This is a genomic window from Devosia ureilytica (assembly GCF_024273195.1).
In the GTDB taxonomy this organism is placed as follows: domain Bacteria; phylum Pseudomonadota; class Alphaproteobacteria; order Rhizobiales; family Devosiaceae; genus Devosia; species Devosia ureilytica.
Genome location: NZ_JAMZCU010000003.1, coordinates 223,344 through 338,686 on the forward strand (window position 1 = coordinate 223,344; position 115,343 = coordinate 338,686).

General features: G+C 62.3%; 99 protein-coding genes and 1 other RNA gene (1 of these 100 only partly in view). 32 read left to right on the top strand and 68 right to left on the bottom strand.

Annotated elements, in window-relative coordinates:
* Nucleotides 1-80: 80 nt before the first annotated feature.
* Together NIM87_RS18590 and NIM87_RS18595 are read right to left on the bottom strand one after the other, a co-directional pair.
* On the bottom strand, nucleotides 81-212 hold the full coding sequence (locus NIM87_RS18590) for a hypothetical protein (RefSeq protein WP_268905699.1): 132 nt from the start codon (nucleotides 210-212) through the stop codon (nucleotides 81-83).
* Nucleotides 213-331: 119 nt separating this feature from the next.
* Nucleotides 332-463, bottom strand: coding sequence for a hypothetical protein (locus NIM87_RS18595; protein WP_269467981.1), 132 nt, complete (start codon nucleotides 461-463; stop codon nucleotides 332-334).
* Nucleotides 464-585: 122 nt separating this feature from the next.
* On the opposite strand from NIM87_RS18595, the gene NIM87_RS08970 reads away from it, so the two are divergent.
* Nucleotides 586-2,409 carry an aminopeptidase P family protein gene (locus tag NIM87_RS08970; RefSeq protein ID WP_269467982.1) on the top strand — a complete coding sequence of 608 codons (1,824 nt, stop codon included), beginning with the start codon at nucleotides 586-588 and terminating at the stop codon, nucleotides 2,407-2,409.
* A 12-nt stretch (nucleotides 2,410-2,421) separates the two neighbouring features.
* Here NIM87_RS08970 and NIM87_RS08975 read toward each other — a convergent pair whose 3' ends face one another.
* The 6 genes from NIM87_RS08975 to ftsZ form a co-directional block, all read right to left on the bottom strand.
* Entirely contained in the window at nucleotides 2,422-3,675 is a 1,254-nt protein-coding gene (locus NIM87_RS08975) for a hypothetical protein (protein ID WP_254674317.1), read from the bottom strand.
* An 18-nt stretch (nucleotides 3,676-3,693) separates the two neighbouring features.
* Entirely contained in the window at nucleotides 3,694-5,868 is a 2,175-nt protein-coding gene (gene ligA, locus NIM87_RS08980) for an NAD-dependent DNA ligase LigA (RefSeq protein ID WP_254674318.1), read from the bottom strand.
* Between the two features lie 95 nt (nucleotides 5,869-5,963).
* Nucleotides 5,964-7,634 (bottom strand): DNA repair protein RecN, encoded by a 1,671-nt coding sequence (recN, locus tag NIM87_RS08985; protein WP_254674319.1) that lies wholly within the window; start codon nucleotides 7,632-7,634, stop codon nucleotides 5,964-5,966.
* A 167-nt stretch (nucleotides 7,635-7,801) separates the two neighbouring features.
* Nucleotides 7,802-8,647, bottom strand: a complete 846-nt coding sequence (locus NIM87_RS08990; RefSeq protein WP_254674320.1) for an outer membrane protein assembly factor BamD — start codon at nucleotides 8,645-8,647, stop codon at nucleotides 7,802-7,804.
* A gap of 96 nt (nucleotides 8,648-8,743) precedes the next feature.
* Entirely contained in the window at nucleotides 8,744-9,700 is a 957-nt protein-coding gene (gene lpxC / locus NIM87_RS08995) for a UDP-3-O-acyl-N-acetylglucosamine deacetylase (protein WP_254674321.1), read from the bottom strand.
* A gap of 108 nt (nucleotides 9,701-9,808) precedes the next feature.
* A complete protein-coding gene (gene ftsZ, locus NIM87_RS09000) occupies nucleotides 9,809-11,473 on the bottom strand; it encodes a cell division protein FtsZ (protein ID WP_254674323.1) in 1,665 nt (554 codons plus the stop codon).
* Between the two features lie 236 nt (nucleotides 11,474-11,709).
* Between ftsZ and NIM87_RS09005 the strand changes: the two genes are divergently transcribed.
* Nucleotides 11,710-12,171 (top strand): VOC family protein, encoded by a 462-nt coding sequence (locus NIM87_RS09005; protein WP_254674325.1) that lies wholly within the window; start codon nucleotides 11,710-11,712, stop codon nucleotides 12,169-12,171.
* Between the two features lie 36 nt (nucleotides 12,172-12,207).
* Here NIM87_RS09005 and ftsA read toward each other — a convergent pair whose 3' ends face one another.
* The 13 genes from ftsA to rsmH all read right to left on the bottom strand — a co-directional run bounded on the left by ftsA (nucleotide 12,208) and on the right by rsmH (nucleotide 27,513).
* Nucleotides 12,208-13,506, bottom strand: a complete 1,299-nt coding sequence (gene ftsA, locus NIM87_RS09010; protein ID WP_254674326.1) for a cell division protein FtsA — start codon at nucleotides 13,504-13,506, stop codon at nucleotides 12,208-12,210.
* 11 nt (nucleotides 13,507-13,517) lie between these two features.
* Nucleotides 13,518-14,399 (bottom strand): cell division protein FtsQ/DivIB, encoded by an 882-nt coding sequence (locus tag NIM87_RS09015; RefSeq protein ID WP_254674327.1) that lies wholly within the window; start codon nucleotides 14,397-14,399, stop codon nucleotides 13,518-13,520.
* A complete protein-coding gene (locus tag NIM87_RS09020; RefSeq protein ID WP_254674329.1) occupies nucleotides 14,387-15,307 on the bottom strand; it encodes a D-alanine--D-alanine ligase in 921 nt (306 codons plus the stop codon). The genes NIM87_RS09015 and NIM87_RS09020 overlap by 13 nt, the downstream gene beginning before the upstream one ends.
* 181 nt (nucleotides 15,308-15,488) lie before the next feature.
* The gene (gene murC / locus NIM87_RS09025; protein ID WP_254674330.1) at nucleotides 15,489-16,904 is read right to left on the bottom strand and encodes a UDP-N-acetylmuramate--L-alanine ligase; all 1,416 of its coding nucleotides are present in this window, start codon (nucleotides 16,902-16,904) and stop codon (nucleotides 15,489-15,491) included.
* Complete coding sequence (gene murG, locus NIM87_RS09030; RefSeq protein WP_254674332.1) at nucleotides 16,901-18,019, bottom strand: undecaprenyldiphospho-muramoylpentapeptide beta-N-acetylglucosaminyltransferase; 1,119 nt, start codon at nucleotides 18,017-18,019, stop codon at nucleotides 16,901-16,903. Before murG ends, murC begins: the two co-directional genes overlap by 4 nt.
* The gene (locus NIM87_RS09035) at nucleotides 18,016-19,179 is read right to left on the bottom strand and encodes an FtsW/RodA/SpoVE family cell cycle protein (RefSeq protein ID WP_254674795.1); all 1,164 of its coding nucleotides are present in this window, start codon (nucleotides 19,177-19,179) and stop codon (nucleotides 18,016-18,018) included. The genes murG and NIM87_RS09035 overlap by 4 nt, the downstream gene beginning before the upstream one ends.
* Before the next feature lie 203 nt (nucleotides 19,180-19,382).
* Nucleotides 19,383-20,171, bottom strand: coding sequence for a DUF4394 domain-containing protein (locus NIM87_RS09040; protein ID WP_456298719.1), 789 nt, complete (start codon nucleotides 20,169-20,171; stop codon nucleotides 19,383-19,385).
* Nucleotides 20,172-20,289: 118 nt separating this feature from the next.
* Nucleotides 20,290-21,375, bottom strand: coding sequence for a phospho-N-acetylmuramoyl-pentapeptide-transferase (mraY, locus tag NIM87_RS09045; protein ID WP_254674336.1), 1,086 nt, complete (start codon nucleotides 21,373-21,375; stop codon nucleotides 20,290-20,292).
* Between the two features lie 26 nt (nucleotides 21,376-21,401).
* Nucleotides 21,402-22,799 carry a UDP-N-acetylmuramoyl-tripeptide--D-alanyl-D-alanine ligase gene (locus NIM87_RS09050; protein ID WP_254674337.1) on the bottom strand — a complete coding sequence of 466 codons (1,398 nt, stop codon included), beginning with the start codon at nucleotides 22,797-22,799 and terminating at the stop codon, nucleotides 21,402-21,404.
* Nucleotides 22,800-22,955: 156 nt separating this feature from the next.
* Nucleotides 22,956-24,398, bottom strand: a complete 1,443-nt coding sequence (locus NIM87_RS09055) for a UDP-N-acetylmuramoyl-L-alanyl-D-glutamate--2,6-diaminopimelate ligase (RefSeq protein ID WP_332017515.1) — start codon at nucleotides 24,396-24,398, stop codon at nucleotides 22,956-22,958.
* A gap of 24 nt (nucleotides 24,399-24,422) precedes the next feature.
* Nucleotides 24,423-26,132 carry a peptidoglycan D,D-transpeptidase FtsI family protein gene (locus NIM87_RS09060; RefSeq protein WP_254674338.1) on the bottom strand — a complete coding sequence of 570 codons (1,710 nt, stop codon included), beginning with the start codon at nucleotides 26,130-26,132 and terminating at the stop codon, nucleotides 24,423-24,425.
* Entirely contained in the window at nucleotides 26,132-26,515 is a 384-nt protein-coding gene (ftsL, locus tag NIM87_RS09065) for a cell division protein FtsL (protein ID WP_254674339.1), read from the bottom strand. Before ftsL ends, NIM87_RS09060 begins: the two co-directional genes overlap by 1 nt.
* Entirely contained in the window at nucleotides 26,512-27,513 is a 1,002-nt protein-coding gene (gene rsmH / locus NIM87_RS09070) for a 16S rRNA (cytosine(1402)-N(4))-methyltransferase RsmH (protein WP_254674340.1), read from the bottom strand. The genes ftsL and rsmH overlap by 4 nt, the downstream gene beginning before the upstream one ends.
* 204 nt (nucleotides 27,514-27,717) lie before the next feature.
* Between rsmH and NIM87_RS09075 the strand changes: the two genes are divergently transcribed.
* From NIM87_RS09075 to NIM87_RS09085, 3 genes are read left to right on the top strand one after another with little or no spacing between them, the layout of a single operon-like run.
* Nucleotides 27,718-29,214, top strand: a complete 1,497-nt coding sequence (locus NIM87_RS09075) for a sensor histidine kinase (RefSeq protein WP_254674341.1) — start codon at nucleotides 27,718-27,720, stop codon at nucleotides 29,212-29,214.
* Nucleotides 29,211-29,654, top strand: coding sequence for a response regulator (locus NIM87_RS09080; protein WP_254674342.1), 444 nt, complete (start codon nucleotides 29,211-29,213; stop codon nucleotides 29,652-29,654). The genes NIM87_RS09075 and NIM87_RS09080 overlap by 4 nt, the downstream gene beginning before the upstream one ends.
* A gap of 7 nt (nucleotides 29,655-29,661) precedes the next feature.
* Nucleotides 29,662-30,693, top strand: coding sequence for a histidine kinase dimerization/phosphoacceptor domain -containing protein (locus NIM87_RS09085; protein ID WP_254674344.1), 1,032 nt, complete (start codon nucleotides 29,662-29,664; stop codon nucleotides 30,691-30,693).
* A gap of 28 nt (nucleotides 30,694-30,721) precedes the next feature.
* Here NIM87_RS09085 and NIM87_RS09090 read toward each other — a convergent pair whose 3' ends face one another.
* The 16 genes from NIM87_RS09090 to NIM87_RS09165 form a co-directional block, all read right to left on the bottom strand.
* Nucleotides 30,722-31,747 (bottom strand): NAD(P)-dependent alcohol dehydrogenase, encoded by a 1,026-nt coding sequence (locus NIM87_RS09090; RefSeq protein WP_254674345.1) that lies wholly within the window; start codon nucleotides 31,745-31,747, stop codon nucleotides 30,722-30,724.
* A gap of 86 nt (nucleotides 31,748-31,833) precedes the next feature.
* Complete coding sequence (locus tag NIM87_RS09095) at nucleotides 31,834-32,070, bottom strand: helix-turn-helix transcriptional regulator (RefSeq protein WP_254674346.1); 237 nt, start codon at nucleotides 32,068-32,070, stop codon at nucleotides 31,834-31,836.
* A 4-nt stretch (nucleotides 32,071-32,074) separates the two neighbouring features.
* Entirely contained in the window at nucleotides 32,075-32,503 is a 429-nt protein-coding gene (locus NIM87_RS09100) for a hypothetical protein (protein WP_254674347.1), read from the bottom strand.
* A 177-nt stretch (nucleotides 32,504-32,680) separates the two neighbouring features.
* Nucleotides 32,681-33,976 carry a saccharopine dehydrogenase family protein gene (locus NIM87_RS09105; RefSeq protein WP_254674348.1) on the bottom strand — a complete coding sequence of 432 codons (1,296 nt, stop codon included), beginning with the start codon at nucleotides 33,974-33,976 and terminating at the stop codon, nucleotides 32,681-32,683.
* 44 nt (nucleotides 33,977-34,020) lie between these two features.
* Nucleotides 34,021-35,121, bottom strand: a complete 1,101-nt coding sequence (locus NIM87_RS09110) for a carboxynorspermidine decarboxylase (RefSeq protein WP_254674349.1) — start codon at nucleotides 35,119-35,121, stop codon at nucleotides 34,021-34,023.
* Nucleotides 35,122-35,285: 164 nt separating this feature from the next.
* Nucleotides 35,286-35,438: a hypothetical protein gene (locus tag NIM87_RS09115; RefSeq protein WP_254674350.1), complete on the bottom strand. Its 153-nt coding sequence runs from the start codon at nucleotides 35,436-35,438 to the stop codon at nucleotides 35,286-35,288.
* A gap of 131 nt (nucleotides 35,439-35,569) precedes the next feature.
* Nucleotides 35,570-35,953, bottom strand: an RNA gene (gene rnpB / locus NIM87_RS09120) — RNase P RNA component class A.
* Between the two features lie 32 nt (nucleotides 35,954-35,985).
* On the bottom strand, nucleotides 35,986-36,732 hold the full coding sequence (locus NIM87_RS09125; RefSeq protein WP_254674351.1) for a J domain-containing protein: 747 nt from the start codon (nucleotides 36,730-36,732) through the stop codon (nucleotides 35,986-35,988).
* A 90-nt stretch (nucleotides 36,733-36,822) separates the two neighbouring features.
* Entirely contained in the window at nucleotides 36,823-37,611 is a 789-nt protein-coding gene (locus NIM87_RS09130; protein ID WP_254674819.1) for a hypothetical protein, read from the bottom strand.
* A gap of 126 nt (nucleotides 37,612-37,737) precedes the next feature.
* The gene (gene metF / locus NIM87_RS09135) at nucleotides 37,738-38,631 is read right to left on the bottom strand and encodes a methylenetetrahydrofolate reductase [NAD(P)H] (protein WP_254674352.1); all 894 of its coding nucleotides are present in this window, start codon (nucleotides 38,629-38,631) and stop codon (nucleotides 37,738-37,740) included.
* A complete protein-coding gene (locus tag NIM87_RS09140; protein ID WP_254674353.1) occupies nucleotides 38,624-39,595 on the bottom strand; it encodes an ArsR/SmtB family transcription factor in 972 nt (323 codons plus the stop codon). Before NIM87_RS09140 ends, metF begins: the two co-directional genes overlap by 8 nt.
* 495 nt (nucleotides 39,596-40,090) lie before the next feature.
* Nucleotides 40,091-41,758, bottom strand: coding sequence for an ABC transporter permease (locus tag NIM87_RS09145; RefSeq protein WP_254674354.1), 1,668 nt, complete (start codon nucleotides 41,756-41,758; stop codon nucleotides 40,091-40,093).
* Between the two features lie 37 nt (nucleotides 41,759-41,795).
* Nucleotides 41,796-42,767 carry an extracellular solute-binding protein gene (locus tag NIM87_RS09150; protein ID WP_254674797.1) on the bottom strand — a complete coding sequence of 324 codons (972 nt, stop codon included), beginning with the start codon at nucleotides 42,765-42,767 and terminating at the stop codon, nucleotides 41,796-41,798.
* Nucleotides 42,768-42,968: 201 nt separating this feature from the next.
* The gene (locus NIM87_RS09155) at nucleotides 42,969-44,021 is read right to left on the bottom strand and encodes an ABC transporter ATP-binding protein (protein ID WP_254674355.1); all 1,053 of its coding nucleotides are present in this window, start codon (nucleotides 44,019-44,021) and stop codon (nucleotides 42,969-42,971) included.
* Between the two features lie 54 nt (nucleotides 44,022-44,075).
* Nucleotides 44,076-45,200 (bottom strand): DUF2336 domain-containing protein, encoded by a 1,125-nt coding sequence (locus NIM87_RS09160; RefSeq protein WP_254674356.1) that lies wholly within the window; start codon nucleotides 45,198-45,200, stop codon nucleotides 44,076-44,078.
* A gap of 91 nt (nucleotides 45,201-45,291) precedes the next feature.
* Nucleotides 45,292-46,329 carry an AraC family transcriptional regulator gene (locus tag NIM87_RS09165; protein WP_254674357.1) on the bottom strand — a complete coding sequence of 346 codons (1,038 nt, stop codon included), beginning with the start codon at nucleotides 46,327-46,329 and terminating at the stop codon, nucleotides 45,292-45,294.
* Nucleotides 46,330-46,445: 116 nt separating this feature from the next.
* Here NIM87_RS09165 and NIM87_RS09170 point away from each other — a divergent pair, with 116 nt between their 5' ends.
* The gene (locus tag NIM87_RS09170) at nucleotides 46,446-46,865 is read left to right on the top strand and encodes a hypothetical protein (protein WP_254674358.1); all 420 of its coding nucleotides are present in this window, start codon (nucleotides 46,446-46,448) and stop codon (nucleotides 46,863-46,865) included.
* Between the two features lie 47 nt (nucleotides 46,866-46,912).
* Here the strand turns inward: NIM87_RS09170 and katG are convergent, their stop codons facing one another.
* Complete coding sequence (gene katG, locus NIM87_RS09175; RefSeq protein ID WP_254674359.1) at nucleotides 46,913-49,096, bottom strand: catalase/peroxidase HPI; 2,184 nt, start codon at nucleotides 49,094-49,096, stop codon at nucleotides 46,913-46,915.
* A 97-nt stretch (nucleotides 49,097-49,193) separates the two neighbouring features.
* Here katG and NIM87_RS09180 point away from each other — a divergent pair, with 97 nt between their 5' ends.
* Nucleotides 49,194-50,090 carry a hydrogen peroxide-inducible genes activator gene (locus NIM87_RS09180; RefSeq protein ID WP_254674360.1) on the top strand — a complete coding sequence of 299 codons (897 nt, stop codon included), beginning with the start codon at nucleotides 49,194-49,196 and terminating at the stop codon, nucleotides 50,088-50,090.
* Between the two features lie 11 nt (nucleotides 50,091-50,101).
* Here the strand turns inward: NIM87_RS09180 and rarD are convergent, their stop codons facing one another.
* Nucleotides 50,102-51,046, bottom strand: coding sequence for an EamA family transporter RarD (gene rarD / locus NIM87_RS09185; protein WP_254674361.1), 945 nt, complete (start codon nucleotides 51,044-51,046; stop codon nucleotides 50,102-50,104).
* Nucleotides 51,047-51,241: 195 nt separating this feature from the next.
* Here rarD and NIM87_RS09190 point away from each other — a divergent pair, with 195 nt between their 5' ends.
* On the top strand, nucleotides 51,242-51,691 hold the full coding sequence (locus tag NIM87_RS09190; protein WP_254674362.1) for a host attachment protein: 450 nt from the start codon (nucleotides 51,242-51,244) through the stop codon (nucleotides 51,689-51,691).
* A 160-nt stretch (nucleotides 51,692-51,851) separates the two neighbouring features.
* Here the strand turns inward: NIM87_RS09190 and NIM87_RS09195 are convergent, their stop codons facing one another.
* The 5 genes from NIM87_RS09195 to ettA all read right to left on the bottom strand — a co-directional run bounded on the left by NIM87_RS09195 (nucleotide 51,852) and on the right by ettA (nucleotide 56,806).
* On the bottom strand, nucleotides 51,852-52,694 hold the full coding sequence (locus NIM87_RS09195) for an alpha/beta fold hydrolase (protein ID WP_254674363.1): 843 nt from the start codon (nucleotides 52,692-52,694) through the stop codon (nucleotides 51,852-51,854).
* Nucleotides 52,695-52,699: 5 nt separating this feature from the next.
* On the bottom strand, nucleotides 52,700-53,038 hold the full coding sequence (locus NIM87_RS09200) for a hypothetical protein (RefSeq protein ID WP_254674364.1): 339 nt from the start codon (nucleotides 53,036-53,038) through the stop codon (nucleotides 52,700-52,702).
* Between the two features lie 126 nt (nucleotides 53,039-53,164).
* Entirely contained in the window at nucleotides 53,165-53,533 is a 369-nt protein-coding gene (locus tag NIM87_RS09205; protein ID WP_254674365.1) for a response regulator, read from the bottom strand.
* On the bottom strand, nucleotides 53,523-54,968 hold the full coding sequence (locus NIM87_RS09210) for an HWE histidine kinase domain-containing protein (protein ID WP_254674366.1): 1,446 nt from the start codon (nucleotides 54,966-54,968) through the stop codon (nucleotides 53,523-53,525). Before NIM87_RS09210 ends, NIM87_RS09205 begins: the two co-directional genes overlap by 11 nt.
* A 182-nt stretch (nucleotides 54,969-55,150) precedes the next feature.
* Nucleotides 55,151-56,806: an energy-dependent translational throttle protein EttA gene (ettA, locus tag NIM87_RS09215; RefSeq protein WP_254674367.1), complete on the bottom strand. Its 1,656-nt coding sequence runs from the start codon at nucleotides 56,804-56,806 to the stop codon at nucleotides 55,151-55,153.
* A 127-nt stretch (nucleotides 56,807-56,933) separates the two neighbouring features.
* Between ettA and NIM87_RS09220 the strand changes: the two genes are divergently transcribed.
* Nucleotides 56,934-58,553, top strand: coding sequence for an alpha-amylase family protein (locus tag NIM87_RS09220; RefSeq protein WP_254674368.1), 1,620 nt, complete (start codon nucleotides 56,934-56,936; stop codon nucleotides 58,551-58,553).
* On the opposite strand, the gene NIM87_RS09225 is transcribed toward NIM87_RS09220, so the two are convergent.
* From NIM87_RS09225 to NIM87_RS09260, 8 genes are all read right to left on the bottom strand, one after another.
* Complete coding sequence (locus NIM87_RS09225) at nucleotides 58,550-59,233, bottom strand: DUF2461 domain-containing protein (protein WP_254674369.1); 684 nt, start codon at nucleotides 59,231-59,233, stop codon at nucleotides 58,550-58,552. The genes NIM87_RS09220 and NIM87_RS09225 overlap by 4 nt on opposite strands.
* Nucleotides 59,230-61,401 carry an FdhF/YdeP family oxidoreductase gene (locus NIM87_RS09230; RefSeq protein WP_254674370.1) on the bottom strand — a complete coding sequence of 724 codons (2,172 nt, stop codon included), beginning with the start codon at nucleotides 61,399-61,401 and terminating at the stop codon, nucleotides 59,230-59,232. The genes NIM87_RS09225 and NIM87_RS09230 overlap by 4 nt, the downstream gene beginning before the upstream one ends.
* Before the next feature lie 64 nt (nucleotides 61,402-61,465).
* The gene (locus tag NIM87_RS09235; protein ID WP_254674371.1) at nucleotides 61,466-62,281 is read right to left on the bottom strand and encodes an ABC transporter permease; all 816 of its coding nucleotides are present in this window, start codon (nucleotides 62,279-62,281) and stop codon (nucleotides 61,466-61,468) included.
* On the bottom strand, nucleotides 62,278-63,069 hold the full coding sequence (locus NIM87_RS09240; RefSeq protein ID WP_254674372.1) for an ABC transporter ATP-binding protein: 792 nt from the start codon (nucleotides 63,067-63,069) through the stop codon (nucleotides 62,278-62,280). The genes NIM87_RS09235 and NIM87_RS09240 overlap by 4 nt, the downstream gene beginning before the upstream one ends.
* A 148-nt stretch (nucleotides 63,070-63,217) precedes the next feature.
* Nucleotides 63,218-64,249, bottom strand: a complete 1,032-nt coding sequence (locus tag NIM87_RS09245) for an ABC transporter substrate-binding protein (protein WP_254674373.1) — start codon at nucleotides 64,247-64,249, stop codon at nucleotides 63,218-63,220.
* Nucleotides 64,250-64,388: 139 nt separating this feature from the next.
* Nucleotides 64,389-64,853 carry an Lrp/AsnC family transcriptional regulator gene (locus tag NIM87_RS09250; protein ID WP_254674374.1) on the bottom strand — a complete coding sequence of 155 codons (465 nt, stop codon included), beginning with the start codon at nucleotides 64,851-64,853 and terminating at the stop codon, nucleotides 64,389-64,391.
* Nucleotides 64,854-65,253: 400 nt separating this feature from the next.
* Entirely contained in the window at nucleotides 65,254-66,183 is a 930-nt protein-coding gene (locus NIM87_RS09255) for a response regulator transcription factor (protein ID WP_254674375.1), read from the bottom strand.
* Complete coding sequence (locus tag NIM87_RS09260) at nucleotides 66,170-69,538, bottom strand: hybrid sensor histidine kinase/response regulator (RefSeq protein ID WP_254674376.1); 3,369 nt, start codon at nucleotides 69,536-69,538, stop codon at nucleotides 66,170-66,172. The genes NIM87_RS09255 and NIM87_RS09260 overlap by 14 nt, the downstream gene beginning before the upstream one ends.
* Before the next feature lie 239 nt (nucleotides 69,539-69,777).
* On the opposite strand from NIM87_RS09260, the gene urtA reads away from it, so the two are divergent.
* The 5 genes from urtA (at nucleotide 69,778) to urtE (ending at nucleotide 75,702) form a co-directional block, all read left to right on the top strand.
* Complete coding sequence (urtA, locus tag NIM87_RS09265) at nucleotides 69,778-71,079, top strand: urea ABC transporter substrate-binding protein (protein WP_254674377.1); 1,302 nt, start codon at nucleotides 69,778-69,780, stop codon at nucleotides 71,077-71,079.
* 188 nt (nucleotides 71,080-71,267) lie between these two features.
* On the top strand, nucleotides 71,268-72,881 hold the full coding sequence (urtB, locus tag NIM87_RS09270; protein WP_254674378.1) for an urea ABC transporter permease subunit UrtB: 1,614 nt from the start codon (nucleotides 71,268-71,270) through the stop codon (nucleotides 72,879-72,881).
* Between the two features lie 163 nt (nucleotides 72,882-73,044).
* On the top strand, nucleotides 73,045-74,247 hold the full coding sequence (urtC, locus tag NIM87_RS09275) for an urea ABC transporter permease subunit UrtC (RefSeq protein ID WP_254674379.1): 1,203 nt from the start codon (nucleotides 73,045-73,047) through the stop codon (nucleotides 74,245-74,247).
* Nucleotides 74,248-74,251: 4 nt separating this feature from the next.
* The gene (urtD, locus tag NIM87_RS09280; protein WP_254674380.1) at nucleotides 74,252-75,001 is read left to right on the top strand and encodes an urea ABC transporter ATP-binding protein UrtD; all 750 of its coding nucleotides are present in this window, start codon (nucleotides 74,252-74,254) and stop codon (nucleotides 74,999-75,001) included.
* Nucleotides 74,998-75,702, top strand: a complete 705-nt coding sequence (gene urtE, locus NIM87_RS09285) for an urea ABC transporter ATP-binding subunit UrtE (RefSeq protein WP_254674381.1) — start codon at nucleotides 74,998-75,000, stop codon at nucleotides 75,700-75,702. Before urtD ends, urtE begins: the two co-directional genes overlap by 4 nt.
* A 53-nt stretch (nucleotides 75,703-75,755) precedes the next feature.
* On the opposite strand, the gene NIM87_RS09290 is transcribed toward urtE, so the two are convergent.
* A complete protein-coding gene (locus NIM87_RS09290; protein WP_254674382.1) occupies nucleotides 75,756-76,178 on the bottom strand; it encodes a hypothetical protein in 423 nt (140 codons plus the stop codon).
* A 77-nt stretch (nucleotides 76,179-76,255) separates the two neighbouring features.
* On the opposite strand from NIM87_RS09290, the gene NIM87_RS09295 reads away from it, so the two are divergent.
* From NIM87_RS09295 to ureG, 12 genes are all read left to right on the top strand, one after another.
* Nucleotides 76,256-77,098: an urease accessory protein UreD gene (locus NIM87_RS09295; RefSeq protein ID WP_254674383.1), complete on the top strand. Its 843-nt coding sequence runs from the start codon at nucleotides 76,256-76,258 to the stop codon at nucleotides 77,096-77,098.
* Between the two features lie 9 nt (nucleotides 77,099-77,107).
* On the top strand, nucleotides 77,108-77,410 hold the full coding sequence (locus tag NIM87_RS09300; RefSeq protein WP_254674384.1) for an urease subunit gamma: 303 nt from the start codon (nucleotides 77,108-77,110) through the stop codon (nucleotides 77,408-77,410).
* An 11-nt stretch (nucleotides 77,411-77,421) separates the two neighbouring features.
* Entirely contained in the window at nucleotides 77,422-78,000 is a 579-nt protein-coding gene (locus NIM87_RS09305; protein WP_254674385.1) for a HupE/UreJ family protein, read from the top strand.
* 11 nt (nucleotides 78,001-78,011) lie between these two features.
* Nucleotides 78,012-78,317, top strand: coding sequence for an urease subunit beta (locus NIM87_RS09310; RefSeq protein WP_254674386.1), 306 nt, complete (start codon nucleotides 78,012-78,014; stop codon nucleotides 78,315-78,317).
* Nucleotides 78,318-78,411: 94 nt separating this feature from the next.
* Complete coding sequence (locus NIM87_RS09315) at nucleotides 78,412-78,813, top strand: hypothetical protein (protein ID WP_254674387.1); 402 nt, start codon at nucleotides 78,412-78,414, stop codon at nucleotides 78,811-78,813.
* Nucleotides 78,814-78,925: 112 nt separating this feature from the next.
* On the top strand, nucleotides 78,926-80,635 hold the full coding sequence (gene ureC / locus NIM87_RS09320) for an urease subunit alpha (RefSeq protein WP_254674388.1): 1,710 nt from the start codon (nucleotides 78,926-78,928) through the stop codon (nucleotides 80,633-80,635).
* A gap of 78 nt (nucleotides 80,636-80,713) precedes the next feature.
* Entirely contained in the window at nucleotides 80,714-81,130 is a 417-nt protein-coding gene (locus tag NIM87_RS09325; RefSeq protein WP_254674389.1) for an MliC family protein, read from the top strand.
* 6 nt (nucleotides 81,131-81,136) lie between these two features.
* Entirely contained in the window at nucleotides 81,137-81,724 is a 588-nt protein-coding gene (locus NIM87_RS09330; protein ID WP_254674390.1) for a hypothetical protein, read from the top strand.
* Between the two features lie 5 nt (nucleotides 81,725-81,729).
* Entirely contained in the window at nucleotides 81,730-82,203 is a 474-nt protein-coding gene (locus NIM87_RS09335; RefSeq protein WP_254674391.1) for an urease accessory protein UreE, read from the top strand.
* A complete protein-coding gene (locus NIM87_RS09340; RefSeq protein WP_254674392.1) occupies nucleotides 82,200-82,856 on the top strand; it encodes an urease accessory protein UreF in 657 nt (218 codons plus the stop codon). The genes NIM87_RS09335 and NIM87_RS09340 overlap by 4 nt, the downstream gene beginning before the upstream one ends.
* Nucleotides 82,853-83,284, top strand: a complete 432-nt coding sequence (locus NIM87_RS09345) for a DUF3995 domain-containing protein (protein ID WP_254674393.1) — start codon at nucleotides 82,853-82,855, stop codon at nucleotides 83,282-83,284. Before NIM87_RS09340 ends, NIM87_RS09345 begins: the two co-directional genes overlap by 4 nt.
* A gap of 17 nt (nucleotides 83,285-83,301) precedes the next feature.
* Entirely contained in the window at nucleotides 83,302-83,934 is a 633-nt protein-coding gene (ureG, locus tag NIM87_RS09350) for an urease accessory protein UreG (RefSeq protein ID WP_254674394.1), read from the top strand.
* A 9-nt stretch (nucleotides 83,935-83,943) separates the two neighbouring features.
* Here the strand turns inward: ureG and glgX are convergent, their stop codons facing one another.
* From glgX to NIM87_RS09390, 8 genes are all read right to left on the bottom strand, one after another.
* Complete coding sequence (gene glgX / locus NIM87_RS09355; protein ID WP_254674395.1) at nucleotides 83,944-85,947, bottom strand: glycogen debranching protein GlgX; 2,004 nt, start codon at nucleotides 85,945-85,947, stop codon at nucleotides 83,944-83,946.
* A 13-nt stretch (nucleotides 85,948-85,960) separates the two neighbouring features.
* Nucleotides 85,961-87,595, bottom strand: a complete 1,635-nt coding sequence (locus tag NIM87_RS09360; protein WP_254674396.1) for an alpha-D-glucose phosphate-specific phosphoglucomutase — start codon at nucleotides 87,593-87,595, stop codon at nucleotides 85,961-85,963.
* A complete protein-coding gene (gene glgA / locus NIM87_RS09365; protein ID WP_254674798.1) occupies nucleotides 87,576-89,036 on the bottom strand; it encodes a glycogen synthase GlgA in 1,461 nt (486 codons plus the stop codon). Before glgA ends, NIM87_RS09360 begins: the two co-directional genes overlap by 20 nt.
* Nucleotides 89,036-90,307 (bottom strand): glucose-1-phosphate adenylyltransferase, encoded by a 1,272-nt coding sequence (gene glgC / locus NIM87_RS09370; RefSeq protein WP_254674397.1) that lies wholly within the window; start codon nucleotides 90,305-90,307, stop codon nucleotides 89,036-89,038. Before glgC ends, glgA begins: the two co-directional genes overlap by 1 nt.
* 57 nt (nucleotides 90,308-90,364) lie before the next feature.
* Nucleotides 90,365-92,560: a 1,4-alpha-glucan branching protein GlgB gene (glgB, locus tag NIM87_RS09375; RefSeq protein WP_254674398.1), complete on the bottom strand. Its 2,196-nt coding sequence runs from the start codon at nucleotides 92,558-92,560 to the stop codon at nucleotides 90,365-90,367.
* Nucleotides 92,561-92,664: 104 nt separating this feature from the next.
* Entirely contained in the window at nucleotides 92,665-95,136 is a 2,472-nt protein-coding gene (locus tag NIM87_RS09380) for a glycogen/starch/alpha-glucan phosphorylase (RefSeq protein WP_254674399.1), read from the bottom strand.
* A gap of 97 nt (nucleotides 95,137-95,233) precedes the next feature.
* Nucleotides 95,234-97,090, bottom strand: coding sequence for a monovalent cation:proton antiporter-2 (CPA2) family protein (locus NIM87_RS09385; RefSeq protein WP_254674400.1), 1,857 nt, complete (start codon nucleotides 97,088-97,090; stop codon nucleotides 95,234-95,236).
* An 81-nt stretch (nucleotides 97,091-97,171) separates the two neighbouring features.
* Complete coding sequence (locus NIM87_RS09390; RefSeq protein ID WP_254674401.1) at nucleotides 97,172-98,425, bottom strand: AI-2E family transporter; 1,254 nt, start codon at nucleotides 98,423-98,425, stop codon at nucleotides 97,172-97,174.
* Between the two features lie 142 nt (nucleotides 98,426-98,567).
* Here NIM87_RS09390 and NIM87_RS09395 point away from each other — a divergent pair, with 142 nt between their 5' ends.
* Entirely contained in the window at nucleotides 98,568-99,509 is a 942-nt protein-coding gene (locus tag NIM87_RS09395; RefSeq protein WP_254674402.1) for a nucleoside hydrolase, read from the top strand.
* Between the two features lie 114 nt (nucleotides 99,510-99,623).
* Here NIM87_RS09395 and NIM87_RS09400 read toward each other — a convergent pair whose 3' ends face one another.
* Both NIM87_RS09400 and NIM87_RS09405 read right to left on the bottom strand, forming a co-directional pair.
* On the bottom strand, nucleotides 99,624-99,818 hold the full coding sequence (locus NIM87_RS09400; RefSeq protein WP_254674403.1) for a hypothetical protein: 195 nt from the start codon (nucleotides 99,816-99,818) through the stop codon (nucleotides 99,624-99,626).
* 49 nt (nucleotides 99,819-99,867) lie between these two features.
* Nucleotides 99,868-101,445, bottom strand: coding sequence for an ABC-F family ATP-binding cassette domain-containing protein (locus tag NIM87_RS09405; protein WP_254674404.1), 1,578 nt, complete (start codon nucleotides 101,443-101,445; stop codon nucleotides 99,868-99,870).
* Between the two features lie 184 nt (nucleotides 101,446-101,629).
* Between NIM87_RS09405 and NIM87_RS09410 the strand changes: the two genes are divergently transcribed.
* From NIM87_RS09410 to NIM87_RS09420, 3 genes are all read left to right on the top strand, one after another.
* On the top strand, nucleotides 101,630-102,241 hold the full coding sequence (locus tag NIM87_RS09410; protein WP_254674405.1) for a LysE family translocator: 612 nt from the start codon (nucleotides 101,630-101,632) through the stop codon (nucleotides 102,239-102,241).
* Nucleotides 102,242-102,301: 60 nt separating this feature from the next.
* On the top strand, nucleotides 102,302-102,523 hold the full coding sequence (locus tag NIM87_RS09415) for a hypothetical protein (RefSeq protein WP_254674406.1): 222 nt from the start codon (nucleotides 102,302-102,304) through the stop codon (nucleotides 102,521-102,523).
* Between the two features lie 123 nt (nucleotides 102,524-102,646).
* Entirely contained in the window at nucleotides 102,647-102,859 is a 213-nt protein-coding gene (locus NIM87_RS09420) for a hypothetical protein (RefSeq protein ID WP_254674407.1), read from the top strand.
* On the opposite strand, the gene NIM87_RS09425 is transcribed toward NIM87_RS09420, so the two are convergent.
* From NIM87_RS09425 to NIM87_RS09445, 5 genes are all read right to left on the bottom strand, one after another.
* Nucleotides 102,856-103,377 (bottom strand): DUF2087 domain-containing protein, encoded by a 522-nt coding sequence (locus tag NIM87_RS09425; protein WP_254674408.1) that lies wholly within the window; start codon nucleotides 103,375-103,377, stop codon nucleotides 102,856-102,858. The genes NIM87_RS09420 and NIM87_RS09425 overlap by 4 nt on opposite strands.
* Nucleotides 103,378-103,624: 247 nt before the next feature.
* On the bottom strand, nucleotides 103,625-105,451 hold the full coding sequence (gene glmS / locus NIM87_RS09430) for a glutamine--fructose-6-phosphate transaminase (isomerizing) (protein ID WP_254674409.1): 1,827 nt from the start codon (nucleotides 105,449-105,451) through the stop codon (nucleotides 103,625-103,627).
* 162 nt (nucleotides 105,452-105,613) lie between these two features.
* Nucleotides 105,614-111,667 carry a M10 family metallopeptidase C-terminal domain-containing protein gene (locus NIM87_RS09435; protein ID WP_254674410.1) on the bottom strand — a complete coding sequence of 2,018 codons (6,054 nt, stop codon included), beginning with the start codon at nucleotides 111,665-111,667 and terminating at the stop codon, nucleotides 105,614-105,616.
* 8 nt (nucleotides 111,668-111,675) lie between these two features.
* A complete protein-coding gene (locus tag NIM87_RS09440) occupies nucleotides 111,676-112,386 on the bottom strand; it encodes a tetratricopeptide repeat protein (protein WP_254674411.1) in 711 nt (236 codons plus the stop codon).
* On the bottom strand, nucleotides 112,370-113,245 hold the full coding sequence (locus NIM87_RS09445; protein ID WP_254674412.1) for an MJ1477/TM1410 family putative glycoside hydrolase: 876 nt from the start codon (nucleotides 113,243-113,245) through the stop codon (nucleotides 112,370-112,372). The genes NIM87_RS09440 and NIM87_RS09445 overlap by 17 nt, the downstream gene beginning before the upstream one ends.
* A 247-nt stretch (nucleotides 113,246-113,492) precedes the next feature.
* Here NIM87_RS09445 and NIM87_RS09450 point away from each other — a divergent pair, with 247 nt between their 5' ends.
* Both NIM87_RS09450 and pelF read left to right on the top strand, forming a co-directional pair.
* The gene (locus tag NIM87_RS09450) at nucleotides 113,493-114,185 is read left to right on the top strand and encodes a hypothetical protein (RefSeq protein WP_254674413.1); all 693 of its coding nucleotides are present in this window, start codon (nucleotides 113,493-113,495) and stop codon (nucleotides 114,183-114,185) included.
* A gap of 40 nt (nucleotides 114,186-114,225) precedes the next feature.
* Nucleotides 114,226-115,343, top strand: partial view of a GT4 family glycosyltransferase PelF gene (gene pelF, locus NIM87_RS09455; protein WP_254674414.1) — the 5' portion only. Its footprint extends 403 nt past the window's final position; the window shows 1,118 of its 1,521 coding nt (coding positions 1-1,118); it begins with the start codon at nucleotides 114,226-114,228; the stop codon falls past the right edge of the window.

Sequence of the window (115,343 nt, forward strand, 5' to 3'; positions counted from 1 at the left end):
CCCCAAATGCTCTACAAAAAACAAAATCCCCGAAGCGGGCTTCGGGGATCGGCAGGATCGTCAGCGGTGTTGCAGCGGCCTCAGGGGCGCTTGGTCACGGCGCCGATCAGCTGATGCTGCATGCGATAGCTGACCTGGCGGGAGGCTTCGCGACCACGAGCGTCGATAAGACCACCCAATGCGCTGCGGAAACCGTTCTTGCTCTCAGTCATTTTCTAACTCCATGCGACGGACGATCTGTTGCCGCCCGACATCGTCCATTTAGGCTGTTCGCTGGACCATTGTAAGGGCCCTGCCGGCAAGTCAGCCATGCCGTTCCTGCAAGGCAGGATTAACGGTCGTTTACCTTGCGGCCCAGATCGTGGTCGCGCTCGAAACGAGCGACGAAACGTTCAGCCTGGCGGGTGCGGCCTTCGACGATGGCATTGACGGCGCGCTGGAAGAGATTGTTCTGCTTGCTCATTTTGTAGGTCTCCTGTTTTCTTGCCTTCAAGATAGGCTTTGCCCGCCGCAAAACCAGAGACAAGACAACAAGACAGCCATGCCCGGAGCGCATCGCGCAGCCGGACGCGGCCAGGACCAAAGATGACCCAGAACACCTCAAAAACTATTGCATTTCAGAACTTTACCGAGAAATCCGACCCTTCCCAGGTCGCAGCTCGCCTTGTCTCGTTGAGGGCAGCCATGCAAAAGTCGGGCATCGATGCGGTGCTGATCCCCCGCGCCGACGCCCACCGCGGCGAGTCGGTGCCGGCCAGCGAAGCGCGGCTGGCCTATATCACCGGGTTCACCGGCTCGGCGGGCATGGCCGTGGTGGGTCCGCAGGGCGCAGGTCTGTTCATTGACAGCCGCTATACCCTTCAGGCTCCGGCCCAGACCGATACCAAAATGGTGAGCGTGCATGAGGTGACACAGGGCGGCGTCAGCCCCGATATCCGGCTCTACGTGCCCGAGGGCGGCAAGCTGGCCTATGATCCCTGGCTGCATACGCCCGGCGAAGTGCGCGATGTCACCGACAAGTTGGCGGGCTACGCCGAAGTCGTGCCGCACGCCAATCTGGTCGACGCCATCTGGGATGATCGTCCGGCGGCGCCGGTCAGCCCCATTGAATTTCTCGGCCACAACCGCGCCGGCAAGACCGCGACCGACAAGATCGCCGACCTGCGCGAGACGCTGGCAGCCGACAAGGCCGACGCGGTTGTGCTGACCCTGCCCGAAAGCATCTGCTGGCTGTTCAACATGCGCGGCCGGGACGTGCCCAACACGCCGTTTGTGCTCGGTTTCGCCATCGTTCCCCAAGCGGGACGACCGACGCTTTATCTCGATGCCGCAAAGATCACGCCGGAGTTGACCAAGGCGCTCGACGGCATCGCGCAGATTGCCGAAGCCAGCACGTTGAGCGGTGCGCTTGAACAGTTGGGATCGGGCAAGGCTACCGTGATCGTTGATCCGCAATCGGCGCCTGCCGCGGTGGCCGATACGTTGCGCCATGCGGGCGCACGCCTGCTCGAAAAGCGCGATCCGGTGCTGGGGCCGAAATCGATCAAGAACGCGGCCGAGCTGGCGGGCATGCGCGAGGCACACCGGCTCGATGGCGTGGCACTGGCAAAGTTCCTCAGCTGGTTCGACACCGAAGCCCCCAAGGGCGAACTGACCGAAATCGGTATCGTCACCGCGCTCGAAGCCTTCCGCCGCGAGGAGGAAACCTGCGTCGACGCCAGTTTCGACACTATTTCAGGCGCAGGGCCGAACGGCGCCATTGTCCACTATCGCGTGACCACCAAGACCGACCGCAAGCTGGCCGCGGGCGAAATCATGCTGGTGGATTCAGGCGCGCAATATCTGTCTGGCACCACCGACATCACCCGCACCCTGTTCACCGGCGCGGCGACGCCTGAGCAGAAGGATCGCTATACGCGGGTGCTCAAGGGCATGATCGCCATTTCCATGGCCCGCTTCCCCCGCGGCACGTCCGGCGCCCAGATCGATGTGCTGGCGCGGCAATATCTCTGGCAGGACGGGGTCACCTATAACCACGGCACCGGCCATGGTGTCGGCGCGTTCCTGGGTGTTCATGAGGGCCCGATTGGCATTTCGTCGCGCTATGCCACCCCATTCGAGCCGGGCAATGTTCTGTCCAACGAGCCCGGCTATTACAAGGCGGGTGAATATGGCATCCGCATCGAAAACCTGATCGTGGTGCAGGAAGCCGCGGAATTTCCCGGCTATCTCGAATTCGAAACCATCACCCTGGCCCCCATCGACACGCGGCTGATCGATCAGTCACTGCTGTCCGAGACCGAACGGACCTGGCTCAACAGTTTCCACGCGCGGGTGTGGGCCGAAATCGGGACGTTGGTCTCGGGCATGGTCAAGGACTGGCTGAAGCAGGCAACCGCCGCAATCTAGCGCTGGGACCTCTCAGTTGAACCACAGCGCGAAATCGGGCCATTGATCGCCAAAGACCCGGTTGCCTTCGGCAAAGCTTTGCGCGTCGGCCACCGGGCCGTCGCGCAGGAAGGGCAGCGCCCCCTGCCCTGCGAACAGCATGACCAGGTCGGTCTCGGTGGCCGTTTCAAAATAAAGCGCGAGGTCAAAGCCCTCGCGGAACCGCCAATGCGGGATCAGCAGCTCGCCAACCAGGATTTTGTCCAGCGTATCGAGCGTTGCCATCCAGGCCGCGACATGATCCTCGGTCACAGTGCGGTCGGGCACCAGCGAGGTCTGGCGCGGCGAGGGCACCAGTTCACGATTGTCGTCGGTTTCAGCAAGGATCGCGTCCCAATTCCGCCGCGACAGCGCCGTGACGGCCTTGAGCCGCGCCAACACGCCCTTGAACCGTTCCGTATCAACGACCGGAAAGTCGGATGTGTGGATGGCGGCGATGAGGTCGGCAATGAAGGTATCGGTCTCCGGGTCCATCATCAGCGTGCCGCCGCGCGAATAATCCTGCATGGGCAGGCCGGCCTCGGGGAAAATCCGGTGGCCGATGGCCGCAAACAGCGCGGAAAAGTCATGGGCCAGCAATAGGTCAACCGGCACCGCCGCGACCTGGCTATAGCCGGCCAGCCAGATGGCATCGGCCGTGTCGAACCCGATGGTTGCGTCGGGCACAGTGGTCTTGTTGCCCTTGGTCTTGCCCTGCGGTAGCGCGGCGACGTCGCCAAGCAGCATGGCCAGGGTTTCGCCAGCGCCCACTTCGCCATCGCCATCAATATCGAGCCGAACGCGCAAGGGGTCGATGGGGACGACAAAACTGCCGGCAGACCCGGCCATTTCAAAACTGTCGTGGGCGCGGTCTAGCCCGATGACAAAATCTGCGAGAATGCTGCGCATCTGCTCATAGCTCAGCGGTTCGGGCGCCGGATTGGCGGGACCGGCGGCCACACCGGCATCGACCCCCAGCAATCGCGCGGCCGCTGGAACATTGGGGCTGATCGCGCCATGCCGATAGAAGGCCTGTGACACTCCCTCGACGGCGCCGATCAGATCGATCAGCCCCAGGCCAAGGCAGGCATCCATATGCAGCTGAGCGCAGCTCTCATCGAACAGCGCCCGGTTGGCAGTGGCGGTTCCGGCATAGAGCATATCGGGCAATTGCTCGCCGGCGTCGCTGCCCAGCGCCACTCCGGGCGCCAGGGCCAAAATGATCGCCGCTCCCAGAAATGCTCGCATAAACCCCTCCCGGACCGGCTATTTGCCGACGCGCTCGAACCAGTCGTCTTCGCTGATGACCTCGATCCCCAGCTCCTCGGCTTTCTTGAGCTTGGACCCTGCACCGGGGCCCGCCACGAGGATATCGGTGGCGCTCGACACCGATCCGGCCACCTTGGCGCCCAGCCGTTCGGCCATAGCCTTGGCTTCAGAACGTGTCATTTTTTCGAGCGAGCCGGTGAATACCACGGTCTTGCCGGCCACCACGCTATCGGCAGATACCACAACCACATAGGGCTGCGGCTGCACCTCGACCAGGAGATCGTCAAGCGCCTGCACATTTCGATCATTGGCAAAAAACGCCATGATCGACGAACGCACCGTCTCGCCGATGCCGCCGATCTCGGGAAATACCGAATGGCCATCCTCATGGTGGGCCGCGGCAAAGGCCACGTCGCGGAATTTTTCCACCGTGCCGAATTCCTTGGCCAGAAGCGCCGCCGTGGTTTCACCCACATGGCGAATGCCCAGGGCGTAGATGAAACGATCCAGTTCGGGGGTCCGCCGGGCGTCGATGGCATCGAACAGCTTTTTGACCGAAACCGGGCCAAAACCGTCGGCATCCTTGAGCTTTCTGATGGCCCGCTCATCGCGCGCCTTGAGCGTGAAGATATCGGCCGGCCGGGCTATCCGGCCCTCGGCATAGAACTGGGTGACCTGCTTGTCGCCAAGGCCATCAATGTCGAGCGCATCGCGAGCGACGAAATGCTTGAGATTTTCCACCGCCTGGGCCGGACAGATCAGCTCACCGGTACAGCGGCGCACACTGTCGAGCTTGCCGGTTTTTTCGTTGAGCTCGCGCACCGCCTCGGACCCGCAGGCCGGGCAGACATGGGGAAACACGAAGGGGGCGGCTTCGGCGGGTCGCTTGTCGAGCTGCACATCGACAATCTGCGGAATGACATCGCCGGCGCGCTGCACAATAACCGTGTCACCGACGCGCAGATCGACGCCATTGCGGATCGGCTCGCCATTGTTGCCGATGCCCTTGATATAGTCCTCATTGTGCAGCGTCGCGTTTTCGACCACGACGCCGCCTACGGTCACCGGCTGCAATCGCGCCACAGGGGTCAACGCCCCTGTGCGCCCGACCTGAATGTCGATGCCGGTGAGCACTGTGGTCGCCTGTTCCGCCGGGAATTTGTGGGCAATGGCCCAGCGCGGCGCGCGCGCGACAAAGCCCCAGCGCTGCTGCAGGTCCAGCCGGTCGAGCTTGTAGACGACGCCGTCGATGTCATAGCCAAGGGTCGCGCGCTGCGTTTCGATCTGGCGGTAATGCGCAATCAGGGCCTCGGCGCTTTCGGTGCGCAACATCAGCGGATTGGTGGCAAAGCCCCAGTCCTTGAACTTGCGCACCACCTCGGCCTGGGTGTCGGCGGGCGGGGTCGGATTGCCGTCGGCGTCCTCGGCAATGCCCCAGGCGTAGGCAAAGAAATTGAGGTTGCGGCTGGCCGTGATCCTGGGGTCTTTCTGGCGCAGCGACCCGGCGGCCGTGTTACGCGGATTGACGTAATCCTGCCCGCCGAACTTGGCCGAATGATCCTTCAACCGCTTGAACTCGGCGTGGGTCATATAGACCTCGCCGCGAATTTCGATCACGGCAGGCCAGCCGGAGCCCTTCAGCTTATGCGGAATGTCGGCAATGGTCTTGAGGTTTTCGGTGATGTCCTCGCCCTCTGCGCCATCGCCACGGGTCGCGCCGCGCACGAAAACCCCGTTCTCGTAGCGCAGCGAGGCCGAGAGCCCGTCGATCTTGGGTTCGGCGGTAAAGGCCAGCGCGAAATCGGGATCACGCAGGATGTCCTGCATGAAGAACTTTTTCGCCCGCGCTACGAAGTCGGTGACATCCTCGTCCGAAAAGGCATTGGCGAGGCTGAGCATGGGCACGCCATGGCGCACCTTGGCAAAACCCTCGGCCGGGGCCGCGCCGACGCGCCCGGACGGCGTATCCGTGCGGACCAATTCGGGGAACGCCTGTTCCAACGCGTCATTGCGGCGCTTGAGCGCATCATAATCAGCGTCCGATATCTCCGGCCTGTCCTGCTGGTGGTAGGCAATATCGGCAGCCGCGATAGCCTCTGCCAGGCGCTCCAGCTCCAGCCGGGCTTCGTCTTCGGAGAGATCGGAAACGTCTTTGAGGGAAAGATCGGACATGGGGATACTCAGACCAAGATTATGCCGGAAAGGATACCCCCACCTAACCTCCCCCTGATAGGGGGAGGAATGGAACGAGGCGCTCCGGCAAAAGGTTATCCCACCGCGCCGAGCAATTTCTTGGCAGCAGCGCGGGCTTCGCTGGTGATTTCGGCGCCGGCGAGCATGCGGGCAACTTCTTCCTGCCGGCTACCCTTGTCCAGGGGCCGCACATGGGTCCGCATGAAGGCGCCCTCCTCGATCATCTGCTTTTCGATGAGCAGGTGGCGATTGGCGCGGGCGGCCACCTGAGGCGCGTGGGTAACGGTGAGCACCTGAACGGTGCTGGCGAGCCTGGCCAGGCGACGGCCAATGGCGTCGGCCACCGCGCCGCCAACCCCGGTGTCGATTTCATCAAAGATCAGCACCGGCGCCGATCCGCGATCTGCCAGCACAACCTTGAGAGCGAGGAGGAAACGGCTTAACTCGCCGCCCGAAGCGACCTTGAGCAGCGGCCCAGGCGTGGTGCCCGGATTGGTCTGCACATGGAAGGCGATCTGATCGAACCCGGTCGCCGAGACCCGGTCGCTATCGGCCTGGTGATCGACGATGAACCTTGCTGCACCCAATTTGAGATCGGGCAATTCGGCCTCGACAGCCGTGCTGAGTGCGACAGCAGCAGCCTTGCGGCCGACGCTCAGAATATCTGCGGCCTCGCGATACCGGGCACGCGCCGTGGCCTCCTCGGCCTCCAGCCCCTTGAGGCGGCTCTCCCCGCTTTGCAGGGTCTCGAGATCGGCTTCATATTTTGCCAGAACATCGACCAGGCCATCGCAAGAGGTCTGGTGCTTGCGGGCGGCAGCGCGCAGCGCAAACAGCCGCTCCTCAACCGCTTCCAACTCCCCCGGATCAAAGGCCATCTCGCGCCGAAGGTCCTCCAGCGCATCGGTGGTACGATCCAGCGTCACCAGCGACGCATCCAGCGCATCGACAATCGGCTGGAACAGCGAGGCGCCGCCATCGATCTTGCGCATCAAGCGCCGCATCAGCGAAGCCAGCGCAGGCGTGGGCGCGTTGGGGCCATTGAGGATTTCGTCGATCTCGACCACGTCGGACGCGGCTTTTTCGGCCTGTTGCAATTGCTGCCGCCGCTCGGCCAACTCGTCTTCCTCGCCTGTCCGCGGCTTGAGCTTGCCCAGTTCTTCGACCGTATGGCGCGCATAGTCCTCAGCGGCCTCGGCCTCGGCCACCTGGGCGCGTTGCTCTTCGACGGCCTGCTGCACTTCTGCCAGCGCGGCCCAGAGTTCACGGACGGCATTGGCCTCGGCGCTCAGCTCGCCAAAGGCATCGAGCGCGGCGCGATGTGTCGCGACATCGACCAGTGCCCGATCATCATGCTGGCCATGGATCTCGACGATCTGCCCGCCCACCTTCTGCAGCAACGAGGCGGAAACCGGCTGGTCATTGATAAAGGCGCGGGTACGGCCATCGGCAAACTGCACGCGCCGCAGGATGACGTCCTCGTCATCGGCAATGGCATTATCGCGCAGCAGCGCCCGTGCGGGATGATCGGCGGCCAGTTCGAGCACGGCGACAACCTGGCCACTGTCCTGCCCCTGGCGGACCAGCGAGGCATCGCCCCTACCCCCGAGCGCCAGCGTCAGCGCGTCGAGCAGGATGGACTTGCCGGCCCCAGTTTCGCCAGTGAGCACGGTCATGCCCGAATCAAGAGCAAGATCGAGCTGGTCGATGAGAACGATATTGCGGACTGACAGCGCGTTGAGCATGCGCGAACTTCCCGTGGCTGCACCACTGATCCATGCCGCTTATAGCATCGCCCCGCGGGACAAGGCGCACTACCGGGCGCACATCCACAACATAGGCTGCCACAAACGAACCGGGACGCATGATAGCGCCCCGGAACAAAATAGCAACATTGATAATTTTGGGTGGTCTAGCTGCGCACGGCGGCCAGCCAGCTTCCCGAATTGAGCTGGGGCGCGAGGCCCTGCTTGCCGAGCACTTCAAAGGCCCGCTTGTACCACTCGCTCGAGGGGTAGTTGTGGCCCAGCACGGCCGCGGCCGACATGGCTTCATTGCTCAGACCCAGCAGCAGATAGGTCTCGGTCAGGCGATAGAGCGCCTCTTCGATATGCGTGGACGTCTGCCAGCGCTCCACAACTTCGCGGAAGCGGTTGATGGCAGCCGAGTACTGACCATTGCCCTGGTAATAGCGGCCAACCGACATTTCCTTGCCGGCGAGCTGGTCATAGGCCACCAGCAGCTTTTCCTTGGCGTCGATCGCGTGCTCGGACTTGGGATAGTTGTTGATCAGCAGGTTGTAGGTGTCGATGGCATCGCGCGACAGCTGCTGGTCGCGGGTAATGTCCTTGATCTGGGCATAATAAGACGTGCCCTTGAGCCAGAGCACATAGGGCACTTCCGAATTGGACGGATAGAGCGCCAGATATCGGTCTGCTGCCAGGATCGCCTCATCGAACTTGCCGATGCGATAGTTTGCATAGACCTGCATCAGCTTGCCCTTTTCGGTCAGGGCGTCGCGCGGATGCTGGCGTTCCAGCTTCTCGAGCTTGTCGATGGCGGTCTGGTAATACTGGCGATCCATATCGTCCAGCGCGCCCTGATAAAGGGCCGCAGCCGGCACAATGGGCTGTTCCTTAAGCTTGGGAGGGCCGAACAGGCCGCCGCCGGCGCAAGCCGTCAATGCAGCGGCCAGGAGGCCCATGGCAGCAAACCGGACCACCCGGCTGGAAAACTGGCTCACAACGTCAAGCTTCACGAACTGCCCCGTTCAAAATCATTCCGCAGGAAGACTGCGGGCCTATGTGGCAAATGGATCAAAACTGTGGCGCCGCCAATCGGCCCCGGAGCCCGATCAGCGAACGGACCGCAAGTAGTGATGAACCTCAAGACCTTCCGGCTGGTCTTCGAAACTTTCGAACTCCAGCGGCAAATCTTCGGCATCGACTATTTCATAGTTGGCATCGCTGGAAAAGAGCGACGCCAGCACATGTGCGTTAAGCGCGTGCCCACCCTTGTAGGATCGGAACTTGCCCCAGATCGCTAATCCGCCCAGCGACAGGTCGCCGACGGCGTCGAGCAGCTTATGGCGGACGAACTCATCTTCGTAGCGCAAACCGCCCGGATTGAGGACGCGGTCATCGTGCACGGTAATGGAATTGTCGAGGCTGGAGCCAAGCGCATAGCCGGCCTGGCGCAAAATCTTGGCGTCGCGCACAAAGCCGAAGGTGCGGGCCTGGGAAACGTCCTCGAAATAACGGCGCGGGGTCCAGTCAAAGATCATCCGCTGACGGCCGATCACCTTGGAGTCGAAATCGATCTCAAGGTCGAGTGCCCGTCCATTATAGGGCTCAAGCGCAGCAAAGGCGTCGTTGTTGCGAACGGTGACGGCGCGGACAATCTTGAGAAATTTCTTCTGGGCCGGCTGCACTTCGAGCCCGACAGCCAGAATGGCCGAGGCGAAGGGATGGGCCGAACCATCCATGATGGGACATTCAGGACCATCAACGGTGATCAGGGCATTGTCGACACCCATGCCCGAAAGCGCCGACACCACATGTTCGACGGTCGCGACGCTAACGCTGTCGCCCAGATCAAGTGTGGTGCAAAGGGTCGTGCGGGTTACGCGCGAATGGTGGACAGGCACGGGCTTGGTGAAGGTGCCATTGCCCAGATCGCGACGAATTGTATAGCCGTTGTCTGGCGCAGCAGGCGCCATGGTCAGTGTTACCGGCTGCGCGCCATGTACGCCGTAACCGGAGAAGCTAACCTCGCCGGCAAGCGTACGCTGGCGCGTTGAAAGTTTGTTCATGCCTGGAAATGCTCCGCCCGGACGATCGCGCTTACCGCACTGTTAGCCAAAAAAAACTCGGTGCGGAAGCCGCACCGAGAAAGCTTTAGAGAAAAGGTCACTAACGGATCAACCGTGCTTGCGCAGGAAGGCCGGGATTTCCAGATGCTCTTTCTGTGCCGGGGCGGCCGGAGCGCGTCCCTGATTGTCCAACTGGCCGCGAGCGCCCTCGCTGGCGGGTGCTACGCGAGAAGTCCTTGCGCCGCCTGCCTCAATGGCGCTGCGGGCGGCCGCGTCGTCGGCCATGCTGGACGCCGGCTCGGCGCGAACTTCGGCCTGCTGCGGACCCAGATTGAGTCCGACATTGGACGCGAGGCGCTTGAACAGGGCCCGTGCATTGCGCGGCTCGGCGTCATGACGTTCGTGCCCATCCTGTGACCGGCGCGCAACAACCGGAAGTTCCTCGGTGCGCGGCATGCGGCGCTGACCCTCGGGGCGAGCGGCATGCGAGGGCACGTAAACGCTGGGAATCGGCTGCTCGTCGAGCACTGGCGCCTCATCCTGTTCGACCATGGACGCGGCTTCGGGCATGTAGGGCTCGACCACGATGCCATCATCTTCCTGCCCATAGGACTGGGTGGGCTGATGCGCGGCAAAGGCTTCGGCCACAGCGGCCTCGACCTGATGGCCGATTTCCTCAGCTTCGAACTCGGCCACGGGCGGCAGGGCGGCCTGTGGCACGACCGAACGTTCGGCCGGCACATGGCGCTTGACCGAAAGCGGGGTGCGTGAGGCGTGGGGCTTGGCCGGCTCCATGGCCTGGACCATGGCAGCGTCGGTGCCGGTCGCCACGACAGACACGCGCAGCGTACCGGTCAGGCTCGGATCGTAGGTCGCGCCGAGGATGATGTTACAGTCGGTGTCGACTTCCTCGCGGATACGGCTGGCAGCCTCGTCGACCTCGTAAAGGGTCAGGTCAGGACCACCGGTGATGGAAATCAGCAGGCCGCGAGCCCCCTGCATGGACACATCGTCAAGCAGCGGATTGGCAATGGCGGCCTCGGCGGCGTGTCGGGCACGATCTTCGCCCGAGGCTTCGCCCGTCCCCATCATCGCCTTGCCCATGCCACGCATCACGGCGCGCACGTCGGCGAAGTCGAGGTTGATCAGGCCTTCCTTGACCATGAGATCGGTGATGCAGGCGACGCCCGAAAACAGCACCTGGTCTGCCATGGCGAACGCATCGGCAAAGGTGGTCTTTTCGTTGGCGACCCGGAACAGGTTCTGGTTCGGGATAACGATCAGCGTATCGACATGGCGATGCAGCTCGTCAATGCCGTCTTCGGCCAGACGGGCGCGGCGATTGCCTTCAAAGTTGAATGGCTTGGTGACAACGCCAACAGTCAGGATGCCCTGCTCGCGGGCGGCGCGAGCCACGACTGGCGCTGCACCCGTACCGGTGCCGCCACCCATGCCGGCGGTGATAAACACCATATGCGAGCCAGAGAGATGATCGTTGATCTCATCCCAGCTCTCCTCGGCGGCCGCGCGACCCACCTCGGGGTGCGAACCAGCGCCAAGGCCTTCGGTAACGCCGACGCCGAGCTGGATGATGCGCTGCGCCTTGGACAGTGCCAGGGCCTGTGCGTCGGTATTGGCGACGACGAAATCAACACCGTCCAAACCGGACTCGATCATGTTGTTGACGGCATTGCCGCCGGCACCGCCCGTACCGAATACGGTAATGCGGGGCTTGAGTTCCTGGATGTCCGGGATGGTCAGATTGATGGTCATAGGTGGCCCCATAGTGGCGTGGTTGGTTAAGATTTACGCACCCATTCGTTAACTCCAGCCTAACAAGTGAGTCGGTCCGGTTAACTTCTCTGCAAAATGCGACACGCCGGCGTTACGCATTCAGGGCACGTTAACCACGCGTGACGCCCGCTTCGCGGGGCTTGACAGGCGGCTGGGCATAACATAACCATTTTGTCATATACCCTTTAAGTTATGCAAATGTGATGGAGAACCCAATGACCAAGCTCATGCCGTGCCTGTGGTTCGACGACCGGATCGACGATGCCATCAAGTTCTATACCGAGACCTTCAAGGACGCGCGGGTTCACGTGATCAACCGGCAGGCCCCCGACCAGCCAGCCTTCACCGCCGTCATTGAGCTGGCAGGCCAAAAATTCATGCTGCTCAATGGCGGCCCACGCTTCCCCTTCACCGAAGCGGTAAGCTTCGTGATCGACTGCGACGGCCAGGACGAGGTCGATTACTATTGGAACCGCTTCGTCGAGAATGGCGGAGAAGAAAGCATGTGCGGCTGGTGCAAGGACCAGTTCGGGCTTAGCTGGCAGGTGGTGCCCAAGCAACTCCACGAAGCACTCGGCGGCCCCGATAGAGATGGCGCCAACCGGGCCATGCAGGCCATGCTGGGCATGCGCAAGCTGATCGTGGCTGATCTGCAGAAGGCCTATGCGGGGGCGTAGCGCGTCACTGAGTGCGGAGAAGCTTAAGAGCGTCGCTTAAAAGCTCGTCCGCAGCCAGTTGCCGACGCGTGCGATATAGCCGTCCGTACCTGTGAGCTTCCGCGAACCGCGGGGCTCGACATATTCCTGGGCGCAGACCTGGGGATAGACCAGCATGCCGGCCATGGTGGCGAAGGCGGCACCCTTGGCGATTTCGGGCAGGCCGGCAATGCCCATGGGACGGCCGTTGCGGACATTGCGGGCGAGGATGCGCCGCGCCACTTCGGGCAGACCCGTCATCTCGCTGGCGCCACCCGTCAGCACAAAGCGGCGGCCACACACATCCATCATGCCGGTCGCCTGCATGCGGTCACGGATGGCGGTGAGAATTTCTTCCATGCGCGGACGCATGATGCGGGTGAGGACGGCGCGCGGAATCTGCCCCGGCGCTTCGTCATGGCTGGCCCCGACCGGCTGGATCGGGATCATCTCACGCTCGTCGGCCTGACCAGGCAGCACCGAACCATGCAGCGTCTTGAGGCGCTCGGCATCGGCCACGCTGACGGAGAGTTGGCGTGCAATGTCGAGGGTCAGGTGATGTCCGCCAATGGCGATGGCATCGGCATAGACCATGTGCCCGTCATTGAAGACCGAAACAGTCGTCGTGGCGCCGCCAAAGTCGACGCAGGCCACGCCAAGCTGGGCCTCGTCATCGACCAGCGTCGCCAGGCCCGAGGCATAGGGTGTGGCGACGAGCGCCTCGATCTGCAGGTGGCAGCGATGCAGCACCAGTTCGAGATTGCGCATGGCGAGTGTTTCGGCGCTGACCACGGCAACATCGACACCCAGCTTTTCGCCGACCATGCCCTTGGGATCGCGAATGCCCTTCTGGCCATCCAATGCGTAGCCGATGGGGAGCGCGTGAATGATCGAGCGCTCCGGCCGCACCGAGCGCGAATTAACCGCCTTAAGCACGCGGAAAATGTCGGCCTTTTCCACTTCCTGCCCGTCGAGCGAGACGGCAGCCGAGAATGTTTCCGAGCCAAGGCGCCCGGCCGTGACATTGACGAGGACGCTTTCCAGCGTCAGCCCGGCGGCGCGTTCAGCCATGCCCACGACATTGCGGATGGCCTGCTCGGCTTTTTCGATATCGGTGACCACGCCGCTCTTGACGCCCGCAGCCGGGCCATAGCCGAAACCGATCACCTCGGCCGAATGCGTCCGCCCGCGCAGCGCCCGCCCCTCGGGCCGCGGTGCCAGCCGCGCAATGACGCAGCAGATCTTGGTGGAGCCGATATCGAGCACCGCCACCAGCGTCGTCTTGCCAGGCTGGACCGGCCGCAGTCGGGAAGTCATCGCATCGGTCATCATGATTGTTCGGCGTCTTCGTCAGTCGGGTTAGGGCGCACCGCGACGACGCTGTCGATCCGAAGATCAATCGTGGAAACGTCGCGATCAAGGAGCTGGTAGTCGTTCTGATAGGTCACGAGATGGGCCATGGCCTGGGCAACGCCCTGCTCGGGCAATTGCACCCGGAGGCCGGTGTCATAAATGAGGTCCCAACGGCGGTCGGCGATGCGCGACAGAGCCACGAGACCGTCCTGGAGCAGCGGAAAGCCATCGAGCGCGCGGATCATTACCAAGGCATCGTCGGCAGCACCATCGCCGATCACCAGAGGCAGTTCGGCATAGGCGCCCCCCGCCTCCCCGATCTGGTCGCCTCGGCCATCGATGAGGAAGGTTATGCCGTCCACCGCCCAGCGGGCGACCGGCGTTTTCTCGGTGATGACCACCGACACATCGCCCGGATAGGTCTTGCCCACGGTAACGCTGTCCACCGCCGGCAATTCTGCAATGCGCAGGCGCGCGGCTTCGACGTCGAAGGCAAGGGTGGAGGTATGCGGCTGGATGCCCAGCGCATCAAAAATTTGCTGCTCGCTGGTCAGCGTCTGGCCGGAAATCTCGATCTCGCCGATGGCAAGACCCGCCTGGGCGAAATTGCCCTGGGCAATGCCGCCGATGGTATTGGCCAGCATGCCGATGGGTTCGCGCACCTGATAGAGCACCAGACCCGTGGCCAGCACGGCCGCGATCATGACGCCACGGCGGATCGCCCTGCCGTGCAGAACCACGGCGCGATTGAAGCGATTGGTCAGCCGCTGGCGCGACGTGCGGACTGGAACAGGCAGCGCGCGCGGGTCCACCAATCGCGCCCCGGCGAGAAAGGTCTCGCTCTTTACCTGTTGCAACTCGCGTCCTCCACCATCCAGGAGACCAGCTCTTCGTAGGAATGCCCAGCGTGAGCGGCCTGCTCGGGCACCAGTGATGTCTCGGTCATGCCCGGCTGGGTGTTGATTTCCAGGCAGACGAGTTCACCGTCCTCGCCCGCCGCATCGTTGTACCGGAAATCGGTACGGGTGACGCCGCGGCAGCCGAGAGCCGCATGGGCGGCCAAAGCCATCTTCTGCACTTTGTCGTAAATTTTCGGTTTCAGCTGCGCCGGAATAACGTGGACTGACCCGCCTTTGGCGTATTTTGCCTCGTAATTGTAAAAGTTCAGCTCCGTGACGATCTCGGTCACCCCCAGCGCCACATCGCCCATGACGGCGCAGGTCAATTCGCGCCCCGGGATATAGCGCTCAACCATCACGTCTTCGCCCGAATTCCAGTCGTCGCGCAGGATTTCCTGTGGTGGATGGCTGGTCTCGCCCTTGACGATGAACACGCCAAAGCTTGAGCCGTCGGCAATCGGCTTGATCACATAGGGCGGCGGCATGACATGGGCCCGGCCAGCCTCGGCCCGCCCCACGATAACGTGATCGGTCACCGGCACGCCGGCGGCCTTGAGCATGATCTTGGCCTGATGCTTGTCCATGGCCAGGGCCGAGGCCAGCACCCCCGAATGGGTATAGGGAATTTCCAGCAGCTCCAGCAGCCCCTGGATCATGCCGCTTTCGCCGAACGGGCCATGGAGCGCGTTGAAGACCACGTCGGGCTTGAGCTGGACCAGCACATTGGCGATGTCGCGGCCCACATCGACTTCGGTGACCTTGTAGCCAGCATTGCGCAGAGCGGCAGCGCAGCCAGCCCCGGAGCTGAGCGAAACCGGGCGCTCGTTGGACCATCCCCCCATGAGCACGGCGACATGTTTGGTCATGGGGTTGTCCTCCTCACAAAACCAGGTGTGCGGAAAGATACCCCCACCCTTGATCCTTCCTCACAAGGGGGAGGGAGACGATGAACACTGACGTCGCAGTCCTGCGCCTCCCTCCCCTTGATGGGGAGGGAATGAGGGTGGGGTGAAGGGGCGAACTCGGGCGCAGCGATGAACACCATCATCACTCGCCCTGCCCCATCAGGGCCTCAAGCTCGCCCGGCAATGCCGCCGCCCATTGCGTGATATTGCCCGCGCCAAGACACACGACGTAATCGCCCTCGGCCACGCGCGAGGCGAGCAAGGGCGCCAGTGCTTCAGGCCGGTCGATGACACGGGCGTCGCGATGGCCGCGGGCGCGGATGCGGTTGACCAGTTCTTCATGGGTAACACCCGGCAGCGGCTGCTCGCCTGCGGCGTAGATCGGCGCGACGATAACGGTGTCGGCATCGTTGAAGCAGGCGGCGAAATCATCGAACAGGTCATGGACACGGCTATAGCGGTGTGGCTGCACCACGGCGATGACATCGCGTCGGGCCGACTGCCGCGCGGCCCTGAGCACCGCAGCGATTTCCACCGGGTGATGGCCGTAATCATCGATGATGGAAACGCCGCCGACCTCGCCGGTCTTGGTGAAGCGGCGCTTCACCCCGGTGAACTCGCGCAAGCCCTTGCGGATGGCCTCGGCCGGCACATGCAGCTGGTCAGCCACCGCAATGGCAGCAATGGCGTTGAGGGCGTTGTGAATGCCGGGCATGGGCAGTTCCAGCCCGTCGATCCGCAGATTGGTCTGGCGGATGCGGTCGCGGATTTCGACGGCAAAGTGCTGCACGCCGCCACGGTTTTCGAGATCGGTCAACCGCACGTCGGCCTGCGGATTCTGGCCATAGGTGATGACGCGACGGTCGCGGATTTCGCCCACCAGCGCCTGCACCTCTGGATGATCCAGGCACATCACCGCAAAGCCATAGAAGGGCACATTCTCGACGAATTGGTGGAACGCCTTCTTCACCCCTTCGAAATCGCCGTAATGGTCAAGATGCTCGGGGTCGATATTGGTCACCACGGCAACGTCCGCAGGCAGTTTGACGAAGGTACCGTCGCTTTCGTCTGCCTCCACCACCATCCATTCACCGCCGCCCAGCCGGGCATTGGTACCATAGGCGTTGATGATCCCGCCATTGATAACGGTAGGATCAAGGTTACCCGCATCGAGCAAGGTCGCGACCAGCGTTGTGGTCGTGGTCTTGCCATGCGTACCGCCAATGGCAATGGCGGTCTTGAAGCGCATGATCTCGGCCAGCATTTCGGCGCGGCGCACCACCGGCAGGGCGCGGGCGCGCGCGGCGATCAGCTCGGGATTGTCCTTCTTGATCGCCGAGGAGATGACCACGACTTCGGCCTTGCCCAGATTATCGCCATTCTGGCCGATCTCGACGGTAATGCCCATGTCGCGCAGGCGCTGCACATTGGGATTGAGCGAGGCGTCGGACCCCTGCACCACATAGCCCTGGTTATGCAGGATTTCGGCAATTCCGCTCATGCCGATGCCGCCAATGCCGATGAAATGAACCGGCCCGATATTGCGGGGCATCTTCATGGTGTGGGTCTCCCTTCGATCTGGGTATGTTTGCCGCCCAGCATCTCCGCCAGGTCAGCCAGCTTTTCGACGGCACGGGGTTGTCCCAGCGACAGCGCGGCCGCAGCGGCGCGCGTCAGGCGGGGGGGATCGGTCAACAGCGCGTGAAGTCGAGTGGCAAGCGATTGCGGTGAAAGCGTGGCCTGCTCGGCCACCCAGCCGCCACCGCCCTCTTCCATGAAGAGGCCATTGTGCTTCTGGTCTGAATCCAGCGCACCGGGCAGCGGAATGAGAATGGCCGGCCGGCCGATGACGCAGAGTTCGGTAATGGTGGAGGCCCCTGCCCGGCCGATCACCAGATGGGCACTGGCGATGCGCGCCGGAAGGTCGGGAATGAAAGCTGCGAGTTCGACGCTGGTGCGAGACTGGCGGTAGCTCTCGGCAACGCGGTCGATGTCTTCGGCGCGCGCCTGCTGCACGATCTGCAGCCGGTTGCGCAAGTCGTCGGGCAAGAGCGCAATCGCTGCTGGAACGATGTCGGACAGTGCCCGCGCGCCCTGGCTGCCGCCGGTTACGACGAGGCGGATAGGGCCCTTACCATCCAGCGGTGGATAGGCTTTGCCGGCCAAAGGCCGCACCAGGTCGCGCACCGGATTGCCCGTTACGACCTTTTCGAGGTTGGATTGATCGGCAAAGCGCGTGTTCGGAAAGCTCATGGCCAGGATATCGGCAAAGCGCGCCAGGGCCCGGTTGGCCCGGCCCATTACCGCGTTCTGTTCATGCAGGATGCCGGGAATGCCGAGCAGGTTTGCCGCAATGAACGGCGGGAAGGTGGGATAGCCGCCAAAGCCGATCACGGCGTCGGGGCGCACCTTGCGCAACTTGCCCCAGGCCGTGCCGATGCCGCGCATGATCGTCAGCGCCGCGCCCGCCAGTTTCAGCGGATTGGCGCCCGAGGGCGTTGCCGCGGGAACAATGTGGATCTGCCGGGCCGGGAAATCGGCGCCATAGCTGGCGACACGATGATCGGTCATCAGTTCGACAGCGTGGCCGCGCCGGATCAATTCCTGAGCCAGCGCCATGGCCGGAAACAGGTGCCCCCCCGTTCCGCCTGCGATGAGGACGAATGTTTTCATTCGGCGGGGGCTACCACGGCGCTGCGGTAGGTGGGAAGGCCTGTGACCATGCGCTCCTCAGGCTTGGTGCGGGTCATGGCCAGCATCAGACCCATGCCAAAGGCCACCGCGAGCATGGACGTGCCGCCGTAGGACACGAACGGCAAGGTCATGCCCTTGGGCGGGATGAGATTGAGGTTCACCGCCAGGTTGATGCCCGACTGCATGGCGAACTGCACCGCAATGGTCGAAGCGGCAAGGCGCGCAAACAGGCTCGTCTGCCGCTGCGCGGCGATCATGGCGCGCACGACGATAAAGGCGATGAGGCTGACCAGGCCCATGCAGAAGAGAATGCCGAATTCGCCCGCAGCGGCCGAGAACACATAGTCGGCATGAGCGTCGGGGATGAGCTTCTTGGCGATGGATTCGCCTGGCCCGCGACCGAACCAGCCGCCTTCCATCAGCGACTGCAGGGCGCGGTCGATCTGATAGGTATTGCCGCCGCCATCGGGGTTGAGGAAGGTATCAATACGGCTGGCAAAGTGCGGGAAGAACGCATAGGCGCCCACCAGAAGCCCGCCGGCGGCACCGGCCAGGCCAATGATGATCCACCAGGAAATGCCCGAGAAAAACAGCAGCACCGCCCAAGTCGCCATGACGAGCGCGGTCTGCCCCAGGTCCGGCTGCAGCAGCAGGGCCGCAACGATCAGCCCCATCAGAAGCATGGTGATCAGCCGGCCGGGCACATTGCGATGAATCATATATTCCGAGATCAGCCAGGCGCCGATGACGGCAAAGGCCGGCTTGACGAATTCGGAGGGCTGGATCGACTGGCCTGCAAAGGACATCCAGCGCCGCGCGCCCTTGACCTCGGTGCCAAAGCGCAGCGTCGCCCAGAGCAGCACGGTCATAACGATCAGTGTGCCCAGGGCGGCAAACCGCGCCTGGCGGTGGCTCAAGAGAGAAGTTGCAAGCATCACCGGCACGGCGACCAGACAAAACATCGCGTGGCGAATGACGAAGTGCCATTCGTCGAGCCCGATGCGTTCGGCCACCGCCGGGCTGGCACCGAAGCTGAGCACCATGCCGCAGGCCAGGAGCATGATGAGCGCCCCGAGCAGTTCGCGGTCAATCGACCACCACCACTCGGCAAGCGGGGTTTTTTCGGCGCGGGAGAAGATCATGGGGGCGGACCGGATACGCGATACAAACTGGCGCCCAGTGTAGCCGCGCTTTGGTTACCGATTTGCCAAGGGCATTTGCGTTTTGCGAATCCGCAAAAGAAAGGCCCCGGCATTTGCCGAGGCCCACTCCTGCGTCACAGGTTGATGCAAGCAACGAGCGGGACCGCAAAAGGTTTCAGCGCCCGCCTGCCGGATTGGGACTACTGGAGGATGGCGATGTCGGTGATCATGCCATCGACGCCTTCGATGGCGCCCCGGCTTTCGGCCGCTCCGGTTTCAAGATCGACGGTGAACAGTTCATTGTCGATGGTGAGATAGGCGGTGTTGGTCAGGTCCTCGGTCGAGGCAATGTCAAAGCCATAGGCCGAACCACCATCGACTCCGAGCTTGCCGATAGCGGCCAGCACGCCATCATTGGGCGAAATCTGCTGGATCAGCGCCACGATGGTCGCGTCGATGTCATACATCGCGGTCGCTTCGGGCTTGCCGATGGAATTGATGTAGGATGCGGCAACGATGGCGGGGGTCTCGCCGGCGTGCATGTCGGCATCCTCGTAGGCCAGCGAGCCATCGACTGTCACCATGCCATCATCGACATTGACGCGATGATTGGTGCCATCGAGCGACATCAGGCGCAGGCGGTCGGCCATCGGGTTGAAATCGACAATGGCGCCTTCGTAGCTTGGCAGCTTTTCCGAAAGCGTCGACTTGACGGTAGCCGCACCCGAGGCGGTGTCGATGGTGACGACCTCGCCGCCAAGGGTCACGCCGTAAAGCATCTTGTCGGCAGGACGCACATCGATGCCGGCCAGCGCATCGACGCCGGTGACGACCATGGTGCCCGACACGGCGCGTGTTTCGGTATCGAACATGATGAGCATCGTGCCGCCAACCAGGCCAACAGCGGGAGCGGCAAGGGCGGCGGATGTGGAGGCGGCGGCGCTTACAAGAAGGGCGGTGGCTGTCAGGGCCAGGCGTGCAGATGCAATCACGTCAGTTCTCCTCGGTTCGTGGCACGCCCTGAGGCGCACCACCAAATGGCTGTGACGAACATTCGTCGCCAACAGCTACGGGGAGACTGCGGGGGAAGTTTCGGTACCCTGACGACTAACGCAGCTTGAGGCTGGAAAGACCAATCAGCGCGAGAACGAAGGAGATGATCCAGAACCGGATCACCACCTGGCTTTCGGTCCACCCCAGATGCTCAAAGTGGTGATGGATCGGCGCCATGCGGAACACCCGCTTGCCCGTCAGCCGGAACGAGGTCACCTGGACGATGACCGACACTGCCTCCAGCACGAAGAGCCCGCCAATGATGGCCAGCACCAATTCGTGCTTGGTGGCCACGGCAATGGTGCCGAGCGCGCCGCCCAAGGCGAGCGAACCGGTATCGCCCATGAAAATCTGCGCTGGCGGCGCATTGAACCATAGGAAGCCCAGCCCGGCGCCAATCAGCGCCCCGCAGACCACCGCGAGCTCGGCCGTGCCGGGGACGGAATTGAGCAGCAGGTAGTCCGCGTAGTTCTGCGAGCCCACGAGATAGGCGATGAGGCCAAAGCAGGCTGCTGCCACCATCACCGGCACGATGGCGAGACCATCAAGCCCGTCGGTAAGATTGACCGAATTGCCCGCCGCGACGACGACGAAGCCGCCAAACAGGATGTAGAAATAGCCCAGGTTGAGGGCCAGGTCCTTGACGAACGGAAACAGCAGCGAAGTGCCATAGGACCCCGAAGCCAGCTGCGAAATGGCAAAAGCTGCAATACCGCCGATCAGCGCTTCAAGGATCAGCCGCTGCTTGGAGCCGAAGCCCGCATGGCTCATGCGCTTGACCTTGAGGTAGTCGTCGTAGAACCCGATGGCGCCAAAACCCACCGTGACGAACAGCACCACCCAGACATAGCCATTGGTCAGGTTCGACCAGAGCAGCGTGGAGATCACCGCGCCCGAAAGGATCATCAACCCGCCCATGGTGGGGGTGCCCTTCTTGGTCAGCAGGTGCCCGGCAGGTCCGTCTTCGCGGATCGGCTGACCCCGGCCCTGCCGGAGACGCAGCATGGCAATCATGCCTGGTCCGAACAGGAACACGAAGAACAACGCCGTCACCACCGCCCCGGCTGTACGGAAGGTGATGTAGCGGAAGACGTTGAATGCGGCGATCTGCTCACCGAGCTGGCCGAGGAAGTAGAGCATTTCTGTGTGCTACTCTGTTGGGTGTGTCAGCTCTGCGCAAAACGCGATTTGATTTCGGCAACGATACGCGAGAGCCCGACACCGTTGGACCCTTTGACCATAATAGCGTCGCCATAGGCAAGGTCGCCGATGATGACGTCCACGGCTTCCGCGACGGCCTGGAAATGGACGGCGACGATGCCGGACGGCAGATTTGCGGCCAGTGCTGCCATCTGCGAGCCGACCAGATAGACCCGCTCGGCACCGCTGTTTTTGACGGCGTCGGCCAGGCCCGCGTGCAGCGCGCCGGCCGCCGCGCCCAGTTCCAGCATATCGCCCAACACCAAGACCTTGCGGCCATCAGGCGCCCGGATGGAGGCAAACACGTCCAGCGCCGCGCCCATCGATGCGGTATTGGCATTATAGCTTTCATCGATCAGCAGCAGCGGCTTGTCCGAAGGCCCGAAGCTGAGCCGTTCGCCGCGCCCCGGTTGGGCGCCGAACCCGGCTAGTGACCGCAGGGCCACCGAAGCCTCGATCCCCGCCAGATGCGACACAGCCAGTGCAGCCGTCGCGTTTGAAAGCATGTGACGGCCGGACACGCCAAGAACCAGGGAATACGCCTGATCACCGCGCATGACGGTTGCAAAGCTGTGGTCGGCGGCCGTCTCGGGCTCCGTGATCTGCCAATCAACACCCCGCGCAAAACCATAGGTCACGATTTTTCCGATACCGGCAGCCGCTGCTGCCTCGAGCAGAATGGTGATCTGGGGGTGATCGGCGTTCAGCACCACGGTCCCGCCCGGCTCCACGCCATCAAAGATTTCCGCCTTGGCCCGAGCGATGTTTTCAAGACTGCCCAGCTTTTCCAGATGCGCCGCAGCGACATTGGTGATCACCGCCACGTGCGGGCGCACCAATTGGCTCAGGGGCCGGATTTCGTCGGGTGCATTCATGCCCATTTCAAACACGCCGAACTGGGCGCTTTCGGGCAGTCGTGCCAGCATCAGCGGCACGCCCCAGTGGTTGTTGAAGCTCTTGATCGAGGCATGCGTTTCCCCGGCCGCCTCGAAGACCAGCCTCAGCGCCTCCTTGGTGGTCGTTTTCCCCACGCTGCCGGTCACACCTACGACAAATGCGCGACTGCGCTGCCGGGCGGCGGCGGCCAGATCACGCAATCCCTCCAGTGCGTCGGCAACGACAATACGGCCATCGCCCGTCCCGCGACCTTCACTCACCAGCGCCGCAACTGCGCCATTACCCAAGGCCGTATCGACAAAATCATGCCCGTCGAAGCGGTCGCCCTTGATGGCGACGAACAGCGCGTCGGGACCAAGCTCGCGGGAATCGATGGAAATGGAATTGATAGTCGTGGCGCTGACGCCCTCAGCCCGCCCGCCGGTGGCAGCGAGGATGGCGTCGAGGGTGAAGAGGGGTTGAGTCATAAGGTTTTGCCGCGCATGAGATGCAACGCCCTCCCCGATGCGGGAAAGGTTGGGGTCGAGGGCCGTTTACAACGAAACATCGTGATCGACCACCGCTCCCACCAGGCCTCCCCATCCAGGGGGAGGCGTAGGACAGCGCGCGGCAGGTCAGTGACCTTATTTCTTGATCGCTTCGGCGACCACTTCATGGTCGGAGAAGTGGTGCTTGGTGGTACCGATGATCTGATAGGTCTCGTGGCCCTTGCCCGCGACCAGCAGCACGTCGCCGGACTTGAGTCCCTTGACGGCCTTTTCGATGGCCTGCTTGCGGTCGGCAATTTCAGTCGCCCCCTTGGCCCCGGCCAGCACCTCGGCGCGGATCGCCGCGGCATCTTCGGTGCGCGGATTGTCGTCGGTGACTATCACCACATCGGCAAGGTCGCTGGCAATTTCGCCCATTTGAGGGCGCTTGCCCTTGTCGCGATCACCACCACAGCCAAGCACCACATGCAGCTTGTTCTTGGCATAGGGCCGCAGCGTCTGCAGTGCGACGCGCAGGGCCTCGGGCTTGTGAGAATAATCGACGAAAATGGCGGCGCCATTATGCTCGGCCACCAGCTCAAGCCGGCCACGTGCACCCACCAATTCGGGCAACGCCGAAAAGGCATCGGCCTTGTCGACCCCGGCCGACATGGCCAGCGCCGCCGCAATCAGCGCATTGGAAACCTGGAACTCGCCCGGAATCTTGAGGTGGAAACTGACCCTCTCGCCAATGTGGCGCACTTCGACCCGCTGACCGTAGCCTTCCGGCTCGATCGAGAGAATTTCCATATAGGCGCCTTCACGCCCGACCGTGAGCAGCGTGGCGCTGGCCGAGAGGGCCGCGAACATGAACTGTTCGTGCTCGGGATCATCGACATTGACGATGGCCGCGCCGCCGTCGACCAGAAGGTCGGTGAACAGCCGCAGCTTGGCATTGCGGTATTCATCCATGTCCTTGTGGTAGTCGAGATGGTCACGGCTGAGATTGGTGAAGGCCACGGCCTCGAAATGCACACCGTCGAGCCGGCGCTGGTCCAGGCCATGGCTGGAGGCCTCGATGGCAACATGATCGACACCCTGCGCCTTAAGCGCGCGCATGGCCTGATGAAGCGTGCGCGAATCCGGCGTCGTCAGCGCGCCTTCGATGATCCGCTTTGAGGTTTCGATCCCCAGCGTTCCGATGCTGGAGCCCGGCACGCCGGCATGATCCCAGATCTGGCGCACGAAGGATGCCACCGAGGTCTTGCCGTTGGTGCCGGTCACCGCGACCAGAATTTCAGGCTGCGGCTCGAACACGCGGCTGGCAGCACGCGCATAGGCGGCGCGCACATCCTTGACGATGATCACCGGCACACCGGGATCGCCCGGAGGGGCGTGATCCGTCACGACCGCCAACGCACCACGCTGAACCGCATCGCTGACGAACTGATTGCCATGCACCTTGGCACCGGGAAGCGCGAAGAAAATATCGCCAGGCTCGATCCGACGGCTATCAGAGTTCAGCCCGAAGATGGCGCCAAGCCCCTTCTTGGGGCGGGCGCCTGAGCCTTCGAGCAGTTGGGTTACGCTAATGGACACGACGTCAAATCCTTCTGGATCGATCTAACGGAGAACGGGTGGAACAATTTGTTGGTCGATGGCTTCGCTGAAGTCAGGCGCGACGCCAAGCATGGGAGCTACGCGCTGGATGACGCGGCCGGAAATGGCGCCGGCGTTCCAGCCGGCCGTGGTCCCCGATTGCGGGTTCTCGGCCTTGGGTTCGTCCACCATGATGACCATGGCATAGCGCGGATTGTCGAGCGGGAACGCCGAGGCGAAAAAATTGGTGACCTTGCTGGACGAATAACGCCCGTCCACCACCTTTTCGGCGGTGCCGGTCTTGCCACCCGCCCGATAGCCCTGCGCGGCCTTGTTCATCTGCGAGCCGGAGCCTTCGAGGGCATTAAGGCGCATCAGATAGCGCATGGAATCGCTGGTTTCGGGGCTGATGACCCGCTCGTACAGCGCCTCGGCCTCGGCGATGTCGCGCTTGTAGAGCGTGGGCGCGATGTAGTTGCCGCCATTGGCGAAGGCAGCATAGGCGGTGACCATGTGCAGCGGCGACACCGACAGGCCGTGGCCGAACGACGCGGTGGCGGCTCCAACCTCGGAGAGTTCCTTGGGCACCGTGGGAACGCGCATTTCAGGCAGCTCGAAGTCAACGCGCTCGTCAAATTTCATGCGCCCCAGAAACGCGCGGAAATTGTCCTTGCCCAGCGTCTGCATGATGCGGATCGTGCCGATATTGGACGAGTACTTATAGACTTCGGGCAGCGTCAGGATGCGATGCTTGCCGTGGAAATCATCGATGGTGTAGCGCCCGAAACGGATGCCATAGCGCGCATCGAACTGGTCGGTTATGGCCACCGAACCACTATCGAGGGCACCGGCTATGGTCACGGTCTTGAAGATCGAGCCGGGCTCGAAGATGCCGGCGGTGATTCGATTAAAGCTGTCCTTGACCAGCGCTGTCGCTGGCTCGTTCGGATTGAAATCGGGCACCGAGGCAAGGGCAATGACCTCGCCGGTGTGGATGTCCATCATCACGCCCGCAGCAGCAATGGCCTGGTAGCGCGTCATCGCATCCACCAGCTGCTCGTGCATCACATGCTGCACCCGCATATCGACGGACAGCTCCACCGGCGTCAGCGCATTGCCACGCGCCAGGCCAAGGTCCTGCAATAGCGCCACGGACTCGCTGTCCATGTGGCGCTCGATGCCGGCAATGCCCTGGTTGTCCACATTCGTCGAGCCGAGCACATGCGCGGCCTCGTTCATGGCTGGGTAAAAACGCTTGGATTCGGTGATGAAATCGACGCCGGGAATGCCCAGTCGCATGACCGCGTCCTGAATTGCCGGCGTCAGCTCGCGCCGCACCCAGACAAAGCCCTGATCACCGCTCAGCCGGTTGCGCAGCCAGGTCTCGTCGAGATCGGGCAGCACCGAGCGCAGAGCGCTGACCGCCTCCTCGACATCGATGATCCGACGCGGTTCGGCATAGAGTGATGGCACGCGGATATCGACGGCCATTTCGAGGCCATTACGATCCAGAATGGGCGGGCGGGTCGCGGTAATGAGGTCGCGTGCCTGGCCCTCGATGGTCTGGTCGGTCTCAACCATGCCCAATTGCACCAGACGACCGCCGACCAGACCAAAGCCAAGCACCACGGCCAGGATCATCCAGCGAATGCGCGCCTGGGTCAGGTTGCCGCGCTGCTTGCGGGCGCCTTCGAGCGCAATGGTGGGGGCGAAATCTTCGGTAGCGACGGCCATTATTCGATCCCTTCCATCTGCAAGATGGCATCAATTGGGTCGATACCATCTGCAATGGCGGCAAAGAGCGCATCCATGCCCGCCGTGTCGGGCGCGACCGGGCGCATCGGCAGGCCGGCGAAGGACCCGAACTGCTGCTGCTGCACCGGCCCAATGGCCAGTTCGACCTGGTGGCGTTGCACAATGGGGTCGATATGACCGGGCTGGTTGAGCACCGCCCAGTCGGCCTTGAGCAGCGACAGCTGGCCTTCCTGATCATCGATCTGGGCGATGAGCGCCGTGCGTTCCGACGCAGTTCCCTCAATCGAGAACTTGAGCGCATAGACGCCTGCCAGCAGAGCGACCGAAGCAAACAGCAGGAAAATGTTGAGATTGCGGATCATGCGGCACCCCGGATTTGAGGAACGCCGAGGCCTTTGAGATCGACGGGGCGCGCCACTTCGCCGGTCCGTGTGCCGCTACGCAACACGGCGGAACGAGCCCGGGGATTGCGCGCCAGCTCGGCCGCACCGGATTTGACGGCCTTGGACACATGGCTCCAGCGGCGCGGCGCGACCTCGAGCTGCGGCAGGTGGCGCGAGGCGGCAGGGCCACCCTTTTCGGGATCGAAGAAGCGCTTGACGATGCGGTCCTCAAGCGAATGGAAGGCGACCACAGCGATCCGTCCGCCCTCGGTCAAAAGTCGCTCGGCCGCGAAGAGACCTTCGACCAGCTGATCAAACTCGCCATTGACGGCAATGCGCAGCGCCTGAAAGGAGCGCGTGGCCGGATGGGCGTCGCCCGGCTTGCGGCCAATGGCCTTCTCGATAATGCGCGCCAGCTCCAGCGTCGTCGTTATCGGCGCCTCCTCGCGCGCGGCAACGATGAACTGGGCGATGCGGCGGGACTTGCGCTCTTCGCCATAGGCATAGAGCAGATTGGCCAGATCCTCGGCATCAAGCTCGTTGACGAGGTCAGCGGCACTCGTCCCCGAGCGGCTCATGCGCATGTCGAGCGGCCCGTCGCGCATGAAGGAGAAACCGCGATCAGCCTGGTCAAGCTGCATCGAGGAAACGCCGATATCGAGGACGACGGCGTCAATTGGCCCATGGTCAGCGACCAGGGTATCCAGCTCGGAAAATGTGCCCGGCACGAAGGTGAAGCTCTGGGGGAAGGCCTGCTGCAGCGCCTCGACATGCGGGGCAACTGACGGATCGCGGTCGATACCGATGACCTTGGCACCCGCTTCGAGCAACGCTCGCGAATAGCCACCCGCCCCGAAAGTGCCATCGACAATGCGACAACCATCGACCGGCGAAAGGGCCGACAGCACTTCCTCCAGCAGTACGGGCACATGCGGACCGCCCGGAACATCGGTATCGGGCAGGGAACGCTTGCCCATATCCGCTACTACTCCACTCCGGCCAGAACGGGCCGGTTACATAAACTCGCTGCCGATCTTGCATGGCGACGCTTAAGATTCTGTTTCCCATTCGCGGTCGGTGCAAATGGCAACAATGTCGCCGAAAACCGCCTTTGGATTAATCTATGCATATTGCCCTTCGCGCAGGTTCGGGCGAAGAAGTCAGGCCACTCGAGGACCACCATGCCGATAACCAGCAAGACTTTTGTGCGGTCCACAGCCCTGCTGCTGCTTGTCGGCTTGCTGGCGCTGCTGGGCATCGTTGGCACGACGCTATGGCTGGGCGAGAGAACGCAGGTCTATTTCAACGAGGTGATCGAGGCGCGCGAGGCGCGGACTGCCACTGTTGATCTGCGCAACCTCCTCCAGGAAGCCATTGTCAACCAGCGTGGCTACATCATCACTCTCGATGAAGCCTATCTCGCCCGCTACCAAGCGGCCGTCCCGCCAATCGACGAACGACTGGCTGCGCTCGAAGCCATTCTGGCGCCTTATCCGCAGGCCGCCGAACCGGTGAACCAATTGCGCCAGGACATCGCCTTCAAGCTTTCTGAGATGGCGCGGATCGTTGGCCTGGTGCAGAGCGGGCAGAACCAGGAAGCGGAGGAAATCATCCGCGTTGATACAGCCAAAGAGGCGATGGACCGGGCAGGAGCGTTCTTTACCGGCCTGATCAACGCGGCCGACGCGCGCCTTGAACAGGGCGCCGCCGACCAGCGCGCCACAGCCGACCTCCTGCGCATCGTCTCCCTGGTTGGGGCCATCGTGATCTTTGCGGTCATTGGCGGCGCCATCTGGGCGGTTCTGAGCTACACCCAGGAATTGGCCAATGCCCGCCGCGCCGTCGAGGAGGCCAACTCGGGCCTGGAGGCGCGGGTCAAGGAGCGCACCGCCGATCTTGGCAAGGCCAATGAGGAAATCCAGCGCTTCGCCTATATCGTCACGCACGACCTTCGGGCGCCGTTGGTCAACATCATGGGCTTTACCGCGGAACTGGAAACCAGTGTCGGAGCGGTCAGATCCTATATGGAGGCACAGCCCCCGGCAGAAGCCGATCCGATTGCCGAAGAGGCGCGCCTCGCCGCAACCCAAGATCTGCCCGAGGCAATTACCTTCATCCGCGCCGCCACGCGCAAAATGGATGGGCTGATCAACGCCATTCTCAAGATTTCGCGCGAGGGCCGCCGCCGATTGAACCCCGAGCCGGTTGAGTTGAGCGAAGTCGCCGAAACGGGCGCCGCTGCCGTTCACCACCAGATATCCGAGAGCGACGGCGAGATCACCACCGACATTCGCGTCGGCAAGCTGATCACCGACCGCCTGTCGCTCGAGCAGATCCTGGGCAACCTGCTCGACAATGCTATCAAGTATCAGGAACCAGAACGCCCCCTGCGGGTTAGTATCAGGGCGCGCCATGTACCGGGCAATCGAGTGGTCATTGAAGTCGAGGACAATGGGCGTGGCATTGCCGACGCAGACCATGAACGCGTGTTCGAGCTGTTCCGGCGCTCAGGGTCGCAAACCAGTCCCGGTGAGGGCATCGGGCTGGCCCATGTCCGTACAATTGTACGCAGTCTGGGTGGCGACATTACCTTGACCTCCACTCTGGGTGAGGGCACCACGTTTATCATCAATCTGCCGCGCGACTCGCGCAGCTATCTGGGGAGTTTCGGCGCATGAACAATGCACGGCCCGTGACCATCATCATGGTCGAAGACGACGAAGGGCATGCCCGCCTCATCGAGAAGAATATCCGGCGCGCCGGCGTTGCCAACGAAATCGTGCCCTTCGCCAATGGCACCGACGCGCTCGCCTATCTGCTCGGGCCGGATGGTTCGGGACTGGCCAACAAGGGCCGGCAACTGCTGGTGCTACTCGATCTCAACCTGCCGGACATGACCGGCATCGACATCCTTGAGAAGGTCAAGAGCAACGAGCACACCAAGCGCTCGCCGGTCGTGGTCCTGACGACGACTGACGACCAGCGCGAAATTCAGCGCTGCTATGATCTGGGCGCCAATGTCTATATCACCAAGCCGGTGGACTACGAGGGCTTCGCCAACGCCATCAAGCAGTTGGGGCTATTCTTTTCGGTCATGCAGATCCCTGAGGCCGAATAGTCAAAAAATGCCGAGCCGCACGCCACATGTCCTCTACATTGACGACGATCCGGGCCTGTCTCGGCTCGTCGAGAAGGCCATGCTGCGCCGTGGTTATGTTTTCGAGCACGCCGCGACCGGCGAGGCCGGCCTGGAAATCATCCTGCGCGGTGGCGTCGATGTGGTCGCTCTTGACCACTACCTACCCACCGGAACCGGCCTTGACGTGCTCAAGGGCATGGAAGGCATGGAGGATCACCCTTCGGTCGTCTATTGCACCGGGTCCGAGGAGACGGCCATCGCCGTGGCCGCCCTGAAGTCTGGCGCGACTGACTTTGTGCCCAAGACGCTGTCCGAAGAATTCATGGAGTTGCTGGTCGCCTCCATCGATCACGCGATTGATCACGTGCGCCTCAACCGCGCCAAGGCCAAGGCGGAGCGCGAGGTCTATGAAGCGCGTGAGCGGGCCGAAATGCTGCTCGGCGAGGTCAATCACCGCGTCGCCAATTCGCTGGCCATGGTTGCCGCCCTTGTTGGTCTGCAGGCCAATGCCGTCGAGGACATCGAGGCCAAGCGTGCGCTCTCGGAGACGCAGGCCCGCATCCAGGCCATCGCCGGTGTGCATCGCCACCTGTACACCTCCGACGACGTCCGCACGGTGCAGGTGGGCGACTACCTCAACAGCCTCGTTGGCGAACTGGAAAACACGTTGCAGGCCGACGGACGAACAGCCAGCATCCGTGTCGAGGTCGAGGGCTTTCCCATGCCCACCGAGAAGGTCGCTTCACTCGGTGTCATCGTCACCGAACTGGTCACCAATGCCCTCAAATATGCCTATGTTGACCGCGCTCCGGGCGAAGTTCGCGTTCACATGAAGCGCGAAAGCAATCAGGTCCGCCTGACGGTGGAGGACGACGGCATCGGCTGGGGCGGCACCGGCCAGCCCCAGGGCACCGGCCTGGGGAGCCGTATCGTCAAGGCCATGGCGCATAGCCTCGAAGCCAGCGTCGCCTATGGCGAAGGGCCAGGCACGAAGGTGCTGGTCACCTTCGAGGCCTGATCGCCACGCGTTCGCAGACCCACTTGCCTCACCCCGCAATGTCCGCTGCATGCCCGGCGAGGCGCAGTGGAGCTTCGGCCACCGGCATCACCACCACGACATCGCCGGCCTTGGTCTCGGTTTCGACATAGCGATGCGCCTCAGCGATGCGGGCCAAGGGAAATGTCCTGTCGGTGACGGGGCGAACGGCCCCCTGTTCCAATAGAGCATTGAGAATTTCCAGGTCCCCACGCTTGTCGAGTTCAGGCCGCAGGCCGGTCGTTGCCAGCTTGCCGCGTTTACCGCCGCGCTGCCCACCGGTCAGCATCAGCCAGAAAATGCCCCAGCTTGGCACCGTGGTCAGATAGATCCCGCCCTGCTTGAGCGCCGCCGCGCTGCGAGCATGGCTCGACTTACCCACCGCGTCGAAAATCACATCAAAGCTGTCCCGCCGTCGGGTGAAGTCCTCTGCATGCCGGTCGATGAAATGGTCTGCGCCCAGCGCCCGCGCCAATGTCTCATGCCGTGCCGATGCCACCGCGGTCACCTCGGCTCCGAAATACCGCGCGAGTTGAATGGCCACGGCGCCAATACTGCTGCCCGCGCCATTGATCAGCACCCGATCACCCGGCTTGACCTTGCCTTCGTCACGGATGAACGGCATGGCGGTGAGATAGGCATAACTCAAGCCGCCAAGGGGCACGAGATCCTGCCCAGGGGGCGCCTTGACCATCGCCCCGGCCTCCTTGAGGCACGCGTATTCCGCCATGCCGCCCAAGTTGGCGCCCGCCGACCCATGAACCCGGTCGCCAACGGAAAACTGCGTCACCTTCGGACCGACTGCCGCGACCACACCGGCGATATCATCACCAAGCACGTCGATCTTCGGGCGGAACAGTCCGGCAAACAGGCGAACGATGAACGGGTCGGCCTTTCGAAAGGCACAGTCAGCGAGGGTGACAGTGCTGGCATGCACCTGAACCAGCACCTCATCGTCCCCTGGAACGGGAGTCGGACGTTCCTGAATAGTGATGACCTCCGGGCCACCATAGCGCCTTTGCGCGGCAACTTTCATTTGGTTTCACTCCATGCTGTGGGCGTGCACGGTCGATGACCGCAAAGTGCCCAAACGTCCTGATCGGTTCGATTATTGATTTGCAGTCAGGCCTGATCCGGCCCGGGCGGCACCCACTGGAACACTTCCACCAGGGGCACGCCGAAGGCATGAGCGATGCGGAAGGCCACTTCCAGCGAGGGCGAATAACGGCCCTGCTCGATGGCGACGATGGTCTGGCGCGTTACCCCAACCTGCTCTGCCAGAGCCGCCTGGGTCATCTCCCCGGCGTGAAAACGCAGGGTGCGAATATTGTTGGTGACGTTCGGTTGTCCCTTCCCCATGGCACTACATCGTCCGGTAGTAATAGAGCTCGGAAAGGGCATTGATGGTGCCACCCACAACCGGGGCCACGAACAGCGCATAGATCGCCAGATTGGCGTCAACGCCCAACGCCAGCGGGATCAGCGCCAGCGCCGCGAGGATCGAAGTTGCGATGCCGCTGTTGCGCAGGCTGCGCGCAGCAACCGCATGGTCGCGTTCGTCGGCCGGCTCGTCACGCAGCTCAGCGCCCTGCGCAATGGAGACCAGGATCGCGCCGATGATCGTCCCAAAAATGTTGAACCCGATCATCCCGCCGACCGCCCAGAGCAGTTTTGTGGCAACTTCGGCCGTCGTGCCGGTGGCGCCGCCATTAAGGGCGTCCCAACCCAGCCAACCGCCGATGGCCACTACACCGAGCAATTGCACGCCGGCCATCATCTCTTTGAACGTCATTTCGGTGCACTCCCGTTTGCCTCAACGGAACAAGTATGCCAAAGCCGACATCATGTCAATTAATTCATACACGATGTCGTAAAGTCCATTCACCGTCGGATTTCTGGGGCTGACCTGGAGGATGAAACCATGCTCGAAAAAGCAACGGCCGGGAAAGGTCCCGGCCGCTTGTCTTGATCAGGTGCCGCTGACGCGGGCGATGCGCTCGGGTGGCGTTCGGCGCTCTGCGAATTCCTTCGGGTCGAAGGTGCGGTCGCCCTTGTCGTCGCGGATGCGGGTGGGCAGGCCGATCTTGCCGAGCAGGTCGATGAACGGCACGGGCGGCAGTTCCTCGACATTGACCATGCGATGGCAATCCCACTCGCCCCTGGCAATCAGCATGGCCGCTGCAATGGCGGGCACGCCAGCCGTGTAGGAAATCGCCTGGCTGTTGGTTTCAGCAAAGGCCTCTTCGTGGTCCGCCACATTGTAGACCAGCAGTTCGGTCTCGACACCGTCACGCACGCCCTTGACCAAATCACCGATGAAAGTCTTGCCGGCATAATCCGGCGCCAGCGACATCGGGTCGGGCAGGACGGCCTTCACGACCTTGAGGGGCACGACTTCAAGGCCCTCGGCAGTCACGACTGGCTTTTCAGAGAGCAGGCCAAGCGTGTTGAGCACCGTAAAGACATTGATGTAGTGCTCGCCAAAGCCCATCCAGAAACGAATGTTGGGCACATCCAGATTGGCCGAGAGCGAATGCACTTCGTCATGGCCGGTGAGATAGGTGGTGTGCGACCCCACGACCGGCAGGTCGTCGGTGCGCTTGACCTCGAACATCTTGTTGGCGGTCCACTGGCGCTCCTGCCAACTCCACACGGTGCCAGTAAATTCGCGGAAGTTGATCTCAGGATCGAAATTGGTGGCGAAGTAGCGGCCATGGCTGCCGGCATTGACATCGATGATGTCGATGCTCTCGATGCGGTCGAAATAGGCATTGGCGGCCAGCGCCGCATAGGCATTGACCACGCCCGGATCAAACCCGGCGCCGAGAATGGCCGTGACGCCCTTGCGCTCGCATTCCTCGCGCTGCTTCCACTCGTAATTGCCATACCAGGGCGGCGTCTCGCATACCTTGGTGGGGTCCTCGTGGATGGCCGTGTCGATATAGGCAACGCCCGTGTCGATACAGGCGCGCAGGACGCTCATATTGAGGAAAGACGACCCCGCATTGAGGACGATCTGACTCTTGGTCCGACGGATCAAGGCCTTTGTCGCCTCGACATCCATGGCGTCGAGCTGGTGGGCGGCCAGAATACCCGGGCGCTTGAGCGCCTTTTTATCCAGTATGCCGGCGACCAGCGCCTCGCATTTGGACATGGTGCGGGAGGCAATGTGAATGTCTCCAAGCACATCATTGTGCATTGCTGCCTTATAGGCAGCGACCTGCGCGACACCTCCGGCGCCGATAATCAAAACGTTCTTCTTCAATTGGCACGAAACACCTTTGTAACGGGTGGCTGGGACAGCCATGTTTATGACAGGCTGGCGACATAGTCGGCATAATCGAAACTTTGCACAAGTTCGACGTCGCCGTTTTTCCTGCGAATGGCTATAGCGGGCATCGCCACGCCATTGAACCAGTTTTTCTTCACCATGGTATATCCCGCTGCATTGAGCAGCGAGATCCGGTCGCCAACAGACAGTGGCGCGGGGAAATCGAAGTCCCCGAAGATGTCACCGGCAAGGCAGGATTTGCCGGCGATCTGGTAGTGGTGGGGGCCGGTATTGGGCGCCACCGAGCCGCTTTCGCGATAGACGAGGAGGTCCAGCATATGGGCCTCGACGGCACTATCGACAATGGCCACGGCCTTGCCGTTTTCGATCACGTCCAGCACCGAGACCTCAAGCGTGGTCGTATCGGTGACCACGGTATCACCGGGTTCGAGATAGACCTGCACATCGAACTTTTCGGCAAAGGCCCGGAGCCGCGCAGCAAGACCGTCGATGTCGTAGCCAGGCTTGGTAAAATGGATGCCGCCGCCCAGGCTCACCCATTCAAGCCGCATCAGCAGGTCGCCGATGCGGGTCTCAATAGTGTCGAGCAACTCGGAAAACGCGACGACCGAGTCGTTTTCGCAATTGCAATGCAGCATGAAGCCAGAGACGCGATCCATCACGGCTTCGACCCGCGCCCGCTCGCTTTCACCGAGCCGGCTGAACTGTCGTGCGGGATCGGCGAGGTCGAAGTGGGAATGGCTGACGCCCGGATTGACGCGCAGACCAATCGGCAGGTGCGCCGCCTTGTCCTCGAAACGCTCAAGCTGACTGACCGAGTTGAAGATGATCTTGTCGGCATTGGCCACGGCTTCATCGATCTCGCCGTCCGACCAGGCCACCGAATAGGCATGGGTTTCGCCGCCGAATTTCTCGCGCCCGAGTTTCAGTTCATTGAGCGAGGACGATGTGGTGCCGTCCATATGGGGCGCAATCTGGGGGAAGGTCGACCAGGTGGCAAAGCACTTGAGCGCCAGCAGGCACTTGGCGCCCGAGGCTGCGCGGAGCTGGTCCACCCGCTCCAGATTGCGCGCCAGGGCATTCTCGTCGATCAGATAATAGGGAGTAGCCAGGGGCATCGCGCGGACTTCGTCTCCATAAGCGTGTGCCCGCCGGAATGCGGCGGAGGAAAGCTGGACGGTTTAGCGATCCCCTCCGTCATGATCAAGTACCGCAAACGACGCGGCCCCCGAAGCTAGGCTTCAGGGGCACAATCCCGCCGGACATACGGCGGGATCAGCGGTCAATCGTCGTCGGTGGTATCGAGCAGCGACTTGGCCACGCCCCCGCACAGGGCCTCGCTGGTGTATTTGCAGGCCGTCTGGGCGGCAAAGGCCGGTGCAGCAATGCCGGCGACCAGGGTCAGGGCGATGAGTGCGGCAATGATCTTTTTCATGAAAGGCTCCGTGTTGAAGTGAACGAACGGGAGCTTGCCACTGCGCACATTGCGTCAGCATTGCCGGCAGATGTCACTTGCTTGCCGCAGCATTAAACGTTTGTCATCAAACGGAAAGTCACCGAAATATCAACGCCAGTTGACCTGTAAGCCGGGTTCTGTAGGGCCGCGTTGCCGCGACGTGGTGACCATTCATCTGAGACGGCTGTTGCCAGCGCGCTCTTGCAACCAACCCGGATGATCTGGCCTCGAAACAGGCTGGGCCGAAGCCCGCGTCATCCCTATTTGGTCTTGCTCCCGGTGGGGTTTACCGTGCGGCTTCTGTCGCCAGACGCCCGGTGCGCTCTTACCGCACCCTTTCACCCTTACCCCGTCGAGACGGGGCGGTTTACTTTCTGTGGCACTTTCCCTGGGGTCGCCCCCGGCGGCTGTTAGCCGCCACCGTGTTTCGATGGAGCCCGGACTTTCCTCCAGCGGACAGTTACCCATCCGCCAGCGGTCACCCGGTCAACTGGCGCGGCCTATGTGCGCGAGCCTGGGTCCGCCGTCAAGTGAGCAGCGGCTGCACCTTGGGCTTGGTAATGGCCTGATAGGCGATATTGATGGCCGACATGCGCGCCGTAGCCACGTCAATCAAGTCCTCCGGCACGCCCTTGGCGATCAGCCGGTCGGGATGATGCTCGGACACCAGCAGCCGATAAACCCGCCGCACTTCCTCGGGCGGCGCATCATGGCTGAGGCCAAGTACCGTATAGGGATCGACACCGTCTTCGAGCATCACGTGCTGGGCCGCGATCTGTTCGAACCGCGCATCGTCGAACCCGAAGATCGCGCTGACGTCGCGTAGATAATCGAGCTCGGCCTCGTGCACGAGACCATCGGCAGTGGCGATAAAGAACAGGCTATCGAGCACATGTTCCAGCGTATCAGGCGTGTCCGAGAAAAACCGCGCCACCTTGCGGGCATAGGCGTCGTAGCCGGAGACATCCTGCTTGGCGAGGTTGAAGAGCCGTTCGACCTGCGGCTCGCTGCCCTTGGCGATTTCGACCGTGGCGTTGAAGGCCCGCACTTCCGAAGCCGTCACCGCGCCATCGGCCACCGCCATCTTGGCCGAAAGGGCAATCAGCGCCAGCGTGAAGGCTGCATCGCGCCCGCCCGGCAGCCAGCTGTCGGGATCAAGAATATTGGCGACCTGACCAGCAACGCCAGTGCGCTGCGAAAACGATCCGAGAAACTGGGCCAGTTTCTGCCAAACGTCGCGATTGTCTTCGGCCTTGCGGACGCAACACAGCATTTTGCGCTCTTCATCTACCCATCGGGCCACAAGGACTACCCTCTTCGGCGGCCAGGGTCCATGACCAGATCAGCATGGTCGCCCTGCTGGTCACTCAAACGAATAATAGCGGTCCTCATAGGCTCTGGGAAAGCGCTGTGACCGATTGCTCCGGTTGGGGCCCTCGTCGAGGAAGAAGCCGTCGCCATCGTAGTCGGGTGAGACCGGCTGGCTTTCATCCTGGCGGCTGGCGAGAAATTCCGAGAGCGGCCCACTTTCCCAATCCTCGAGATCGACGGCGGTGATTACCGGCCCTTGCGTGTCGATGACAAGAGGCGGACGAGCGACAGCTTGCACCTGAGGACGCGAGGCAGGGCGCTCCGATACCGGGGTCGGGAATGTGACAATACGGGTCCGCGGCAGTGCTGCCACGACCTGCGGCTCCGGGGTGATCACGGTCTCGGCGGGCTGCACCGGCTTGGCCACGCTGGCCGGCTCAACCGGCGCTGCGGTTCCGCCACCCGTTATATAGCTGGGCAGCGAGCGACCGGACTGAAGGAAACTATCGACCGCGTCAGCGCCCGGCACGCGCGGCGTCGCGGTCGCGGTTTGCACCGGATCAGGATCAGGCGTGGGGGCCGACGCCGGTTGCGGCGTGGGCTGTGCTGGCGTGACGGCCGGCTCTACCGCGGGCGTGTCGGCCACGATAACCGGCTTTGGCCTTTGCGCCGCGGGGGTCGGCAGGCTTGGCGCGACCGTCTCCTCGATGTCCACCACGGCCACATGGGGGGCTGCTGGCGGCGCGAACTGGCGCAATGCGGCATCGGCAGCCGGAATGGCAATGACTACAAAGGCACCGGCCCAGGCAAGGCCATTGGCGATACGGCGATCAATCGGCATAGACTCAGACTTCCAACATGTTCCGCCCGAGGCCGGGACATCGCCCCTTTTCATGGCCACAATATGAAGGGCGGTTCCGCCAATCCTGGACCAGCCAGCCTGAACGCCACCTGAACGGACGCTGTCCTAGGGTCGACGCCCCAAAAGCCGCGCCAGCGCCAACACCAGATTGGAGCGGTTGAGCGTATAGAAATGGAACTCGGTGACGCCCTCGTCGAGCAATTCGGTGACCTGCTCGGCCGCCACGGCAGCGGCAACCAGCGCGTGGGTCTCGGGATCGTCCTCCAGCCCCTCGAAGCGCTCCGCCAGCCAGGCAGGTATCGAGGCACCACAGCGCGACGCAAAGCCCGAAATCTGCTTGAAGGAGTGGATCGGCTGTATACCCGGCACGATGGTCGCGGTAACGCCGGCTTTCTGCGCTCGCTCGACATAGCGCAAATAGTCGGCGTTCGAGAAAAACATCTGGGTAATGGCGCGGTTGGCACCGGCATCGATCTTGCGCTTGAGATTGTCGATATCGGCGTCCCAATCCGCACTTTGCGGGTGCTTTTCTGGATAGGCAGCGACCGAAATATCGAAATCCCCCTGTCTGCGGATGCCAGCGACTAGGTCGGCCGCGTTCTGATATCCCTCTGGGTGCGGAGTGAACGGCTGGCCCACCCCTTCCGGCGGGTCACCGCGCAATGCCACGATGCTGTTGACGCCAGCCTGCTTGTAGCCGCGCACCACTTCATCAACCTCGTCGCGGGTCGCACCTACGCAGGTCAGGTGCGCCGCTGCAGCGACGCCGGTATCCGAGGTGATGCGGCTGACCATGCGCAGGGTCCGCTCGCGCGTCGAGCCACCAGCACCATAGGTGACCGAGACAAAACGCGGGCTCAGGGGCGCCAGCTTGGAGATGCTGTCCCAGAAGCGCTCTTCCATCGCGTCGGTCTTGGGCGGAAAGAATTCGAAGGACAGCTGCAATTCGGGACGCTGGTGGGCGGTCTTGCGGCTGGCGCGCAGATTGTCGTCAAGCATTACTCTGTTCCGTCGTGTTGCGGTCACCCAGGTGCCAGAGGCACACCGTCAGGCCGCGATCTTTGGTGTCGCTGGGAAATTCGCGCATCGAGAGCACTTCAAGCCCCGCAATGGCCGCCCAGCCGTTCATCTGTTCCTGCGACAGTCCCAGACGCCGATGGGCGTGTTCACTGCGCAGGAATTCGAGGTCATGCGGGGCAAAATCCACGATGAGGATTTCCCCGCCCGATTTGAGCAGGCGCCGGGCCTGCGCCAGCATTCGGCCCGGATCGTCGAAATAGTGCAGCACCTGGTGGATGACCACGACATCGGCTGGACCAATGGCCGGGTCGAGCGCCGCGATATCGCCCAGCCGCACCTGGGCGTGTGATACTTTCGATGCGGCAAGGCGCGAGCGCGCTACCGCCAGCATTTCCCGGCTGGCATCGATGCCAACGCCGCGCATATAGGCCGGGGCCAGCACTTCGAGCATGCGTCCGGTGCCCGTGCCCAGATCGACCAGAAGATCAACGCTGCGCCCGCCCAATTCAGCCAGCACCGCCGCCTCGACAGCCGCCTCGGGCACATGCAGGGTCTTGAGCAAGTCCCAGCTTTTGGCGACTTTGGCAAAATAGGCGGCGGCCAGCGCCTGCTGTTCAGCGCGGGCCTCGGTCTGTCGCATCCGGTCGCGCTGGCGCTCAGGATCGTTGGGATCAATGCGCGCGGTCAGCCAACGCGCCAGATTGGCCCCCTGCCCGTCCGGCGCCAGCCGGTAATAGGCCCAGGCCCCTTCGGCGTGGCGCTGCACCAGGCCCGCATCGGCCAAAAGCTTCAAATGTCGCGAAACGCGCGGCTGGCTCTGATCAAGGATTTCGGTGAGGTCCTTGACCGAATGATCGCCGTCGGCCAGAAGCGCGAGCAGACGCAGGCGGGTGTCCTCACCCGCTGCCTTCAGCACCCCGACCAATTCACTCAATCCGCTCATCGCGCCCTCAGATATAAAGATATCTTTATATCTAATTTGAGGACGGGGTCCAGCCTATTTTCAGGCATACTTTCGCGCCGCCCGGCCCTGGGGCCTACGGTGACACGGTGAAAAGCGGCTTTCGCCCCGAAGGTTTTAGTAAAGAAGAGGCGAAAGCCGCTTCCCACGATCGGGATTTGTGACGCATGCATCGAGCGGCCCCCTTGCAGGTTGTTGCCCCGGATCACGGAATGGATACGCCCGACGGTAATCTGCCGGTGGGGCCTCGCGATGGCGCTTGGTCCCGATCTCAAGCCGTGCCGCCGACAACTGGCCGGTGGTCAGCATACACGCCCCCGCCCCGGCGACCCGGTGCGGCCCGTCTCCCCACCCGATGCTTCGTCGGCATCGCGTGTTGCCGGTGGGGATGAGCGGAGTATGGGGGATGGTTGAGGGGCGGGGATAAGTCTCACAAGCCCTGCTCGTCCTCGAAGGCTCAGAGATAAGCGCTCACCATCACCGAACGGAGCGCGAAGTGTGGGCCAATAGGATCACCGGCAGGATGCCGATGGCGACGATGATCAGCGCGGCAAGCGCCGCATCCTCATAGGTTCCGCGGGCGGCCTCGCCATAGAGCAGCGTGGCCAGGCTCTCGAAATTGAGCGGGCGCAACAGCAGAGTCGCCGGCAATTCTTTCATGCAATCGACAAAGACCAGCAGCCCGGCAGCCGTGAGGGCCGGGCGCGACAACGGCAGGTGGACGCGCAAGAGCGTTCCGGTGGAAGACTGGCCCAGCGTGCGCGAGGCGTGATCAAAGGCCGGCGGGATGCGGCTCAGTCCCGCATCAATCCCACCGGCCGAAATTGCAAGGAACCGTGCCGCATAGGCATAGACGAGCGCCGCACCGGAGCCGAGCAGCAGCAAGCCCCCGGGCAATCCGGTCAGGGATTGCCACTGGCTGCTCAAGGTGCGGTCGAAGGCGGCAACAGGCACCAGAATGCCGATGGCCAGAACCGTTCCGGGCACAGCATAGCCCAGTGACGCGACCCGCATGGCGGTGGCCGACCAGCCCCCGGCGTGCAGGCGCGCGGCATAGGCAACAGCAAAGCCCAAGACCAGGATGACCAGCGTCGCCATGGCAGACATGCTGACGGTATTGACCGTGGCACGCACCAGGCTCGCGGAAAGCCCCGCAAACTCCAGGCGCTTGACGGCCGCAACAATCAGATAAAGCGCAGGACCGGCAAATCCGATCAGGATCGGCGCTGCACCCAGTGCCAGGGCGATCAAAGCTGGAAGTCCCTTGAGCGGTTGACGCGGCATCGACCGCGAGCTTTGCGCATTGGCGGCGAACCGCTGGTCCCGTCGCGCCCAACGCTCGAGCATGACCAGTGCCAACACCATGGCCAGCATGCCCATGGCGATCTGGCTGGCGCCGGCCAGGTCGGTCCGCACGATCCAGGTGGTGTAGACTGCCGCCGTCATGGTCCTGACGCCCAGAAACTGCGACGCGCCGACGTCGTTGAGCACTTCCATCAGGGCCAAAGAGACGCCCACGGCGATGGCCGGGCGCGCCATGGGCAGCGCCACGCGCCAGAAAATGCCGGAGCGCGGCACGCCAAGCGTCCGAGCAGCCTCGACCACGTTTGCCGTCTGGGCCAGGAACATCGCCCGGGCCGTCAAATAGACATAGGGGTAGAGGACGAACCCGAAAACCAGAATGGCGCCCCACATCGAGCGGATGTCGGGCAAGCGGAACTCGCGCGGACTCGAATAGCCCAGCACCCAGCGCACCACGCCCTGCACCGGACCAAGCGGGCTCAGAATATCGAGATAGGCATAGGCCATGATATAGGCCGGAACGGCGAGCGGGAGCAGCAGCGCCCATTCGAGAACACCCCTGCCCCGGAAATCATAAGCCGAAACAATCCAGGCGGCGCCGGTTCCCACCAGCATGGCGATGATTCCGCTGCCAACCAGCAGCACAAAGGTATTCCAGGCCGCCTGGGGCAGGACATGGGCCAGGACATGCCCCCAAAGCGAGCCGGTGTCGGCCAGCGCGATGAATGCAATTGCAGCTATCGGCAGCAGTGCGAAAGCCGCCGTGACACCTGCCACGACGGCCCAAAGACTGATCCTGATGTTCGGCCTGGCAGGCAGCCGGCCGGCGGTATGATCTGCCATGGAAAACTGCGGCGCCCTGAGGCGCCGCATCACGATCCTAGTTGCCGAAGGTGTCGAAATTGACCTCGTCCACCAGCTCACTGGCGCGCGCCCGGAACGGCAGCACATCGCTCAGCGACTGGGAATCCGGCTGCAGGTCACCGAAGGCGGCGATGATCGGGTGGACCGTCGCTGTCTCGGACACCGGGTATTCGAAATTGGCTTCGGCGTAGAGCTTCTGGGCGTCGTCCGAGACCAGATATTCCAGCAGTTGCACGGCCTCGTCGCGATTGGGCGCATGCGCTGCCACGGCTGCACCGCTGACATTGACCAGCGTGCCGCCGCCCTCGAACGTGGGCAGCAGGACCTTGACCGCATCCGACCAGGCCTTCTGTTCGTCGCCACCGGCGCCGCTGGCCATCAGGCCGAAATAGTAGGAATTGGCAACGGCGATGTCGCACACGCCGGCTGCAATATCGCGGGCGCCGTCACGGTCGCCACCGGCCGCAGCGCGCGCCTGGTTGGCCTTGATGCCTTCCAGCCAGGTCTTGGTGGCCTCTTCGCCGTAGCGCGCCATATAGGCCGCGAACAGAGCGGTGTTGTACGGGTGCTGGCCCGAACGGATGCAGAGCTTGCCGCGGAACTGCTCATCGTCCAGCTGCTCATAGGTGATGCTGTCGAGGTCCAGCTCCTTGGCGGCATAGACCACGCGCGCCCGACCGGACAGGGCGAACCAGCGACCATCCGCATCCCGCAGCGAGGCCGGCACAGTCGATTCCAGCACGTCGGAATCCACGGCCTGGGTTACACCGGCATCCACCAGATCGATCAGCGCGCCAAAATCGACGGCCATCAGCAGATCGGCCGGCGAGCTGTCGCCTTCGGCCTGAACGCGCTCGATCAGGCCGCTTTCGAGAAATACTGTGTTGACGGCAATGCCGGTCTCGGCCGTGAACGCGTCGAGCAGCGGCTGGATGAGACCAGGCTCGCGCGTCGTGTAGATGTTGACCTCCTGCGCAATGGCCGGCATCGCCGCACCCAGAGCCACCAGGCTCGTGACGCAAATGGTTCGGAAAACGTGTCGCATGCTGATTCCCTTATTAACTGACTTCGAATGCGCGGGAGGCCCTGACGCGGCGCTCATGGGGCGCAAAAGTCATAGTAGAGGCGCGATGTCAAGTTATACCGAACAAGCTTAGAATGACTCTAAGCTACTGATTATGCTAAACAATCAATCCTGCGCATCGTCGTCAGGAAAAACCATGACCTGACGGGCGTTTACTTGCAGAAAGACCTCGTCGCCGGGGCGAACGTCATGACGGGCAGTGCCGCGCATGATCAGCGGGGCGGTCAGCCCTTCCACGGCCAGCGACAGCTCCTCCAGCTCACCCAAAACGGATCGCTCGATGACCCGCGCGCTGATTCCGGTGGCGGCCAGCGATATCGCCTGTGGGCGCAACAGCACTTTTGGCACACCCTCCTTGAGGGCCGGCGCCGGAAAGCGTCCCAGCGGCGTCTGCAGGCCTTCGGCGGACGATGTCGCGGGAATGGTGTTAATGCGCGAAAAAAACGAGGCGGCATAGGCCGTCCACGGCGCGTCATACATGCGCTCGCCGCTACCGGCCTCGACCAGCCGGCCCTTCTTCATCAGGGCAACCATGTCCCCGATTGCCAGAGCCTCTTCGGGATCATGGGTGACGACCACGGCGGTCATGCCCAGGTCACGCACAATCGACATGGTTTCCAGCCGCACCTTGTCGCGCAGGCCACGGTCCAGATTGGAAAAAGGCTCGTCCATCAACAAAAGCCGCGGGCGTGGCGCCAGGGCGCGGGCCAGGGCCACGCGCTGTTGCTCACCACCGGATAGCATATGCGGATACCGGTCTGCCAACGCGCCAATGCCGATGCGCTCGATGATATCGGCAACGCGCAGGTCGCGTTCAGACCGGGCGAGGCCGGACAGACCAAAGCCGATATTGGCGCGCACGCTGAGATGGGGAAACAGGGCATAGTCCTGGAACATGAAGCCGACATGGCGATGCTCGGGCTGCACAAAGACACCGTGACCGGATACGGGGACCCCGTCGATCAATATGCTGCCGTGATCCAGCGTCTCAATGCCGGCAATGGACCTGAGGAGCGTGGACTTGCCGCACCCCGAATGTCCGACCAGGCACACGGTCAGCCCCTCGCCCACTTCCAGGGACACATCCTGCAAGGCAGCGACATCGCCGAAGTGACGGGTGACACCGTCCAGCACAAGCATGGATTTGGCAGAGTTCATGCCTGCTAGTGGCGGTGACAGCCGTATATTGTCAAGATGGAGCAGCCAACAGTCTCAGGCAGTCTGACGATCTTCGCCCATGGCGCGCTTGCGGAAGGAGTGGGCACGCCAGAGTTCGAAGATGTTCTTGGCGTCGTCCATGTCCAGCGCCTCAAAGCGCGAGAGGACCATTTTCTTTTCGGCATCGCTGGGCAGGTCGCGCCAGGGCAAGGTAGCGGCGATGGCCTCGAACAGGTCCGGCGTCATGCCCGAAGCGCGCAGCGCCACGATGACGGCGACATAGTCCTGGCCGGCCAGCCACTTGACCACGATTTCCGGGCCAACCTGGAGCATGACCGCAATGGCGGCCGCGGCATGGTGGCCATAGCCGAAGCGGGCGAAACGAGCCAGCGCCCGGTCATTGAGCTGCTTGCGATCGGCCAGACCCTTGACCTGGTTATAGGCAACCTTCCACTCCTGCGCGTTGAAGCCGGCGCGGTTGCGGATGCGATTGTAAACGACAGTATTGATCTTGCCGGCGGCAATCGGATCAACGTGGCGATCCATATTGCCGAGCGTTTCCAGCACCTTGCCAGCGACAGTATCGATCTCGCCGCGGAGCGATTTCCAGTCGATGTCTGTACGGCCACGCAGGTCGGCGGCAATTTCGGCGTCCTGGGTGGCGCGATGCACGAGCTTCTCGAGCGTGGCGCGGTCGAACTCGGCCTTGGGATTGCGCACCAGGCGCACGACAGACGCGGTCTGGCCATGCTCGACCAGCGCTTCACCGACCCGCTCGGTCAGCGTGGCGCGGCTGGCAATGGCGACGCGGTGATCTTCACTCTGGCGGGTGATGATATCGATGAGATCGTCATCGCTCAGCACATTGGAGAACTCGAGCAGCGGGCGCGCCACCTCGATGGTGTCGTTGGCAAGCTTGACCAGAACGGTGCCCGGCGCGCGTTCCAGCGGGGCGAGCAGCTTGGCGACATGCACCCGCGCCTCGACCTCGACCAGCTCGGCCAGCTGGCACAGCACCTCATCATACTGGGCGACCTGATCGTCGTCGCAGCGATCCGACACATAGCTGAAAAGCTGCGCCGTGGTGCGGAACAGTTGCTCACGCTCAAACTGGTTGTCCTCACCATTGAGAACGCGGAAATTCGCGAATGCCCGGTGGCCTTCTTCGAACTCGGTCATGGGTCGATTCTCCCGGCTTCTGCCGCACTGTGTCGGGACAGAGTGACCTCCACATGCTTGTGGGGCCTGAAGCGGGGGGACGCAATTTGATTCAAATTGTATCTTTGACGCCTGATAGGCGGCTGCGCAGGCGGTATTGACCCGGAGTTTCACCTGTCCAGCGCTGAAAAGCTCGGGACAAGGCAGCCGGTTCGGAAAAGCCAAGCAGATAGGCGATCTCCGCAAGGGAGCTGCGTCCGCCAGCCAGATATTGTAACGCCAGATCGTGTCGCACCCCATCGAGCACGCGCGCAAAGCTCGTACCCTCGTCCCGCAGCCGCCGGAACAGCGTTGACCGGCTGAAACCCAGGCTCCGCGCCAAGGGGTCAGCACCGGGCTCCCCCTGGTGAAGGCTCGCCCGGATGGCCGCATCGAGAAGCGCCCTGATGCTGGCGACCGGCACGGCCTCACGCAGCAGGCTTTCCGCCTTTTCGCACAGCACCCCAAAGACATAGCGGCGCTCTCGCGCCACCGGCCAGTCGGCAATGTCGAGCGGAAGCTCCAGCGCATTGAAGACGGCGCCGAAATGCACAGGGCAGGCAAATATCTCAGCGTAGAGTTCCGCATGTCGCGGCGCCTCATGCGTGACATGCACGGAAAGGACGTGAGGCCGCGTGAGGAAGCGCCGCGGCCCGCAGGTGAGCTGCGCAAACGCCTCCTCGGTCATTTCGGGAAAACTGTCTGGATCGGGCCCCCGGTCAACGAGATAAAGTCGTTCCCCATGGTGCTCCATCGCGAAGCGCGGCGGCAGCGACGGATCAGCAGCCAGCGCCAGGCGGCCATAGCGTTGCATCTGCACAAAGGCCTCGCCCATGGTTGCCGAGGCTTCCATGATCAGACCAAGGATGGAGAGATCGGCCATGCCGACAGCCGCGCCAAAGCGCAACGACAGTCCCGTATCGCCCGTCGTCTTGTGTGCCAGCCCGACCAGCGCGGCATAGCGATCAAAGGGCAGGCGCGCGTCGGGATCGACCAGCACGCCGCCGGCAATGCCGGCCGTGGCTGCAAGCGCGCGGCCATCAACACCCTGACCATCAAGGAACGCGACAAACCCGCTCACAATTCCTGCGGCAATCGATGCCTGCTGCATGCTCCCCCCATGACACCCAAGGTCAATTCAATTGACCCGCGCGGTCATTGTAACTGCCGGCAGCGTTGCGGATAAGTCGGCACACCCTGCTGCCACCCCATACGGAGCCTTCTCGCATGACCCAGCCGTCCGTCATCCGCCTCAACCTGCTGCGGACCTGTTATGCGCTGATGTTCGTGGGACTGGGTATCACCGTCTGGCCCCAGGTCCTTGTTGGCGCGGCCGACCAGCCGCTGATGACCGGCGCGGTCAACGCGCTGCTGGCCGGGCTCGGCCTCACCTGCGGGCTGGGCCTGATGACGCCGCTGCGCATGTTGCCGCTGCTGATCTTCGAGGTGGTCTGGAAACTGATCTGGAGCGTCTCGGTGGCCTTGCCGCTCTGGCAAAGCGGGCGCTTCACGCCAGCGGCGGGGGACATCCTGTTCGCCGTCGCCTTTGCGGTTCCCTTCGTGCTCATCATTCCCTGGGGCTACGCAATGCGCAGTTGCACACGCGTCGAACCCTGGCGCAGCGGCCAGACCATCGCCGCCGAATGAAAAGGCCCGGGCAAACGCCCGGGCCTTTAACTTTCGCTACGGCGATTTCAACGCAGGTCAAAACGATCCGCGTTCATCACCTTGTTCCAGGCGGCAACGAAGTCCCTCGTGAACTTGGGAGCCGAATCGACCTGGCCGTAGACTTCGGCAAAGGCGCGCAGCTGCGAATGCGAGCCGAAGATCAGGTCGACGCGGGTGCCGGTCCACTTGAGCGCACCGGTCTTGCGGTCGCGGCCTTCGTAGACGCCATCCTCGTCGGCCTTGGGCGCCCAGGCGGTGTCCATGGTCAAAAGATTGAGGAAGAAGTCGTTGCTCAACACCTCCGGCCGCGTAGTGAACACGCCATGCTCGTTGACACCGGCCTTGAGCACACGCAGGCCGCCAAGCAGCACGGTCAGCTCCGGGCCGGTGAGGCCGAGCAACTGAGCGCGGTCCACCATGGCTTCTTCGGGCTGCATGAAGGTGCGCGGACCAAGATAGTTGCGGAAGGCATCGGTCCGCGGCTCGAGCGCGGCGAACGAAGCGACGTCCGTCTGCTCGAGCGAAGCATCCATGCGCCCCGGAGTAAAGGGCACCGAAATCGCCTGGCCGCCCGCATGGGCAGCCTTTTCGATGCCCGCCGCACCGGCGAGCACGATCAAATCGGCCAGCGACACTTTCTTGCCGCCGGCGGCAGACGCATTGAACTCGGCCTGGATGGTTTCGAGCTTGGCCAGCACCTTGGCGAGCTGGGCCGGCCGGTTGACGTCCCAATCCTTCTGCGGGGCGAAGCGAATGCGCGCGCCATTGGCGCCGCCGCGCTTGTCCGACTTGCGGAAGGTCGAGGCCGAAGCCCAGGCGGTGGAAACCAGCTCGGATACACCGAGGCCCGAAGCCAGCACCTTGGCCTTGAGGGCCGCGATGTCGGCGTCATCGACCAGCGGGTGGTCGACAGGCGGGATGACATCCTGCCAGATCAGGTCTTCCGCCGGCACTTCCTTGCCGAGATAGCGCGCCTTTGGCCCCATGTCGCGGTGGGTCAGCTTGAACCAGGCGCGGGCAAAGGCGTCGGCAAACTGATCGGGGTTTTCGAGGAAGCGGCGCGAGATCTTTTCGTAGATCGGGTCAAAGCGCAGCGACAGATCGGTGGTCAGCATGGTCGGACGATGCTTGCGGCCGGGCACGAAGGCATCGGGAATGACGGCGTCATCGGTCTTGGCGACCCACTGCTTGGCGCCCGCAGGGCTCTGCGTCAGCTCCCACTCATAGCCGAACAGGTTCTCGAAGAAGAAGTTGGACCATTGCACCGGGGTCTGCGTCCAGGTCACTTCGGGGCCACCCGTAATGGCGTCGGCGCCGATGCCGGTGCCGTGCGTGGACTTCCAGCCCAGGCCCTGGTCCTCGAGCGCCGCGCCTTCGGGATCGGCCCCGACCAGCGACGGGTCGCCCGCGCCATGGGTCTTGCCGAAGGTGTGACCGCCGGCAATCAGCGCCACGGTTTCTTCGTCGTTCATGGCCATGCGGGCGAATGTCTCGCGAATATCACGCGCCGCCAGCAGCGGGTCCGGGTTGCCGTTCGGGCCCTCGGGATTGACGTAGATGAGACCCATCTGCACGGCTGCAAGCGGCTCTTCCAGCTGGCGTTCGCCGCTGTAGCGGCTGTCACCCAGCCATGTGCCTTCGGGACCCCAGTACAACTCCTCGGGCTCCCACACATCGGCGCGGCCACCGGCAAAGCCAAAGGTCTTGAAGCCCATGGATTCGAGCGCGACATTGCCGGTCAGGATCATCAGGTCGGCCCAGGAAATCGCATTGCCGTACTTCTGCTTGATCGGCCAGAGCAGGCGACGCGCCTTGTCGAGATTGGCATTGTCCGGCCAGGAATTGAGCGGCGCAAACCGCTGCTGGCCCATGCCGGCGCCGCCACGCCCGTCGGTGATGCGATAAGTCCCGGCGCTGTGCCAGGCCATGCGGATGAAGAGCCCACCATAATGCCCGAAATCGGCTGGCCACCAATCCTGGCTGTCGGTCATCAACGCGGTGAGGTCGGCCTTGACGGCGTCGAGATCAAGCGCCTTGAAGGCCTCGGCATAATCAAAGTCCGCACCCATCGGATCGGACAGGGCAGAATTGGTGTGCAGCACCTGCACATCCAGCGCCTCGGGCCACCAGTCACGGTTTTTGGGAGCAGACTTGCCGCCATGCGGGAACGGGCACTTGCCGGCATCGGCTTGGGGATTGGGATCGGTCATGGCGGGTGCCTCCTGAATAGGTGTTGACGCCTTATAGACATCTGGCCTTCATTAGACCAATCGATTAATCTTCCTCTCACGATAGGAAGAAGTTATCATGACGATCTCGCTCAAGCAGATGCGCTACGCCATCGCGGTGGCCACAAATGGCCATTTCGGTCGCGCGGCAGAAGCCTGTGCGGTGTCACAGCCGGCCCTGTCCCAGCAGATCCTGACGCTCGAGGCATCCTGCGGCACGCCGCTGTTCGATCGGCTGAAGACCGGCGTTCGGCTGACCCCCTTCGGGCGCGACTTCATGGTGCTGGCGCGCGAAGCCATCAAGGCCGCCGAAACGCTCGATGATTTTGCCCTCGGGCGCACCGGGCGGCTCGACCGACCGCTACGCTTCGGACTGATCCCGACAGTCGCCCCCTACCTTTTGCCCCGTATCTATCCCGCGCTGACGCAAAATCTGCCAGACATCAGCTTTTCGGTGAGCGAAAGCCGCACCGAAACCATGCTGGGCGCGCTCTACGATGGGCGGCTCGACCTTGCGCTGATCGCCACCGATCCGCCCGCCAATGGACCCCGGCTGGTCGTGAGCCCATTGTTCGACGATCCTTTCGTGCTGGCCACGCCGCGCGATGATGATGCCGATGATCCGGTGTCCCTGGCCGAACTGCCGCCCGAGCGCATCCTGTTGCTCGATGAAGGCCATTGCTTTCGCGACCAGGCCATTTCGGCGTGCCGGCTCAGTGGCGACCGCGAGCCCCACGCCTTTGCCGCCACCTCGCTGGCCACGATTGTGGAATTCGTCGCCAATGGTCAGGGCGTTACGCTGCTGCCACGCATCGCCCTGCGCAAGGAAGCCAGCGACCCACGCATTGCCATCCACGCGCTGGACGAGCCGACCGCCGGCCGGCAACTCCGATTGGTGTGGCGCGAGGCGACACCCTATGCGGCGATCTTCGAGCGCATTGCCGAAGTTATCCGTACCGCAAGCGCAGAGGCCTGAGCCGTCCCCAGCTAGACTGCGGGGCGGCGGCGCTGACGGAAACTGTCCCATGAAAACACAATCAGCGAGACCCAGATCAGCGCGAAGCTGAGGAGGCGCATGCCGTTGAGCTCTTCGCCGAAGAGGGTGATGGCCAGGAGGAACTGGATCGAGGGCGCCAGATATTGGAACATGCCGATGGTGGTCAGGCGCAGCCTGCGGATGCCATAGGCGAACAGCAGCAATGGAATGGCAGTCGCTGGGCCGGTAAGCATCAGCAGCACCATCTGGCCAGGATCGGCGTGGACGCCAATACCTCGCGTCGCAATGTCGAATGCCACAAAGGCCAGCGCGAAAGGCGCAACGACAACGGTTTCGGCAAAGAGCCCAGTCGCCGGTCCGGCATGTGCCGTCTTGCGGATGAAGCCGTAAAATCCGAAGGAAAACGCCAGGCCCAGGGCGATGACTGGCACACGACCGAGTCCACCGGCCTGAATGAGTATGGCCACGGACGCGATAGCGATGGCAATGGTTTGCCACCGGTTCTGCCGCTCGCCCAGGAGCAGCATGCCAATGGCCACATTGACCAGCGGATTGATGAAATAACCAAAGCTGGCCTCGAGCACCTGCCCGGTTTCGACCGCCCAGACATAGAGCAGCCAATTGGCCACCAGCAGCACGGCGGAAAGCGCGATTATGCGCATGCGCTTGAAGTCGGCAAGCACCGCGCGGACCTCGGAGAAGCCGCCGGCAAAAGCAATGAACACCGCCAGCAACAACAGCGACCAGATGGTTCGCTCGGCCACGATGAGCACGGAGCCCGCCTGCTCGATCAGGCGGAACAGGATGGGCAGGAACCCCCACAGCAGGTAAGCTGCCAGCGCGGCAATCACGCCGTTGCGCGTTTCATTGGCATCGACAGCCGGTATCGGCGCGACGGGTGCCGCTATCTCGGGCGACTGTTCAGGAAGGGTCATGGGTAAACTCCACGCCGCGTCGGGCGCCGTGCCGGTCTAACAGCGCCCCCGACCCTGGGCCAATCAGACTTTGTGATCGTTAACCCTTGTAATGGTGATGGCCCCGATCCAACCTTTAACCCAGTCGGACGTTGCCATTTGAAGCGCCGATGATTTTGTCGCGCTTCAGGCAAGTCTCAATGCGAGGAGCAGCAAATGAAAAAGACCGTTACCTGGATCCTGATCGCCGATGGCACTCAGGCCCGTGTGCTGGAGCACACCGGTCCTGGCAAAGGCCTCGTCACCATCAAGGGCCTGGACTGGTCCATTCCCCCGCTCCAGACCCATGACATCAATAGCGACCGGCCCGGTCGCAGCCATTCATCAGTCGGCTCCGGGCGCAGCGCCATGGAGCCCAAGACCGACGCGGCACAGCACCGCGAGGCCGAATTCGTGCGCTCGGTGGCCGATGTCCTGGATGGCAAGGCAAAGTCCGGTGCCTATGACCGGCTGGTGATTGCCGCCGCCCCGATTGCCTTGGGCAATCTGCGCAAGGTCCTGTCCGACCATGTCAAGAAAACCGTGGTTGCCGAACTGGACAAGGACCTCACCAATGTCCCCACGCAGCAACTTGACCGCCATCTCGACGGCATCATCGCAGTCTGAACTTCTGAACGAAATAATACTAAAATAAATCAGCGCGTTGCGTCGATTATTGAACGTGCAATCGCAACGCGTTGAATCAATCTGGCAGTCACCAGAATCAATCTGTGAGGGTATTGAATCAGAGTGCTAACGAGGCGGCGCGGCATATTCTGTTGCGCCGCTACGCCTCTGAATCCTCGTCGCTTTCATCGCCGTCAAAGGCGTCGAGGAACTGCAGCAGCAGGGAATTGACGAGTTCTGGCTTCTCGATGCTCGGAATATGCGCGGCGCCCTCGATCACCACCCCAAAGGCATTGGGCATGGTCTCGGACAGCGTCTCATGGCGCTCGACGATGGCGGTAAAATCCTCATCGCCGACGACCAGCAGCGTCGGCGCGGTGACTGTCTCGATCCGGCCCCAGGCGTCTGGGCCGTCTTCTTCCTGCGTCAGTCGCGGCTTGGACAGCGCGGCAGCATTCATGTCCAGAAACAGGGTCCGGGCAGCACCACCAACTCGACCGCTCTGGGTGCGCGGGCCATCGAGCCATTCATGCGCCTGCACCTTGTTGAGCAGGTCGATGTCGCCGCGTTCCCAGGCATCCTCTTCGGCGATTTCAATGGCACGTTCTTCCGCCGTGGCCGTCCAGGGTGCACCGGTGACGGAGGTGCCCATCAACACCAGACCAATTACCCGGCCCGGATGCGCCAGGGCAAAATCGACTGCCAGCCCGCCGCCCATCGAACAGCCCACCAGCACCACCGCGTGAATGTCGAGCGCATCGAGCACGGCTTCCAGATCATCAAGGTGGCTGAAGGCTTCGTCGGGGCTCGTGGCCTCGCCATAGCCGCGCCGATCATAGGCAATTGCATGCCAGCCGGCGTCGTCAACCGCCTGCATCTGGTCGAGCCACATGCGCTTGTCGCAAACCCCGGCATGAAGAAACACGACCGGAAGGCCTTCGCCCTGCTCGAGCCCTGTCAGCGTGGCACCGCCAACATCAATGGCAAAGGGCTCGGCCTGCATGTTGGCTATTGCTCCTGCGCGGCGCAGAAAGTGATCTCGTCTTTTTCACCGAACCAGCAGCCGGCATTATCCGCGACCGGCACGAAGCGGCCCAGCTCATCGGGATAGCGCCCCGGCTGCGGGTTGGCGGCGATCAGATAGCCCAGGCCTTCGCCATCGGCCTCATGCGCGAACACGAAGGTTTCCCCGCTGGGGAGCGCAAAGGTGATACCGCCACCGTCAACAGTCACGTCGCAGGCGAATTCGCCATAGCCCGTCATGGAACATTGCCCCGGCGCGGCGGCGGCCGGAGCGACGAGGGCAAGGCCAATCACAAGCGCCGCCCCCGGCACAAAATTCTTCATACAGTCCCCCAAAGAACCGATCCTGATCGGGGCGATGCCCCATTTGTTTGCAACCTATTGCAAAAAGGCCTGCAAACCCAATGCTTTTCACAGATCGATGGAGGTTTGGTAAAGGGGGAAAGCAGTTTAGCTGGCAGAACCCACAAGCGCATCGAGCGCAGTCGCGACATCGCGCTGCGTATAGGGTTTTACGATCACCGGATGATCCTGCCATTCGGGGGGAAGTCCATCGCGTCCATAGCCGGTGGCAAAGAGGATCGGCACCCCCCGGTCGGCCAGGATGCGGGCTGCCGGAAATACTGTCGTGCCACCGATATTGACGTCGAGAATAGCCGCGTCCGGGGGCTCGATGCTCGCCGCGAGACGCTCCGCATCTGCCAGCCACATGGCCTGGGCGGCAACAGTCCAGCCCAAATCACCGAGCATGTCTTCAAGATTGATCAGAACGAGCGTTTCATCCTCGACCACAAAGATGCGGCGCCGATCACTGTACAAACTGGTTCTCCTGAACCTGATAGGCAGAGAGCGGGATAACGAGACGTGCCGTCACCCCAGTATCTTCATAATGCAGATCAAGCGATCCGCCCATTTCCCCAGTTACCACGGTGCGCAGCAATCGCGAACCAAAGCCACGTTGCGCGGGCTCGCGGGCCGCCGGTCCGCCCTGTTCGACCCAATCGAGGATGAGGCTTTCATCATCCCCATCCTGCCAGTTAACGGCAAGGGTGCCGGTGGGCGTCGAGAGTGCGCCATGCTTGGCGGCATTGGTTGCCAACTCATGCAGCACCATGGCCAGCGCCACCGTAGCCTTGGCGTTGACGACCAGCGTGGGCCCGGCAAAGCGCACCTGTTCGGACTCAAAGGCGCTCAGCTCCTGACGAACAAGATGGCCGATTTCGGTGTCATTCCATTGCCGGTCGCTGAGCATGGTGTGGGCCTTGGAAAGGGCGATAATCCTAGCCTCAAAGGCCTGCCGGGCCGCCGAGATGTCCGTCGCATTGCGCAGCGTCTGGCTGGCAATGGACTGCACCGTCGCCAGCGTGTTTTTCACGCGGTGATTCAATTCGTCGATCAGCAGGCGCTGGCGCTGCGCCGCGCGCACGGATTCGGTGCGATCCATGCCTTGGACGAACACCCCGGTGATATCACCGGCGCCGTTGCGGATCGGATTGTAGGAGAAATCAAGGAAGGTCTCCTGTGCCGGCTTGCCGGGTTCATTCTCCAACATCACGCGCGCGCCCTCGGCAGCATGGACGATGCCCTCGCCATAGACCTGGTCGAGCACGCTCACGATGCCCTGCTCCACCATTTCGGGCAGCGCCTTGGCGATTGGCAGGCCAATAACGCTGCGCCCACCGATCAACCGCGCATATGAATCCGAGGAGAAAGTGAAGATGTGCTCGGGGCCCGAGAGCACCGCGAAAAAGGCCGGAGCCTGCTGAAACAGCCGACGGAAATCAGCACTTGCGCGCTCGGCTTCGCGGGTGCGCTCAATGAGGCTGGTTTCCGCCGACAACGAGGTGAAGGGCAGCGTTGCCGCCTCGCGCATACGCACCAGTTCGGTCACGTCCACAGTGTTTTGCAGCACAAATTCCACACCGCCATCATCACCGAACACCGGCACATGCACGGCGGTCCAATAGCGGTTCTGAAACGTGCCGTCTCCCTTCGGGATCGGATAGGGAAGGAAAGCCAGGGTGTCGGTTTCGCCGGTGGCTACAACGCGCTCAAGGGACAGCAGAAGGCGTCTTCCGCTCTCGCCCGGATTGGGGAACATGTCCATGATATATCGGCCACGCAACTCATCGAGTGTTCGACCCGTGGTCGCAACATAGGCGGCGTTGGCGCCCACAAATCGAAGATCCTTGTCGAGCACCATGAACGGACTGGGAAGCGCCGCGAAGATGTGCGCGTAGTCAACCTCAGCCATATGCTCAAACGCCCCGTTTTAGAAACGGGAACGCGATCCCGCCGAAGACCAGCAACGTCGCTTTTGCTGGAAAGTTCCATCAGGGCTCAATTTTGTTCATTGAGATGCCAACGGACGGTGCGCCGACAGCGCGTTGGCCGGAAGCGAAAAAGGCGCAGCTTGCGCCGCGCCCTTTTCTTTTCTTACCGCGTCAGCGGCTTGTAGGTCGCCCGCTTGGGATTGACCGCATCGGCGCCGAGGCGGCGCACCTTGTCGGCTTCATAGTCCTGGAAATTGCCTTCAAACCATTCGACATGGCTGTCGCCTTCAAAGGCCAGCATGTGCGTCGCGAGGCGATCGAGGAACATGCGATCGTGGCTGATGATCACGGCGCAACCGGCAAATTCCTCCAGCGCCTCTTCGAGCGCGGCAAGGGTTTCGGTGTCGAGATCGTTGGTCGGTTCGTCGAGCAGCAGGACGTTGGCGCCGCTCTTGAGCATCTTGGCCAGATGCACGCGATTGCGCTGCCCGCCGGACAGATTTCCAACCTTCTGCTGCTGGTCGCCACCCTTGAAGTTGAAGGCCGAGGTGTAGGCGCGGCTGTTCATTTCGCGCTTGCCGAGCAGCAGCACTTCGTCGCCTTCCGAGATTTCCTCCCAGACGGTCTTGTTCGGGTTGAGCGCATCGCGGCTCTGGTCGACATAGCCCAGGTGCACATTTTCGGCGACAGTGACCGAACCAGCATCCGGTTTTTCCTGGCCGGTGAGCATCTTGAAGAGCGTAGTCTTGCCCGCGCCATTGGGACCGATGATGCCGACAATGCCACCAGGCGGCAGCTTGAAGCTGAGATTGTCGATCAGCAGGCGGTCGCCAAAGGACTTGGAGAGACCTTCGACGTCGATGACATTGTGGCCCAGCCGTTCACCGGGCGGAATGATGATCTGGGCGGTCGAGGACTGGGTGCGCGCCTCGTTGATCTTGACCAGTTCATCATAGGCCTTGAGGCGGGCCTTGGACTTGGACTGGCGCGCCTGGGGCGACTGGCCCATCCATTCGCGCTCGCGCTCGAGCACCTTGGCACGGGCCGCGTCCTCGCTCTTTTCCTGGGCAAAGCGCTTGGCCTTGGCATCGAGATAGGCGGTGTAATTGCCTTCGTAGGGCACGCCCCGGCCGCGGTCGAGCTCGAGAATCCAGCCCGTGACATTGTCGAGGAAGTAGCGGTCGTGGGTGATGATCAGCACCGCGCCTTCAAACTCGCGCAGGTGGCGTTCGAGCCAGGCGGTGGTCTCGGCGTCCAGATGGTTGGTCGGCTCGTCAAGCAGCAGCATGTCGGGCTTGGAAAGCAGCAACGCGCACAGGGCCACGCGGCGCTTCTCGCCACCGGAAAGATTGGTGACCTCGGCATCGCCGGGCGGGCAGCCGAGGGCCTCCATCGCTACTTCCACCTGAGATTCGAGATCCCACAGGTTCTGCGCGTCGATCTGGTCTTGCAGCGCGGTCGCCTCGTCGGCGGTCTCGTCGGAATAGTTCATCATCAACTCGTTGTAGCGGTCGACGATGTCCTTCTTTTCCTTGACGCCCAGCATGACGTTGCCCAGCACGTTCAGCGTCGGATCGAGCTGCGGTTCCTGGGCAAGGTAGCCCACCTTGGCGCCATCGGCGGCCCAGGCTTCGCCCGAAAATTCGGTATCAATGCCAGCCATGATCTTGAGCAGCGTCGACTTGCCCGAGCCATTCGGGCCCAGAATGCCGATCTTGGCATCGGGGTAGAAGGAGAGGTGGATGTTATCCAGCACCTTCTTGCCGCCGGCATAGGACTTACTCATTCCGTGCATGTGATAGATGAACTGGCGCGCCATGGCGTCGAGACCTCTTGGGGGTGTTTCGAAGATTGGCGCCTATGTAGGCCATGCCGTCGCCGGGAGCAACGCCCGGCGGAACGACATGGGCAGGCTCTCGTTGCCTAGGTGGCAAACAGGAGCATCCATGTCTGATCTTTGGTACAAGAATGCCATCATCTACTGCCTCGACGTCGAAAAATTCATGGACGCCGATGGTGATGGAGTGGGCGACTTCCGGGGTCTGGCCGACCGGCTGGACTACCTCGAACGTCTCGGGGTGAACTGCCTCTGGCTCAATCCGTTCTTTCCCACGCCCAACCGCGACAATGGCTACGACATCACTGACTACTACGGCGTCGATCCGCGCCACGGCACCCTGGGCGACTTCGTGGAATTCATGCATGCCGCCAAGGATCGGGGCATGCGGGTCATCATTGACCTGGTGGTCAACCACACGTCAATCGAGCATCCGTGGTTCCAGTCGGCGCGCTCGTCGCCTGACTCCCCGTTTCGCGACTGGTACATTTGGAGCGACGAAAAACCCGCCGATGCCACAGACGGCATTGTCTTTCCCGGCGTGCAGAAGTCGGTCTGGACATACGACCGCAAGGCCGGCGCCTGGTACATGCATCGCTTCTATCCACATCAGGCCGACCTTAACGGCGCCAATCCCGATGTGCAGGACGAGATCCTCAAGATCATGGGCTTCTGGCTGGCCCTGGGTGTCTCAGGTTTTCGTGTTGATGCGGTTCCATTCCTCGTCCAGACCAAGACCGGAAAGGCGGGAGAAGACTTCAGCCTGCTGACGCGGATGCATGATTTCCTCGCCTGGCGCCGCGCCGGTGCTGTCCTGCTGGCGGAAGCAGCGATCTCCTACGACCGGACCGAAGACTATTATGATCAGGGCGACCGGATGAGCATGGTCTTCGACTTCCTGCTCAACCAGCACCTGATCCTGTCCTTCGCCAGAAAGACGGCCGCCCCGCTGCGCCAGGTATTGGAACGTCGCCCCCTGCCCGGCGGCACTGGTCAATGGGCAAACTTCATTCGCAGCCATGACGAATTGAGCCTGGAGCGGCTGAGCGAGCAGGAGCAGCAGGAATGTTTCGACGCCTTTGGCCCCAAGCCTGAACACCAGATTTATGGCCGTGGTCTGCGTCGTCGCCTGGCGGGCATGTTCGACGGCGATCAGACGCGGCTGTCGCTCGCCTACTCGCTGCTCTTTGCGCTACCCGGCACGCCGGTCCTGTGGTTCGGCGAAGAAATCGGGCTAGGGGAGAACCTCAACCTGCCCGAGCGGGAGGCTGTGCGTACGCCCATGCAATGGGCCGATGAGCGCAATGGCGGGTTTTCACCCAGCAAGGAGCCCAGGGAGGACCTGCCCAAGCCAAACGGCAAATTTGGCTACCACGCCGTCAACGTCGCGGAGCAGATCCGAAACCGGGATTCGCTGCTGCAAGCGGTTTCCGCGATGATCAGAACCCGTCGTTCAGCACCGGAAATCGGCTGGGGCGAAACCAGCCTGATCGATACTGGCGACGATGAGGTTCTGGTACTTGTCTCCCAGTGGCGCGGGGGGCGCGTGGTGACGCTGCACAATTTCTCCCCCAAACCCAAATCGATCAAACTCGAAATTGACGCGATAGAGCGTTACCTGCCCATGCTCTCTACCGAGGGCACGCTGGCGCCCTTCCCTGCCGAGCAGCCCGTGGACATCCCGCCCTATGGCTATTGCTGGCTACGGTGCGATCAGGAGCGCCGCTAGAGCTCGGCCAGCAGCCAGGCTCCCACCGGCCAAGTGGCCTTGAAATGGGATAGCGCCAGTTCAACAAACCCTGGCGCGAAGGCCACTTCGGCGGGCAGCTTCACTGTCGCCGTCAATCCTTCGAACAGCAGGAATTCTGCCCGGTCGGGATCGGCCGCAAAGCCATTTGGCGGTCGCTTGCGCGTTTTCTCGCCGATATCATAGGCGCCAGCGGCCTCGACGGCGGCAATGGCTGCCTGCAGAGCCTTGCCTGAGCGCGGCAGCACGATGGCGTGGCGGAAGCTTTCAAGCATGTCCTTGTCGAACTGATGAATACCGACACCCATGAAAACCTCGTCCGCAGTGACGCGAAGGTAGAAACCGGGACTGGACCAACCCTTCTTCTCGCCGTGCCAGAACCAGAAATCGAGATGCGCCTTGTAGGGCCGCTTATCCTTGGAAAAGCGCACGTCGCGGTTCACGCGCATGATCGAGCCATTGATGCGTGGCTCGGCGTGGACACCGGGCGAGATTTCAGCAAGCCTTGGCCCGATAGCCGCGACAAACGCCTTGCCCGGCTCGACATAGCCCGCCTCGTAGAGCGCACGGTTGCCGTCAAACCAGGCTTTCTCGTTGTGTGCTGCAATCCCGGCAAGGAACTGCCTTGTCGCATCGGGAAATCTGTCGAATGCCGCGCTCATCGAGCGACTACCTCCACCTTCACCGATTTGAACGCTGGTGTCTTGCTGCGCGGATCGACCGCCTGCCCCACCAGCACATTGGCCTCTGGATAGTACGCCAGCACCGACCCGCGCGGCAGGTCGAACCGCGTGGCAAAGCCCTGCATCTGGCCGGCATCGGAAGTGACGCTAACCCCCTGCCCCTCGTCCAGGCCGCGCTGGGCCATGTCGTCGCCATTGAGAAATATGGAAAGCCGCCCGGCCTTGCCGCGATAGCTGTCGGTTTCCTCATAGATGATCGAGTTGAACTGGCCCTCGCTGCGCACGGTGGCCAGCATCAGCTGGCCTGGCGCAGTGTCGGGAACCGGCACCACCACGAAATGCGCTTTGCCGTCCGGCGTGCCGAAGCTGGGCACATGCAGCACACGATTGCGAATGTGGAACTCGCGCTTGGCCACATCGATATCGGCTAATTCCTCCATGCCCGGAACGATGGCGGCGATGGCGTCGCGAAGGCGAGCGTGACCGGAAAAGGCTTCGAAATCGATGGGCGAAGCGGGCAGCATGCGCTTGCCCAACTGCCCCAGAATCCAGCTTTCGGGACGCACCGTCTCGATGCGAGAAATGCCACCATCGGAAAGGCGCACGAAGTTGAACATGGATTCCTGGGTGGTCGGCTCCCACTCTTCATCGCGCGCCGCCACCGGCAGAATCATCGCTTCACCCTCGCCCAGGCCATGCACATGCCCCTGGTTGAGCGTCGTCGTAAGAAAGAGCTTGAAACCGATCTGCGCCATGGCCCGGGTCGAGAACGCCGTGTCCGGCGTCGCCGCCCAGAGGTTGCCGCCCATGATTACCGCAGCATCGATCTCCCCGGCAGCAGCCTTCTGCATGCAGGCCATGGTGTCCAGCCCCGTTTCCCTGGGGAAGGTGACGTCAAACGTCTCTTCCATGCGCTTGAGCACATCACCCGCCAGCACGGGCTTGACCCCGATGGTGCCGATGCCCTGCACGTTGGAATGCCCGCGCAGCGGCAGAAGCCCGGCAAAGCGCTTGCCCACCATGCCGCGCAGCAGTGCGAGATTGGCGATTGCTTCCACATTGGACACGCCATGGACATGGTGGGTCATGCCCATGCCCCAGGCAAAGACGGCGTGCTTTGCCCGTCCATAGGCGGCCGCGACGCGCGCAATATCGGCCTGCGTCAACCCACAAGCCTCGGTAATCGTCGCCCAGCTCAGCGCCTCTATATCGGAAATAAAGGCGTCAAAGCCGGCGCCATGCGCGGCGATGAATGACTTGTCCTCCGTGCCCTGCTCCAGCACCGCCTTGCAGAGCCCCTTGAGCAGCGCAATGTCGGACCCGATCCGCGGTTGCAGATAATCCGAGGCGATCTCGCTGCCCCCCTTGAGCATGGAGATCGGCGATTTCGGCACCGCGAATTTGACCAGGCCCGGCTCCTTTGCCGGGTTGATGACGATCACCTGCCCGCCGCGTTCACGGCAATTCTTGAGCATGTGGATGAAGCGCGGGTGATTGGACGATGGATTGGCCCCGATCACGAAGATCAGGTCGGCGCCGGTCAAATCCTCCAGCTCGATGGTGGCGGTGCCGGTGCCAATGGTGGTCTTCAGCCCCTCGCTGGTTGCCTGATGACAATAGTAGGAGCAATTGTTGACGTTATTGGTGCCGTAGGCACGGGCAAGCAATTGAAACAGGAACCCGGCCTCATTGGACGAGCGCCCGGAGGAATAAAAGAAACTGCGCTGCGGAGCGGTGTCTGCCAGGCGATGAGCGGCGTGATCGAGGGCAGTGTCCCAGTCGATGGGCTCGAACCGGTCGGCCCCGGCGCGGCGAAACAGGGGCGTGCCCAGCCGTCCCAATTGTTCCATTTCCCGACCGGAAAGCTCGGCCAGATCGGCAATCGTGTGCTCGAAAATCGGGGCCGGGATAGGCGGCTGGATATCGGTCGACTGCGCCTGCACAGACTTGTTGCAGACCGAGGGGAATTCCCCCAGCTCATTCGTCATGCCGCCCTGCTGCCCGCCCATGCCATAGGCACAGGCCTTGCAGGTATTCTTCGCCGTCAGCGCTTTGGCCGCCTTGCCCACGCCAATGCGACCAATGGTCGAAAGGGTATAAAGAACCTTCTTGGGGCCGCCGCCCACGATATGGCTGGTATCACTCACGAAGCAGTCTCCTCGCCCCATTGTCCGTCACACACGGGCACCGGGGCAAGGGGCAGTCTGCGTGCTAGTTCGACATCGTGCTCCGATGCGCCCAGCCGGTCATGCGCTTTTCGACCCACGCCATCAGCGCGTACATGACGATGCCTTCGATGGCGAGCATGAGGAGGCCAGCGAACACCAGTGGCACGTTGAAGTTGGACTGGGCCGACGCCATCATGTTCCCCAACCCCGAATTGGACGCAACGGTTTCGCTTACCACAGAGCCGACAAAGGCCAGCGTGATTGCCACCTTCAGCGAGCCGAAGAAATAGGGCATCGAACGCGGGATGCCGACCTTGAGCATGATGTCGAGCTTCTTGGCCCCCAGCGCCCGCAACACATCCTCGGTCTCCGGCTCGATGGTCGCAAGGCCAGTGGCCACATTGACGACGATGGGAAAAAAGGAAATCAGAAAGGCCGTCAGCACTGCCGGCACCGTGCCGATGCCGAACCAGATAACGAGGATCGGCACCAGCGCCACCTTGGGGATGGCGTTAAACCCGACCATGATAGGGTAAAGCCCGGCATATATGGTCTTTGACCAGCCAATGAAGAGGCCAATGCCAAGGCCAGCCACGATGGCGATGATGAAGCCAAGCACCGTGGTGTAGAGCGTTTGCAGCGAGTTCTTCCAGATGGGCGACCAATACTGGACAATGGCCTCGAACACCCGCGTCGGCGTCGGGAAAATCGTGTGTGGCAGGCCGGAGAGGCGCACCCCAATCTCCCAGATGACGAATAGGCCGATGGTGTACAGCACCGGCGAAAGCTGCACCCAGTTCAGCTTGAAGGCAGGTTTCGGCGCCGTGGCGACGGGAGGGGCAATTTGGGTCGTGGTCATGCTGCGGCCCTCGCGGTGGCGATTTCCCCGTGCAGCTTCTGCACCATTTCGTTGAAGGCCGGCTCGTAGAGCAGGTCGAGCTGACGCGGCCGCTCGAAGGGCACCACATGCTCGGAAATGATGCGGCCCGGGCGGGCACTCATCACCACCACCTTGTCGGCGAGGAACACGCTTTCGCGCAGATCATGCGTAACCAGGGCGATGGTAACGTCCTGGCTGGCATGCAGATCACGAATGACGCACCAGAGTTCCTCGCGCGTAAAGGCATCGAGCGCCCCGAAGGGTTCGTCGAGCATCAGCAATTCAGGCTCATGGATCAGCGCGCGGCACAGATTGGCGCGCTGCTGCATGCCGCCCGACAGTTGCCATGGGAACTTCTCGCCAAAACCCTTGAGGCCGACGGTCTCCAGGAGGGCTTCGGCCTTGGCGATATAATCCGCCTTGTGCGCGCGAAGGCGGTGCCGGTGCCGCTCGACGATTTCGAGCGGCAGGAGGATATTTTCCAGCGTCGTCCGCCAAGGCAGCATGGTCGGGTTCTGGAAGGCCATGCCAACAATTGAGACGGGCTTGGTCACCTGGCTATTGGCGACAATGACCGTACCCGACTGCGGGATATGAAGGCCCGTGGTCAACTTCATCAATGTGGACTTGCCGCAACCCGACGGCCCCACCACGGCAACAAACTCACCGCGATTGATCTTGAGATCGAGCCCGCTCACCGCCAGCGTGCCTTCCGGCCCACCATAGCGCATGTCGACATTTTCAATTGAAACCAATGGCGTAGCCATATCGCCTCGCAATAGCCTGGAAAAGGACCCGCCCCGAAACCATTCCCGTTCCCTCGGAAGAATGGCTCGGGGCGGATAGCCCGGGCGTCCCTAATCACCCGGGAACTCCCTCTCCCGTTGAGGGAAGAAGGAGGAAGCTCGTGTGGCCTTACGGCAGCATGCGCTCTTCGGCGGGCGGCAGGTATTGCGCGTCGAACACGTCGGAGGCGGTGACATTGCCCTTGAGGCCCATAGAGATTTTGAGCGTTTCGATGGAGGCGGCAAGGCGCGCCTCATCGATACCGCCAAAACCGTTCTCGACCACATAGGGGGTCTTGATGTTCATCTCATTGGCCATTTCGAGTCGCTCGGTCTCGGTGTCGATATTGAGCGTTTCATTGCGCGCCAGCACTGCAGCGGCGCCGGCGGCCGGATCGGCCACAGCATCGGCAAAGCCCTTGGCCAGGGCACGCAGGAAGCCCTTCACGGCCTCCGGGTTCTCTTCGGCGAAAGTCTCGTTGACCATGATGGCATTGCCATAAAGGTTGAGACCGTGATCGGCGAACAGGATTGGCACAATATCCTCATCCGGCACGCCATTGGCCTTGAGATTAAGGATCACCGAGAAGGCGAAACCGAAGACGCCATCAACATCACCCGAGGCCAGCATCGGCTCGCGCACAGGGAAGCCAATGGATTCAAGCGTGATGGCACTGTCGTCGATGCCGGCGGCTTCCTTGAAGGCCGCCCACTGCGCAAAGGCACCATCCGGCGGCGGCGCGCCGAGCTTCTTGCCTTCGAGGGACTTCGGGTCTTCAGTAATGCCCAGCGACTTGCGGCCCACCACCGAAAACACCGGCTTGTCATAGACCATCATCACAGCCTTGACCGGCTGCGCAGGATCTTCGTCGAGGAACTTGATCAGCGAATTGATATCGCCAAAGCCCAGTTGATAGGCGCCCGTCGCCACGCGGGGGATCGCTTCGACCGAGCCATTGCCGGTATCGATGGTGACGTTAAGGCCTTCGGCGGCGAAATAGCCATTATCCTGGGCCAGGAGGAAGCCGGCGGCCGGGCCTTCAAAGCGCCAGTCCAGCGTCAGCTTGATATCGGTCTGCGCAAAGGCAGGCAGCGCCACGCCTGAAACGGCGAGGCCCGCAGCCAGCGCCATTGCTGCGGAAAAACGGCGGCGTGAAAGCATGATTATGACGTCCCCATATTGTTATGGGGAGAAATCAAGCGCAGCCAAATCCAACACGCAAGCAGATTCCGACTAAAACATCGCCATAAAAGTCAAATGCCCAAATATTGGGCATCGCGCCGCGTTTTAGCGCGTCTGCCTAGATCGGCAGACCCGTCCGGGCCTTGACGCGGCGAATGCTCATATTGGAATGGATGCGCGCCACGCCGGGCAGACGAGCGCTGAGCCGCCGGTGCAAAAGCTCGAAGTCCTCGTGATCGCGGCAAACGACACGCAGGATGTAATCAGACTGTCCAGCCATCAAATGGCACTCGAGGACTTCAGGAATATCCTGCACGGCCGCCTCAAAAGCATCGAGCGCCGCTTCGCTCTGACTGGTCAGACCGACCTCGATAAAAAATTGCATGGTAAAGCCGAGACGCGCCGCGTCGAGCTCGGCGTGATAGCCAGCAACATGGCCGGATTCCTCAAGGGACTTGATGCGGCGATGGCAGGCCGAGGGGGACAAGCCCACGCTTTCGCCCAGGACCTGCACACTGCGATGCGAATCACGCTGGAGCTCACGCAGAAGTTTTCGGTCGGTGGCATCGGGTTGTAGTGGCATGGGACGCTCCACGCGGGTCAAAGGCAACCTGACCATGCGACCCAGCTGTGGCCAAATTCAAGCACACTACGCAAATGTACGAAGCTGCATGCCCGCAGTGCTGAAATAATGGTGAATGGCGCCCTAACCCGGGTCGGCGGTCCCGCTATGGGCGCAAAAAACAGGGCGCGAAACCGAAGTTTCGCGCCCCTCCGGGGCAACCGACAAAGGAGCGTCAGCCTCTGCCGGCCAGCCACCGTTCTATTGGCGGAGGCTCTGTTGGCGTTCCGCCGTTAGCGGGCCCGGACCGTCTCGTCGCGGCCGGTTCGCTTGCTCAACGGACGGGGCTGGCAGCAGTTCCCGTCAAATCGAAACTGCATTATTTTGTGATGGAAAGAGCCGACACCCGGTCAGACGTGGCTTACAGCTCGAATGGCGCCTGAAGGGCCTGAATGGCCTTGATGGCGGCGGAGGCCCGGTTCTCGACGCCCAGCTTGGTGTAAACCTGTTCGAGGTGCTTGTTCACCGTGCGCGGGCTAAGGCCGAGAATATCGCCAATGTCCTTGTTGGACTTGCCCCGGGCAATCCACAGCAGCACATCGCTTTCGCGCAATGTCAGGCCGAAATGCTGGCGCAGGATTTCTTCTTGCCCTGCTTCCTCGGCACGGGCCAGCCGGAACAGGTATTCGTCGCCCCCAACAACGCCGAGATAGGCAAACTGCAGACCGGGCGATGCCGCGACATCGAGCTCAAAGCCGCCACCAGGCGACAATCGATCCCCCTCGCCCAAGCGCCAGGCAACGAAGGAGCGCGACATCTCCGGCTGCTGTGCCGCGTCAACGCCGGAGCGTTCGAGCAGACGGTTGGCCTGCGGGGTCGACCACAACACCGCGCCCTCGGTGCCAAATGCCACCAGATGACGTCCGGCAGCATCGAGCGCAATGCGGGCGCTCTGGGCGCGGCGGGCATTGGCCAGGTGGACGCGAATGCGGGCCCGCAGCTCGTCGACATTGATGGGCTTGGAGAGATAATCGACGCCGCCGCTTTCGAGCGCATGCACGATATGCTCGGTCTCGGTCAGGCCGGTCATGAAAATGATTGGCACATGCGTGAGCGGCGCAAGCGCCTTCATCCGCTGGCAGGTCTCGAAGCCGTCGAGGCCCGGCATCACGGCGTCCATCAGCACGACGTCGGGCGTCACCCGCTCAACGATCTTGAGGGCAGCGTCGCCGCTGCGCGCCACAAGCACGGTGACCCCCGCCTGCTCCAGCGCCGTCGTGAGAAAGCCCAGCGACTCCGGGGAGTCGTCGACCAGAAGAACGATATCCTGTTCCTTCTCAATCCGGCTCATGGCCCACCCGTTCCAGCGTCTCGGCGAAGCCGTCGAAGTCGAAATCCTGCATATGACGTCTCAGAGCATCGACCAGCGGCTGATTTTGTGGATCGCCCGCCAGTTCAACAAGCTTGGCATCGATCCCGCGCACATGACCGATTTGCCCCAGACTGGCGAGGTCGCGCAAGTGCCCCGCACCGGGCGAGCGCAGGCGCCCCTTCGGCTTCGCCGTCAGCAACGCCGCTTCATGGGTCCATTCCAGACCCAGATGCGCGCCCAGCTTGTCGATCAACTGGCTAAGATCAAAGGGCTTTGCCAGCGTGTCACTGTGCCCGGCATCGGCGCTGGTTGGGTTGGCCCCGTCCCCGATATTGGCCGACAACATGATCATCGGCGCGGTAATGCCACGCTCACGCATAGCGCCGACCAGCGCCCAGCCACTCATGCCCGGCATGCGGATATCAACGAAGAACAGATCGGGCGCAACGCTGTCGAGCGCGGCAAGGCACGATGGGCCATCCACGGCAGTCAGCACGATGAAACCCAGCGGGGACAGCATTTCGCGCATCAGCTCGCGATGGTCATCATTATCATCGACCACCATCAAGGTGCGCGGACTGCCCTGGTAGCCGATGATTTGCTGCACCGGCGCGAGGCGCTTGGTCGGGCGCTCCACCTTTGACAACATCAACCGCGCCTGAAAGCGGGTGCCGACATCCACATTGCTGGACACCGTGATTTCCCCACCCAGTGTTTCAGTGAGCAGCTTGGTGATGGTGAGGCCCAGCCCCAATCCCGGCGTAAAGCGGTTGCGCTCAGCCTCGCCGCGCACGAAGGGCTCGAAGATATGGTCGAGATCGGCCGGCGCAATGCCGCTGCCGCTGTCCTCGACGGTAAAGCTCGCCACCTGCATCCGGTAACTGACTTCAAAGCTCACGTGGCCGACGCTGGTGAACTTGATGGCATTGGACAAGAGATTGACGAGGATCTGCCGCAGCCGCTTCTCGTCGGTCCGCACATAGACCGGCAAGGCCTTGGCCCGAACATGGCGGAATTCGAGCCCCTTGGCCTCGGCCTGCAGGCGGAACATGTCGACGATCTGGTCCAGGAAATCCTGAATGTTGATTTCGCTCGAATAGACCTGCAGCCGACCCGCCTCGATCTTGGAAATATCGAGCAACCCGTCAATCAGCCCGGACAGATGTTCGGCGCTACGGCGAATGACCTGCGCCGACCCGCGCCGGTTTTCCGGCAGTTGCGCATCACGTTCGAGGATTTGTGCATAGCCCATGACCGCATTAAGCGGGGTGCGCAATTCATGACTGAGGCCAACGACATAGCGGCTCTTGGCCTGATTGGCGGCTTCGGCCTTTTCCTTGGCGCGCTGCAATTGGGCGTCGGTCTTGCCATGGGCGTCGATTTCCTTGAGCAGCAGCGTATTCTGGCGCGAACTTTCCTCTTCGGCCACAAGGCGGCTGTCATGGGCCAGCACCAGGAACCAGGTCATCACCCCTGCCGCGACTGCAAAGACAAAGAACACGACCAGCAGCGTGCCGCCCACGACATCGGCTGTGTGAGGGGCCGAGCCGATGGCGAAATAGTAGATCAGCCCGAGAATGCTGCCGAGGATTGCGGTGGCCATGCCCATGGAGATGCCGTAGCGCCCCAGCCGGGTCTGGAGTTTTCCGATCACCCATTGCGGCATAATGCTGGACGCGACCGCATGGGTCTGCGCCCGAAAATGCGCATGCGGCTTGCACATGTCATGGCAGCGCGCATCGAGCGAGCAGCACAGCGAGCAAATCGGCGCCGCGTAGGCCGGGCACCAGGCCATGTCCTCGGGTTCGAACGGATGCTCGCAGATCGAACAGGTCAGCGACGTCTTGTCAGCCCAGGCTTTTCGCGGCTTGCGGGCCAGATAGTATTTGCCCTTGGTGGCCCAGGCGATGGTGGGCGAGGCGATGAAGCAGACGACCAGTGCGATATAGGGCGCCAGCGAGGCGGCCATCTCGCCAAAGACGCCGAAATGGGCCACCAGGGCAATGGTTGCCGAGATCAACATCGAGCCGACGCCGACCGGATTGATGTCATAAAGATGGGCCCGCTTGAACTCGATGCCGGGCGGGGCCAGGCCCAGGGGCTTGTTGATGAACAGGTCTGCCGAGATGGTGCACAGCCACGCCATGGCGATGATCGAGAACATGCCCAGCGTTTCTTCGAGCAGCCGGTAGATGCCCAGCTCCATCAGCAGGAGCGCAATGGCCACATTGAACAGCAGCCAGACGACGCGCCCCGGGTGGCTATGCGTGAGGCGCGAAAAAAAGTTCGACCAGGCCAGAGACCCGGCATAGGCGTTCATGACGTTGATCTTGAGCTGGCTGACCACCACAAAGACGGCCATCAGCATCATGGCCACGAATTCATTGGGGATCATGTAGCCAAAAGCCACGGCGTACATATAGCCCGGTTCGGACGCATGCTCGGGCGCAACGCCGGCCGAGAGCGCCAGGAAGGCCAGGAACGAGCCGGCGATCAGCTTGGGCGCACCAACCACGACCCAGCCCGCCCCGGCGAGGAAAATGCCAAGCTTGTGCCGCCATTTCTGCGCCCCCGTTGCCGGCAGGAAGCGCAGGAAGTCGACCTGCTCGCCGATCTGGGTCATTAGCGCCAGGATAACCGCCGATGCGGCGCCGAACTTGGCGACGTCGAAGGGCGCGATGGTGCCCGCCGCGCCCTCGGGCTGCCCGAGCCCGGCAAAGGCGCGCCACAGGTCGAACTTCTCCCAATCCATAAAGGCAATGAAGAAGAAGGGGAGGACGTTGAGGACGATCCAGATCGGCTGGGTCAGCATCTGGAACGACGAGATCATGCGGATGCCATGGGTCACCAGCGGAATGACCACCAGCGCCGAAATGACATGCCCCGCCCAAAGCGGAATGCCGAAAGCCAATTGCAGCGCACTCGACATGATCGAGGCCTCAATGGCGAAAAGGATGAAGGTGAAGCTGGCATAGATCAGCGAGGTGATGGTCGAGCCGATATAGCCAAAGCTGGCGCCGCGGGTCAGCAGGTCCACATCGACGCCGTGCCGCGTCGCATAGCGGGCAATGGGCACGCCCACCAGGAGGATCGCAATCGAGGCGATCAGGATGGCGATCAGCGCATTGGTCGTACCATAGCTCAGCGTGATGGCGCCGCCGATAGCCTCGAGCGCCAGGAAGGAAATGGCACCGATGGCGGTTTGCGAAATGCGATCATTGGAAAAGCGCCGTGCCGACTTGGCAGTGAAGCGCAGCGCATAGTCTTCCAAGGTCTGGTTGGCCACCCAGCGATTATACTCGCGCCTGATCGGAATGATCCGCTGCCGTGCCATTACTCGCTCAAGCCTTAACCAATTCAGGGCGCTGCCCAAAAAATCGCCAAGGCTTGAATAGCACGAATTTTGCGGAAATCACGCGGTTTTTCAGGGCTTTCGCTGCTGTTGCGATTTCTGCCGGGCGGGGAGTTACGTCAATCGACGTATAGGGCGCCGGTTAAGATGTGTCCCACAGTCCACACCAGACGCCTCCCAACGGTGTCTTCGGGGCTCAACAGTTCTAGAGGGACAAACATATGAACATTTTCAGCGCAAAGAGCGCTCTGCTCGCTGCGGCCTTGGCCGGCAGCGTTTCGCTGTCCGCCGTGCCGGCAATGGCACAGGACGACACCATCAAGGTGGGCATTCTCCACTCGCTCTCGGGCACGATGGCGATTTCGGAAACCACGCTCAAGGACACCATGCTGTTCCTGATCGAACAGCAGAATGCCAAGGGCGGCGTAATGGGCAAGATGCTCGAACCCGTCGTGGTCGACATTGCCTCGGACTGGCCGCTGGCCGCCGAACTGGCCCGCCAGTTGATCGAAGTCGATGAAGTCGATGCCGTGTTCGGCTGCTGGACCTCGGTGTGCCGCAAGTCGGTGCTGCCGGTTTTCGAAGAACTCAACTCGCTGCTCTTCTACCCCGTCCAATACGAAGGTGAAGAATCCCAGCGCAACGTGTTTTACACCGGCGCCTCCCCGAACCAGCAGGCTATTCCGGCTGTCGACTACCTGATGAGCGAAGACGGTGGTTCCGTCGAGCGTTGGGTGCTGGCCGGTACGGACTATGTCTACCCCCAGACCACCAACAAGATCCTTGAGCAGTACCTGCTCGACAAGGGTGTGGCCGCCGAAGACATCATGATCAACTACACGCCTTTCGGTCATTCCGATTGGCAGACCATCGTCTCCGACATCAAGGCCTTCGGTTCGGCCGGCAAGAAGACTGCCGTGGTTTCGACCATCAATGGCGACGCCAACGTGCCGTTCTATCGCGAACTGGGCAACCAGGGCGTGATGGCCGAGGACATCCCGGTTGTGGCCTTCTCGGTTGGCGAAGAAGAACTCTCGGGCTTCGACACCACCCCGCTGGTGGGTCACCTGGCTGCCTGGAACTACTTCATGTCGGTCGATACCCCCGAAAACGCTGCCTTCATCGCTGACTGGCAGGCTTTCATCGGCTCGGAAGACCGCGTCACCAACGACCCGATGGAAGCCCATATGATTGGCTTCAACCTTTGGGTTAAGGCTGTCGAGGCCGCCGGCACCACCGACGCCGACGCCGTCATCGACGCCATCGTTGGCCTCGAAACCCCGAACCTGACCGGCGGCATCGCCAAGATGCTCCCCAACCACCACATCACCAAGCCGGTGCTGATCGGTGAAATCCAGGACGACGGTCAGTTCTTCGTGGTCTGGGAAACCGAAGACCTCGTCCCCGGCGACGCATGGTCCGACTTCCTGCCCGAGAGCAAGATGCTCGAAGCCGATTGGACTGCGCCGATCAGCTGCGGCAACTACAACACCGAAACCAGCACCTGCGGTTCGGCAATGTAACGACCCCACATGGGGCACGACATCGCCCCATGTTCGACTTGCCCCCTCCCCCTTGAGGGGAGGGCTGGGGTGGGGGTGTCCAGGGATAATCAGGCTCTAGCGGTCTGAGATGATCCGACACCCCCATCCCTAACCCTTCCCCTCAAGGGGAGGGGAACTTCTCCCGAACCGACAAGGACGACCAAGCGATGCTGACCAATCTCCTGCGCGTGGTGCTGCTCATCCTGTCGCTTCTGCTGCCCTCAAACGCATTGCGCGCCCAGGACACCCCCATCGATATCCCCGCCGGCATCGCGGCCATGGGTGAGGCAAGCCTCAAAGAACTCGGGCAATTGGTCACCGACCTTGCCGCCACCGGGGACAGCGCCGTCGTCCCCGCCCTCACTGCGCTTGGAGCCGGCACCCTTTATTTCGAGGAAACCTCCGGGGCCGTGCTGATCGAGCGTGGCTCGTCGTACCTCAATCCAATAACCGGCGAGGCGGTCGAACTCGGTGCCGATGCCGACCTCTCGAAAATCCGCGTCAACAATGGTCTCAGGCGCGATATCGCTGCCGCCCTCGCAGGCATGACGCTGATGAGCGACAACCCGGCCACCCGCCTCACCGCCGCCAACGGCTTTCTAGCAAAACCCGACCCGGCCAATATTCCCCTGCTCGACGAAGCCATCGCCGCCGAAACAGATGCCAATGTACTCAAGGCAATGCAGACAGCGCGCGCCGTCACCATTCTGGGTGACGATGAGGCGTCCATCGAGGAACGCCAGGCCGCCGTTCCGCTGGTAACAGCCGGTGCCGGCCGCGGCGCCATCACCATCCTCAATGGTGCTCGCAACAGCGCGCCGGCGGAACTGCAACCCGCTATCGAAGCAGCACTTGCCGGCCTTGAGCAGGAGCGCGCCGTCTGGGGGGCCTTGCAGAATGTCTGGTTCGGCATTTCGCTGGGGTCGGTCCTGCTCCTGGCCGCCATCGGCCTGGCCATCACCTTCGGCGTCATGGGGGTCATCAACATGGCCCATGGCGAGATGGTGATGCTGGGCGCCTACACCACTTTCATGGTGCAGCTGATTATCCGCCAGAATTTCCCCGGCCTCATCGATTATTCCCTGCTCATTGCCCTGCCCGCGGCATTCCTCGTGACCGGCGCCATCGGCGTGGGCATCGAGCGCGGCATTATCCGCTGGCTTTATGGCCGCCCGCTCGAAACCCTGCTCGCCACCTGGGGCCTGTCGCTGATCCTGCAGCAGACCGTGCGCTCCATCTTCGGACCGACCAACCAGATGGTGATCGCGCCGACCTGGATGTCCGGCTCGACCGAATTCTACGGACTCTCGATCACCTACGGCCGCTTCTGGATCGTCATTTTTGCGCTGATCGTCTTCTTCATGCTGCTCATGATCCTCAACCGCACACCGCTCGGCCTGCAGATGCGCGCCGTGACGCAGAACCGCCGCATGGCCTCCGCAATGGGCATCCGCACCCCCTTTGTCGACGCCATGACCTTCGGCCTCGGCTCGGGCATTGCCGGTCTCGCCGGCGTCGCGCTGACCCAAATCGACAATATCTCGCCCAACCTCGGGCAGAACTACATCATCGACAGCTTCATGGTCGTGGTCTTTGGCGGCGTCGGCAATCTCTGGGGTACGCTGGTGGGTGCGCTGACCCTGGGCGTCGCCAACAAGTTCCTCGAACCCTATGCCGGGGCCGTCCTGGGCAAAATCCTCATCCTCGTTCTCATCATCCTCTTCATTCAGCGGCGCCCGCGCGGACTCTTCGCCCTCAAGGGAAGGGCGGTGGAGCAATGATGACGACGCGGCTTAAGGCCCCCTCACCCGCCGGCTTTGCCGTCGACCTCTCCCCCCAGGGAGAGGTGTCGCTCCGCGACCTCGGCCCTCTTCACCTCTCCCTTTGGGGGAGAGGTCGGCGCGTAGCGCCGGGTGAGGGCGCCTTTCTGAAAGGTACAAACGCATGCTGACCCAAGCCCTGTTCCGCGCTCTGGACAAGAAAGCCATCTGGGTCATCGGCATTTTCCTCGCCGTCGCCGCGCTGGTGCCGATGGCCAATCTGCTGATCCCGCCCGGGCAGTTCGGCCATGTGCCGACGTATCTGGTTTCGCTCATGGGCAAATATCTGGCCTATGCCATTCTCGCGCTCGCGCTCGACCTGGTCTGGGGCTATTGCGGCATTCTCTCGCTCGGTCACGGCGCGTTCTTCGCGCTCGGGGGCTATGCCATGGGCATGTATCTGATGCGCCAGATCGGCAGCCGTGGCGTCTATGGCAATCCGGTGCTGCCCGATTTCATGGTCTTCCTCAACTGGAAGGAATTGCCCTGGTATTGGCTGGGCTTCGACAATTTCTGGTTCGCCATGGCCATGGTGGTTTTCGTGCCGGGCCTGCTCGCCTTCATCTTCGGCTTCTTTGCCTTCCGCAGCCGCGTCACCGGCGTCTATCTCTCCATCATCACCCAGGCGATGACCTTCGCCCTGCTGCTGGCCTTCTTCCGCAATGACATGGGCTTTGGTGGCAACAATGGCCTCACCGACTTCAAGGACATCCTCGGAGCTCCAGTGCAGGCTCCTGGCACCCGCGCTGCTCTCTTCGCAGCCACTGCCATTGCCTTGGCGCTCTCGGTTCTGGTCTGCTCGATGATCGTCAATTCCAAGCTGGGCAAGGTGATGGTCGCGGTCCGCGACGCCGAGAGCCGCACTCGGTTTCTCGGCTACCGCGTTGAATATGTGAAACTCTTCGCATTCACAGTCTCGGCAATCATGGCCGGCATTGCCGGGGCGCTCTATGTGCCGCAGATCGGCATCATCAATCCCGGCGAGTTCGAGCCGGGCAATTCCATCGAAGTGGTCATCTGGACCGCCGTGGGTGGGCGCGGCACGCTGATCGGGCCGATCATCGGCGCCATTGTGGTCAATCTGGGCAAGTCCTGGTTCACCACCACCCTGCCCGAGTTCTGGCTGTTTGCGCTGGGCGCGCTGTTTATCTTCACCACCCTCTTCCTGCCCAAGGGCATTGTCGGTCTCTGGACACAATTCTTCGGGGCCCGCCGCGCCAAGGCCGAGCAGCCAACGGCCCCGACGCCGGCACAGTCCGCTGATATCGAGCGCGGGGAAGACCCGGACAGTTTCGGCGATAATCCTCAACCCAAGCCCGCGGAGTAAGGTCATGAGCACAGCCAGTGACACCATGCTCTATCTCGACGGCGTCTCGGTTGCCTTTGATGGCTTCAAGGCCATCAACAACCTCTCGATCATCGTCAAGCCGGCTGAAATGCTGGCAATCATCGGCCCCAACGGCGCGGGCAAGACCACGATGATGGACATCATCACCGGCAAGACCAGCCCCGATGCGGGGCAGGTGCTGTTCGATGGACGCACCGATCTGACCAAGCTGGACGAGGCCGCCATTGCCAATCTGGGCATTGGCCGCAAATTCCAGAAGCCGACGGTGTTTGAGAGCCACACCGTTTGGGACAATCTCGAAATGGCGCTGAAAAAGCCGCGCGGCATCTTTGCAGCGCTGTTCTACACCGCCAGCGACGCCGACGTGGCGCGCATCACCGAAATCCTTGAAACCGTGCGGCTTTACGCCCGGAAGGACGAACTGGCCGCCAATCTGAGCCATGGTCAGAAGCAGTGGCTCGAAATCGGCATGCTGCTGGCCCAGGACCCAAAACTCCTGCTGGTCGATGAGCCTGTCGCCGGCATGACCGATAGCGAAACCGAAGAGACCGCCAAGCTGCTGCGCGAGATTGCAACCACGAGATCGGTGGTGGTGGTAGAGCACGACATGAGCTTCGTGCGCGACCTGGGTTCGCGGGTCATCTGCCTGGCCGAAGGATCAGTGCTGGCCGAAGGCACGCTCGACCAGGTCAGCGCCAACCCCGTCGTGATTGAAAGGTATCTGGGACGATGACCGCCGCTCTCACCATCAACATGATCGACCTGCACTATGGCGCCGCCCAGGCGCTCAAGGGCATTTCCATCACCTGCCAGCCGGGCCGCATCACCTCGGTGCTGGGGCGCAATGGCGTTGGCAAATCCTCGACCCTGCGGGCGATCACCGGTATCAACCACATTTCGGCCGGGGACATCACCTTTGGCGACGAAGTGCTCAAGCGCACCCCACCCTACAAGCGCGCCCGCATGGGCATCGGCTATGTGCCGCAAGGCCGGGAGATTTTCCCGCTGCTGACGGTCAAGGAAAACCTTGAAACCGGCTATGCAGGGCTGGCTCGCGCCGACCGCAACATTCCCGACTACATTTTCGAGCTGTTCCCGGTGCTCAAATCCATGCTGGGCCGCCGGGGCGGCGATCTCTCGGGTGGCCAGCAGCAGCAGCTCGCGATCGGGCGTGCGCTGGTCACCCGACCCAAGGTTCTTGTCCTCGATGAACCGACCGAAGGCATCCAGCCCTCGATCATCAAGGATATTGGCCGCGCCTTGCAATTCCTGCGCGACGAAAAGGGCATGACCATCCTCCTGGTCGAGCAATTCCTCGATTTCTGCCGCGAAATTGCCGACGACATCTACGTGATGGACCGTGGCGAGATCATGCATTCAGGGCCAGCCAGCGACCTCGATCTGCCCGAAGTACGCCGGCACCTGATGGTGTAAACAAAAACGCCCCGGAAAAACCGGGGCGCCTGTCGACTAGAGGTCTGAGCCAGTTACATTTCCAGCCAGCCACCAGCCTCACATTCTTCAAGGGTAATGATGTCCAGATCAACCGAAGTGGCCGTTTCGGCGTCCGTTGCAGGTGCATTCGCGATGGAAGCGTCTGTTTCAAGCGTCGTTTCGGTCTCTGCATCGACAGCAACCTCACCCGCATCGACTTCAGCGTCTGCGTCCAACTCTGCATCAGCGTCAGCGTCGGTATCTGCGTCGGTATCAGCCTCTTCGCCTTCCGAAGTGGTGACCAACGATTGAGTATCGGCAGCAGTCTTGAGATCCAGGCAGCGGGCCTTGACGGCCTCAACATCGGCCTCGGCGACGGTCTGCGTACCGATCATCATGGTGGTCTGGGCAATAGCCGGGGTGGCAACCAGACCGGTGGCAAGGGCAATAACGGAAAGTGCGGATTTGATGGTCATTTGAATAACCTCTTGAAAATCATCTCTGAAAGAGCGTTTGCTCACTCCCACAACGGGGTGATCGCAGGATCGTTGCAGTGAAATTTGCCCAGAAAGAAATCGTGATTGCTCCGACGCTGCAACGTGCGCGCGGCATTGGCCGAATTGTCACCAAGCAGGGTGATAGCCGAACGCGCCTCGACACCTTGTTCCAGGAAGGGTGCGGCAAGATCCGCCTGCCCAATACGCACTCGAGCAGTCTTGAAGCCGTGCTTATCAACACTGCAGGCGGCATTACCGGTGGCGACCATCTGCAATGGAGCGCTGACGTCGCCGCTGGCGGCCATCTGGTGCTCACCACCCAGGCATGTGAACGCAGCTACCGCTCGACCGGCGACTTTGCGCGTGTCGAAACGCATCTGCGGGTGGGCGCGGACGCTCACCTTGACTGGTTGCCGCAGGAAACCATCCTCTTTGCCGCCAGCAAGCTCGACCGCAAACTGGATGTCGACCTTGCCGGGGGCGCCACGTTGACGGCCATCGAGTCCGTGCTGCTCGGCCGCGATGCCATGGGCGAGGACGCCAGCGATGCGCTATTGCGCGACAACTGGCGCATTCGTCGCAATGGCCAGCTGATCCATGCCGAGGCGACCCAATTGTGCGCACACAGTGCTGAACGCTCCAGTCTCTCGCTGCTGGCCGGCAATCGGGCATTCGCCTCGGTACTGCATGTCGCGGCAACCAAAGAGCGAGCCGAGACACTCTGCGCCAGGCTGCGCGCCTTCCTGCCCGCCGACAGTGCCATTGCTGCCAGCGCCAATGGCGAGCGTCTCGTCATCCGGGCCATGGCCAAAACCGGGCTTGCCTTGCGGCGCCTGATCGTACCAGTTTTGATTGAACTTACCGGCGCCGGCAGCCTGCCGCGCCTCTGGCATCTCTAGGACCCGGCAATGAACCTCACCCCCCGTGAAAAAGACAAGCTGCTGATCTCCATGGCCGCCGTTGTGGCGCGCAAGCGCCTCGAGCGCGGCGTCAAGCTCAACCATCCCGAGGCTATCGCCCTCATAACCGATTTCGTGGTCGAAGGCGCGCGCGATGGCCGCGCTGTATCGGACCTGATGGAAGCAGGCGCCCATGTCGTCACCCGCGACCAGGTGATGGAGGGCATAGCCGAGATGATTCACGACGTTCAGGTGGAAGCCACATTCCCCGACGGCACCAAGCTCGTCACCGTTCACCAGCCGATCCGCTAAGAGGACAAACCATGCTCAAGCGCAGCCTGCTCACCCTGGCTCTGACCCTCGCGGCCACTCTGCCCGCCTTTGCCCATGTCGATCCAGTGGCCCACGGCTCCCTCGTGGCCGGCTTCAGCCATCCGCTGCTCGGACTGGACCATATCCTGGCCATGGTAGCCGTCGGCGTCTGGGCGGCGATGCAAGGTGGAAAGGCCATCTGGATCGTACCGGCGGCTTTTGTCGGTACCATGGTACTCGGTTTTGGCGCGGCCATTGCAGGTGTGCCGCTGCCTTTCGTCGAGCCGGTGATCATGGCTTCCGTGATCTTTATTGGCATCGCCATCGCCCTCGCTCTGCCGGTACCCACCTCGGCCATTGCCGCCCTGGTTGGCTTCTTTGCCTTTTTCCATGGCCACGCCCATGGCGGCGAACTGGGCAACGCCGGCGCCTGGCAATTCGCACTCGGCTTCATTGCCGCGACGGCGGCCTTGCATGCGGTGGGCATCGGCGCCGGTCTCCTGCTGACCCGCTTCAGCGGCCGGGCCCTGACCCGCATCATCGGCGCCGCCACCGCCATGGGCGGCATCTGGCTGGCAATCGGCGGCTAGGAGGCAAAGCCATGATCCCCGGAGAAGTCTTTCCCGCCAAAGGCGATATCGAACTGAATGCCGGCGCCGAACAAGTGCTGCTTGAAGTCGCCAATACCGGCGACCGGCCTATTCAGGTCGGCTCACATTATCACTTCTATGAAACCAATGCCGGCCTGCGCTTTGATCGCGACAGGGCGCGCGGCATGCGGCTTGATATCGCAGCCGGAACCGCCGTGCGTTTCGAGCCAGGCCAGACGCGCGAAGTGCGCCTGGTCCCCATGAGCGGCGACCGGCGCATTTTCGGGTTCCGGCAACAGGTGATGGGGGATTTATAACACTGTTGGCGGAGCGCAATTTCGCCTCCCCCAAGCATGGCGCTGACGGGCGAAAGCTGGTTTAAGGGCGGTGATCCACTCTCAGGACCATGCCATGACCACCGAGCCGACCAAGGAAGCCCTGTTCAAGCAACGCTTTGTTTCCGTTCTTGCGGATTTCAAGCAGAACGGGATCAAGGATTCCGAGGCCATGGAACTGATCGGCAGCCTTGCCGCCAGTCTGGCTGATAGTCTTGAGCAAAAGAGCTGGACCGGCGCCAAGCAGGCCATGACTGCGGCGGCCTATGATGCCTTGCTGGACTCCTTCCAGACGCGTGGCAACAAGGCGCACCAGAACGGCCAGACCAAGCAGGCCTATGCCCTGCAATTGCTCGGCGTCTCGCTGGTCGCCATGACCCAGCGCAGTGACGCCGATCTCATGACCGGCGAAAAGCTGTTGGATCAGATGATCGACAGCGCCGTCGCCCATTATCGCCGGACCCGCGCGCGACACTGATCGAACGGGGCGCTCCGGCTTCCACCCGCATCCCGGCTCTTGCCAGCCGTGATGCGACAAGCCAGAGTTACCCCGGGAAGCCTTTGCCCCGGGCGTTTATACGGGACACGACATGCCAGCACGGATTTCTCGCGCCACCTACGCCGATATGTACGGTCCCACCACTGGCGACCGTATCCGCCTTGCCGACACCGAACTCATCATCGAGGTGGAAAAAGACTTCACCACCTATGGCGAGGAGGTCAAATTCGGCGGCGGCAAGGTCATCCGAGATGGCATGGGCCAGTCCCAGCGCACCCGCGCGCAGGGCGCCGTCGACACGGTCATCACCAATGCGCTGATTGTAGACCACACCGGCATCTACAAGGCCGACATCGGTCTCAAGAACGGGCTCATCGCCGGCATCGGCAAGGCCGGAAATCCCGACACCCAGCCCGGCGTCGACATCATCATCGGCCCCTCCACCGAAGCCATTGCCGGCGAGGGCAAAATCATCACCGCCGGCGGCATGGACGCCCATATCCATTTCATCTGCCCCCAACAGATCGAAGAAGCACTGATGAGCGGTGTCACCACCATGCTCGGCGGCGGTTCCGGCCCGGCCCATGGCACGCTCGCCACCACCTGCACCGGCGCCTGGCACATCGAACGCATGATCGAAAGCTTCGAAGCCTTCCCGATGAACCTGGCGCTGGCCGGCAAGGGCAATGCTGCGCTAGCCGCGCCGCTCGAGGAAATGATCCTGGCCGGCGCGTCCGCTCTCAAGCTGCATGAGGACTGGGGCACCACGCCCGCCGCCATCGACAATTGCCTCTCGGTTGCCGACGCCTATGACGTGCAGGTGATGATCCATACCGATACGCTCAACGAAAGCGGTTTCGTCGAGGACACCGTGGGCGCTTTCAAGGGCCGCACCATCCACGCCTTTCACACCGAGGGCGCTGGTGGCGGCCACGCACCGGATATCCTCAAGGTCGCGGGCCTGCCCAATGTCATCCCCTCCTCGACCAATCCGACGCGGCCCTACACGGTCAACACCATCGCCGAGCATCTGGACATGCTCATGGTTTGCCACCACCTCGACCAGTCCATCCCCGAGGACGTAGCCTTCGCCGAAAGCCGCATCCGCAAGGAAACCATCGCGGCCGAGGACATTCTGCACGATATGGGCGCGCTCTCGATCATCTCGTCGGACAGCCAGGCCATGGGCCGCGTTGGCGAAGTGCTGATCCGCACCTGGCAGACCGCCGACAAAATGAAGCGACAGCGTGGACGCCTCAGCGACGAAACCGGGGACAACGACAATTTCCGCGTTCGCCGCTACATCGCCAAATACACCATCAACCCGGCCATCGCCCATGGCATGAGCCAGCACATCGGCTCAGTCGAAGTGGGCAAGCGCGCCGATCTCGTGCTCTGGAACCCGGCCTTTTTTGGCGTGAAGCCGGAAATGGTGCTGCTGGGCGGCTCCATCGCCGCAGCGCCCATGGGCGACCCGAACGCCTCGATCCCGACCCCCCAGCCCATGCACTATCGCCCCATGTTCGGTGCCTATGGCAAGCTGGTCAGTCGCTCTTCGGTCGTGTTTATCTCGCAGGCTGCGCATGACGCGGGCCTGCGCAGCCGCCTCGGCGTCGACAAGCAATTGGTGCCGGTCTCCAATACCCGCGGCGGCATCGGCAAGGCGTCGATGAAGCTCAACACCGCCACCCCGGTCATCGACGTCCATCCCGAAACCTACGAAGTGCGCGCCGATGGCGAATTGCTCACTTGTGAGCCGGCCACGGTATTGCCGATGGCCCAGCGCTATTTCCTGTTCTGACCCGCTTGCGTGGTCGCGCAAACGACATGATGGTGGGGTGACCTGGCACGGCCCAACTCACCCCACTGGAGAAACGCGATGATCAAGCCGCCGCTTTCACTTGCTGCACTACCTTTGCTCGCCCTAACGCTCCCCGGTATTGCTCAAGCCCAATCAGAGGCCGCGTTGCCGACACCGACGACGGCGTCGGCCGCCCTGACACTGACCCTTGAAAGCCAGGGCGATATCGAGCGCCGCATCGTTGTCTATCAGTGCGACGGCGATCTGACGCTCAGCGTCCAGTATGTGAATGCCGCGCCCAACTTCCTGGCAATTTTGCCGGTCGAGGGACAAAGCCTGGTCTTTGCAACCACCCTCTCCGCCTCAGGCGCGCGTTACGTCGCCGGTCCTTACGAATGGTGGAGCCATCAGGGCGAGGCCACATTGCGCGATCTCACCCAGGACGAGGATGCCGACCCCCTCGCCACCTGTGCCGAAACCAGCAACACGCCCTGATCGCTCATGGACCAGTCGATTGCCCAGCAGTTGTTTCCCCATATCCGCATCGTTTTGGGGACCATAATTGGCTTGGGCATTACCCGAATTCTCATGACACTTGCGGGAATTCTTCAGCACCCCAGCCGCGCCAAGGTGTCGGCCCTGCATCTGCTCTGGATGGGCTCGATCCTGCTCGAACTGGTCCTGTTCTGGTGGTGGGAATTTGCTCTGCACCGGATCGAAGTCTGGCATTTCGGGCTTGTCCTCTTCATCATGACCTATGCCATCACTCTCTTCCTGATGGCCGCCCTGCTCTCTCCCGACAACATCTCCGAATATACCGGCTACGAAGATTTCTTCCTCAAGCGCCGGCACTGGTTTTTCGGCATCCTTGCCGCCACCTTCCTGCTCGACACCATTGATACCTTCATCAAGGGACAGTCCCATTGGAACCAGTTTGACTGGAGCTATTTCAGTCAGGTGCCACTCGGCCTTCTGCTATGTATTTGGGCGTGGCGCAGCACTGATCGGCGCGCCCACATGGCCATCGTGGCCATCCACATCGCATACCAGGCTTTTCTCATCACCCGCTACTTCAGTACTGTCGGTTAGTCCCCATGCGTCGCGCCACCACCTGTCTTCCTGCCAACCACGGCAAGTCCCCGATTATCGACACCATCACCCTTGCCCATGATGAGCGCCGCTTGCGCCGCAAGCTGCTTACCGGCGCGAAGGGCATCGAGGTCATGGTGGATTTTCCGGCCACCGTCACGTTGGACCACAAGGGCGCGCTCGAACTCGACAACGGTGAACTGGTCGAGGTGATTGCCGCCGAGGAATTGCTCTACGAAATCCGCGCCCAGGACGCGGGCCACCTCTTGCGCCTTGCCTGGCATATCGGCAATCGCCACACGCCCGCCCAGCTTGAGCCCGACCGCATCCTGATCAAGCGCGACCATGTGCTCAAGACTATGCTGAAGGGTCTGGGGGCCACAGTCAGCCTGGTCACCGAGCCGTTCTTTGCCGAGCATGGCGCCTATCACAGCCACGCCCATGGCGATGGCGGCCACGCCCTTCTGGCCCGCAAGTGAGCGCTGATCTGCAAAAACTGCTGACCTGGTTGTCTCCTGCCTTTCCGGTAGGCGCGTTCGCGTGGTCGGCGGGCCTGGAAACCGCCATTGTCCAGGGCAAGGTGACCGACCGGGCGACAGCGGAGAACTGGATTGCCGGCACCCTCAACCATGGGGGCCTCAGGACCGACGCGATCCTTCTGGCGCATGCCCACTCCGGGCATAAAGAGCGCCAAAAGCTGGCCGAACTGGCCGATCTCTGCCTGGCGCTGACCCCGGCCCGCGAGCGTCACGCCGAGACCGTACTCACCGGCAATGCCTTCGTCCTCGCCAGCGCCGCCTGGCCGACGGAAGCACCGCTGACCCTTCCAAAGCCCTGTCCCTATCCCATCGCGGTGGGCGCCCTGGCCGGCGCCCATGGCATCGACAGGCACGACACGCTGATCGCCTTCATCACCGCCACGGTGCATAGCCAGGTCTCGGTGGCAGTCCGGCTCGTGCCTATCGGGCAGAGCGACGGCCTCGCCATCATGGCCGGGCTGGAACCGCAAGTCGCCGACCTGGCAGCGCTGTGCCTCAATGCCGCACTGGATGCTATTGGCAGCGTCGCCTATGGCGCAGATATTGCGCAAATGCAGCACGAAACCCTGCCAACAAGGATTTTCCGGTCATGAACATGCTCCTCTCGTCCTTCATGTTCATTGGCCTGTTTGCCGTATCCATCGCCCACTTGATGTGGGCCTTCGGCCGCACCTGGCCGATCCGCAGTGAAAAACTGCTGGCCCAGACGGTCGTGGGCTTCAAGGACATCGAGCGCATGCCGCCGCGACTGGCCTCGCTGGCTGTCGCTGTCGCCACCTTTACCGCTGGGTGCTTTGCCCTGGCGCTGGCTGATCATGATAGCGGCGGGTGGATGCTTAACCTCGTAGGCCTTGTTTTTGCTGCTGTTTTTCTAGCCCGCGGTATTGTCGGCTACACGCCCTGGTGGGCTTCCGTGACCCCGGAACCCAATTTTCGCATCAACGACCTTCGGGTCTATTCGCCGCTTTGCCTCTTCCTCGGCATCGGCTTCCTGGCGCTTATTGCGCTGCGTTTCCTTTGACCGACAAGGAGTTAGCCATGTCCAAGAGCCTCAACGGACCTCTGCGCATCGGCATCGGCGGGCCGGTCGGCTCGGGCAAGACGACGCTGTGCGAAATGCTGCTCAAGGCCATGCGCGAGCGCTATTCCATGGCCGTTGTCACCAATGACATCTACACCCAGGAAGATGCGCTGATCCTGGCGCGGGCCCAGGCTATCTCGAATGAACGGATTGTTGGCGTCGAAACGGGCGGCTGTCCGCACACCGCCATCCGCGAGGATGCCTCGCTCAATCTGGCGGCCATCGACGCGCTCAACAAGAAGTTCCCCGATCTCGATATCATCCTGATCGAAAGCGGCGGCGACAATCTGGCGGCAACGTTCTCGCCCGACCTCGCCGATCTCACCATTTACGTGATCTCGGTGGCGCAGGGCGAAAAGATCCCGCGCAAGGGCGGCCCGGCCATCTCCCGCTCGGATCTATTGGTCATCACCCACACCGATCTGGCCCCCTATGTGGGCGCCAGCCTCGAGGTGATGGAAAGCGACACCCAAAAGGTGCGCGAAGGCCGGCCCTATGTCTTTACCGACCTGCTGCGCCGCGAAAGCCTGGACCAGATCATCGGCTTCATCGAAAAGCACGGCGGGTTTGAGGCTCAGGCCGCCGAGTAGCGCGGACGGCTATTCCGCCGGCCGCACCAGCGCCACCACAGAGCGAGGCGGCAGGGTGGCCGTGCCTTCGGTCAATGCCACCTCGGACCCATCCTCGGACTGAATACCGATAGCCCAATCGTCCGCTGGCAACCGCGCCACAACGGGCTCGACGCGCCGATTGAACCACACCAGCACCTCGTCATCCTTGTAGCGCAAGTGCATGCCGAGCACCGAGGCGCTGCTGTCGTTCCAGTCGCCCTCATTCATTTCGCGCCCGTCGGGATGCAGCCAGACGACGTCCTTGACGCCATTGCGATCCTGCCCGGAGAGCCAGTGGTCGTGGCTGATGGCAGGATGGGCCTTGCGGAAGGCGTTGATGGCGCCGACGAAATCGACCAGCGCGCCATCGGCGCCTTCCCAGTCGACCCAAGTGATCTCATTGTCCTGGGCATAGGCGTTGTTATTGCCCTGCTGGGTCCGATACATCTCGTCGCCCTGCTGGATCAGCGGGGTGCCACGTGACATGAACAGGGTCGCCAGAAGCGCGCGAACGTCGCGCTTGCGGGCATGGTTGATGGCCGCATCATCGGTCTCGCCTTCGACGCCGCAGTTCCATGAGGAATTGTGGTTGTGCCCGTCGCGATTGTTCTCGCCGTTCGCCTCATTATGCTTGTCGTGATAGGTCACGAGATCTCGCAGCGTGAACCCGTCATGCACGGCCAGCATGTTCACCCCGGCGCTTGGCTTGCGCCCCGCGACATCGAAGATTTCCGAAGACCCCGCCACCTTGCCCGCCAGGGCGCCGATCTTGCCATTCTCGCCCTTCCAGAAGGCGCGAATTTCGTCGCGATAGGTGTCGTTGTGCTCGGCAAACTCCTTGCCGAACTTGCCCAGCCCATAGCCGCCCGGACCCGGGTCCCAGGGCTCGGCAACAAGGATACACTTGCTCAGTACCGGATCAGCCTTGATCAGCTTGAGCATGGCCGCTTCCGGGTTGAACCCCGGCTCGCGCCCCAGGATGGTTGCAAGGTCAAAGCGGAAGCCGGAGACACCCAGTTCCTCGACGTAGTAGCGCAGGCTTTCGATCACCAGCCGCTGCACCGCCGGGTGATCGCAGCGCAGCGTATTGCCAGTGCCCGTATCGTTGACGAGATGCTTTTTGCCATCCACATCGACCCAGCGATAATAGGTCTGCGGATCAAGACCCATCATCGACAGGATCGGCCCCTGGCTGTCACCCTCGCCGGTGTGGTTATAGACCACGTCGAGGATCACCGAGATGCCGGCCTTGCGATAGGCGTCGGTCATCACCCGCATCTCCTGCGGGCCACGCGGCGCCAGGCGCGGATCGACGGAAAAATAGGCCACCGGGTTATAGCCCCAGGCATTGGTCAGCCCCAGCTGGGGCAGATGGCCCTCATCGATCCAGGCCGCTGTCGGCATCAACTGAATGGTATCGACGCCCAGGTGCTTGAAATGGTCGATCACTCGACGCGTGGTCAGCGCCGCGACGCTCCCCCGCAACGGCCCCTGCACGCTTGGGTGGCGCATGGTGAAGCCGCGCACATTGAGCTCATAATAGAGCGAAGGCGACTTCTTGCGTGGATGCGCCACCTCATTGCCGCCGGCCGTGACAATGGCCTTGGGGACCAGATCGGCAGTATCGACCGCATCTTCACGCGCCAGCCGCAGCCGGGGCGAGCGCACGAACACCCGGTCGAGGTGCCGCGCATAGGGATCGACGAGCAGCTTATTGGGGTCGAAGAACAGCGCCTGATCGGGGTCATAGGGCCCATCGGCGCGTAGCCCATAGCGCGCGCCTGGCCCGACATTGGCGATCAGCCCGGCATGCACATTGTCCTGGTGCACATCGAGCTCGAAACGCTCGATTTCCTTGTCCTGTTCATCGAACAGGCACACCCAGATAACACTGGCGCTTTCCGAATAGACGGCAAAATTGACCCCTTCAGCGGTCACCGTGGCGCCAAGCTTCTCCACGCTGCCGCCTTGCGGCACCAATTCAGGTTTCATGGACAAGGCAAGCCTAGGTGATGACGCTGGGCGTGTCGCGCCCGGTTCTGGACTTGATGCCGGCCAGGGCATCGGCGATCCCGATAAGCGGCTCAAGGGCAAGCTGGGTGTCGAGATCATGGCGTCCATCGGCGGCCTCATAGCGCTCAAGGTAAAGCCGCAACGTGGCGCCCACGGTTCCGGTTCCTGAGAGCCTGAGCACAATCCGCGATCCATCGGTAAAGCCGATGCGGATACCCTGCCTGGCACTGGTCGAGCCATCGACCGGATCGTGATAGGTAAAGTCGTCAGCATAGGCGACCTGCAGGTCCTCGCCGAGGATCTTTCCCGGCAAGCCCGGCAATTGCGCCCGCAGATCCTCGACCAGCTTGCCGGCGATGGCCGCGTCGACCTCTTCATAGTCGTGCCGCGTATAGTAATTGCGGCCATAGGTCTTCCAGTGCTCGCGCACGATGGCATCGACGCTCTGCTTGCGCACAGCCAGGATGTTGAGCCACAGCAGTACCGCCCATAGTCCGTCTTTTTCGCGCACATGGTCCGAACCCGTGCCGGCGCTTTCCTCGCCACAAATGGTCACGCGCCCGGCATCGAGCAGATTGCCAAAGAACTTCCAGCCCGTCGGTGTCTCGTGCATCTCGATGCCGAGCTTTTCGGCCACCCTGTCGGCCGCGGCACTGGTCGGCATCGATCGGGCAATGCCCGCGATCCCCTTCTTGTAGCCGGGCGCCAGATGCGCATTGGCGGCCAGCAGCGCCAGCGAATCCGAGGGCGTGACGAACCGGTTCTTGCCGATGATGAGGTTGCGGTCCCCATCGCCATCCGAGGCGGCGCCAAAATCGGGGCCGTCGGCGGTCATCAAGAGGTCGTGCATGTCCTTGCAATAGACCAGGTTCGGGTCCGGGTGCCCATTGTTGAACGTGGGCGAGGGCACGCCATTGATGACGGTGCCCCTGGGCGCGCCGAGCAGCCCTTCGAGAATGGCATGGGCATAGGGCCCAGTGACCGCGTGCATGGCGTCGAACGTCATGCGGAAGCCGCCGGCAAACATGGCGCGGATGGCCTCGAAGTCGAACAGCGTCTGCATCAGGGCCGCATAATCGGCCACCGGATCGATCACCTCGACCACCATGTCACCGACCATCTGCGTACCGACGGTGTTGAGGTCGATGTCCGGCGTATCCAGCGTCTTGTAGCTGTCGATCACCTTGGTCCGCGCATAGACCGCGTCTGTAATTTTCTCCGGCGCCGGACCACCATTGGCGATATTGTATTTGATGCCGAAATCGCCGTCGGGCCCGCCCGGATTGTGACTAGCCGACAGGACCAAACCGCCGAACGCCTGGTTATGGCGGATGACGTGACTGGCTGCCGGTGTCGACAGAATGCCCCCCTGCCCGACCAGCACCTTGCCAAAGCCATTGGCCGCCGCGATGCGGATGGCTTTCTGGATCGCAACATCATTATAGAAGCGGCCATCGCCACCGATCACCAAGGTCTTGCCGGCAAAGCCCTCCAGGCTGTCGAAGATCGACTGGATGAAATTCTCGACATAGTTGGCCTGCTGGAACACAGGCACGCGCTTGCGCAGGCCGGACGTGCCGGGCTTCTGGTCAGCAAAGGGAGTGGTCTTAGTCACTTGCACTGTCATCTATCGAATATCCGATCAAGGCGGCATAAATCTGGGCATAGCGGGCGGCGCTGGCTTCCCAGCTCACATCCGACTTCATCCCGCGCCGCTGCATTTTCTTCCAGGACTTCTCATCGGCATAGAGCGCCAGGGTCCGCCTGATGGCGTCGGCGAGCGCCGTTTCGCTGGGCGGCGCAAACTGAACGCCGGTGGCAACTTCCGCCTGCAAAGCTGCCACATTGGCGTCGATCACGGTATCATTGAGCCCACCGACGCGGCTGACAAGCGGTATGCAGCCATAGCGCAAGGCGTAGAGCTGGGTCAGGCCGCAGGGCTCAAAGCGCGACGGCACCATCATCACATCGGCGCCGCCCTGCACCAGATGGCTGAGCTTTTCATTGTAGCCGGTGACAAGACCAACCTTGCCCGGATGCTCCATGGCAGCGCTGCGCACCGCATTTTCCAGCTCGGCATCACCCGAACCGAGCACGGCCAATTGCGCCCCCGCCGCGACCAGCAGGCCGATATTGGCCACCAGAAGATCGATGCCCTTTTGCCAGGTCAGGCGGCTGACCACGGCAAACAGAGGCCCGTCCGACGCGTCGAGCCCGAATGCTTCCTGCACGGCGCGCTTATTACCCTGCCGGGCCTGCATGGTGCTGGCCGTATAGTTTTGCGCCAGCGCAGGGTCGGTTGCGGGGTTCCAGGCGCCCATGTCGATGCCATTGAGCACGCCAAACACCGTATCCGAACGGTTGTTGAGCAGCCCTTCCAGACCCATGCCAAAGGCCGGGGTGCGGATTTCGCTGGCATAGGTGGGCGACACGGTGGTCACCACATCGGCACATTCGACACCGGCCTTGAGATAGCCGACGCCGCCGTAATATTCGACACCCTCGACCGAGAACGCATGCGCCGGCAGCCTGAGCTGTGGAAAGATTTCCGCCCCGAACGTGCCCTGGAACGCCATGTTATGGACCGTCATGACGGTCTTGAGGCTCGATGAGGGACCGAATTTGACATAGGCGGGCACGAGACCAGCCTGCCAGTCATGCGCGTGGATCAGTTGCGGGCGATAGCCCTCGACCAGACCATGACCCAGTTCGGCAGCGACCCAACTCAGCGCCGCGTAACGCTTCCAATTGTCCGGCCAGTCCCATCCTTCGGGGCCCATATAGGGATTGCCGGGACGTTCATAGAGCGCCGGCGCATCAAGCACGATGAGATCGAGCCCTTCCACCCGGCCGGCAATCAACCGCCCGGTGACCCCGAAGAGATCATCGAAACTGGCCACCTCGCGCCCACCGGTCATCTTGCCCATGACTGCCGGATAGCCGGGCACCAGCGTGCGCATGGTGACACCGGTTTCGTTCAGCGCGCCCGGCAGGGCACCGGCCACATCGGCCAGGCCCCCCGTCTTGATCAGCGGATAGAGCTCGGAGGTAACCGAGAGAACTTCGATCATCGATCCGCCAGATACTTGTTGACCATGGCCTGGGTGATCAGCGTCACGCCCTCATCGGAACGGCGGAACCACTTGGCGTCAAACTCGGGGTCTTCGCCCACCACCAGACCCTCTGGAATGCCCACGCCGCGGTCGATGACCACTTTCTTGAGCCGCGCGTTGCGACCGATGTCGCAATAGGGCAGCACCACCGCCTCTTCGAGCATGGAGTAGGAGTGGACGCGGCTGCCGGTTGAGAGCAGCGTACGCTGCAGATGCCCGCCCGAAATGATGCAGTCGCCCGACACCAGCGAATTGACGGCTGAGCCGCGCCGGCCATCGAAATCGTGCACGAACTTGGCCGGCGGCGTGATCTCGGCATAGGTCCAGATCGGCCAGTCGCGGTCGTAAAGATCGAGCTGCGGCTTGATATCGGTCAGGTCGATCGAGGCCTTCCAATAGGCGTCAATCGTGCCGACGTCGCGCCAATAGCTGACTTCCTCATTGCTCGAACGGACGCAGGAGCGCGGGAAGCGGTGTGCCCAGGCGGTGCCGTTCTTGACGATATAGGGAATGATGTCCTTGCCGAAATCGCGGTTGGAACCCTCTGTCGCCGCATCGCGGCGCAGCTGCTCCATCAGGAACCGGGTCTCGAACACATAAATGCCCATCGAGGCCAGCGCCATGTCCGGCTTGTCGGGAATGCCCGGCGGATCCTTGGGTTTTTCGACGAAATCGACCACCCGGTCGCGGCCATCGACATGCATCACGCCAAAGCCGGTCGCTTCCATGCGCGGCACTTCCAGGCACCCGATGGTGACGTCGGCGCCCGTGTCCACATGCTGGCGCAGCATGATTTCATAGTCCATCTTGTAGATGTGGTCGCCCGCCAGAATGACGATGTAGCGCGCACCCGAATCCTCGATGATGTCCATGTTCTGATAGACCGCATCGGCGGTACCGGCATACCACATGTCCTCGCGCACCCGCTGGCTGGCAGGCAGCACGTCGAAGCTTTCATTGCGTTCGGGACGCAGGAAGTTCCAGCCGCGCGACAGGTGGCGAATAAGGCTGTGCGCCTGATATTGCGTGGCCACCGAAATGCGGCGGATGCCCGAATTGATGGCATTGGAGAGCGCAAAGTCGATGATGCGCGATTTGCCGCCGAAATACACCGCCGGCTTGGCGCGCCGGTCGGTCAATTCCATCAGGCGTGTGCCACGCCCACCGGCCAGCACATAGGCCATGGCCTCGCGCGCCAGCGGCGATGGTACTCGATAGTCTGCCATTATAAGTCCCTCCGCTTATGCCCGGATATCACCGGGTCGTATCTCTACCGAACCGTCTCACGCCGGCTCGAATTTCAGAAACAGGGTTGCGAGCGGCGGCAGGTATAATTCTGCCTCCGCCGGCCAATGCTGCCCCTCAACAGCCTTGGCGATTACCGCGCCCTGGTTGCCGGTGTTGCCGCCCGAATACCAGCCGGCATCGGTATTGATCCGCTCGACCCAGCGCCCGGCCTTAGGCATGGGTACTTTGTAACCGCTGCGCGGCACCGGGGTGAAATTGGAAATGACCAGCACCGGATCGGCCCCAGGCGCCTTGCGCACCCAGGCCATCACCGAATTGGCCTGATCATTGCCGATCACCCACTCGAAGCCCTCCGGCTCGCAGTCCCGCTCGTAAAGCGCGGGCAAGCTGCGATAGGCCGCGTTGAGATCGGAGACCAACCGCCGCATGCCTTCATGGCTGGGCGCATCGAGCAGCCACCAGTCCAGCGACTTGCTTTCGCTCCATTCCTCGCGCTGCGCAAATTCCTGGCCCATGAACAACAGCTTCTTGCCCGGATGCCCCCACATGAAGGCGAGATAGGCGCGCAGATTGGCAAACTGCTGCCAGTCATCGCCCGGCATCTTGGAGATCAGCGCGCCCTTGCCGTGGACCACCTCATCGTGGCTGAGGGGCAGGACGAAGTTCTCGCTGAACGCATAGACCAGGCCGAAGGTCATGTCGTTGTGGTGGAACCGGCGATGGATCGCTTCGCGGCTCATGTACCGCAGCGTGTCGTTCATGAAGCCCATGTTCCACTTGAACCCGAACCCCAGCCCGCCGGCATAGGTCGGCGCGCTGACGCCCGACCAGGCCGTGGATTCCTCGGCAATCATGAAGGCGCCGGGAAAAGCCCGGTAGACCTCGGCATTGACCCGCTGCAGGAAGGCGACGGCCTCCAGGTTCTGATTGCCGCCATGCTTGTTCGGCACCCATTCGCCCGGCTGGCGCGAATAGTCGAGGTAGAGCATCGAGGCCACGGCATCGACCCGCAGCCCATCGATATGGAACTGCTCGAACCAGAACAGCGCGTTATTGGTAAGAAAGCCCGAAACTTCCTTGCGGCCGAAATTGTAGATCGCCGTGTTCCAGTCGGGGTGGAACCCCTGGCGCGGGTCTTCGTGCTCATAGAGCGCCGTGCCGTCGAAATGGGCGAGCCCGAATTCGTCGGTCGGGAAATGTGCCGGCACCCAGTCAAGGATCACCCCCAGCCCCGCCTCGTGGGCCGCATTGACCAGCCGCGCGAACCCGGCCGGGTCGCCAAATCGGGCCGTGGGCGCAAACAGGCCGGTCGGCTGATAACCCCAGCTCGGATCGAACGGATGCTCGGAGACCGGCAGGAATTCGAGATGGGTATAGCCCATGTCCGCCGCATAGGGGACGAGCTGCTCGGCGAGCTGGTCATAGCTCATGAAGCCGCCATCGGGCCGGCGGCGCCATGAGCCAAGGTGCACCTCGTAGATCGACATCGGCGTGCGGCGCCAATCCCGCGTGGCGCGCTCTTCCATGTATTTCTGGTCGGTCCAGGTGAAGGGCGTCGGATCGGGCACGACCGAGGCCGTGCGCGGACGCATTTCGGCCTGCCGGGCGAACGGATCGGCCTTGAGCGGCAGCACCTGCCCATTGGGGCCGACAATCTCGTATTTGTAGATCGTGCCGGTGCCCAGCACCGGGATGAACACTTCCCAGATGCCCTGGCGGTTGCGCATGGGATGGCGTCGCCCGTCCCACTCATTCCAGGGACCCACCACCGAAACGCGCTGCGCATTGGGAGCCCAGACGGCGAAATGCGTGCCGTGGATGCCCTCGAACTCCATCTCGTGGGCGCCCAGCTTGTCGAACAGCCGCAAGTGACTGCCCTCGCCGATGTAATAATCGTCCATCGGTCCCAGGACGGGGCCGAAGGAATAGGGATCGAACACGCTCCAGCTGCCGCCGGCGTTCCTGGCCTCGTAGCGTATCGGCTGGCGCGCCGAGATATTGACCTTGGCCTCGAAGAACCCAGCCGCATGGCGCGGGATCATGTGGCCAAGCAGCGTACCGTCGAGCGTGAAGGCGTTGAGCGTTTCGGCATGCGGAACAAAGGCTCGCAGCACCCAATGGCCCTCGACCTCATGCAGGCCGAGAAAGGCAAAGGCATTGCTGTGGCGACCTGCCACGATTGCCTCGACTTCCCGTCCATCGGCCTGCCAGATTTCCTTGCTCACGCTCACGCCCGCACTCCCCCACTGGCCCGCGACATGCACTGCGCCGACCCAACTACAAAACTGCGCACGGACCTGATCTTCTCGTCAGGGCGGCTCCGCGCGCGCTACAATCACGCCGTCGGCACGTCCCAGATTTCGCTCGCATATTGGCGGATCGTCCGATCCGACGAAAAGAACCCGACGCTGGCCGTGTTACGGATCGCCATGGCGGTCCAGCGCTTCTTGTCGCGCCAGATGGCATCCACCTTGCTCTGCGCCGCCGCATAGGCATCGAAATCCCGCGCCACCATGAACCAATCGTGGTCGTAAAGGCCGCCGATCAGATCGCGATAGCGGTGCGGGTCATCCGGCGAGAACACCCCCGAGGAAATGGATTCCAGCGCTTCGCGCAACCGCGGCGACTTGTCGATGGCGGCCCGCGGCACTTCCGAGCGACCACGCTTGTCCTCGACCTCTTCGGTGGTCAGACCGAAGATGACGATATTGTCGTCGCCCACTTCCTTGTGCATCTCGACATTGGCGCCATCCATCGTGCCGATGGTGATCGCGCCATTGGCCATGAACTTCATATTGCCCGTGCCCGAGGCTTCCATGCCCGCCGTCGAGATTTGCTCGGAAAGGTCGGCGGCCGGCACGATCACTTCGGCCAGGCTGACATTGTAATTGGGCAGGAACACCACCTTGAGCAGGCCCCGCACCGCCGGATCATTGTTGATCACCCGCGCCACGTCGTTGATCAGTTTGATGATCAGCTTGGCATTCCAATAGCTGGGCGCCGCCTTGCCAGCGAATATCTTCACCCGCGGCACCCATTCCTTTTCGGGATGGGCGCGGATTTCATCATAAAGCGCGACGGCGTGGATGATGTTGAGCAGCTGCCGCTTGTATTCGTGGATGCGCTTGATCTGCACGTCGAACATCGCCTCGGGCGACACGGTGATGTTCATCCGATCCTTGATCAGTTTGGCCAGGCGCTTCTTGTTGGTGAGCTTGACCTCGGCGAACTGCTTCTGGAAACCAGGGTCCTCGGCATGGGCGAGCAATTGGTGCAGCTTGTCGACATCGTCGAGGAAATCGGGCCCGATGCGGTCCGTCACGAGCTTGGTCAGCCCCGGATTACACTGCATCAACCAGCGCCGCGGCGTAATGCCATTGGTCTTGTTGTTGATGCGCTCGGGATAGAGCTTGTGGAGGTCCGCAAACACCGTCTGCTTCATCAGCTCAGTATGGAGCGCGGAAACACCGTTGATCGAGTGTGAGCCAACAAAGGCCAACTGGCCCATGCGCACCCGGCGCCCGCCATGCTCATCGATGAGGGATACAGCCGCCACCTGCTGATCGCTGAAGCCCTTCTTGCCCCGCGCTTCGGTGAGAATGTCAGCGTTGATCTGATAGACGATCTGCATATGGCGCGGCAGCAACCGCTCCAGCAGGGCCACCGGCCAGCTTTCCAGCGCCTCGGGCAGCAGCGTGTGATTGGTATAGCCAAAAGTGCCCTTGGCAATCTTCCAGGCCTTGGCCCATTTGATGCCGTTCTCGTCGACCAGGATGCGCATCAGCTCGGCTACCGAAATGGCGGGATGCGTGTCGTTGAGCTGGATGGCCACCTTTTCGGATAGCGAACCGAGATCGCCATATTGCTGCAGGTGGCGGCGCACGATGTCCTTGAGCGAGGCGGAGGAGAAGAAGAACTCCTGGCGCAACCGCAGTTCCTGGCCAGCCGCCGTCGAGTCGGCAGGATAAAGCACGCGGGTGATGGCTTCGGCCTTGGAGCTTTCCTCCAACGCGCCGATATGGTCGCCCGAGTTGAACTTATCGAGCAGGATCGGATCGATCGGCTGCGCGCTCCAGAGGCGCAGCGTGTTCACCCGGCTGCCCCGCCAACCGACGATAGGCGTATCATAGGCCACCGCCAGCAGGTGTTCGTTGGGGTGCCATTCCTGGCGCACGGTCCCATCCGGGTCTGTCACCGGCTCAACATGACCGCCGAAGCCGACCTCATAGGCGCTTTCGCGGCGCTCGAACTCCCAGGGATTGCCATGGGCGAGCCAGTCTTCGGGCAGTTCGACCTGCCAGCCTTCGCTCATTTCCTGCCGGAACAGGCCATGCACATAGCGAATGCCATAGCCATAGGCCGGGATCTTTACCGAGGACATGGATTCAAGGAAGCATGCCGCAAGGCGCCCAAGGCCGCCATTGCCCAGCGCTGCGTCGGGCTCAAGGGCAATCAGGTCACCCAGATCGACATTAAGGTTTTTCAGCGCCTCGGCCACCGGCTCCATCAGCCCGACATTGCTCATCGCGTCGCGCATCAGGCGGCCAATGAGAAACTCGAGGCTGAGGTAATAGACGCGCTTGTGCGACGTCCGCCAGGTCTCGCGGGAACTTTCCATCCAGCGATCCATGATGCGGTCGCGAACCGCCAGGATGGTGGCCTTCAGCCAGTCGTGTGGCCGGGCAACAATGGGGTCCTTGCCAACCGAATAGATCAGGTTTTCAAGGATTTCGGCCTGAAGGGCCTCAACTGTCGTCGCGCGGGGTTCGGGCGTGGGCGCATCGTAGACGATCGGCTTTTGCGGCATATCGCAATCCAGTGTTCATGACGATGTTCCCCTCAGAATGACTATAGTCTTGCACTTAATTTGTGCATGGGAAAGCCCCCCGGCACACCGTGCCCGACTAGCTGCCCTGCACGGGCTGCGCAGACCGGCTGGCCGCGGCCTCCGCGTCATCCTCATCCACCCTGACACCGCCTTCACGCGCCTGCTCGCGGGCATTGCTGATCAGCAATTGCCGCCCCACCCGCCAGTCATCGCCATTGAGTTGCAGGTCGAAGCGTTCGCTGTCGCGCTCGCGAACCCCCGCAATGACGTCCTCGATCTGTTGTTCGTCTGCGCCCAACATGCGGATCGCCTCGCCGCCGAACCCAAGCGCCGAATCGAACACTTCGCGCCGCTGGAAATCCACCCCTGCCCGGATCAGCTCGATGGCATGGACACGGTCAAAGGCTCGCGCCATGACCCGGGCCAGCGGGAACTCATCGCGCAGCAATTCCACGATGCGAGACGTTTGTTCCTTCTGGTCGGTGCACACCAGAATCAGATTGGCCGTACCGGCCCCGGCAGCACGCAGGATATCGAGTCGCGTGCCGTCGCCGTAGTAGACCTTGAAGCCTATCTGGGCGGCGGCGCGGATCATCTCGGTGTCATTGTCGATGATCGACACGGAATGGCGCAACGCCAGCAGCGGCTGGCTGGCGATCTGACCGAAGCGCCCGAACCCGATGATCAGCACCCGGCCCGACAGCCCTTCGGCCGTTTCCACGCCGTCCATAGATTGCGCAGCCCTGGGCATCAGGTAGCGCATGCCGATGATGGCGAAGGGCGTGATCACCATCGAGATGATGACAGTGGCCGTGAAAATGGCATTGGTCGGCCCGTCGATCAGCCCGCTCGCAGCAGCCGTGGTGTAGAGCACAAAGGCAAATTCGCCACCCTGCCCCATCAGGACCGCCCGCTCCAGCGCCTCGCCATGACCCGATTTGAGCACCCGCGCGATGACATAGATCGCAGCGGCCTTGACCAGCATATAGGCCACGACGCTTAGAGCGATGATCTGCCAGTTCTCGCCCACGACGCCAAGGTCGAGCGACATGCCAACGGCCAGAAAGAACAGCCCGAGCAAGAGCCCCCGGAACGGCTCCACATCGGCTTCGAGCTGATGCTTGAAGGTCGAGGTGGAGAGCAAAACGCCGGCCAGGAACGCGCCCATGGCCATCGACAGTCCGCTGACCTGGAACAGCAGAGCCGCACCCAGCACCACCAGCAGCGCCGCCGCGGTCATCACCTCGCGCACCCGCGCCTGCGCCAGGAGAGAAAAGAACGGGTTCATCACCCGGCGCCCCAAAATGATCAGCAGCAATATGGCGCCTACGGCAATGCCCAGCGACACAAGCCGGGTGAGCATGCTGACATCGTCGGTGGACGGTGCCAGCAGCGCCACAACGGCCAACAGCGGCACGATGGCGAGGTCTTCGAGCAGCAGGATCGACACCATCTTCTGCCCGCCCTCGGTGGCCAGTTCGCCGCGCTCTCCCAGGATCTGCATGACGATGGCCGTCGAGGTCAGCACGAAACCCATGCCGAAGACAAAGGCGACGAGGGGCGCAAAGCCGAGAAGCACGCCGACACCGGTCAGCAATGCACCACAGGTCGCGACCTGAATGATACCCAGCCCGAATATCTGCTTGCGCAGAGCCCAGAGCCGGCTGGGTTCCATCTCCAGCCCGATGATGAAGAGGAACAATACGACGCCCAGCTCAGCCGCGGCGAGCACCGAGGCCGGATCGGAAATCAAACCAATGCCCGATGGGCCAAGCAGCAGTCCGGCGGCCAGATAGCCCAGCACCGATCCAAGCCCGATGCGCCGAAAAATCGGCACCGCAATGGTGCCTGCCGCAAGCAGCGCCACGACCGGTACGAGATCGACACCGTGTTGGGCCGCCTCCGCCGCATGCGCCAAAACTTCGCCCGCCATTCATTCGCCCCTGTATTGCACAGAAGCGACACTGGTGCCCACGGCGGGCTCCGTCAAGCCGACAGCGCTGTGCCCTGGCGATCAGGTTGTGCCCGGCTCAATCCCGGTGGGGCCGGTGCCCTGCGGCGGCTCTTCGCGCTTCGGCTTGAGGCCTTCCTCCTCTTCATCCTCGCGCTGTTCGCGAATGACCTGCGCCGCATTGGCCAGCAGTTCGTCCCGGTCTGTCATTCGGGCCGTGCGCCGCACAGGGCGGCGCGGCATGACCGGGCGGCTAGGCAGCGCATGGGTGAGCAAGGATTGGGCAATCAGCAGCGTCGGAACCGCCACCAGCCCGCCCACCGGCCCCCAGGCCCAAATCCAGAAGGTGATGGAAAGGAAGATGATGAAGGGATTGAGGGTGAGCGAACGGCCGATGAAATGCGGCGTGAAAATCTGCCCTTCGACGAAATTGATCCCCGCATAACAGGCGACCGGCAGCAAGATATTGAACAACTCGGTCTGTGTGCCCAGGCCTACGGCCAGCAATACCGTGACCATGATCGCCTGGCCGACATAGGGAATATAGTTGAGCACCGCTGCCATGGCGCCCCAGAGCAGTGGCGATGGCATGCCGATGAGCCACATCGCCAACGACACCGCCGAGCCCACGCCCAGGTTGATCACCGTCACCGACAGCAGGAAACGGCTGACCTTATATTCGACCTCGCGGAAGACGTGCGCCGTGCGCCAGCGCATCCGCCGCGTCACGCACATCGAGAGCACTGACATGCGAATGTGGTCGCGGGTGGCGACGAAGAAATAGAGACTGGCGAGGAAAATCGCTACCTGGGCGAGAACCGCCGGAGCCAGCATCGCCATGCCGGTCACCGTGCTGCCATCCTCGACCGTCACCGACATGGCGTCGCCCGTACCCAGCACGGTGCCGACTTGCTCCTGGAAATCACCCAGAGATTCGAGTGGTTCCTTGAGGGTCGCGAGCTGGGATTGCAGTTTTTCCCAGATCAGCGGGCCCCGCGCGACCCATTCGCTCAACGGTACCGCGAAAAGTATCGCAAAGCCGGCGATGACTGCGAGGAGAAGCAGCACCACCACACCCGCCGAAAGGGCCGGCGGCACGCCCCAGCTCTCCACCCGGTCGGCCACCGGGCCGAACATCAGGCCCACGACAATGGCCAGGGTCACGGGCGCCAGAAATACCTGCCCGCCCTGCAACATCACTAACAGCACGGCAAAGCCGATGCCGACCATGGCCAGCCGTGCCGCATTGTTCAGCACCCGCTCAAACTGGCTCTCGTTGAAGTCGGCCGCAGCAGCACCGGCAGGTCGTTTAGGCATTTGCGGATCCATATGTTTGGCGGTGATCGGAAACGCCCCGATCACAGCTTTCGTTCCGCTGCGACTGCTTGGTCTGTCGACCCGGTGAGACGGCTTGGATAAGCTCGCCTGGAAACGTTCACTCGAGTCTCCTGGAAGCTCCATGTCCCGCAAGATCATCATTGATACCGACCCCGGCCAGGACGATGCCGTGGCGATCCTTCTCGCCCTGGCTTCGCCCGCCGAACTGGACGTCCTGGGCGTCGTTGCGGTGGCCGGCAATGTAGGCCTCCACCACAATGCCAATAACGCCCGTAAAGTCGTCGAACTGTCGGGCCGCACCGATGTGCCGGTCTATGCCGGCTGCTCGCGCCCGATGCGCCGCCACCTGGTCACGGCCGAGCATGTGCATGGCGACACTGGCCTGAATGGCCCCGACCTGCCCGAACCGACCATCCCGTTGCAGGCCCAGCATGGCGTCGATTTCATCATCGAGACGCTGATGAATGCCGAGCCCAAGACCATAACGCTCTGTACCCTGGGTCCGCTGACCAATATTGCCATGGCGCTGGTCAAGCAGCCGGCAATCGCTGAGCGCATCCAGGAAATCGTCATGATGGGTGGCGCCTATTTCGAGGTGGGCAACATTACCCCCGCCGCCGAATTCAACATCTATGTCGATCCCGAGGCCGCCGATGTGGTGATGCGCTGCGGCGCGCCGATCATAATCCAGTCGCTCGACGTCACCCACATGATCCAGTCGACCCCGGCGCGGCTCGATGCGATCCGGGCGCTGGGCAACCGCACCGGCGAGGCTGTCCACGCCATGCTGACCTTCTCGGAAACATTCGATCTCGAAAAATACGGCTGGGAAGGCGCCCCCCTGCACGATCCCACCGTCATCGCCTATCTGCTGCAACCCGACCTGTTCGAGGGTCGGCATTGCAATGTCACAATCGAGACGGCCAGCGAGCTGACCGTGGGCATGACGGTGGTGGACTATTGGCATGTCACGGGCCGCGCCTATAACGCGCAGTGGCTGCGCACCGGCGATGCCGAGGGCTTCTACAAACTGCTGACTGAACGTCTCGCTCGCCTGCCATAGGTCCTTCATCCGCCCCGGGGCACCGGCTACCCCCTCTCCCCGCGTGGGAGGGGGATCGCGAGAAGCGTAATACAGGTAAGGGAGCGTCAGCGCGTTCTGGCGAGCACCTGCACCCTACCCGTTCACAAGGTAAAACGCGGTCCCGCAAACCGCGATGAACACCACGATGGCGATCGCCAGCCGGGTCACTCCACCCATGCCCATGGTGCCCAGCACGGCACGCTCGGCCGGACCGCTCCCCTGGTCATCCAGGCTTGGTCTCTTGGCGGGATCGTGAAATTCCACATTGGGTTTATCGGTGTTGGCCATGGTTTCCTGCCTTTCGTCCGAAGAACGAAGGGGCAGACTTTCGGTTGCCCTAGCCCAGCCTCACGTCTCGCGTCACCCCGATATTGTCGAGGAACGTACGGTCGTGGCTGATCACCAGCAGCGCGCCGTCATAGGCCCTCAATCCGGCCTCGACCACTTCCACCGCCTCGATGTCGAGATGATTGGTCGGCTCGTCGAGCACCACCAGCATGGGCGGCGTCTTGCCGCCGAGCACGCAGGCCAGCCCCGCACGCAGCATCTCGCCGCCGCTGAGTGTGCCCACTGTCTGCAACGCGGCGTCGTTGCGGAATTTGAATGCGGCCAGCACCGATCGGCAGTCGTTGATCGAGCTTTGCGGGTTGAGCCGCCGGAAATTGTCTACGATGGATTGATCCCGGTCGAGCAGGCCCACCTGCTGGTCCAGTAATGCCATAGGCCCGCCAATCTGCACGTCACCGGCCAGAGGCTCCAGCACCCCGGTGAGAAGCTTGAGCAGCGTCGTCTTGCCCACCCCATTCGGCCCGCTGATCGCCACCCGCTCCGGCCCGATCAGGTCGAACGAGAACTTGTCGATCAAGGGATGTTCGGGATCATAGCCGCCGGTGAGGTCCGAAGCGCGCAGCACCACCTTGCCCGTTGGCAGACCGCTCGGCGCCAGTTTCAAAGCAAAGGGCGTCAACACTTCGATCTTGGCGCGCGCTTCCGCCGCCTGAACCTGTGCCGTATCAGCCTGTTTTTCGGCCAACCGGTTGAGCCCGCCCGCAGTTTCTTCAGCGCGCCGCTTGAGGCCGCCGAGGAGAATTTTAGGCGCACCACCTTTGGCGGCCTTGCGACGCCCTCCAGCGTCACGCCGCGCCTGCCTTTCGCGGGCCTCCTGGGCGGCCCTCTCCGCATCCCGCACCTGCCGTTCGGCGATATTGAAATCATGCTGCACCGCAGCCAGTTCCAGCGCCTTGCGTTCCCGATACTGGCTCCAGTTGCCGCCATAGCTGGTGGCACCCAGCCCCGTCAGTTCCACAATGGCGTCCATGGTATCGAGCAGGTCGCGATCATGGCTGATGACAATGGCTGCGCCGCGCCAGCCCGCCAGCAGCTGCGTCACCGCTTCCCGCCCTTCGGCGTCGAGGTTATTGGTCGGCTCATCCAGCAGTATGAGGTCAGGCGCGCCAAACACCAGCGCTGCCAGCGCCGCCCTGGTGCGCTGTCCACCGGACAGGCTCATGAGCAGGGTCTCGGGCCCGACATCGAGCGCCAATGCGTCCAGAGCCGCATCAAGACGCGACTCCAGCGTCCAGTCGGCCTCTGCGATCTCGTCGGCCGTGGCCCTTCCTGCCGTCGCACGCTCCAGCAGTGCGAGACCCGCACGCAGATCGAACAGGTCGGCAATGGTTTCCGCCGGGCCAGGCTGCACTTGCTGGCGCAGCACCCCGATGCGTCCCGACACGCTGATCGTGCCAGCCGTGGGCGCCAATTCACCGGTGATCAGGCGCAGCAGCGTCGTCTTGCCCACACCATTGCGGCCGACAAGCCCGGTGCGCCCGGTGCCGAAGCTCAGGTCAAGATTGGAAAAAAGGGTTTGGCCGCTAGGGCCGGAATAGGTCAGTCGCGAGAGCGTCACGGAAGGCATGGTTCGTCAAATCCTCAAGGGCAAGGCAGGTCGGCATTGCTGTGAGGGTGCGATCCATGGGAACCGTCCGGTCGGGTTGCGATGGCCCGAAAATAGTCATGTGCGCGCCAGGGTCAAGCGCGGGCTGGCAAATCTCAAAGCCGAGGCGTAGTGTCCGCGCGCCCTGTTGCCCGGATGCCTCGCCATGGATCTCTTCACCCTCGCCACCTTCACCATCGCCTATGCCATTGCCGTGCTGGTGCCCGGCCCCGGCGTGGCCGCGGTCGTCGCGCGCGCCCTTGGCGGCGGCTTCAAGGGCGCCTTCCCCATGGTGCTGGGTATTCTCGCTGGTGACCTGGTCTACTTTTTCTTCGCGGTTTTCGGCCTTGCCGCCATCGCAACCTGGTTCGGCCCGGTCTTCACCATCGTACGTTGGGCCGGTGCGGCCTATCTGCTCTATATCGCCTACAAATTCTGGACCGCCCGCCCCGGCTCCGAGCAGATGAAGCCCAAGAACGAAGACCCATGGCGGACTTTCCTCGCCGGATTTTCGCTGACCATGGGCAATCCCAAGACCATCGTCTTCTATCTCGCCATTCTCCCCACGGTGGTGCCACTGGGCGAGATGAACCCGCTGGCCTTTGTCGAGCTGACCGCCATCGTGGTCGTGGTGCTGATGATCATCGGCTGCGGCTATGCCTGGCTGGCTTCGGCGGCGCGTGAAATGTTCCGCAGCGAAAAAGCGCTCGGCCGTCTCAACAAGACCGCCGGGGCCATGATGGCCGGTGCCGCCGGCCTGGTCGTGATGCAGCATTAGCCGTTAGCACTTCGCTAACCATTTAACCCAGGGTTAACCATAATCGGCGAAGCTTTCGCCATGGCCTACGGCGATACCAAGATCAACCGATACAATATGCATCAGCTCTCTCCCTATGAGCGGATCCAGTATCAGCGCGAGCGCCGGGCCGCCGCCGCCGAGATTGCCCAGAAAAACGCCAACATGGCCAATAGCTTCGCCTCGATCCAGGCCAACAATACCGTCGAGATGGGTAACCTCATCTCCAAGATGGCCATGCAGCGCATCTCCAAGACGGCGTAGGACCAATCGACACGATACCTCGTCACCGAGGCTCAAGGAGAGCCCCGATGATCTATTGCCGCGCATCTTCACGCTGCGCTTAACGCCTCGTCAGCATTTCCGGCGCAGATTCCAGGCATGTCCATGTCCGGTAAAATAACGCGCTTCAACATGCACGAACTCTCATCCTATGACCGGATGCAGTTTCTGCGCGGGCGTCGAGCCGAGGCACTGGCAGCCGCCCAAAAGAGCATGAATCTGGCGAACAGTTTCGCCAGGATCCAGAACAATCAGTCCGTGGAAATCGGCAACCTGATTTCCCGCGTGGCCATGCAGCGCATCTCCAAGCGCGTCTAGGGCTGTTTCGGCCCGACCCGCTTCAGCAAAACGGAAAGCTCCGCCGGCGGCTTCTGCTCGATCCGGCGATAGGTCCGCCCATCGGCCGTGCGCGTCACATAGCCCATGTCCACCAAAGCCCGCCGCAATAGCGCATGATCACCAAAGCTCGCCCAGGCGTTGAGCAGCTCGGTATTCTCCCGGTCGGCATAATCCCGCCCCGGCTCCAGCCGCGACCACAGCGCCCACAGGCACAGCGGCTGCAGACTGTTTTTCGACGGCCAGCGCATCAGAACGCCATCGGCATCGAAGTGCCGGCTGACCTTTTCCACCAATGTCAGGTCGACTGGATCAACCGGCGGCGCATCCTCGCTCACGGCCTTAAAATGCTGATAGTTCCGAAACCCGGCTGACCGGGCCAGCATGTTGAGCATGTCAACATGGCTCGGAGTTTCGACCAATGCGGCGATCTGCTCGCGCAGCCCTTTGGCAAACGCGGACAAATCGGTGATGTGCAGGGAATGGATTTGTCTCGACATGGCTCATCCTCGAGCGTGCCCGCACCCGCTCATTAAGCGGTGTCACTGGTTGCCGACTTGCGACGGGGCACCGGGGTGAGGTGCGTGTCGAAATCATCTCTGAGCAGGTTTAGCTTCCCAATTGGGACGGCAACGCCTCGGTGAACTGCAGACCGTGGCTTGCTCTTAGGCCGCCCAAATCTGGAAAGCAAGATGCAGGGTCATTGCCCATGCAGGCGGGGGTCTGCGCCCACTTTCCATACGTCTCTCACTCCACCGTCACCGATTTGGCCAGATTGCGCGGCTGGTCGACATCGGCGCCGAGTTGAACCGCCGTGTGATAGGCGAGCAATTGGATCGCCACTGCCGCCACAATGGGCGCGATGAAGGGGTGAACCTGGGGCATGACAATGATCTCTGCGGCCATGGCGCCGTGGGTCTCGGCTCCCTGCGCATCGGTGATCAGTATGATACGGCCACCCCGCGCGCACACCTCCTGCATGTTCGAGATGGTCTTCTCCGTCAGCTCATCGGAAGGGGCGATGACAATGACTGGGATCGTCTCGTCCACCAGTGCAATCGGCCCATGCTTGAGTTCGCCCGCCGCATAGCCTTCCGAATGGATATAGGAAATCTCCTTGAGCTTGAGTGCCCCTTCCAGCGCAATCGGAAACAGCGAGCCGCGCCCAAGGAACAACGCATTGCGCGCCTTGGTCAGCCTTCGCGCGATTTCGGCGATATCCGGTTCGGCGCGCAGGGCCTCCGCCAAAGCGCCGGGCAGGCGATTGAGCGCTTCGATCAGCGCTTCCACATCCGCGCCGGACAGCACACCGCGTGCGCGACCGGCCACCAGCGACAGGCACGCCAACGTGGTCAACTGGGTCGTGAAGGCCTTGGTGGATGCCACGCCGATCTCCGGCCCGCAGCGCAGCGGAAAGACAGAACCGGACTCCCGTGCAATCGTGGATTCCTCAACATTGACGACGCTGGCGATGTGCTGGCCATTGTCCGCGCAATAGGGCAGGGCCGCGAGCGTATCCGCCGTTTCGCCAGACTGCGAGATGAACATGGCCAGCCCATTTGGTTCCAGCGGCGGCTGGCGATAGCGGAACTCGGAGGCAACGTCGATATCGACGGGTAGCCGGGCGTACCGCTCAAACCAGTATTTTCCCACGGCCCCGGCGAGATAGGCCGTGCCACAGGCCGAAACAGTCAGCCGGGGCAGCGCTGCGAAGTCAAATGAAAGTGGTGTATGGACGGCCAGGGTCCCGGCGCCCCGATCAATGAACTGGCCCACGACCCGTGACACCGCATCGGGTTGCTCATGAATTTCCTTGAGCATGAAATGCCGATAGGGGCCCTTCTCAACGATATTGGACGAGGCATTGCTCAGGTGAACCACGCGGTTCACCGAAGCGCCCGCCCGGCTGCGAATATCGGCGCTTTCGGGCGTGACGACGGCCCAGTCGCCCTCCTCGAGATAAGTCACCTTGTCGGTAAACAGCGACAGGGCCAGGGCATCGGAGCCGAGGAACATTTCGCCGGCACCATAACCAATGGCCAGCGGCGATCCCTGACGCGCGGCGACCAGCAGATGGTCCTCGCCATGAAACAGGAAGACCAGCGCAAACGCGCCCTGGAGACGACTGACACTGGCCTGCACCGCCGCGACCGGCGCCAGTCCAAGATCCATCCATCGGGTAACCATCAAGGCCACGACTTCGCTGTCGGTCTGGGTCGTCGGCATGTAGCCGTCCACCGCGAGCTCGACCAGCAAGGAGCGATAGTTTTCGATGATGCCATTGTGGACCACCGCAACGCGTGGCGTGGCATGGGGGTGGGCATTGGTTTCGGTGGCAGCGCCATGGGTTGCCCACCGCGTGTGCCCGATGCCGGTCAGCCCTTCCAAAGGTTCAAGGCTGAGCCGATTGGCCAGATTGACCAGCTTTCCCGGCGCCCGCCGCCGCTGGATAGTGCCATGATCCAGGGTGGCAATCCCGGCACTGTCATAGCCGCGGTACTCAAGGCGCGCCAAGGCGCTCACCAGACGATCGGCAACCGGTTCGCGACCAGCAATTCCAATGATCCCACACATACCGGCCTCTCCAGTCGCACTGAATTCTGAGGTCTTCAGCCTAGGCTCGGCGGGCTGTACCCTCATTGATGGTGGTCAATGCCGGAGCGCCGAACATGCAAATGCCCGGCTGGGGGAGCCGGGCATCTGCGCGATGACGTGGGGTGCGTCATCGTCGGGGGCTCACAAAATGAAGTCGCCAACCCCCAAAGTGATCAGCCCGGTGAGTTCAACCTGGAAGTCGCTTACCTGGTCGCCATTCATGTCGCCCAGCACGATTGTTCGGTCATTGGCCGTGTCGGCCAGATCTTCCAGCACCCAGCGCAATTGACCGCGCACGCCCGTGAAGGCGGAGCCCTCGACATCGAGGAACGTGAAGGCCTGGTCGCCGCCGATCAGCGTATTGGCGTCTATCGCCGAGAAGTCGAAATAATCCTCGCCGGGCGTAAAGTCGGTGATGACGTCACGCGTCGTGACGGTGTTGCGGCTGTCCGAAACGGCGGCAAAGATAAAGACATCACTGTCCGCCCCACCGGTCATCACATCGCGCCCGGCGCCGCCCCTCAGGATATCGGCGCCATCGCCACCGATCAGTGTATCGGCTCCCCCCATGCCCGAAAGGTTATCGTCGCCGGCTCCGCCCTCCAGCACATTGGCGCCACCCGACCCGATGATCGTATCATTGCCGCTGCTGCCGATGACATTTTCGATGGTGCCGAGGGTATCGCTGCCCGTCTGCGCACTCGTCGATGTGCCGGTCGTCAGGTTCACAAGTGCAGCCGCCGAGGTTTCGGACAGATCGTAAAGATCCAGTCCAGCATTGCCGGCATAGGCATCATTGCCGTCATTGAGCGTGGCGCGGAATGTATCTGCACCGCCACCGCCCGAGGCCGTGTCATTGCCCTCATCGCCATAGATGATGTCATTGCCACCACCGGCGGAGATGATGTCATTGCCCTCAAAGCCGCGATAGGTATCGGCGCTGGCCCGCGCGGCCAGACTGTCGTCCCCGCTCGTGCCATACACAGTGTTCGATGGCAGCAGGTCCATCCCGGCCGTTCCCTGGGCCAGCTTGGCGCCTGCTGTCGCGGTATAAGTGAATGATACCTGGGTCTGGTCGTTGACTGGCGGCGCGTAGGTCCATTCCCCCACGCCTGTTGCCACCAGCGTGCCAATCGATGCCGTGAGCGTGTCGATGGTGAAACTGCCCGACAGTTCGCCCCCGACCAGCTCTGCCGCTGTTATGGTGCGTGTGGTATTGGCCAGGAGGGGCTCCAGCGTCGTGGGTGCGAGAACATCGACAACCTGGCTGGTCGGCGCCGAAAACACCGTTTCAAGCGTTGCCCCGCCATCGAGATAGCTTACCGCCACGCGGATCAACTGGTCGGTGTCGGCCTGCACCAGGCCATAGGTCGCCGCGATAGCTCCAGCGATATTGGTGAAGGCCGTGCCGTCACCGCGTTGCCACTGGTAGGAGAACGTTCCCAGGCCATCAGGATCGGTCACCAGCGACACGTTGGCGCTGAGCGTGACATTCTCCACGGCCGCTCCACTGATGATGGGGGCGCCCGAGGGCAACTCGTTGACATTGGTAACGGTGAGGATGACGGCCTTGGCGAAGCTGAGCGCGCCGTCGGTCGCCGTCAGGGTCAGGGCAATGGTCGAGCCCGCCTCATAGTCGATCACCTGCCCGGCCTTGAGATAGAGCGAGCCCGTGGTTCCGTCGATCTCGAACCTGTCGTCAGACACACTCACCACATTGTTGCGGAACTCGGCCACGAGGTCTGGATCGACAATCGCCAGGTCCGCCACCAATGTGCGCAGGCTCGTTCCTTCCACAATGCTGGCCTGGTTGGACACCACAATATCGCTCGGCGCATCGTTCACATTGCTGACGCTGATGCTGATGGGCTTGGCAAAGACCGTCGCACCGTCCGTGGAGGTCAGTGTCATCTCTATGGTTGGCGTTGCCTCGAAATCCACGGACTGGCCCGCCTTGAGATAGAGCGCACCGGTCGTTCCATCGATCTCGAAGCGGTCGTCGGAGACGGTCACCACATTCAAACGCAGCAGCGGATCGACATCCGCATCGAGAATGGTGAGGTCGGCAATCTTGGTCCGTTCCGCCAAATTCTCGGGCAGGACAATCTGATTGGACAATACGATATCGGTCGGCGCCAGATTGGTGGAGACCTCTCTGATGGCAACCGTGTGGCTGCCAATGCCGCCCAGGTCGATGGTCAGAATATCGCCAACCTGGCTAACAACGCTCGCCCCCCAAACCAGATAGACCAGGCCGGGCCCCTGCTTGACGTCTATCACCACCCTGCCTTCGCCGATGATGGTGAAATCCAGGTCGTTGCCATTGCCGGTGATCGACATCAGCTGCGCCCGTGATCCAATCGAGGTGATGTGGGTGACATCGTCGGCGCTCGTGCCCAGCAGCACCTCAAAGCTGCCGCCATCGGCATCGAGGAACACGCTATCGGCGTCATAGGCATACCAATTGGTGACCGATTGAATGGTCTTGCCGCCCAGGTCATCGAGGTTGAGGGCAAAGGTGCCCAACTGTCCTGTCTGAGGTGTCGCGGTCATGGTGATCACATCGCCGCTGACGCTGAAGGCGAAATCGGCTTGCTCGAACGCCCTGATACGGGCAGCGAGATCCGCAAGGGTCACGAACTCGGTGCCTGCGGCATAGGCCGCGGCGATGAAGTTGGTGAACATCGCCTCGCTATAGGGCGAGGTCTCCCCTTCATCCAGTGGCCAGACCGTGACGCCATAGTCGTGCCAGGGCCAGACCACGATAGGCATGTCGGAATTGGCGTTCAACTCCGCCCATTCCTCCGCCCACTTCGCTTCGGCCTGCTCCACAGTCAGGCCAAGCCAGCCCATCAGAGTGAAGTCGAAGGACATATTGGGCGCGATATAGACCTGTTCCTGGCTATCGGGCGCAAGGTAGCCGATGGCGCCGGGATAACCCGCGCCGACCAGGGCCGCACCACCCGACAGATAGTCGTAGTGCTGCATGATCTGCTCGGCAGTATAAAGGCTGTCCGGCATTCCTGGCACTGCGGCCCCGCCGACTGGATAGCCCAGATTGGCTTCTAGGACCTCGCGCGCTGTCGCAAACTGGAACGTGTAGGTCGCCGCAAGGAAAGCCTTGGACAAGGTGTTCAACGTGTCCGGATCGGGCGCTGCCAAAACTTCTGCCAGCTTTGCGTTGACCTCTTCGAGTGTCATCGTCGCCAGCGCCTGTCCAACAGGACCCGGACCGCCCGGCTGCGCCGCATATTGAGCAATCCGCTCGGTCAGCAAGGCCTGGGTCATGACGTCAGGCAGCAGGAGATTGGTATCTTCCGGGTGCGAATAGGAATGCGACCCGATTTCGTTGCCCATGGCCCGCATGGCATCGTAATAGCCCGAGGAGATGAACCAGTTCGTCTCCTGATCCGGCGGATCAAAGCCGATATTGACATAGTAGGAGCCGACAAAATTGTAGTCGGTCTTCCACTGCTGCAGGATCGGCATCAGGGCGTCGTAAATGCCGCCATCAACGTCATAGGTTTCCTGCGACTGATCCATATCGTTGCGCGAAGCAAACAGAGACGCGTTGCGCGTCATGTGCAGCGAAACGCTTGGACCGCCGGCCTCTTCGCTCACCCAGTCGATGGCCTGGCCCAGCAAGTTGGCATCGGCCAGAACGGCATCGGTCGCGAAGTGCACATTACGGCTGCCGGTGACGCTTCCCAGCACGGCGGCATATGTGGCGCCGCCAACGGTCTGCTCGGCAATCACGCTCACCGAACCCGCAGCTGGATTGGTGGCAGCGAAATAGGATGTTGCCGCGCCCGCATAACTCTGGATGGCGCCCCCCGTACCATACCCCTCCGTAATCGGGTGCCCCGCAGCGGTGGCATGAACCTCGACCACCACGCCTGAATCGCCGCCCGTTCGGCTGATCCCGAAAAGGATTTCCATGCGCTCATAGGCGTTGTTCGGCAGGCTGTTATTATCCGCATCATTGGTCATGAAGTCGCCGCCTGCGATAAGCGAGACGTCATACTCGTAAACCAGCTTGGTCAGCACATCCTGGATCTGGACATAATTGGCCGGAACATTGCGGAACGAGGGAAAGATGATCGTGTCGTAATTGACCATCTTGGACAGATCGGCCAGGTCCGCCTCGGATATGAGGTCGAACGGAATCCCGGCAGCCATCGCCTGGCTTTGGGCCGCCATCACCAATTGCGAATAGGCCATCGTGCTGAAGTAGTTTTCGGCCGTGGTCTGGGAGAAGAGGATGGCGATCTTATTGCCCGTCTCAGTCGCCGCAGGCAGCGCACTTGGATCGTAAACCGTATAGGCCGGCGACAGGTAATTGGACGGCAGGTAGACGCTGTCATTGACGTCGGCCAGAATGCTGACGGCAGTCACCGCCGCCCCCAGCATCGACCTCGGAATGGCAAATTCCATGGTCATGCCATCGGGGCCAAGCTTGTGGTCGATCACCCCCACCAACGTCTGACCAGCCTGACCGCTATAGAGCCGGGCGATGCCATCGGCGCCGATATTGACGTTGAACTCGGCCCCGCCAGCGTAGCCGAACACCTGAGTTCCGGTTGAAGTATCGCCATCGGTATTGAGCCAGAAGGTGGTGTTTGGCCCTATGGCGACGGCACTCTTGAACCCGAAGTGGAAAGCCTCGCCGCTGAACTGGCCGTAGAATTCATAACCCTCGATTGTGGTCATCGGCGTTTCGAGCCGCTGGCTCGCTGTCCACTCATCGAGCACGCCGTCAAACTGGCTTGCAGGAACCCAAGCGGGATCGACCAGCGTCAGGCCGCCGGCCGCGTAGCTTGGTGGCAGGAACACGGAATTATTGACGTCAGCCAACAGGGTTACGGCGGTGACCGATGCACCGATGAGACTGCGCGGAACGGCAAATTCCATGCTCAACCCGTCGGGCGCGATCTTGTAGTCGATCTCGCCTACCAGGGTTTGCCCATCAGCCCCGCTATAGAGCCGTGCAACACCATCGGCGCTGATATTGACGTTGAATTCAGCGCCACCAGCCCAACCCCATATCTGGTATCCAGTCGCGATATCGCTGTCGGTGTTGAGCCAGAAGGTGGTGTTCTGTCCAATGGGCACGGCACTGGCGAGACCAAAGACGAAGCTGTCGTTCTCCACCTTGCCGTAAAGCTCGTAGCCGGCAACGCTGTTTGCCCCGGTATCGAGCCGCTGCTCAGCAGTCCACTCCGTCAGCAGCCCGTCATATGGTCCCGCCGGCACAGTTCCCGGATCCACCACCACATAGCCACCTGCGGCATAGGATGGCGGCAGGAACACACCGTCATTGATATCGGCCAGCACCACCACCGACGTGACCGAGGGACCAAGCAAAGCCTTGGGTACGGCAAATTCCATGCTGAGGCCGTCGGCGGCGATCTTGTATTCGATGGTGCCCACCAGCACTTCGCCCGCGCCACCGCTATAGAGCCGCGCGACACCATTGGCATCGATATTGACATTGAACTCCGCACCGCCGGCCCAGCCCCATATCTGGTAGCCGGTGGCGAGGTCGCCGTCCGTGTTGAGCCAGAATGTAGTATTGGCGCCGATTGGCACGGCACTGCTGATGCCAAACACAAAATCATCGCCTTCGACCTTGCCATAGATGGCATAACCGGCAAGGCCATTGGCCGGCGTATCGAGCCGCTGCTCGGGCGTCCATTCGGTCAACAGGCCATCATAGACCGACACGACAGGCGCGCTGATCGTGTAGGCCGCGAAGGTGTAGTCGACGGGCAAAAACACCGAATTGTTGATGTCCGCCATAATGCCAACGCTGGAGACGGTTTCGCCCAGCATGCTCTTGGGCAGCGCGATCTCCAGCACCGTGCCGTCCGCGCTCATGGCATAGGTCAGGTCCCCGACCAGGGTCTGTCCATCGGCGCCGGTATAGAGCCGCGGCACCCCATCAGTGCCAAAGTTGACATTGAATTCGGCCCCGGCAGCGAAGCCCCAAACCTGATAGCCTGTCGCAGTATCGGCATCGGTGTTGAGCCAGAGCGTCGACGTCTCCCCGATAGCCACTGCCGAACTTAGGGCGAAGTAGAAGACATCTGCTTCGAGCCGGCCATAGACGGCATAGCCGGCAACGGCATTGGTCGTCGTTTCCAGCCGGTCATCGGCGGTCCAGTCGAGCAAAGCTCCGTCGAGCACTATGGTCATTGTGGTTCCTACTCGGGTTGGGTGGTTGGTGCGATGGCGGGTCCGGCCAGAGCCATGATCCGCAACGGAAGTGTGTTGACGAGTTCAGAATATTGGCCGGCAGGCGCAACCCAGACCGCAGCTTCAACGCCCCAACCATCTGCCGATTGCAAATAGGCCAGGCGATCCAGCAAGCTCGGGTCTGAGCGGCCGGCCATGATGGCCTGCTGCAGCAAGGAGGCTTCACGGGCGCGGTCGCCCAGTAAACGGTAGAGAATACGGAGCCGCGTAAAGTCAGCGTCGTTGGGACTGACATCGTAGAGACGGCGCAAGGCGTCGGCCTCGCCCCCAAGGTCGCGAACCTGGCGAAACAGGTCGCTGATCTGGCGCAGGGCCCAGGCATTATCGGCCTGCAACGCCGGCTCATTGTCGATCAATGCCACCGCCTTCTGGGGCTGTCGGGTCAGCATGTAGAGCTTGAAAAGCGTGTAGCCCTCATAGGCATCCAAAGGCCGATCGCCCTCGATGGAGGCCAGAATCTGGATCGCGTCGGCATAGCGCCCCTCGGCCATCAGGCCGGCGGCCTTTTCCTCCGAACTGGGCAGCATAGCAATCGAGCCGGCCAGCACCGCAACCGCCAGCAAGCCAATGGCCAGAAGTGTCCGATCCGGCCTCATGGGGATCGCCGTGGCCGCCCGATACTCTGGCTTCTGCGCTTCGCCTTTATCGGGATCGGACATCGTCGAGCTCCCGGTTGCCGATAAAGAGCGGAAAGCCCAGCACAGCCGCGTTCTTCCGCACCCGTGCCATGGCGTCGGGCGTGGAGACATACTCAACCAGAAAAACCGGCTTGCCGCTGGCCTTGAAGCGCTGCAAGGGCCCCAGACTCGCCCGCAGTTCGCCAGTGGAATTCATGGCGTCGTCGCCATCGATCCCGAAGAACAGGTCTTCTTTTCCGACCCCTTCGATGGCGGCGGCATAGGCGGTGTTGTCCAGCAACTCCTCGCCGTTCTGGCCCATGACGAAAAAGCCTGGCTCGAACCCTCGTGCGTAGGCGGCGATAGCGGAGACAAACTCGGCCATACGCTGCATCCGTGTGGCGCGCGGCAGGGAGGGATGGTCAACATCAAATGCGTCGATGCGGTCGAGATAGACGCCATCGAAACCGGCCGCGACAATGCGGTCGAGATAGGCGTCCGGACTGCCCATGATTACGCTTTGCCAGTGCGTATCCCAGAATCGCACTGCGTAATTTCCCGGCCAGTCCGGATTCTCCTGTCCAAGCCAGTCCGGCGGTGACGCCGCCCAACTGTCTTGCCAATAGGATCGATAATCTTCGGCTTCGCCTATGCTCAGATAGGCAAGCACAATGCGCGAACTTCCGTCCGGCTTGCGGCGCATGGCCTGGACTTCAGCCCAGGTGAACGCCGTTCCGGCCGACCCATCCTGCGAAAAGTCGATGACCATCAAATCGTAGTGCGAGGCCGCGACCAGCTCCCGATCCACATGCTGGAGCTGATACCCCCAGCTTGCCACCTCGTTCAGGCTCGTCCGCGCCGGAGCCGCGGCTACTGGATTGGCGGCCACGGCGAGCGTCATTTGCAACGCCACGGACATCCCCAGGAACGGCGCCGCATGCTGCCTGTCGGTTCGGGAACTGGGGAGTTCGTTTGTGCCCATCGTCTCCACTCGGACCTGGCGCAGAACAGACCGCGCTCAAGCCACCGAACTACAGCAGCCCACCCAGTCGGGCATTGACGGCCATCAATGCGGCCCTTCGCCAACGCTCCATATGCTGTCGGCCACTGGCATGCTCCGGGCAAGCCAGCAGTCACAGGAGTGAGCGATGAACGTGCAGATCGATCCAAGGACGATGCTCCTTGATGCTGCGCCGCATTACCGTTCCCGCACCGCCATCACCGCCCTGCAGCTCGTGGCCCTGATCGGCGAAATTCTCTTGGTCGCTTGCGCCCTGGGCGGAGTGGGCTGGGGTGCGATTGCCCTTGGACATATCGGCATCATAGCAGCCCTCATCTTTGTGGTTGTCGGGCTCGAGCGGATGAATATAGAGACCGGATCGCTCCAGGCTTTCATCCTGCTCACCTTTGCCGGCGGTCCCATCGGAGCAGCAGCGGCGGCTCTCGCTGACCTCCAGAACTTGCGCCCGCAAAGCGATGCCCTGGACAAGTGGTACAGAACCATCGCCCCGCTTGAGGCGCCCGCGGTCACACTTGTGGATCTGATTATTGACGGGCGCCTGGTGCGCCAGCAATCGCGCTTGCCCCGTCCCTATGACGCCCTGCTCAGCTCCGGCACCATGCAGGAAAAGCAGGCCTTGCTCGCCTACCTCGCCATCGAGAACGACCAGAAATTCGTCGAAGTGGCACTGGCCCTTGCCCTGCGCAGCACCGATCAACGCGTTCGCGTACAGGCTGCCGCGGTCGCCGCCTATACCAGGGGCAAGAGCCGGCAGCGCCAGCTTTCCGGTCTTGGGACCGACCTGATCCAGGACGCCATAGCGCGCCCCAAGACGATCTGACACCGGCCGGGACAGTTCCGAAAATTGGGGAGTTTCAGAAATGTGGCGCGACGCGAACATGATGCCGGGCGAACGGCCCAACCGGACCGCCGATGTCTGCCTGATCGCAGAAGGATGCTACCCATACGTCGCTGGCGGTGTGTCAACCTGGATCGACTGGCTGATCCGCTCCCACCCCGAACTGACCTTTTCCGTGCTGGCCATTCTACCCGGGGAGCCAACCTCCGAGCCGCGGTATGCCCGCCCGAGCAACCTGCTTTCTGTGGAGCAACTGCGGCTGGACGACAATCACCTTGGCACCGCCCGGGCCTGGCCCGATATCACCCCCGAGGCCATGGCCGAGCTGATCGGACAATTGCTGAACGAAGGTGAGCCGCAGCAATTGGGCGAGCTGATGAAACTGCTCGGACCGCCGGGACGTCGCGTGTCCCTGGACACGCTGCTCAACTCGCCCCAAGCCTGGCGGACCCTGTGCCACCACTATAGCTCCATGTCGCACGCAGCTTTCCTGGGATATTTCTGGGCCTGGCGAACGCTGGTCGGCGGGCTCTTCCGGGCGCTGACATGCCCCTACCCCGAGGCACGCATCTATCATGCCGTTTCAACGGGTTATGCCGGGCTGATTGGCGCTCGCGCCGCCATTGACACCGGCCGCGCCTCACTGATCACCGAACATGGCATCTATTCGAACGAACGCCGCATTGAGATCCTGATGGCCGACTGGATCTCCAACAGCGTCGACACCGGCCTTGATCTGTCCGATGACCGCAAGGACATCCGCGAACTCTGGGCCAGAAGCTTTGAGAGCTTTGCCCGGGTTGCCTATGGCTCCGCCACCGAAATCACGGCGCTCTATGAGGCCAATCAGGCGTTTCAATATGCCCTGGGCGCGGCGCCGCACAAACTCAGCGTCATTCCCAACGGCGTCGATGTCGAGCGCTTCGGCCAGGTCAAACGCGTCGATCACGACCGGCCCACCATTGGCTTCATCGGCCGCGTCACACCGATCAAGGATGTGCAGTCCTTCATCGATGTCGCCGAGCGGCTGCGCGACCAGTTTCCCGACCTCCAGGCCCTTGTCATCGGGCCGATGGACGAAGACCCCGACTATGCCCAAAGCTGCCAGGCCGAAGTCACCCGGCGCGGCCTGTCGGACAC

Coding starts and splice junctions, on each gene's coding strand:
- NIM87_RS18590 (WP_268905699.1), bottom strand. CDS start 212: ATGACTGAGAGCAAGAACGGTTTCCGCAGCGCATTGGGTGGTCTTATC.
- NIM87_RS18595 (WP_269467981.1), bottom strand. CDS start 463: ATGAGCAAGCAGAACAATCTCTTCCAGCGCGCCGTCAATGCCATCGTC.
- NIM87_RS08970 (WP_269467982.1), top strand. CDS start 586: ATGACCCAGAACACCTCAAAAACTATTGCATTTCAGAACTTTACCGAG.
- NIM87_RS08975 (WP_254674317.1), bottom strand. CDS start 3,675: ATGCGAGCATTTCTGGGAGCGGCGATCATTTTGGCCCTGGCGCCCGGA.
- ligA (WP_254674318.1), bottom strand. CDS start 5,868: ATGTCCGATCTTTCCCTCAAAGACGTTTCCGATCTCTCCGAAGACGAA.
- recN (WP_254674319.1), bottom strand. CDS start 7,634: ATGCTCAACGCGCTGTCAGTCCGCAATATCGTTCTCATCGACCAGCTC.
- lpxC (WP_254674321.1), bottom strand. CDS start 9,700: ATGAACAAACTTTCAACGCGCCAGCGTACGCTTGCCGGCGAGGTTAGC.
- ftsZ (WP_254674323.1), bottom strand. CDS start 11,473: ATGACCATCAATCTGACCATCCCGGACATCCAGGAACTCAAGCCCCGC.
- NIM87_RS09005 (WP_254674325.1), top strand. CDS start 11,710: ATGACCAAGCTCATGCCGTGCCTGTGGTTCGACGACCGGATCGACGAT.
- ftsA (WP_254674326.1), bottom strand. CDS start 13,506: ATGACTTCCCGACTGCGGCCGGTCCAGCCTGGCAAGACGACGCTGGTG.
- NIM87_RS09020 (WP_254674329.1), bottom strand. CDS start 15,307: ATGACCAAACATGTCGCCGTGCTCATGGGGGGATGGTCCAACGAGCGC.
- murC (WP_254674330.1), bottom strand. CDS start 16,904: ATGAAGATGCCCCGCAATATCGGGCCGGTTCATTTCATCGGCATTGGC.
- murG (WP_254674332.1), bottom strand. CDS start 18,019: ATGAAAACATTCGTCCTCATCGCAGGCGGAACGGGGGGGCACCTGTTT.
- mraY (WP_254674336.1), bottom strand. CDS start 21,375: ATGCTCTACTTCCTCGGCCAGCTCGGTGAGCAGATCGCCGCATTCAAC.
- NIM87_RS09050 (WP_254674337.1), bottom strand. CDS start 22,799: ATGACTCAACCCCTCTTCACCCTCGACGCCATCCTCGCTGCCACCGGC.
- NIM87_RS09060 (WP_254674338.1), bottom strand. CDS start 26,132: ATGGCCGTCGCTACCGAAGATTTCGCCCCCACCATTGCGCTCGAAGGC.
- ftsL (WP_254674339.1), bottom strand. CDS start 26,515: ATGATCCGCAATCTCAACATTTTCCTGCTGTTTGCTTCGGTCGCTCTG.
- rsmH (WP_254674340.1), bottom strand. CDS start 27,513: ATGGGCAAGCGTTCCCTGCCCGATACCGATGTTCCGGGCGGTCCGCAT.
- NIM87_RS09075 (WP_254674341.1), top strand. CDS start 27,718: ATGCCGATAACCAGCAAGACTTTTGTGCGGTCCACAGCCCTGCTGCTG.
- NIM87_RS09080 (WP_254674342.1), top strand. CDS start 29,211: ATGAACAATGCACGGCCCGTGACCATCATCATGGTCGAAGACGACGAA.
- NIM87_RS09085 (WP_254674344.1), top strand. CDS start 29,662: ATGCCGAGCCGCACGCCACATGTCCTCTACATTGACGACGATCCGGGC.
- NIM87_RS09090 (WP_254674345.1), bottom strand. CDS start 31,747: ATGAAAGTTGCCGCGCAAAGGCGCTATGGTGGCCCGGAGGTCATCACT.
- NIM87_RS09095 (WP_254674346.1), bottom strand. CDS start 32,070: ATGGGGAAGGGACAACCGAACGTCACCAACAATATTCGCACCCTGCGT.
- NIM87_RS09100 (WP_254674347.1), bottom strand. CDS start 32,503: ATGACGTTCAAAGAGATGATGGCCGGCGTGCAATTGCTCGGTGTAGTG.
- NIM87_RS09110 (WP_254674349.1), bottom strand. CDS start 35,121: ATGCCCCTGGCTACTCCCTATTATCTGATCGACGAGAATGCCCTGGCG.
- NIM87_RS09115 (WP_254674350.1), bottom strand. CDS start 35,438: ATGAAAAAGATCATTGCCGCACTCATCGCCCTGACCCTGGTCGCCGGC.
- NIM87_RS09125 (WP_254674351.1), bottom strand. CDS start 36,732: ATGCTGTGTTGCGTCCGCAAGGCCGAAGACAATCGCGACGTTTGGCAG.
- NIM87_RS09130 (WP_254674819.1), bottom strand. CDS start 37,611: ATGCCGATTGATCGCCGTATCGCCAATGGCCTTGCCTGGGCCGGTGCC.
- metF (WP_254674352.1), bottom strand. CDS start 38,631: ATGCTTGACGACAATCTGCGCGCCAGCCGCAAGACCGCCCACCAGCGT.
- NIM87_RS09140 (WP_254674353.1), bottom strand. CDS start 39,595: ATGAGCGGATTGAGTGAATTGGTCGGGGTGCTGAAGGCAGCGGGTGAG.
- NIM87_RS09145 (WP_254674354.1), bottom strand. CDS start 41,758: ATGGCAGATCATACCGCCGGCCGGCTGCCTGCCAGGCCGAACATCAGG.
- NIM87_RS09150 (WP_254674797.1), bottom strand. CDS start 42,767: ATGCCGGCCATTGCGCAGGAGGTCAACATCTACACGACGCGCGAGCCT.
- NIM87_RS09155 (WP_254674355.1), bottom strand. CDS start 44,021: ATGAACTCTGCCAAATCCATGCTTGTGCTGGACGGTGTCACCCGTCAC.
- NIM87_RS09160 (WP_254674356.1), bottom strand. CDS start 45,200: ATGACCGAGTTCGAAGAAGGCCACCGGGCATTCGCGAATTTCCGCGTT.
- NIM87_RS09165 (WP_254674357.1), bottom strand. CDS start 46,329: ATGCAGCAGGCATCGATTGCCGCAGGAATTGTGAGCGGGTTTGTCGCG.
- NIM87_RS09170 (WP_254674358.1), top strand. CDS start 46,446: ATGACCCAGCCGTCCGTCATCCGCCTCAACCTGCTGCGGACCTGTTAT.
- katG (WP_254674359.1), bottom strand. CDS start 49,096: ATGACCGATCCCAATCCCCAAGCCGATGCCGGCAAGTGCCCGTTCCCG.
- NIM87_RS09180 (WP_254674360.1), top strand. CDS start 49,194: ATGACGATCTCGCTCAAGCAGATGCGCTACGCCATCGCGGTGGCCACA.
- rarD (WP_254674361.1), bottom strand. CDS start 51,046: ATGACCCTTCCTGAACAGTCGCCCGAGATAGCGGCACCCGTCGCGCCG.
- NIM87_RS09190 (WP_254674362.1), top strand. CDS start 51,242: ATGAAAAAGACCGTTACCTGGATCCTGATCGCCGATGGCACTCAGGCC.
- NIM87_RS09195 (WP_254674363.1), bottom strand. CDS start 52,694: ATGCAGGCCGAGCCCTTTGCCATTGATGTTGGCGGTGCCACGCTGACA.
- NIM87_RS09200 (WP_254674364.1), bottom strand. CDS start 53,038: ATGAAGAATTTTGTGCCGGGGGCGGCGCTTGTGATTGGCCTTGCCCTC.
- NIM87_RS09210 (WP_254674366.1), bottom strand. CDS start 54,968: ATGGCTGAGGTTGACTACGCGCACATCTTCGCGGCGCTTCCCAGTCCG.
- ettA (WP_254674367.1), bottom strand. CDS start 56,806: ATGGCGCGCCAGTTCATCTATCACATGCACGGAATGAGTAAGTCCTAT.
- NIM87_RS09220 (WP_254674368.1), top strand. CDS start 56,934: ATGTCTGATCTTTGGTACAAGAATGCCATCATCTACTGCCTCGACGTC.
- NIM87_RS09225 (WP_254674369.1), bottom strand. CDS start 59,233: ATGAGCGCGGCATTCGACAGATTTCCCGATGCGACAAGGCAGTTCCTT.
- NIM87_RS09235 (WP_254674371.1), bottom strand. CDS start 62,281: ATGACCACGACCCAAATTGCCCCTCCCGTCGCCACGGCGCCGAAACCT.
- NIM87_RS09240 (WP_254674372.1), bottom strand. CDS start 63,069: ATGGCTACGCCATTGGTTTCAATTGAAAATGTCGACATGCGCTATGGT.
- NIM87_RS09245 (WP_254674373.1), bottom strand. CDS start 64,249: ATGCTTTCACGCCGCCGTTTTTCCGCAGCAATGGCGCTGGCTGCGGGC.
- NIM87_RS09250 (WP_254674374.1), bottom strand. CDS start 64,853: ATGCCACTACAACCCGATGCCACCGACCGAAAACTTCTGCGTGAGCTC.
- NIM87_RS09255 (WP_254674375.1), bottom strand. CDS start 66,183: ATGAGCCGGATTGAGAAGGAACAGGATATCGTTCTTCTGGTCGACGAC.
- NIM87_RS09260 (WP_254674376.1), bottom strand. CDS start 69,538: ATGGCACGGCAGCGGATCATTCCGATCAGGCGCGAGTATAATCGCTGG.
- urtA (WP_254674377.1), top strand. CDS start 69,778: ATGAACATTTTCAGCGCAAAGAGCGCTCTGCTCGCTGCGGCCTTGGCC.
- urtB (WP_254674378.1), top strand. CDS start 71,268: ATGCTGACCAATCTCCTGCGCGTGGTGCTGCTCATCCTGTCGCTTCTG.
- urtC (WP_254674379.1), top strand. CDS start 73,045: ATGCTGACCCAAGCCCTGTTCCGCGCTCTGGACAAGAAAGCCATCTGG.
- urtD (WP_254674380.1), top strand. CDS start 74,252: ATGAGCACAGCCAGTGACACCATGCTCTATCTCGACGGCGTCTCGGTT.
- urtE (WP_254674381.1), top strand. CDS start 74,998: ATGACCGCCGCTCTCACCATCAACATGATCGACCTGCACTATGGCGCC.
- NIM87_RS09290 (WP_254674382.1), bottom strand. CDS start 76,178: ATGACCATCAAATCCGCACTTTCCGTTATTGCCCTTGCCACCGGTCTG.
- NIM87_RS09300 (WP_254674384.1), top strand. CDS start 77,108: ATGAACCTCACCCCCCGTGAAAAAGACAAGCTGCTGATCTCCATGGCC.
- NIM87_RS09305 (WP_254674385.1), top strand. CDS start 77,422: ATGCTCAAGCGCAGCCTGCTCACCCTGGCTCTGACCCTCGCGGCCACT.
- NIM87_RS09310 (WP_254674386.1), top strand. CDS start 78,012: ATGATCCCCGGAGAAGTCTTTCCCGCCAAAGGCGATATCGAACTGAAT.
- NIM87_RS09315 (WP_254674387.1), top strand. CDS start 78,412: ATGACCACCGAGCCGACCAAGGAAGCCCTGTTCAAGCAACGCTTTGTT.
- ureC (WP_254674388.1), top strand. CDS start 78,926: ATGCCAGCACGGATTTCTCGCGCCACCTACGCCGATATGTACGGTCCC.
- NIM87_RS09325 (WP_254674389.1), top strand. CDS start 80,714: ATGATCAAGCCGCCGCTTTCACTTGCTGCACTACCTTTGCTCGCCCTA.
- NIM87_RS09330 (WP_254674390.1), top strand. CDS start 81,137: ATGGACCAGTCGATTGCCCAGCAGTTGTTTCCCCATATCCGCATCGTT.
- NIM87_RS09335 (WP_254674391.1), top strand. CDS start 81,730: ATGCGTCGCGCCACCACCTGTCTTCCTGCCAACCACGGCAAGTCCCCG.
- NIM87_RS09345 (WP_254674393.1), top strand. CDS start 82,853: ATGAACATGCTCCTCTCGTCCTTCATGTTCATTGGCCTGTTTGCCGTA.
- ureG (WP_254674394.1), top strand. CDS start 83,302: ATGTCCAAGAGCCTCAACGGACCTCTGCGCATCGGCATCGGCGGGCCG.
- glgX (WP_254674395.1), bottom strand. CDS start 85,947: ATGAAACCTGAATTGGTGCCGCAAGGCGGCAGCGTGGAGAAGCTTGGC.
- NIM87_RS09360 (WP_254674396.1), bottom strand. CDS start 87,595: ATGACAGTGCAAGTGACTAAGACCACTCCCTTTGCTGACCAGAAGCCC.
- glgC (WP_254674397.1), bottom strand. CDS start 90,307: ATGGCAGACTATCGAGTACCATCGCCGCTGGCGCGCGAGGCCATGGCC.
- NIM87_RS09380 (WP_254674399.1), bottom strand. CDS start 95,136: ATGCCGCAAAAGCCGATCGTCTACGATGCGCCCACGCCCGAACCCCGC.
- NIM87_RS09385 (WP_254674400.1), bottom strand. CDS start 97,090: ATGGCGGGCGAAGTTTTGGCGCATGCGGCGGAGGCGGCCCAACACGGT.
- NIM87_RS09390 (WP_254674401.1), bottom strand. CDS start 98,425: ATGCCTAAACGACCTGCCGGTGCTGCTGCGGCCGACTTCAACGAGAGC.
- NIM87_RS09395 (WP_254674402.1), top strand. CDS start 98,568: ATGTCCCGCAAGATCATCATTGATACCGACCCCGGCCAGGACGATGCC.
- NIM87_RS09400 (WP_254674403.1), bottom strand. CDS start 99,818: ATGGCCAACACCGATAAACCCAATGTGGAATTTCACGATCCCGCCAAG.
- NIM87_RS09405 (WP_254674404.1), bottom strand. CDS start 101,445: ATGCCTTCCGTGACGCTCTCGCGACTGACCTATTCCGGCCCTAGCGGC.
- NIM87_RS09410 (WP_254674405.1), top strand. CDS start 101,630: ATGGATCTCTTCACCCTCGCCACCTTCACCATCGCCTATGCCATTGCC.
- NIM87_RS09415 (WP_254674406.1), top strand. CDS start 102,302: ATGGCCTACGGCGATACCAAGATCAACCGATACAATATGCATCAGCTC.
- NIM87_RS09420 (WP_254674407.1), top strand. CDS start 102,647: ATGTCCGGTAAAATAACGCGCTTCAACATGCACGAACTCTCATCCTAT.
- NIM87_RS09425 (WP_254674408.1), bottom strand. CDS start 103,377: ATGTCGAGACAAATCCATTCCCTGCACATCACCGATTTGTCCGCGTTT.
- glmS (WP_254674409.1), bottom strand. CDS start 105,451: ATGTGTGGGATCATTGGAATTGCTGGTCGCGAACCGGTTGCCGATCGT.
- NIM87_RS09435 (WP_254674410.1), bottom strand. CDS start 111,667: ATGACCATAGTGCTCGACGGAGCTTTGCTCGACTGGACCGCCGATGAC.
- NIM87_RS09440 (WP_254674411.1), bottom strand. CDS start 112,386: ATGTCCGATCCCGATAAAGGCGAAGCGCAGAAGCCAGAGTATCGGGCG.
- NIM87_RS09445 (WP_254674412.1), bottom strand. CDS start 113,245: ATGACGCTCGCCGTGGCCGCCAATCCAGTAGCCGCGGCTCCGGCGCGG.
- NIM87_RS09450 (WP_254674413.1), top strand. CDS start 113,493: ATGAACGTGCAGATCGATCCAAGGACGATGCTCCTTGATGCTGCGCCG.